A 115,343-nucleotide genomic window follows, 5' to 3' on the forward strand; every position below is an offset into this window, starting at 1 on the left:
AAGTACCGCTTCATCAACCAAAGCGGTAACTGCCATTTTAGCTATCAGGCATGAAGAAAACACAGTTGTTTTTGGCTCTTCTTGAATACGCATATTTTTTACCAGCTCCTAAATTTAGCAGGCGGATTATATAAACCATCTGACCATTCTACTAAATCTTCTACACTTTTCGCCGCTAACAGCGAACGCTTTGCTTCCGTACGGCGAATCTGTAAATCTTCCGGAAAAGCCACTAAGCCATCTCTGCGCATTCTTTCCACTTTATTTTGGTTGTGCCGTAACCCTATAGGCGTTACCCCCGCTACTGCTTCAAGCGCTGCTTTTCTTTCTTCCAAGCTTTGTGCTTTATATAAATAAGCAATTCCTTCTTCAGTCACGACATGTGTCACATCATCCCCGTAAATCATGACAGGAGCAGTAGCTAAGTTTGCTTGTTTAGCTACATTTACCGCATCCAAAGACTCAACGAAAACAGGCTCATTTCCTGATTGAAAGGTTTCAACCATTTGTACAACTAGCTTTCTGCCTCTTGCTAATTCATGCTTATCGTTCATCATATCCAACCAAGCAGACGTAGAATGCCGTCGGCCTCTAGGATCATGCCCCATGTTAGGCGCTCCGCCAAACCCTGATAAACGTCCAGATGTGACGGTAGAAGAATTTCCTTCTCCATCTATTTGCAAAGTTGATCCCACGAAAGCATCTACCGCATATTGACCAGCGACTTGACACATCGCACGGTTTGAGCGCAGGCTGCCGTCGCGTCCTGTAAAAAATACATCTGGACGGGCTGCTGTGTATTGTTCCATTCCTACTTCTCCGCCAAAGCAGTGTACGCTCTCAATCCATCCGCTTTCAATAGCCGGAATTAACGTAGGGTGAGGGTTCAGAGCCCAGTGCTTGCATATTTTACCTTTCAGCCCTAACTTTTCTCCATAGGTAGGCAGCAAAAGCTCAATTGCAGCTGTATTAAAGCCAATGCCATGATTTAATGATTGTACGCTGTGGCGCTCATAGATACCTCGAATCGTCATCATAGCCATTAGAATTTGGAGCTCTGTAATATGACGAGGATCTCGGGTAAATAAAGCTTCCAATTGATAAGGCTGATTGGCCACGACGATACAATCAATCCAAGAAGCCGGAATATCAACTCGCGGAAGTTCTTCAACAAGTTCATTTACCTGCACAATGACAATTCCGTCCTTAAACGCTGTTGCTTCGATAATCGTCGGCGTTTCTTCCGTATTTGCTCCTGTATATAAGTTACCTTGTGCATCCGCTTTATCGGCAGCCACTAATGCAATATTGGGAATTAAATCAATGAAAAGGCGTCCGTAAAGCTCTAGATATGTATGAATTTCTCCCATTTTCAACGTGCCATCTTCAATCATTTGAGATACGCGAAGACTTTGAGCACCGGCGTACGAAAAATCAATTTTTTCAGCAATTCCTTTCTCAAATATGTCGAGGTGTTCCGGGCGTGAAATACTAGACATAATCATATGAAGACCGTTTATTTTATCAGCGCTTACTTCATTCAGCGCCTTTGATAAAAAAGATGCTTGCTTTTGATTGTCTCCTTCAAGCACTACTTTATCTCCGGGTGATATAAGCAATTCTAACGCTTCAATAATGTGTTCATTATCCAATAACTTTCCTTTAAGAAGTTGGTCTATTTTCGCAAGGCGAGCTGCTTTTTGATCTCGGCGGGTTGTCCATGATTTTGAAGTTTTTTTTATTCCACTCATGTTCTAGCTCCTTTCTTCTACTCCTAAATTAATGCGCTTACATTTTTTCTTTCTCCATTAAAATTAACACAGATTTCATAGTAGATTCGGCTGCAGAAATAGCCCTTGCTCCCGGAAAGCTCTTAGCAGTCAAATCCGTTAGTACTCTTCCTGGAGCCATTTCAATATATAATCTTGTACCCATTTCATACATAACTTCCGTCATATCATGCCAACGGACGGGCAGGGCAACACTCGCTGCCAGATCTTCCTTAATATCAGCAGCTTTCCATAATTTCCGAGCTTTACAATTACCTATAAAAGGAACGATCGGGTCTTTTCCTTTCACTTCCGTTATTATTTTTCGTAATTCGCTCAAAACTCCTTCCATAAGAGGACAGTGAGAAGGCACCTTTACATGAAGCATTTTGGTTTTCCTAGCCCCTTTTTTAGATGCTTTTTCAAGAACTTCCTCAATTGCTTTTAAGGTGCCAGAAAGCGTTATTTGATCAGGAGCATTTAGATTCGCTACGTAAACAGGAGCTGCATCGGTGGATATTTCATGTACAATAGAGAGAAGCTGATGTTCGCGCAGTCCCATTACAACCCCCATACCATAACCATCAGGATAGGCATTTCCCATCAGTTCCCCTCTTTTTCCCACAAGAAAAAGAGCTTCTTTAAAAGATAACACTTCAGATATAACTGCTGCTCCAAACGCCCCTATTGAATGCCCTCCTACCACGTCTGGCGAGTAACCTTTGTTTTTAAACGACCTAGCCGTAGCCACTCCTGCAATAAAAAGACATATCTGAACATTTTTATTATATTTTAATTTTTCTGACGAATCTAACGATAATACGTCTTGATTTAAAGCCTCACTTGCTTCTTCAAACGTAGTCGTTAATCCCCATTTATTTTTTATATCATGAAGCATACCAGCATATTGTGCACCTTGTCCTGGAAATAGAAATGCAACACTCATCGTGTTTCTCCTTTCGACTTTATATCACCCAAGGAGATAATGGATACTTTTATTATAAAGAACATAGAATCAATAACTCTAATACATATTTCTTATATATCCTATAACTTGAAATCTATATAAAAAGAGCGTTAGACATAACGAAATCAATGGAATCTGGAATCTAAAGATGAGCGAATTGGATAAATGAAAAAATCCGAACGATTCATCGTTCGGATTTTCCTTTAAGTAAACTGCTTTTGTCTCAGCCTCTTTTTGTTTGCTACATATGAGATGGGAAATGCGGAAGCACTTCTTCACCAAGCTCATGTATGACTTCTTCAGCCGGACGCTTACTATCAAAAAGAGCAAAAAAGAGATGGTTAACTCCTATTTCTTTATAAATAGAAAGAAGCTCAATTAATGTATTACGCCCTGCTCGAAATCCTAAACGAATTGGCGTTGGCATTTCATTTGGATCTTCTGCCAAATCTAGATGCATAGGTTGTGTAAAAGGTTTAAAAACGCCTGGATGATAGATATCAACCAGTTCTCTCCACTGTTTAATGGCTTCTGCTTGAAAATGCGGATGACGAGGATAATACATCCAGCCGTCTCCATGCTGTGCAAACCACTCCATATTTTGCTGGCTGTATCCCGTGATCATCGTTGGAATACGTTTCGTTGGCTTAGGAACAACATTTGCTCCTTGAATGGACCCCAAAGCAGACTGGATAGATGGAAATTCTTTATTTAACGCTTCTTCTAAATAATGAAAAGCCTCTGCAAATCGCTTTCCTCTTTCTTCATGAGGAATACCTAACCCTCGAAAATCTGCTTGACGGTCTCCAGAGGATACGCCCATAATCAAACGCTCAGGAAAAAGCTGATCAATGGTTGCCATTTCTTTAGCTACACGAAGCGGATGGCGTAAAGGCAGCACAATAGCAGATGTACTGAGAGCAATTTCTTTTGTTTGACTGGCAAGGTAAGTCAAATAAATAAGCATATCATAAATTTGACCCGTGGCTGGATCGCCAAATGATGGATCTTGAAGAAGGACATCACGGAACCATAAGCTCGTAAATCCATATTGTTCTGCAAGCTGCGTGAGCTCTACTTGTTTCTCCATCGTAGGCGTGGCATACTGATAATTTTCAAGCGGCATATGCAAACCTAACGTTAACTCATTCTCCTTGTACATACGACGATACGCCTTATGATGTTGAAATGCAGTCATTTGCTTCCTCTCCTTTTATAGCTAAGAGATCATCGCAAAAGGCGATGATCTCTGTTTTATTTTGCTTTTGCTTCTATTGAGCGGCTCCATGCGGTTAATAAGACCGCTCCTAAAACCATCACTCCTCCAATCCAAGGAGTATGAACAAGACCAATGGAATCAACAATCAGGCCGCCTACAAAAGAACCAATAGCAATTCCAACGTTAAATGCAGCAATATTCAGCGCAGAGGCTACGTTTACTGCTGAAGGAACATACTTTTCAGCTAAGTTCACGACCAGCACTTGCAGTCCAGGTACGTTCATAAATGCCAATAAGCCCATGGCAAAAATCGTAATTGTTCCCGCTACTTTAAACGATGCAGTAAACGATAAAATAACTAAGATAACGGCTTGAATTAAAAACATCCAAAATAATGCTTTTAACGGATTTTTATTCGCAGCTTTTCCTCCAATCGTATTTCCGATGGCTACTGCTACGCCGTATACTAATAGCAAGATACTAACTGCGCTTGGTGCGTATCCTGTTAACTTTTCAAGAATAGGTGCTAAATACGTATAAGCTACAAACGTTCCGCCATAACCTAAAGCAGTAATAGCAAACGATAGTAAAAGCGGCCCGTTTTTCAAAATTTTTAATTGATCACTAAACTTTGCCGGCGGCGCTTCTTTTAAGTTTTTAGGCACTAAAAGAGCACTGGCAATAATGGCAATAACGCCAAGTAACGCTACTCCCCAAAATGTTGCTCTCCAGCCGAAAGCTTGTCCGATAAATGTACCAAGTGGAACACCTGTAACAGTTGCAACTGTCAAACCTGTAAACATTAAAGCAATGGCACTTGCCCGCTTATCTTCCGGCACCAAATCAGCAGCGATAGTCGCACCGATAGAAAAGAAAATCCCGTGTGAAAATGCAGTAATAATTCGTGCTATAAGCAGCAGCCCAAAGCTTGTTGATAAAGCTGCTACTGAGTTTCCTACGATAAAAATAACCATTAATAGCATCAGCAATGATTTTCTGCTCATTTTACTTGTTAATGCTGTTAATACGGGCGCTCCAAATGCAACTCCCATTGCGTACCCTGAAATTAATAACCCTGCTAGTGTAATGGAAATATTTAAATCATCTGCAAGCGATGATAATAAACCTACTGGAACAAACTCTGTTGTCCCGATTCCAAAGGCGCTAATAGCTAGCGCTAATAGCGGCAAAGCACCGCTTTTTTTACTTTGTTGTGTTTGTGAAAGTGTATTCACTTCTTAACGCCTCCTGTTCGTTATAATAACTTTTTATAATAGCTTCTCTTACAGCTGATTAGCTTAGGTACCCTTCATATATTCGCTAACCGGCCATCAACAATTGTTATTATGAGCGATGTAGAACCAAAGAAAAAGTACGCACTTTCAAGTGATATAGGTACCTGGAGGTTACAATAAGCGTAAATACTAAAGTCATGAACTATTGGGTATTCTAAAAAAATGCTTACACCTAGAAAATTCTGCGCTATAGTGGTATGATAAACATCAGAAAAAATGCGAAACCATGCATTTAACCGTTATCTCTAGAACAAGGAGAGTTGTTAACGTGAAAAAATATAATATTCCAGTGGAAGCGGCACTAGAAGTCATTGGAGGCAAGTGGAAAGTCGTTATTCTTTGCCACTTAATTAAAGGGACAAAACGCCCTGGAGAATTAAAAAGAATTATGCCGCGCGTTACACAAAAAGTATTAACGCAGCAGCTTCGTGAGCTTGAAGCAGACGGCATCATTGTTAGAAAAATGTACAATGAAATGCCGCCTCGAGTAGAATATTCTTTAACAGATTACGGATGGTCTTTAAAAAGCATTCTTGATTCACTATGCTCTTGGGGAGAACATCATATTGAAAAAACGTACCCTGATAAAGAAGCTGTACTTATGCAGCCTGTAGAAGAAGTCACTGTTTCTAATTAAAAAAAGCTGACTAGATAGTCAGCTTTTTCATTCCCTTACTTTCTTTGTTTTTTCAGACGATGTACGTATTCAGGAGGAACCTTTATGACAGAACAACTTAAAAAGAAAATTAGCCTTCAAGATGCTATCAAACAGCAGCTTGCTAATAAGAAAAATCAATCTTCAAGTAAAGCTAAGAACGGCAGTACCAATCAAGCAACCAAAAAGCTGACGAGTCAACAAACCAAAAAAACGAATAATCAGCGAAAGAGAACAGGTGTATAATGAACGGACAAAATAGAAAAGACGTAGCCCCTGGAATTGAAGTCGACATTGTTTTAAAAGCAGATCAGCGTTCTGGAAAACTTACACACGGAACGGTCAAAGACATTCTGACCAATTCAAGCTTTCACCCGCACGGTATCAAAGTTCGTTTAACAGATGGACAAGTCGGACGCATAAAAGAAATTTACCCAAATTAAAAAAGCATGTATTTTACATGCTTTTTTAATTTACACTTCAAATAAATCTACTTATCATTTCCTACTTTTGTTAAAATAAAGAAGCACTGTCGTCCCCTTTCTTTCCCTTGGGAACTCACGCAAGGAAAAAAAAGGTGGTGGATAGTCTGAGACGAATCCTCAAGTCATTTTTCCTAGATGCTGAGAATGTTCAGCTCCTAACGGCTTACGTGGAGCTTTTAGGAGCCATAGTCGCTCTTATTTTGCTATTTTTCCAGTAGTAAAATAAGTAATCACCGATAAGTATCGTCTAAAGGGTTCTTCATCCATAAGGCTCGTGTGCTGATTGTCTTTAGGGAATGGTGTTTGGCGGCACTTCCCTATAGTAAAAAGACAGCTTCCTTGCAGAAATGGACAAGGTGTAATCAACTACGGCCGATTATGGGTGCAGGACCTTTTTCTTTATTAGTCTATGTCTTTTTTTTACTTCCCATACACAAAAATAAAAAAACCTCCGAGTTGGCGGTCTCGAAGGTTTTTTCTAGTGAATCGTTTTCGACAAATCCTCATCCGGGCTAACAAGGTTCAGATCTAATAAGATTATGTGATGAATTTCTTCACCTTACAAGTTAAACTTGTCAAAGCTAAGAATTCATTCGCTTGTTAAGAATAACTGAACGTGCGCTCCGGATTGTCATTTTTCCTAGCCTTAGTATATCATATTTGTTGAAAATAGGTAAAAAAAGTGTTCGACAAAGCTTGTCAGCAGCTCTTTACCTATTTCATATTTTTCAAAACAAAAAACATTTTACAAATATGAAGGAATTTCATACTATTAGATAAAAGATAGAAGATAGAAGTATTCTGACTTGGAGAGGATTTCAATGAAGCAACCACAGTTAGAAAAAGAAATTCGAGCCTTACAATCAGATATTTACCAATTAGCTAAGAAAACAAGCAGCTATTCTCACGGTGAGATCTTAAAATTAAGTCAAAAGCTAGATCAAAAAATTGTTCGTTACCAAAAGCTTTTTAACCATACCAAATAAGAGCCGCGTAGGACTTTCACTTGCTATCCCCCAAGTACCATAAACCTACAGATAAAACAGATGTGTTTTATTCGCAATAGGTACATCTCTGCTTCCCTAATTAATTAGGGAAGTTTTTTATTTAGAAAATTAAAACCTTCTCCTTTCCTTTGGTTAGTTGTCATACAAATTGGGTATTCAATCAGTAGGCCTTAAAACTTATTTAAGAAACTTAAAGGAGAGAATGCATGATGAGTAATGCTGATACTACCGAAACAAAAAAAGGCGCCGATTTACTAGTAGAAAGTTTAGCAAGTCAGAATGTGCCTTATATTTTTGGCATTCCAGGAGCCAAAATTGATGGCGTATTTGATGTTTTGAAAGAAAAAGGACCGGAAGTAATTGTTTGCCGCCACGAACAAAATGCTGCGTTTATGGCAGCTGCTATGGGAAGATTGACAGGTACGCCGGGCGTTTGCCTTGTCACATCAGGTCCAGGTGCCGCTAATTTAGCCACTGGCCTTGTCACTGCTACTTCTGAAGGTGATCCAGTGGTAGCCCTAGCAGGAGCCGTTCCAAGAGCAGATCGATTAAAAAAGACGCATCAATCAATGGACAATGAAGGACTATTTAAATCTATCGCCAAATTCAGCGTTGAGGTAGAAGATGCTGCAAACGTTCCAGAAGTGATAACAGACGCCTTTCGTGAAGCTGTTTCTTCTCCTTCAGGAGCATCTTTTGTCAGCTTGCCGCAGGATGTAATGGATGGCGAAACATCAGCTTCCACTCTATCCTTTCTAAAAACTCCTACGATTGGCGCTGCTAATTTAGACGCTGTTGCCCAAGCTATACACACTATTCGCACAGCAAAACTACCTGTTTTACTTTTAGGTATGAGAGCAAGTAAATCTAAAGCAGTGGAATCAATCCGTCAACTCGTAGCAGAACATGACCTTCCTGTCGTAGAAACGTTCCAAGGTGCGGGAGCTGTTTCACGAGAGCTTGAAACTCACTTTTTTGGACGAGTAGGTCTTTTTCGCAATCAGCCTGGAGACGTCTTATTGAAGCATGCTGACGTCGTCTTAACAATCGGATATGACCCAATTGAATACCCTCCTTCTCTTTGGAACTCAGAAAGTCAAAGAAGCATTATTCATTTAGATGATGTACAAGCACAAGCTGACCACCATTATCAGCCGGAAATTGAGTTAGTAGGGGATATCCCAAGCACCATCGACATATTAACGGATAAACTCCCACATTTAATACGTTCAAAAGAAAGTGCTTCTTTTTTAAAAACGCTAAAAAGCAAACTTGAACAACCTGACGATCAGTACGAGTTTTCTAATGACACTCACCTTCATCCCCTACAGTTAATTGAAGCTCTGCAGGACTTTGTTGAAGATGATACTACCATCACATGTGACGTTGGTTCGCATTACATATGGATGGCTCGTTATTTTCGTTCCTATGAACCTCAGCATTTACTATTCAGCAACGGCATGCAAACGTTAGGTGTTGCTTTGCCTTGGGCTATTTCAGCTGCACTCGTTCGCCCCCATAAAAAAGTTCTGTCCATGTCTGGAGACGGCGGGTTTTTATTTTCAGCTATGGAGCTCGAGACAGCTGTTCGGTTAAACTTACCAATTGTTCACATTATCTGGAACGATCGAACCTACGATATGGTTGGCTTTCAACAGCAGATTAAATATGGCCGAAAATCTGCGGTAGAGTTCGGGAGTGTAGACTTTGTTACGCTTGCTGAAAGTTTTGGTGCCAAAGGATTTAGAGTGAACTCACCAGAAGAATTTTCGGACACTCTAGCAAGCGCTTTTCGTGAACAAGGCCCCGTTATCATCGACGTGCCTGTAGATTATAAAGATAATGAAAAATTAAATACACAGCTACTGCCAGATCAAATTAACTGAAAGGACTGAGTAAAGAATGAGCAATAAAGAAAAATTAACGATTCACCAAACTTCCACTATGATTGCTTTATTGGACGGAGTATTTGACGGTGTTGTCACATACAGGGATTTAGCTAAGAAAGGTGATTTCGGCATCGGCACGTTTAATCAGCTGGATGGTGAAATGATTGCCTTTGACGGAGAATTTTATCACATTGCTGATGGGAAAGCCGCACCTATTAGTGAAGATGCAAAAACACCTTTTGCCATTATGACAACCTTTTATGAAGATATCTCTTATCGTGTAGAAGAGGAAATGAACCGTGAACAACTAGAAACCTTAATGAACGAGCTTATTCCCAGTCCGAATTTATTCTATGCAGTACGCATTGACGGGAAGTTTAAAGAAGTAAAAACTCGCACTGTTGCAAAGCAAGAGAAACCCTATCCTTCCATGGTAGATGCAGCTGCTGATCAGCCTACATTTACATCTTCAGATGTAAATGGAACACTAGCAGGTTTTTACACGCCAGAATATTCTTCAGGCATCGGTGTTCCCGGGTATCACCTGCACTTTATTGATGAATATAAAAAAGAAGGTGGACATGTTTTAGACGTCTCCGTTCAGGATGTTACCATTCAAATTTGCAAAAAAACGAAATTAAATCTCAATTTATCGGAAACAAGTGAATTTCTAAATGCTAATTTAGAAGACCATGATGTAGAAGAAGAAATTGCGACGGCTGAATAAGCAACGATACTTTTACTGATAAAAAAACTCTCATCGCTGCGCATGACGATGAGAGTTTTTTTAATCGAGTTCACCCCGCACATCTATCACAACACAGAAACCTTCCGCCTATACGTAAAAGGAATCCGTGTCTTTTAAAACATAGAAAAAAGGTATTTCAGTCTCATTTAGACATCTAGCCATTCGATCCTTAAAGTTATCTAATTTAATGATGCCTTTTGCTTCTTCGAACGTAAAATATCCTACATCCTGCGTTTCACTAGAAACTGAAATTTCCCCGCTAATCGCTTTTCCCTTTAATAAAATAACAGTAGTAGATCGTTTAACATCTTGCTCTACTCCAAGAAAGTTGGTCACTTCAATAACAATTCCAGATTCCTCTTTAACTTCCCGTATACCCGCATCCTTTATCGATTCACCTGCTTCTACAAAACCTCCAGGAAATTCCCATCCCCGTCTATGGTTTTTGACTAGAAGCACGTGATGATCTTGATTGATTACCATAACTGCTACAGCTAATTTTTGATTCAACTTTTTCTCACTCTCCTTTTAAAGCTTTAAGATATTGTTCAAGAAGGTGAAGAAATCTTTCTATATCTCTATATGTGATATCACCAATATTTGCTATTCTAAACGTTTCTAATTTATCAACTTTACCAGGATAAATGGTAAACCCTTGTTTATAAAAAAAATCATGCATAATATCAAAATTATACTTTTTATCGGAAGGCTCGATGATAGAGGTAATAATTTTAGAATGATGTGTTTTAGGAACCAAATAGGTTAACCCAAGCCGAGTAATTCCATCAGTTAAAGTAGTCCACGATTTTGAGTAGCGCTCATATCGTTTCTCAATTCCTTCCCACTGAGTTTCTATAATTGCCTGCTTTAAGGCATACATAGTCTGAACAGGAGGAGTAAAACGCATTTGTTTATTCATTTGGAAATAGCGATACTGATCATATAAATGAAGATAAAGGTTACGAGGCTTCATTTGCTCCGTTTTTTCTAACCGGTCTTTATTTGCTATAACAAACGACACGCCTGCCATTCCTTGAAGGTTCTTATTTGCACTTGCGGCCAGATAGCTTATATTCATTTTTTGCATGTCAATCGGAACAGCTGCATACGAACTCATTGCATCCACAATCATCTCGATATTTTTCACGGCACAAAATTCCCCAATTTGTTCAATATCATTAAGAAGCCCTGTTGAAGTTTCACAGTGAACAAGTGCCAGATAAGAAACGTTCGTTGAAATCTTTTTTATAAAAGCTTCTAAGTCGTTCATATCAATAGCCTGCTCGGCGGAGCTTTTATATTCTGCATAATTCAGCCCATAAACCGCGGCGATTTTACACATTCTCTCACCGTATGGACCGTTATTGATAATAACCACAGTACCGTTATCAATTACTGAACTTAAAATCGATTCCACTGCCGCCGTTCCAGATCCGCCGAATAATACCGTAGTATACTTCTCTGGATTCCCAACAAATTTTGTTAGTTCAGCAGAGATAAATTCCATCGTCTCTCCAAATTCTTTTTCTCTCGGGCAAATGTCCTCCACTATTTGAGCATACTTGACGGTGTCTGTTGTAGTTGCCGGTCCCGGGTTTAGGAGTATGTTTCTCTTAACAGCGTGTGGAATACCTTCTCGAGCTTTAATAATCGGATAAACAATAGTAGTTGCTCTTACCCAGTGATCCTCATCATCCACTTCACACCATGCTAAATTGTCCAGTTTATGAATATACACATTTGTTTTTTCAGAAATTTTAACGAGGCCATATTCATAATCGATCGTTTGACTAAACTGAAAGAGCGTATTTGCTTCATCACACAGTCTCTGAAATGTAGCATAAGAGAGTTTGGTTAAACCAACTAATTCTGCATAGATACTACTCAACTCTTCTTTTTGTTTTGACATATTCTTAAGGTTATTATTTCCATCAGTTTCGATATACACTTCATCGCCAGCACCGTTCAATTTACTCGCTAGTATGACATCTGATCTCGAATGGTTTACTAATGTTTTCAACGCACTCTTTTCATAAATTACATCTGATTCCAACAGTAAAAAATCGTCTTTAATATGATCCTTAAATTGATAGAGTGTAAACAGACTTCCTGTTGTTTCGTATCTGGAGTTATTAACACATTTTATTTGAGGATACTTATTCATTAATTTTTCATATTCTTCTTTCATATAACCTGTTCCAATAAAAATCGTCTTAACTCCCGCTTCTATTAACTTCGAAATGGAATGTTCAATAATCGATTTTTCATCAATCATCAAAAAACCTTTAGGGCGATTTCCAGCTCTTCTACGAATTCTGCTCCCCATCCCTGCAGCTAGAATAACAGCTGTTTTAATCATCTAAAAACACCTGCAGTCTTTCTCTGACTTCATAAGGCTTCATTTCAGGACGCCCCAGGTTCTTTTTAGATCCTTTCGCTATTTTAAGATATAAAAACGTTAATTTTTTATCATTTTTCCACTGTTTTATATACGTCTCTAACTCATTTAAGTTATGAACATGAATGGAATGGTGATACCCACAGGAAGAAGCAATATCTACAAAATTAATGTTATGAGAGACCGTATGTTGTCCCCCTGTAGAATCATGGGTTTGATTATCTAAAAGAATGTGTAATAAATTTTCCGGACAATAGTATCCATTGGTTGCTAGATTTCCCATGCGCATAAGCAAAGCTCCGTCTCCATCAATCGTAATAATGTTCTTTTCATTTCTGCTCAAAGCTAAACCCAAACCAATGGAACTAACGCATCCCATAGATCCAACCATATAAAAATTATTTCTAGCATCTTCTATTTCGTAAAGCTCTCGGCCAGTTTTTCCTGTAGCAGCCAATTGAATAGTATCGTTGTCTTTTAATGAATTAACTACTTGTAATGCCTCATACCTTGAAGGTAATTCGTTGGTTGCCACCTGTTCACTTTTCATTTTAGAAGCAACGTTTTTGATTGATTGTTCTAAAAGCTTAACTGGCTCAAACGTTCCTTTTTTTACAATAAAAAAGTAGCTTTCATTATTTTCAACAGCTTGATTAGCCCGCTGTAATTGGTTTTTAACTTCCGCAACATCAAAAGATAAATATTCCCATTTTATTTTCATCGTATTTAGCAGGGCAGGAGTAATTTCTCCCATTAATTCATGCTGCGGTTCATCTGGACATCCAGGTTCTCCTCGCAAGCTGACAAATCCAAGGACAGGAATTTTAAATGGATGGATAAGAGAGGTTAAAGGGGAAACAGCATTTGCTAATCCGGAGTTCTGCATTAACACAACCGCTTTGTTACCAGCAATTGATGCACCAGCAGCAATCGCTACCGCTTCTCCTTCGTTTGCTGCTGCAACGTATTCACATTCGTTAATAGCGTAGTTAATAAGAGGTTTAAGATACGAACAAGGCACCCCGCTATAAAATTGAAAACCTAGTTTTTTTAATTGATTCCCAAATGATGATGTACTAATCATTTTTGCCACCATCTTTTCGAATCTTTGTATACGTTTCCGTATCTATCCATGACCCCATCGTATATTTAACAGCAACCGGATGAATTAGATTAATATAATTAAAGAAATCAGAGAACGTGAGCTGAGCAAAATCTTTTCTTTGTGCCAGTTCTTCCAAAGCTTTTTTTACAACCTCAGTGCCTTTTCCGGAAACTTTCCAAAGACCAATGAATTCACCATGAATGTTTTTAGAGTTTGGATTGCACGACATTTGAATTAAGTCTACTGTTTTGGAATACAGCTGTTTGGAATAGGGAAGTTTAGCGGTTACATAAGATGTTTGATTTCCTTTTAACTCGTAATCGGCTCCTGCTACGATAGTGATATCGCCACTTTCATGAATTAACTCCTCAAAAACATGTGTTTTATACACGATGTTACTATCGCTTATTAAAGTAGCCGTTCCTAGCTTATCCCTCGCAGCATAAAGAGGATATAATTCTCCTCTATTAGCAGATACCTTATCTTCCATAGCTTTGCTACTGTCTACTTTTATACTATTTGTCACGCCGACTTTTTTTAACTGATTTATTTGTTCAGTTATTAAAGCGTCATTTGCTGATTCTTTTACCAGAATCATAGCGTTTGTGCTATGATTAGCAGAGCTTAAATAAAGTTTCTCTGCCATATCGAGCTCTTCAGCTTTTTGAAGGCGAAAAACTTCCTCAAGCGGAGAGACCTTTTTTTCTACGTTAATCAAACTTTGATCATAATAAACCTGAGCGGACGTTTTCTGCATAGCCGTAATGGAAGACCTTAAGTTATGGTTAGCCCAAATGCTCAAGCTAATTCCTAAATCACTAAATTTATCAGTTGGAACCGAATAGTATTTGGTTGGAACAATAATAACTGGGAGCCTGTTTCCCCACTCTTTCATAAAAGCTTCGATCTCTGTCATATCTGACCTTTTACTATGAATCAAAACGGCGTCGGTTCCCGCTTGGCGATAAGCTTCTGCACGCTTTAAAGCTTCTTTCAGCCCCCACCCTGCAATAAAAGCTTCTACGCGCGATACCACCACAAAATCTTCATCTTTTTGACTGTCTTTCATTGCTTTAATTTTGCCGCAAAATTCATTAATATCTGCAAGCGGCTGTGCTTCACCTTTAATAAATGAGTTTGTTTTTGGAAACAGTTTATCTTCAATACACACTCCTGGAATGTCTCGCTGCTCCAATTTCTTAACCAATCTTCTTGCATTATTAAAATTCCCATAGCCTGTATCGCCGTCGAGAAGAATTGGAACGGACGTTGCGTCACTCATAAACTCTAAGATGTCTAATACCTGTGTCCATGAAGCCTCGTTATTATCTCTTACACCCAGTGCTGCAGATAATGACAAGCCACTCGCCCATATCCCTTTGAATCCGGCTTCTTCTACAATCTTTGCAGATAGCGCACTGTGAGCTTCCATAATAAACTCTAGCTGTTTACTTTCTATCAACTCTCTTAGCTGTTTAGTCTTCTTCATTTCTATCCTCCTTTTACTCTTCGTTGTCTGGAATGAGTGTATTTCTTAATTGTTTAAAAGTAGGTTTTTTCATAACACGATGCGTTACTTTTAATAGAAGTATTGTATTTTCATTTAAATAAGGAGCTAAAACACCGTATACTTCGTCGCCGGTATTACAAAAATAAACTTTATTAGGATCCATTCCATATTTTAAAGCTCCTGTTCCGATAGCTTTTGCTTCATCTCCTACTACAACCAGAATGTTAATTTTTGATTCCGCTGCTTTTCTTCCCATCTCTTCGTATTGTTTAATTGCATGAGGCCCTTCTCCTAGCTGAGGCATGTAGCCTAATAAAGCGATAGATTGTTTCTCTTTTGACATATCGCTAAGAACTTTAAGAGCTGTAGCCATTGATAAAGGTGAAGAGTTCCATGTATCATTAATTACCGTACATTCATTCATTCCTCTTTTAAATTCCAAATGTTCTTCTACTTGTTCAAATAAGCTAAGTCTTTGTATGGCAACAGAAATATCAACGCCCACATAAAATACAGCAGCAATGGCAGCAAGTGCGTTATAAACATTATGTTCACCATATCCAGGGATAAAGGCATTGTACTCTTTGTTTTTGTGTTTTAAAGTAAAAGCCATTCCTCCATTGGCATATTTAATATCTTTCGCCTGAAATTGGGAACCATCATTTTTACCTATATATACAACGCCTTTAAAAGGACTCACATCAAGTACTTTCTTAATATTTTCGTCATCTGCGTTTAAAATCAAAATGCCGCTATTTGGATCTAAGCCTTCTACAATTTCAGCTTTTGCTTTCATGTATTCTTCAGGCGTTTCACAATCAGCGAGATGGTGTACGCCTATATTTAATAAAATTCGTATTTGCGGTTGAAAGTAGCGGCACGCAACTTTTAGATAGCCTGGATAAGCGACCGGCATCTCAAAAACAGCTACTTCCGTCGTATCATCAATACCTGTTAAATAACGTAGATTTACAGACATAGAATTCATACTCATCCACGTAGCTTTCACTTTATAATCTTCAATTAATATTTGTCGGATCATCTCTTTCGTGGTCGTTTTTCCACAAGTTCCTGTAACACCAATAACAGGAAGATCAAAAAGCCCTCGGTAGTATTCGATAAATTTCCAATAAGCATCTTCTAATTGAGCTGTTTTAACAAGAATAATATTTCCCCCTAAGTTCGTGCACAGCTCGGGTTGATCTGTTATAACGACGATTGAATGATTTTCTTTCCAATACTTCCCTCTAATCGGTTCTCTATCTAAATGAAAGATGAGTGTATGATCCTCTATATCTCTTTTAGCGTAGTTTATAGCATGTTTAATAACCGGATTTCCTGATCCATAACAAAGGTCTCCCCCCGTTTGTTTAAGGATTTCATTTAATGTGAAGTTCTTCATGTTAAATCCTCCTTTTCTTCTTCGTAACCCGCCAGTGAAGATGCATAATTGAGCAGACGAATCCCCGCCAAAGTACGCAGCTTATAGGCTCTAATTTGTGAGAATAGACTATCTGGTTTTGCATTTATTTCGAGTAACTTTATGGAACCATACTGATCTATACATAAATCTACTGCCAGCTCCCCAAAAGGGCCCACTTTCTCCTCTACTGTTGCAACAATATTTTTAGATATTTTAGCTAGTTGGTTTATAACGAGCCTTCTGTCTGTTGGATCAGGGTATAAACTATTCAATATTTTACTGAGGCGCATATTCGTTTCAGAATCTTCCGTTAGCACATCTTCACCGGTGAGGCGCGCAACCATACCCGTTCGAAGCCAAATTTGCTTTTCATTTTTTTGCATATAAACCCGTATTTCTAAATTTTTATCTTTATGCTGCTTTCTGCGAATTCCTTCTTGAACAAGATAAGGATTGTTTTTCATCAAAGGAGAGAGCAAAGTAAATAGTTCTTCCATATTACTGAATTGATGAAGCTCTTTTTTATTAAGATCAAACCAAAAGATGCCTGTTGGTCGGCGAACGATGCGCATGACTCCTTTACTTAAGGCTCCGCCAAGCGGTTTTAAATAAACTTCTCCGTAGCTATCAAGCATTTCTGCAATGTCAGCAGGTTTTTTTACTAGACGTGACTCCGGAAGAAATTCTTCATATTCTTTCATAAGAAGTTGATATGTTGCCCACTTATCTCCCGTAAGCTGAAACAAATTTGAAGAATTAACAAAAGGAATTTTATAAATCGCCTGAAGTTTTGCCCTTACTTCATCTATTAAAATATTTTTTCTACCATCTATGAAATAACGATCATAAATAACAGCAGGAAAAGGAAAAAGCCCTTCACCGTTAATGGTTGTTCCTTTAACCAGTTTTTTCTCCCAATCAATATCTTCGGGTTCAAACACATATACAAGCATTCGCTTTTCATTTGCTAAGCGACATAAATGGTGGAAATAAGTTGTTTGTCTTTCAAAAGGACGGTTAGCAAGAATGCCAATGATAGGACCTAAAGTTATGATACCTTCTGAAGCTGATAGCTTGGGGCACCAATCTTTTGGGAGAGATAGTTTATCACGGAGAGATTTAGAGAGTTGAACCATATTTGGATGGCGAAATGAAAAAGGGTAAGAATGAACAGTTGCGGTTGATATTGCCTTTCCTGCACTAACAATTGTAGACTGCCCCTCTTTGAGGCCGTATTTTAAACGGAGCTTTTTGGGGATTTGGATAATATATCCGCGATTATAGATTTCTTTAGAAATCTTTACATTCCAATTGCTGCGAATATCATTTGATTCATCACAAGAAATTTCTTTTTCGATCATTTCAAATAGAAAAGATAGTTCATTTTGATAGTGTGGATAGCTAGATGTTTTCATAAGATTCGCCTTGATATCTTTCCACATCCGTTTAAGAAAGATTTTATTCCCTTGATAGTAGGCACGCTGCGTAAGTGGATGAAATAAAAATTCGCTTTTTAATTCATGATGATGGGTAGCAACTAGCTGAGCAAGAGCTAAAGTAGAGAGAGTAATTCTAGGGTCGATAATCCAAGAGCTTAACGTTAAATACTCAAATCCATACGGTTTCTCACGATAGCGTCCAAGGCCTCCATGGTTCGTTTTCCTTCTAAGTTTAGCGGTTTTAGATTCTTCTATCAGCGCTACTGGAATAGCAAGGTAGTGGTCAAGAGCTCTTAATAAAGATAAAGAAAGCGGGATGCCAAAATGAATATGCCCTCCACATTGATACCCTGAAAACGGCATGCTTCCTGCCCGAAAATGAACGTTTTTATATGGTACCTGTGCAGATGCTTTTTCTATTAATTTTTGGATATTCTGAAATAGCTCTGTTGATGAATTCGCTTTTTCAGGCCTAACTTCTACTAATGCATACTCACCGCTATCTTGCTCTATTTGCCTTTCATCACAACCTACCGGACCTTCAACAGAAAAGAAAGTAGAAGCTGGTAGAAGCTCTCCATCACAACTTAACATAAACTCAACATCAGCACCCATGCTAAAAGGAACACTAGGCTTTAGCGGATTTTCTATCCATTCGCTTTCTGATGAGTTAATATCTGTGACGATACACTCTCCATTTTCTAATACACCCATTTTAACAAAGCCGCTTTTAGCTCCTGTTACGTAGAGCGCTCGAATGGCTACGTTCATCAGCATTTCCGGTACATCCATGCTGTTTATCTGTTCTAATTTCCAACCGAAGGCTTGCGTTCGAATGGGTATTTCATTAAATACTACATGTTCACTGGTCACTACTTGTACTGTTTTTACGCTCAGTCCTTCTACTTCTAGACAATATTCTTTGTCTATTGCATATATTTTCGTAAAATAATCATATCCTTCATATATTGCTTGATCCTTTGTATTGACGATAACAATATCTCTTCCGCTATGGTGACCATATTTCCTCCCTATCACTGGATATGAACAGGTTTTTGGGTCAACTAATTCAACAGACGGTATATTATTCAGATTAAGAGTTTGCAACGTCATTTCTTTATCAGATAATATCCCTAACTCTTCTCTCATTGGATCCATTTTAAAGCCTCCTAATTAGAACTTTCTATCGTATTTTGCTACTTTAATGCCCTATAACAATAATCAGCTACTCATATAGTATGTAACTATACAAAATACTCCTGTACATTTATCTATTTATTTCCACCGTATCTAAAAACTTTTTATGTATGTATTTAACACGCGTAATAATTCACCGATTTTATTTTCACTGCATTTATTATAGAAAGGATAGATTTCAAACGATATAAAAGGAGAAATAGTCAATGACATTAAAATTCATTCATGGAAACTACTTAAAATACAATAAAGGAACCGGCTTTATGAGCTGTCATGTGGATGCACTTCATGCAGAACCACCCGCTGCTGATTTATTTACGGATAAAATTGTAGAGAATTTAGTCAAGAAAACAGGATGTGCAGGAATCGTTAGTACGGTTTCTAGAACCGTAGCAGATTTAAATAGAAACCTAAATAAAACAAACTACGAGGGGATACAAGAATATAGAAGAACAATCCAAGAAATTATCAAATCTTTAAAGATAATAGATAGTAATGATTGCCTTTTAACACCCTATTTGCATTTATCTTTTCATGGAATGAAGGATACACATTACGGACCTTATGCAATTGAAGTGGGGACTTTAAAAGGACAATCTTGCTCAAAGGACGTTAAAGATTGGTTTCAACAGGCCTTGACTAAAAAAGCTGAAGATTCGTTACCAAAAATCCATGTAATAGTTGATAATAAATTTGTTGGAAACGAATCAATTGCCTTTCACAGACAAGGTGACAATAGGAACTATACAGGTTACAGTCATAATTTTAATACGTTTCAAATTGAACTATCCCGGACTCTGCGCAGCAAACATAGATCTGCTATAACAAATATATTTTCCGAGATTATTGATGACTTTCAACAAACATTTGTCGCTACTTAGTTTTTAAGAATCCTTTCCGTCTACTATTTCTTTTATATATTTAGGTAAAACAAATGATGCGCGGAAAATTTCAGGATCAATATATTGAGTATGTGAATGCTGTAGCTTCGTTAAATCGGCCTGAAGAGGATCCATTTTTTTAGAAGCAATCGTAAAACTCCAAATGCCGCAAGGGAACAGAGGTATAGTCACTAGATATGTGCGGACAATGGGAAATAGCTCCTTTAAATTTTTAACTGTGCCTTGTAACGTAGAAGTATTGTAGTAAGGAGAACCTGATTGAAAAACAACCACGCCATCATCTTTAAGGCTGTTGTAGACATATTGATAAAAATCAGGTTGAAATAGTTTTTTTCCCGGCCCAACAGGGTCAGGTCGATCAATTATGAGAACATCATAAACTCCCTTTTGTTCTTGAATCCAATCTATTCCATCTCGATGTATCATATTGAGCCTGGTTTCACCATCATAACAAGAAGCCGGAGTTAGCCAGGTGCGGCAGATTTCTGTAACTTTTGGATCAATTTCGACTACATCAATTTGTTGAATTCCATCATACTTCATTGCCTCCCGTGCAGGACCACAGTCTCCTCCTCCAATCATCGCCACTTTTTGGGGATTTGAATGCGTTATAATTGGCACATGGCTAATCATTTCATTATAAATGAACCCTTCTCCTGTTGAAATTTGTGGAGTACCATCTAGCACCAGCATTTTCCCATACCATTTTGTATCCACAATACTGATCTGCTGATAGGAAGATTGCTCATAGTGAAGCAGACTTTTTACTTTATACCCCATTTTCACTCTAGCCTGTCCAACGTAACTCCAGATCCAGAGAACTCCATTATCATCCTTTTTATAACCTGAAAGAGGATGCTTTTCTGTCACTTTTTCCACCTTCTATTTCAAAAATTTGTGTTCTATATAAAATATGAATTATTTTTCATTTCGCTATAATTCGATAGCACAAATTTATAGGTGCTTACTCTATTAATCTCTTCTAATTTCAATGTTTCTTCCATTCTTCCCACAATATTTCTACTTACTGTTCTTTCGAAGCTTTTTAATCGTTTCTTCATCAGCACTTAGATAGAGTACAACTCTAAGTTATCTCTCCGCCTTTATCTGCGTCCTTTCTTCAGCAAAAGTACGGAAGAAAGCCTAACACAGAATGATACATAAGAAAGAAAGCGTAGTATCATAATTACCATGTTGCAACAGCTTTACGCTGTATATAAAAAAGGAGGTTTTTAAGCAATGTTTTCTAAACGGCCCTTATCTGTACTTCTTATCTCGACTTTATCTATGATTATTGCTTTTTCAGTATGGTCTGTCTTCGCGCCTATCGCCGCAGATATTCAAGTGATGTATTCATTAACCAACGCTGAAAAAAGTATCTTAATTGCCACTCCCGTCTTATTAGGTTCACTCATGCGGATTCCGATGGGAATTTTAACAGATCGCTTCGGCGGAAGAAAAGTGTATTCGTTAACAATGCTTGCTCTTTTACTCCCTACCATTTGTGCAGGCTTTACTCATTCTTACTCCATGCTGCTCTTTTGGGCATTTTTTATCGGCATGGCTGGAACAACATTTGCTATTTCCATTACATATGTCTCTAAATGGTATTCACCTCAAAAGCAAGGTTTTATTTTAGGAATTGCCGGGATGGGCAACTTAGGATCAGCGGTAGCAAGCTTTAGTATTCCACTTATCTTTTCTTCTTTTGGCTTGCCTTGGGTATTTTGGAGTTTAGCAATTGCGGTAGCTTTAATGGCTCTTTTATTATGGGTAGGAACTTCAGACCACCCTTCTGCTGCTTCTCCTAAAACGTTGCAGGAATCTTTATCGGTATTAAAATTTAGAGAAACGTGGTTTTTGTCCGTTTTCTATTTTTTAACATTCGGTGGATTTGTCACATTCAGCATCTATCTCCCTACCATTTTGCACGATCAATTTAATGCATCAACCGTAGACAGCGGGCTGAAAACAGCTATTTTTGTTGTATTAGCAACGTTTGTACGGCCTCTTGGAGGATATTTATCGGATGTATTCGGAGCAAAAAAAGTACTCACCTTTGTCTTTACCGGAATGCTGCTAATAGGATTATTTATCGCCTTTACCATCAGCTCCTTCGCGCTATTCAGCGCAGGTTGCTTACTTGCAGCCATTACCCTTGGTATCGGAAATGGAGCTGTTTTTAAAATGGTTCCATCTGTTTCAACAGGAAATATTGGAGCTGTTACGGGGATCGTAGGAGCATTCGGAGGAGTAGGCGGCTTTTTCCCTCCTATTGTGCTAGGCTTTATAAAAGATACAAGCGGAGATTACGTTGTCGGTTTTTCCTTACTAGCGCTTTTTGCTCTATTCTGTCTCTTACTGAATTATTCTGGATTCAAAAAACAAGATGTACGTATTAACCAAAAGCACCTTGCCTGATTCCACGTAAAAAGCCTCTTTTTGCAAGAGGCTTTTTGCATCAGCATTTTTAATAACTGCTTCTTTTTACAGAAGGGCTAATATTCACGGCACTTACTTTAAAGCCAGGCATCTTACAGGCGGGATCTAATTTCTCAGAAACAAGGTTATTAACATTTTGAGAATCTGCCCAGTGAAAAGGAACAAATACGGTATCTGGCCGAATGCCCTCTGAAAATTTGCTTCTTACCACAATCCTTCCATATGAAGATTCAATTTGTACTAATTCTTGATTCGAAATTTCATATTTTTTCGCTGTTGAAGGGTGGATTTCCATAAAAGATTCGAAATTTCTAGCAGATAAAGATGCACTTTTTCGCGTTTGTACACCCGTTAAATAGTGTGACACCACTCTCCCTGTTGTTAAATAGAGAGGATATTTTTTCGTTATTTTTGCTTTAGGAACAATAGCTTGATTGGAGACAGGGACCATCATCGCCTTTCCATCACTATGAGCAAAACGTGTTTCAAACAGGCGCTCGGTTCCTTTATCCGTTAAGCTTCTGCATGGCCATAAAATTCCTTTTTCCGCTCGTAATCGTTCGTACGTAATACCGGAGTAATCCGCGATTCCTCCTTTACTTGCTATTCGCAGTTCATTAAATATTTCTTCAGCTGATGAAAACGAAAAATATTCCTCTTTCCCTAAAACTTTAGCAATTTCACATAGTATTTCCCAGTCGTGTTTGATTTCGCCACGGCGCGGAAAGCTAGCTTCGCGCAATGTAACTCTTCCCTCTACATTTGTCATCGTTCCTTCATCTTCCAAATAAGAGGATGCTGGTAAAATTAAGTTTGCTAATTTTGCCGTTTCTGATTCAAACATATCTGCTACCACTAGAAATTCAAGCTTTTCAAAAGCCTTCTTAACAAAATTAGCGTTTGGATTTGAAACGGTTGGATTTGAACACACCAGAAACAGCCCTTTAATTTCACCGTCATGAATTTTTTCAATCATTTCATATGCAGAAACACCTTTTCTAGGAAGATCTTTCTCCTCTATGTTCCAAACATCTGCTATATACATCCGATGCTCGTGATTTTCGATTGAACGGTAGCCTGGAAGCTGATCTGCTTTTTGACCGTGTTCTCGGGCTCCTTGCCCATTTCCTTGACCAGTAATGGCTCCATATCCGCAGCGGGGTTTACCGATTTTCCCGACAGAAAGTAGAATATTCAAAAAGTTCTGCACAGCAGCACTCCCGTCTGTTTGCTGCTCTACCCCTCTAGCAGTAAAAATCATTCCTGTTTCTCTTTGACCAAACATACGGGCAGCTTGATACATTTTCTCAAGCGGCACTCCCGTTATTTCTTCAATGACACTAAATTCTAGAGACGCCACATATTGCATTACCTCTTCAAATCCATTAACACGTTCTTGTAGAAATCGTTCATCTAGATAATTTTCTTCGATAATGACCTTCAAGATTCCATTGGCTAATGCCGCGTCGCTCCCCGGTTTAAGCTTCAGGTGTAAATCAGCTATTTTAGTTGTACCTGTCTCTCTTGGATCAATAGCAATAATAAAAGCTCCGTTTTCTTTTGCTTTTTCAAAATAAGGCATAATCGTTGGCTGGCATTCCGCAATATTTGTTCCAGCTAACATAATACATTCAGTATACGGAATCTCTTGTAAGCTATTCGTAAATCCTCGGTCCATGCCAAATGTTTTACTAGCAGCAGAAGCAGCAGCTGACATACATAAGCGTCCATTGTAATCAATATACTTTGTTTTTAACGCAACTCGAGCAAATTTCCCTAATAAATAAGCTTCTTCATTTGTAATAGAGGCACTTCCATAAACACCTAGCGCATCTGCTCCATTCTTCTCTTGAATCTCTGTAACGTGCTCTTTAATATAGTCAAGAGCTTCCCTCCAAGAAATCTTTACAAACTCTCCGTTTACTTTTAACAAAGGATATTGAATCCGATCTTTATGCAAAGGATGCTGGTGCGCATTCATTCCTTTGATACATAATCTTCCTTGAGAAGTAGGGTTGTCTCTTCCAATTGTTTTATACGTTTTTCTTTTTACATGTGTTTGTTCAACTAACTGCATTTTGCACTGCATGCTGCAGTAAGGACACTGTGTATTATAGATACGCTCGGTTTCAACTTGCTTTTGCTGCTCACGAAAATATTTCAACAGCATCTCAGTCATCGTAGGTCCCCCTTCTTTCCTATAATAAATATGTGATTGCACGAGAGCGTTCTGAGCTGAGCTGCTTCATTAAATACTCTCGATTGTCTGCCTCAAACAAAACTTCTCTGACATGAACAATTCCTACTCGCTCGATCCAGCTGCCGACAGCTTCTAAATAGTTTCCCGTTTCACGGTAATATTGAATCAAAGAACAGCTGATTTCTATCGCTTCTTCGTTCGTTTCGGCCACATAAAACAGCTCCCCGCTTCTGGCTTCTGTGCTGCTTCCGCCAGCATATATTTCCCAACCTCTGTCTATTCTTCTTAATCCTATATCACTTGTTGTGACATCCTCTGTAATGTGAAAACAAGAAGCAATACTGATTTTGATATCGCATGGGGTCTTTACGTATTCAAGCTGTTTGTCTAATTCATTTGATAAAGCAAGAGCAGGTTCATACTGACAAATACACGTTCCTTTTCCTATATAAACAGATACATTTTTAACTGTACGTTCATATAGCTGCTGAAGTCCTCTATCTATTTCCTCACTTATCAACGAAAGATATTCTTTTTTCACTCCAATAAGTTGAATGCGCTGATCACTTGTTAAACGAATATTCGAGATGTTGTACCTTTCAGCTACATTTGCTATGTTCCTTAATTCCTGTACATTTGTCAGACCACCGTGTATTTGCGGTACCACTGCATAAGTACCGTCATGAAGCAAAACGGCCTGTTCATTCTCCATAGTAAATAAAGAATGTCGATTATTTTCATAATGAGGATTCATCATATTTAAATAGTAATGAAGACCGCCTTCACATAACGAGCAGCCTTTCATGTCTTTAAACTTTAACATTTCTCTTACTTGCTGAACCGTTTCAAATTGATATTGCTGCATTTCTCTTACCAGCTCATCTTCTGATAGATGTGTGCAAGCACAAAAGGTTTTTTGTTCAATGTTTTCATCAAATTCATTGCTTTGAATATACGTTAAAAGATCTGTTACAAGGGGCTTGCATCCTCCGCATGAACCAGAAGCTTTCGTGCAATTTTTTATTTCATCTACTGTCGTTAAATCATTTTTCTGTACTGCTTCAATAATAGCTCCCTTGGTTACACCGTTACAGTTACATACGATACCTGTAAGTGGCATAGAAGCTGCTGCATTTTCTTTTTCATATTGAGAAGGAAATAATTGTACTTTTTCCGCTTGCGACAAATCCTTTTTTTCACTAATCATTTGTGATAGCTTTATAGCCTCACTGGTATCCCCAAAAAGAACGGCTCCCACTATTCTCCCTTCGCGAAAAACTACTTTTTTGTATATACCATCTAACATATTCGAAATCGTAATAGCTTTTGCACCTTGATTTTCCTTAAACTCTCCGACCGAGTAAACGTCTATTCCTGATATTTTTAACTGAGTGGAAAGAACGGACCCGCCATAACCTTCGTTTTTTATTTGGCAAAGGTGTCGCGCTAAGACTTTTCCTTGTTCGTAAAGAGGAGCAACAAGGCCGTATGTCATCCCCCGATGTTCAGCGCATTCACCTACTGCATAGATATCCGGAATGCTCGTTTCTAAATAATCATTTACGATAATTGCTCTATTTGTTGCTATTCCGCTTTTTTTAGCGAGATTCACATTTGGCCTCACTCCTGTAGCCATTACAACTAAATCAGCTGCAACTTTGCTGTTATCGTTAAATCGGACGCCTTCTGCTCGATTTCCCCCTATAATCTCATCCGTATGTTTGTTTAATAGAAAACTCATGCCTTGCTTTTCCAATTCTTCTCTTAACATGGCAGATGCTGCTCTGTCTAGCTGTCGCTCCATTAAAAAACCCGAATGATGAATAACTTGAACATCCATCCCTAAATTTAATAGTCCTCTAGCAGCTTCCAGCCCTAACAGACCTCCTCCAATAACCGCTGATTTTTTATATTGTTTAGAAATTTCAATCATTTTTTGACAGTCTTCAATGGTACGAAAACCGAGGACACCTTCTTTTTCAGCACCTTTAACGGGGAGCATATACGGGCTCGAACCAGTAGCAATAATAAGCTTGTCGTACATCGTCTCTCTGTTTTTATCTGTTTTTATTATTTTTCTCTTGGTGTCTATGTGCGTAACACTTTCTCCTTTAAATAAAGTGATATTATTTTCCTTATACCATGCAAAAGAATGAATGTTAATATCTTCAAGCTTTGTACTGCCTTGTAAAACGGTTGATAATAAAATTCGATTATAGTTAACGTGAGGCTCACTTCCAAAAACAGTAATATCAAAACACTCTGGAGAATGAATAAGAATTTCTTCAATACAGCGCATTCCCGCCATTCCGTTTCCGATTACTATCAGCTTTTGTTTCGTCATATAAAAACCTCCAACACATAGATTCAGACCGTAAAATATACATTTTTTATTATTTCATAAACTTTTCTAAAAGAAATGGACCTTGTTATAACTTCTAACATTAAAATCTGTTTAAAGCGTATGAATACGCCGATACCTTTCGTTGAAAGCAGGCTTTTATATAGAAGATTAATCTGCTTTAAAAAGGGGTAGAAAAAAGGATGCTGTGCTTGCATTACCTTTCTCTACGCTTTATAAGTACTCTATATAAAATTTTGTTATCTTCTTTTTGCCTACTATTTATTTATTTTGAAATCAATTATGATAAAAGAAAGAGTCTGAATTGGAGGTTTAAAACATGTCAATAACCGTTCACGCCACTCAGTGGATTCATTTTCAAATTAAATTGTATAACCTTCATTCCAAAACGAGATCGCTTAAAGATCAAAAACTAGAATTACCTCTACCAGAATTCCATCAAAACCTGATCATATTTACATCAGCAGCACGTCATGGCCTTACGTTTGGATATCAAGCCATTCAATGGGATACACCCTATACTTCTTCTCCGATTTACATAGAGCATCAGTCTATTCCGTGGTCCACTTTAGAACAACGTTCCCATAAGCGTATAACCGAACATATTACAGCTATTTTCTTAGAGACAATGTTTTATAGACAAAGTCAATTCAAACAATGTCAATTTTGTTTTGAATTTATCATTCCTGAGAGTCTTTTTGACCATACAACCTGCCAAAACTGCGCATCACGACATTTTGGAGTGGTGTATTAACAAATAAAAGCCTGAAGAAGTCAGAGGTTTTCTGACATCTTCAGGCTTTTATTACATGACTAGCTGAACAAAAAGTGGAATAACGGCAACTGTGACGACACCTACAATAACGACTGCAATACTTGCCATGGCTGCCTCTACTTCTCCCATTTCAATCCCTACGGCTACTCCTAGCGCATGCCCGGACGTTCCCAGCGCTAATCCTTTTGAAATTGGATTTTTCACTTTGAATACTTTTAAAAATAATGCGCCCAGTGCATATACAATAACTGCATTAAAAATAACGGCAAAGGAAGTAATAGCAGGAATCCCTCCAATATCTTGAGACAATGGCAGTGCAATCGCTGTTGTAGCTGCTTGTGGGAGCATTGATTTCATCACGACTTCATCCATATGAATACCTTTAGCAATCGCAAAAATAATCGCTACTGAACAAACTGATCCTACTGCAATAGAAGAAAGAATTTGCCACCAGTACTTTTTTAATTTATCGGCTTGCTTATATAAAGGGATGGCAAAAGCAATTGTTGCCGGTTCTAAAAAGAAGCTGATAATTTTTCCGCCGCTACTGTACTCCTCATAAGAAAAGTGACCAAGTTTCAAAAAAGCAATCCCGAGCACCATTGCCACAAATAAAGGAGTAAATAAGAAAAACCCTTTTGACTTTTTAAATAAATACGTTCCAATACCGTACGCAGCTAAAGAAACCACGATTCCAAAATACGGATTCATCTTTCCAACCACCTTGTCTCTTTATAATTGATATTACGCAATGCCCTGTTTCTTTGTTTTTTCACTCATATCTACATCTTTTATTTCTTCTTTTGCTTTATTATCTTTTGTCATGCCAAGTATAAGCTGTGAAAATAAGCCTGTAACGCCTAACAAAATAATCGTTGCCACGATGATAACTAAACAAATTTGAATGCCGTACTGCTGCATAACACCTAATGAATTCATAACAGAAATACCTGCTGGTACAAATAAAAATCCGATCAAAGAAGTTAAAGCCGTTCCCAGTGATTCAACTTGCTCTAGTTTAATAATCTTCAAGCAGAGTGCAAGAAATAACAGCACAAGTCCAATAACTGAAGCTGGCATCGGAAAAGGCAAATGCTCTGCAATAAAATCTGAAATCAACATAATTACGGAAAAAATAAATGCTTGTGTTAAAAAGCCATACACTTTTTTAGCACTCATTTCTTTCACCTCTCTCTGTTTGTTGACTTCATTATATAAAATGAAAACAAGTTAGAAAGCGTTTTCAAATCAAAGAGTCGAATATTTGTGCTCACTTACAAAAATCGAGCCTTGAAATGCAAAAAACAGCCTGCTAACATGCATACGCAAGCTGTTTCTTACTTAAATTCCTAAACGTTTCTTCAATTCTTTAGCATATGTACGGCTGACAGGAACTCGCTTATCGTTTTTCATCACTAAATTATACGTGGAATTAAACCATGGCTGTACTTCGGAAATATGATGTACGTTGACGATATAACCCCGGTGCACACGAACAAACGACTGAGAAGGGAGCTTTTTTTCTAGCATAGCCAGCGTATCTGCAGTATGATAGGATTCGGTTATGGTTTGAATGGTAACTTCTCCTTCTATTAGCCCTACAAACAAGATGTCCTCTATATTTACTAACACAATTGAATCGTCTACAGAAATCGCTAACTTTCCCGTTTGAGAAGAAGACTCTCCTATCGGTTCTTCTTCTTTAACAGCGTGATGAGGAACACGCATTTTTTTATATTTATGAATGGCCTGCACCACTCTTTCTTCATCAAAAGGCTTCAAAATATAGTCAATTGCATCTACTTCAAAGGCTTGTAAAGCGTACTGATCGTACGCAGTTGCAAATATAATAGCAGGCGGGTTTTTCATTTTTTTAAGCCTTTTCGCAATATCAAACCCGCTGTCATCTGACAATTGTATATCTAAGAATAATAAATCCGGCTTTTCATCCATCATTTTATCCAACGCCTCTTCGATACTTTCAGCTTCTTCAATGAAGTCTACTTCTTTCGTTCGGTGGAGTAAATATTTTAATTCATCTCGCGCTAACATTTCATCGTCTACTATTAGTACTCGCAGCATATTACATACCCTCGCTTTTTAATTCAATTGGTATAACAAACGAAACTGCTGTTCCTTCTGTTACGTCAAACTCCAGTGTCGTTTCTTTTCCAAACAATCCATGTAAACGTTGTTTAATATTGTAAAGAGCCGTCCCCGTTCCTTTTTCTGAAAAAACAGGCTCATTGCCAAGCAGTTCCAATCGTTTTGTGTCTATACCTTGTCCATTGTCTTTTACCTTTACGTATACATATTTATCTTTTGTCTCAATATAAACTTCTACGCGACAGTGTTTTTGTTTGCGCGGAAACGCGTGCCGAATGGCATTTTCCACAAGTACTTGAAGAATAAACGGCGGCAGCAAGACATCATCTAGTCCTTCTTCAATATACATGTCAATTTCGTATTTATTAGGGAATCTGGCTTGTTCAAGCGATAAGTACGCGTGAACATGGTCAAGCTCTTTTGATAACGGAATCAACAGCTGCCTTGCACCTTGCAAATTAGAACGAAAATAAACGCTTAGTTGCAGTAGCAGTTTTCTAGCTTTTTCTACGTCCTGTCTGCAAAGCGCCGATATCGTATTAATGGCATTAAATAAAAAGTGAGGATTCACCTGTGCCTGTAAAGCTTTAATCTCCGCATCTTTTAGCAATTTACTTCGAAGCTCTGCTTCGCCGAGCTCTAGCTGAGTTGAAAAAAGTTTGGCCAATCCTTCTGCCAGCTCTTCCTCCACCCGGCTTAACCCGCTTGCATCTTTAAAGTACATTTTTAGTGTTCCAATGGTAGTACCGTGAGAAGTAAGCGGCATTACAATTGCGGCATGAAGCGGGCAGTCTTTATGCTGACAATCAATTTGTTCTCTCGATTTTGCTTTCATAATTTTCCCCGTCTTCAGTACTTCGTGAGACAGCCCGGTAATTAAACTGTGCGAAGGAACATGGTGATCAATTCCTTCTCCCACATGAGCTAAAATTTTGTGCGTATCCGTTAACGAAACAGCGTCCGTACCTGTGAAGCGATGAATAATATTTGCAACATTTTCACATGATTCACTAGTGAGACCCTGCCGAAAATGCGGAAGAGTTTGATCCGCGATTAATAATACTTTGTGTGTCTGAAGCGCTCTCATTTGTTCTTCTTGCCGTAAAATGGACTGAATAATAGATAAGAAAATATAGCTTCCCGTACCATTTACAATAATCATTGGAATAGCAATAATACTCACTAGCGTCCATGCCGAATCAAACGGTTTAGCAAATAATAAAATAATCAGCATCTGAAGCGTTTCCATCGCTATGCCTACAAGTGCAGCAAAGCGCGGTGTAATCGTTCGATGTTTTTTCCGGTAGGCATAACCGATATATCCAGTTAACACTCCTGCCAAAACGGATGAAACAGCGCAGCTAAACGCCGTACTCCCACCTAACATAAAGCGATGAACGCCGGCAAGTAGTCCTACTCCTAAACCAACAAAAGGACCGCCAAGCAGACCGCCCATTTCCACACCCATAATCCGCGTATTTGCAATGGAGCTTGATGGATCTACTTTTAATAATAAATCTTCATTTCGAATAATCGTTCCTTGAATTTCAATTCCCGTGTAGTTACTAATAATGCTAAAAAGAGAAAAAATAAAAATAAGTACAGCTTTTCCTTTATAACCTTGCTGTTTACGGAGAAATTGCCGAAAAACTTTTGTATGTGCCAGCAAAAAGCCTAAGATGACAATAACTCCGACTCGTTCTACCATCATAATTAATAAATGAATCATTTCTAGCCACCCTTTGCTGTCTGTTTCTATTTTATATTGTTACATTGATGGTGTCAGAAATCTAGCTGTATAAACAGAAAAAGCTGTTCGAATACGTACTGTATTCGAACAGCTTGACTTTAAGCTTGAACCGTTTTAAAAAATTGAGGCAAGTAATCTTTATGAGCTTCTAACATCTCATCGACGATTTGTTTAGCTAGTTTATCAGAAGCAACAAGAGGATTAATGGTTAATGCTAAAATAGCTTTGTCATAATCTCCTGTCACTGCTGCTTCAGCTGCAATCCGCTCAAATGACTTAATGGTTTGAACAAGACCGCGGACAGGTACGGGAAGATCGCCGACTGAAATTGGCTTTGGACCATCTTTTGTAATGATACAGCTTACTTCTACAGCAGAATCAGCTGGAATGCTTGCAATAGCGCCATTGTTCACTGTGTTTACAGGTTGAATATCGCCTTTATCCGTATAAATGGATGTAATCAATCGAACCGCTGCATCACTATAATAAGCACCTCCGCGCTGTTCTAATTGAGGCGGTTTAATGTCTAGGTTAGGATCTTTGTACAGTTCAAACAGCTCTTTTTCCAACTGTTTCACGACTTCTGCTCTGGTTTCACCTTTTTCATAATTAACAAGCTCTTTTTCTACCATTTCACGCGTTTTGTAATAGTACATGTGATATGGACACGTTAACGCATTTAGCGCTTTTGTGAATTCTGGCTCCCATCCAAGTCCTGCTACATTTTTCACAAAGCTGCTGTTAGTTGGATCACTCAATAAATCAATAACTTGATCTTTGACACTTACACCATCTACATATACATCTAATCCGTAGACCATGTGATTTAAACCAGCAAAATCAATTCGAATGCGAGAGTGGTCTACATCAAGCAGCTTAGCAATCCCCATTTCCATTCCGATTGGCACATTACAAAGTCCTACAATCTTTTTAATGTTACTATAGCGAAGCACAGCTTCTGTTACCATGCCAGCAGGATTTGTGAAGTTAATCAGCCAAGCTTCTGGACATAACTCTTCAATGTCACGGCAGATATCTAAAATAACGGGAATGGTGCGAAGTCCTTTAAATAATCCTCCCGGTCCGTTTGTTTCTTGACCGAGCACCCCATATTTAAGCGGGATTCTTTCATCTTTCGCTCGTGCATCTAACAAGCCAACGCGAAATTGAGTTGTTACGAAATCCGCATCTTTTAGTGCTTCTCTTCGATTTAACGTTAAATGAACCTCGATTGGCAAACCTGATTTTTTCACCATTCTCTTCGCTAAATTTCCAACAATCTCTAATTTTTCTTTTCCTTCTTCCACGTCTACTAGCCACAGTTCTCGAACTGGAAGTTCATCATATCGTTTAATAAACCCTTCTATTAGTTCAGGCGTATAGCTTGAACCTCCGCCAATCGTTACAATTTTAATACCTTTTGTCATAATGTAATCCCCCCAGAAATTTTGATTGCTTCATATAAATCTACAAATTCAGTAGCCATTTCTTTTACCGTCATCGCATTCATTAAATGATCTTGAGCATGAATCATGAGCAGAGAAATTTCTGTGCTATCCCCTCTAATTTCTCCTTGAATTAACGACGTTTGGATATGATGAGCAGCATTTAATTCTTCAGAAGCTTGTGTAAGCTTTTCACGCGCTTCTGAAAAATCTCCCTTTTTGGCAGCCGCTATCGCTTCCATTGCTGAACTTCTGCCGTTTCCACCGTGTAAGATTAATTTAAAAATATATTCTTGAACGCTTTCCATTCTTTATCCCTCCTCACACAATATCTTTCTGTGTATCACTTGGTACCCCTTCAACTGCAGGCTGTATACCATGTTCTTCAGTGAATTTTTGTTTATCCCACATTCTAAAGAAAGGATAATAAATGCAAACAGAAATGCCGATGTTAATAGCTTGCATAACTGCACCCGATAATTTTCCTCCTGTGGCCAAATAGCCAGAAATAATCGGAGGCATGGTCCAAGGAACCGCAATACCTGCTGGTTTTGCTACCAGTCCTGTCGACATGGCAATATAGGTTGCTACTACCGTCACAAGAGGGGTAATAATAAACGGAATAAGCATCATTGGATTCATCACCATCGGAAGTCCAAAGATAATCGGCTCATTGATATTAAAAAGAGCTGGCCCTATTCCTAATTTACCAAGCTGCTTCATTTGTTGACTGCGCGCTTTTAAAATCATGGCAACGACTAGAGCTAGTGTCGCTCCGCTGCCTCCGATATTAATCCAAATGTCAAAGAACTGCTGTGTGAAAATATTGGGTAATGCTTCATGGTTAGCAAATGCAATTCTGTTTTCATCCATAGCTCCATACCAAATTGGAGCCATAATTCCACCGACAATATTCGCTCCATGAAGTCCACAAGACCACATGAGCATAATAACAAGCTCGGCAACTAGCGTACCGCCTAAACTGCCGCCTAACACACCTAAAGGCTTTCCAAGCAATTCTCCAACGATATTATGCAGACTTCCAAAATGCGTTTGTTCTACTAACAAACGTAAAATCCAAATAAATGCTATTACCGTGAAGCCAGGAATAAGAGCGGCAAACGATTTTCCAACAGCGGGTGGAACTCCATCAGGCATCTTGATGACAATATCTTTTTGAATAAACCATCTGTAAATTTCCGTAGAGAGAATCGCGACAATCATTGCTACGAAAAGTCCTTTACTTCCCATTAAAGCGGTTGGAATTCCGCCGTCTACTAAAATAGCTTCTTTAGCGCCGCTTGGGAGAAACGACACTTTATACGGAGTAGCAAGTAAAAAGGCAGCAAGTGAAATAGCACCTGCGGACAAAGCGTCTACTCCATATTTTTCAGCTAATCGATAGGCTATTCCGAAACAAGCAAGCAGCGCCATAATATCGAATGTAGCTCCAACTGGATACGCCATTTTTGTGGCCCATTCTTTTCCGAAAATCCCTGCCATAAAGTCGTTGTAACCTGGTATCGGTAAATTCGATAGTATTAAAAATACGGAACCGATAATAATGAGCGGCATTGTTAGAACAATACCGTCTCGAAGTGCTTGTAAATGGCGTTGACCTGCCATTTTTCCGGCGATAGGCATTACTTTGCTTTCAAGCATACTATTAAATTTGCTCATGTAGTCCACACTCCTATTTTGAAACTAGTTGAGCTGCAAATTTTAACACTTGTTCTCCATTACACGTTCCGTAGTGAACAGGATTTATAACGTCAACTGGCACTCCTTTTTCTTCACCTAGCTTCTTAAGCTGCGGCAGCAAGTAGCGCACTTGAGGTCCTAATAACAGTACATCTGCTTGATCAATATGGTTGCGAACAGAGTCACCAGGAACTGCCCAAATTTTATACTCCGTGCTTTGGTCCTGAGCACTTTTTTCCATTTTTGTTACTAGTAAACTTGTAGACATTCCAGCTGCACAACATAATAGAATATTCATCTGTCATTCCCCCGTTTTTTTATTTTGCTATCTGTTTTGTTGATAGTTTTATCTTAAAATAAAAGCGCTTACATTTATACACAACCTTTTTCCGTTAGTAACGGAAAAATTATGTTTGAACATTCAGATAAAAGAAGAAGCCCCTCTCTTGGACTTCTTTTATCTAATATTTTTCATAAATACCTCTATAAACTCCTCATAATCCTTGCACTTTACTAAGCGCTGCACGACCTGCTTGTCATCCACAACGCGAACCAACAAACTGTACATCTTCTGCAAATCGCCTTGATTATTCGCTTTTACACTTAAAAGACAAATAAATTGCACAAGATTTCCTTCCCACATAATCGGTTTTTTTAACGTGCAAATGGCCCAAAACGTCGTATCGGTTTGAGGAACCATAGGATGCGGAATCGCCACGAGATTGCCAAAACTTGTTGGGGATGCAGCTTCTCTTTCAAAAACAGATTCTATAAATTGAAAAGGAACTAGTCCTAGATGAGTTAATTTCTCTCCTAAAAAATGAAGCACTTCTTCTCTTGTTTGAAATTCTTGCTGTAAATATACTAATTCTTTTTTCGTGTATTCTAACGAAGACTGCGGTTTATTCTTCATTAAACATTCAATTTTTTTAAAATCATTGTTTCCTAGAATTGTACTTACTTGTACTACAGGAACAGGAAGATCCTCTGGAATTGGAATGGTACTAACAATAAAATCTAAAGAGTGCAGCGACATTTGGTGAAGCTTATAATACTGAGTTGTTCCTAAAATAGTAAGATTTAATCCAAACGTAGCCTGCAGCTTATATGATAATAGCTTGGCACTCCCTACTCCCGATGCGCATACAATCAAACAGCGCTTAGGCTGATTGATAATTTTCCGACGTTCAATGGCCCCTCCAATATGTAAAGCTAAATAGCCAATTTCCGTTTCATGCATGTCAATTTCAAGGCGATTTTTTAAAACCTTCCCGGCAATAATTCCAGCTTCAAAAGCAAGAGGGTAATGACTCTTAATTCCTTCAAGCATCGGGTTTCGCAGATTCATTCCATATTTATAGCGGTTGATAGCCGGTTTCAAATGCAAACTCATGCCAAGAATCAACTCTGAATCTTCACTAATTCCTAAATGAAGCTCTTTTTCAATTGCTTCTAATATAGCCGCTGTTAATTCATAAATATCTGCGGCAATAAACTGCTTCACTTCTTTGTCTTCATGATTGCTACTGTTGAGCATTTTTGTACCTAGCAAATGAATGGCGATATACGCTGTTTCTGATTTCGGAAAACGAATCTTGAATGCCTTTTCAATTTCCCTCACAATTTCAGCTGCTACTTCATATTCTTTATGCTCCATAATTTCAAGCAAGTCTTCTGAATACAAAGAGATAAAATTCTCTTCTTGTATTCGCTTACAAGCTATTGCTAAATGAATGATTAAATTATTTAATCCAATATCTGAAACCATAATATTGTATCGTTTTATTTGATTTAAAATGTGGGCTTTAATCGTTAAGATTGATTCTTGGGGCAGGATGGATATTTCATTGTATACCATATCTACTTCTTTATCTTTTCGGTTAAATATGTACTCAGACATACAAAATCTCATTTTCATTTCGTCCCCTTTAGCTTTCAAGCCATAGTTAGGACGTTTTTCTAAAAGAATATCATACTTACACAGCTGTTTTTTAACATCTCTTAAATCGTTTTGAACCGTTGATTTGCTAATATATAACTCGTCTGCTAAATCTTCGAGCTTCAAATATTCGTCTGCTAGCAGCAGTCTTTTAATTAAATAATGCACGCGGTCATCAGGAACGGTTGGAATAGAAGTTGAATCAAATAATTGATTAGCCGAAAGTTCTTTTAATAGCTGATGAAATTGTTTTTCATCTAAAACGCTAAGTTCATATCCCGTCCCTCGAGCTGATTTAATTTTGGCCCCGTACTGAGACAAAATGTCATCTAACTGTTTTATATCCGTTCGAATAGTTCGAGAAGATACCTGATTTACTGTTGCTAAATATTCGCTCGTAACGGTTGATAATGTAGACTGTACGGACATTAGTTCTCTTAATATGACGATCATTCTTGAATTAAGCATGTTTGTTTCTCTCCATTCTCAGAAGATTTCCCCTTTATAAAATAAATTAAAAGAGCTGGTTATTTTAAACAAAAGCAAAAAATACCTAAACAGCAACAAACAGAAACTACCTTTTCTGTCTTTGCAGCTTAGGTTTTGCCTGCTTCATCAGTAACAACCCTAAAACAATAGGAATAAATGTCTTTATTTGTAATCTATCATTCTTTCTGTTTTTTTTCAATTTCCACTAAAGCGTTAGGCTTAGTGGCATTAATGAAATTTATGGAGTCTGTTCATACCGGTGTAGCCCCAATACAAACGTACGAATTAAAAAATCTAGTGTCTCATCAGTACTCAACGGCATGCCAAATCCCCCTTTTTGCTCCAAAGAAGAAAACCCATGTAAAATGCTGCGAAGACTTCTAACAGCATGAAGGGCTTCATTTTCCGGAAGGTGATACGGTTTTAACACCTCCAGCACTAAAAATACGATGTTATCAGATGCTTTTTGTACTTCTTCATCCTGTATCGTTGGTGCCACCGTTGCCGTTGCTTCGTATATTCCGGGAGACTTTCTTACAAATGAAACGTACGCTTTACTTAGCTGATAAATAGCGTCTTCTGCAGAAGCATGTTCAACAGCACTTTTTAGAAGATAGTGTAGCTGCTGCAGTCCGCTTAAAGCCAGTTCTTTGCGCAGCTCTTCTAACCCTTTTATATGATTATACAAAGACGGAGGGCGAACATCTAATTCTTTGGCTAATGAAGCAATTGTAACAGCATAAAACCCTTCACGATTGGCCAAATTTCCACCTGTTTGAATAACCTTTTTGAAATCTAGTCCTTGTCGTGGCGACATCCCTTCATCTCCTCTTTTCTATTTTTACTTTTGCTTGTTGTATTGCTTTTTCCATCATTTTTAGCGGTTGAGAAAGCATTCTTCCGTGTCCAACAGCAAGAAGTGACGGGTTTAATTCATATAGCTTTTCTGCACTTTTAAGCGCTAGCTCTTTACTCCACGTTCCAAAGGCAGGAAACGGAAACAGCGGTTTTAACTGACCTGATACGGCAACTCCTCCCCGCACTTGGAAAGAATCTCCCGCAATTAATGCGTTTGTTCTCTGGTCTAAAAAAGACATAGACCCAGGTGTATGTCCAGGTGTAAAAATAGGAGCAAGTGAGCCTATATAAGACTCTTCTTCGATGAAATGATCAATTTTAGTTGAAATCTTTCCTAGTTTTGGTATTCCTCCACGGATTGGGTTTTGAGGTTCTTCAGAATTGAGTGTGAAGTCTCCTGAAAATAATCGATAATCTCTTTGCGACATATAAACAGAAGCATTCGGCAAACTTTTCTTCACATTATCAATCGCTCCGATGTGATCTTCATGAGTATGAGTAAAAACAATTCGAGTAATCGGTTTTCCAATTTGATCTGCAGCTTTCAAAATACCTGACGCGCTGTAAGGAAGAGCCGCATCAATTAACGTAAGACTGTCTTTCTCTTCGACTAAATAACAATTCACTGGAAAAAATCGAGGCAAAAACGTCAATTGATACAACATTTTCTCACGAACTATTCTCATTTCCTCATCCCCTATTATCAAAATAAAAACTAATGGTATTAGTTTTTATTTTAACTAATACCATTAGTTTTATCAATCATATATTGGAAAAAACAAAAAAGAGTGTGAGACATAACGAAATCGAGTGAATTTAAAGACAAACAAATGGAATAAAGGAGCTCGTATAGATCACTTGTTACACCGTCCCCACAAAAAAATCCGAACGCGGCTGATTCTTGATAGAGAATCAACCGCGTTCGGATCTTACTTTAACTAAACTACTTTTGCCCTAGCCTCTATTAAAATTAAACGTCTTTTCTTTCTCCCGTAGCAGCCACTACAATCGCACTGCCTTTCTTTAACTCTTCTTCATATTTTTTAGTTTCGTCTTTTGATAAGCCTAGCGAAGCCATTTTTGTTCGAAGCTCATCTTCTCTTGTTAAAAATAAACTCGCTGCTGAATGTAAAGGACCTTCTTCAGACAGTCGAATAATATTTGTGTCCGTTACTTCAGTTAAATTTTTAGAATTTTCCTTGTCATAGGTAAACACGTATACTTCATTTTTCTCAAAACCTTTATCTGCAAATTGATTAACTGCTTCGTTAATATTCGCTCCGTTTTCTACTACTTCAACATGTTTCATTATTTATAACCTCCTGTTTCTATCGCACATCTTTCTTTTATACTTAGCAAAAGAATGAACTTCTTACTACTATATATACCCGTTTTCAGAAAGGAAAACCCGCATTTAGCGCTTTAAAGAGAGTTTGAAACTTATTCCATATTATCTTTTAATTAAATATATACCTCTTTTTATTAACGGATCTAAAACGATCCTTCAGCTTATTTTCAGCTACCATTCATAAAAAATTCATCTGCATTGCTTATTATAATAAAGAAAAAAGGCGCTAATCAGGTACTTTCTACGCATAATGAATGTCTGTGTCAGAGTAAGCCGGATATGAATGTAACCATTCATATCCGGTTTTTTATATGAAAGAACTTCTAACAACATCCTGTCCTTGCACCTTATAACATACTATAATTCTCCGTATTAACTAAAAATTCAGGTTATATAGGAGGTTACAAATGAACAGCCATCCACAGCCACAGTTAAAAAAAGAGTTAAAGATCCGGCATATCACCATGATTTCTCTTGGAGGAATTATTGGCGCTGGATTGTTTATTGGAAGCGGATCACTCATTAACACCGCTGGACCCGGCTCTATTTTTTCGTACGCATTTGCTGGTTTACTCGTTATTTTAGTCATGCGAATGCTTGGAGAAATGTCTACTGCAAATCCTTCCAGCGGTTCGTTTTCCACTTATGCAAAAGAGGCATTAGGCCCTTGGGCCGGCTACACAATTGGCTGGCTCTACTGGTTTTTCTGGGTTATCGTTATTGCTGTTGAAGCCATTGCAGGTGCAAATATTATTCAATACTGGTTCCCGTCTTTACCGTCTTGGGGAGTTAGCCTGGCTCTTACTTTTTTATTAACGATGACCAATCTGTACTCTGTTAAATCTTTCGGAGAATTTGAATATTGGTTTTCTCTCATTAAAGTTGTCAGTATCGTTCTTTTTTTACTTTTAGGTATTGCTATTATTTGTGGATTCATTCCAGGAATCGATTCTCCCGGCACTTCCAATCTTTTGCATAAAGGCGGCTTTTTACCGAATGGAATTAGCTCTGTATTTTTAGGAATCGCCCTTGTCATGTTCTCCTTTATGGGAACAGAAATTGTTGCAACCGCGGCAGGTGAATCTTCTCAACCTGAAAAAGCCATTACCATTGCGACCAATACCGTTATTTATCGTATTTTATTTTTCTATTTAGGATCTATTTTTATTTTAGTAACCGTTCTTCCGTGGAATTCATCAAGCCTAATGAAAAGCCCATTTGTCTCTATTCTTGAATTAGTAAACATACCGGCCGCCGCTCAAATTATGAACTTTATTATTTTAACAGCTGTCCTTTCTTGTCTGAATTCTGGTTTGTATACAAGCTCTCGTATGCTGTTTTCCATGTCTCAAAATGGTAATGCGCCAAAAAGCTTTTCAAAATTAAATAAAAAAGGCGTACCGGTTAGCGCGATATTAGCATGTACAGTTATTTCGTACATCAGCGTCATCTTTAACTATATTTCGCCAGATAAAATCTTTTTGTTCTTAGTGAATGCATCAGGCGGCGTAGCCCTTCTTGTATACCTCGTTATTGCATTTTCACAAATTAAAATGAGAAAAAAATATGAAAAAGAAAACCCTGAAGCATTAAAAATTAAAATGTGGTTGTTTCCTTACTTAACTTACGCTACAATCCTTGCCATCACTAGTATCTTTATTGCCATGGCATTTATTGATTCATTGCGTTCGCAGTTCTTTTTAACTCTTTTAATTGCTTTACTCGTCGTAGGTTCGTTTTTCTTTCAGCGTACCAAAATGACGAGCAGCTTAGCAGCAAAAGAAAACACATCAAAATAAAAGAGGTTGAGACATAACGAAATGAATCCAACCTAAAGATGAACAAGTGAGATAGATGAGCTGGACTGCTTATGACACCGCAGTTGATTTCCGTGCAAGGCTTCGCTTTCCGCGGGCGGGCGCTGAGCCTCCTCGTCGCTTGTGCTCCTGCGGGGTCTCATCTATTCCGCTGTTCCCGCAGGAGTCTTCGCCTTGCCCTCCAATCACCTGCTAGAAGGAACCAAACACATAAAACTATATTTACCATCACAAAAAAACGAACCACCAATCAAACATGTTGATTAGTGGTTCGTTTTTCACTTTGACTAACATACTTTTGTCCCAGCCTCTTTTTATTTAACCCGATAAATCTCCTACAATTTTTGTTCCGTGTAATTCAGTCGCCTGTGTGTCTTTTATAACCCAATCTGCGTTGCCTTCATGAATTCCTCCGCCGGGCAAAATAATAAGACGGTCATTGGCGTATGTGATCAGTTCTCGGATCACCTGCAAGTTTTGCAAAGCAGACCCTTTCCCACCTTTGGTCAAAATGCGGTCTGCTCCCATTTCACTAAGTATATCAATGGCTTTGTATTTATCTTTAATCTCATCAAATGCCATATGAAACGTAACGCTTAAAGGACGAGCTTCTGCTATTAATTCTTTAGTGCGTCCGTGATCGATTTCATTTTTTTCTGTTAATATGCCGAATACTACTCCGTTTACTCCAAGGTCTTTACATGCTTTAACGTCTTTTTTCATAATTTGAAATTCTGCTTCCGAATATACAAAGTTCCCGCTTCTTGGGCGAATAATCACGTTGATATCTGTATCAAGATGTTCACTTGCATGTTGAATGGTGCCGTAACTTGGCGTAGTGCCTCCTTGACTGAGATTGTCACACAATTCAATGCGGTCTGCTCCTAGCTTTTCCGCTTTTTTTGCCTGCTCATACCCTTCTACACACGCTTCTTTTATGTACTTCATACTCTCAGCTCCTTTATTGGCTGTATAAATAAAGCCCATCTTTAAAAAGATGGACTTCCCTTTATTATTTAATCGCTTTATGAACTTTTAATTTCTTTCCTTTAATTGTTTTGTTTTTCATTGCTTGCAACACTTTGGGACCTTTTCCATTCAGAATCTCTACATACGAGACATTTTCTTGAATGGTAATAATTCCAATATCGTCTGCGGTTACTCCGTCTAATTTTGCGATTGTTCCTACAAAATCGACCGCTCGAATTTTCTTTTTCTTTCCGCCGTTAAAGTACAGCTTCATAATGTCTTTATTTAATGACTCGCTTTTATCTTTTTTAACTTCTGGACGCTCATTAATTTTTTCATTAAAAGCGAATGCTGCCTGCTGTACTTCTTCTTTAGAAGGAGGAGTAGATACTGGAATCGAAAAACCAATATATTCTTCAATTTCCGATAGCATTCTCTCTTCATAAGGCGTTACAAATGTGATAGCCTTCCCTTTTTTACCGGCACGTCCCGTTCTTCCCGTACGGTGAACGTAGCTTTCTTTTTCCAACGGAAGGTCATAGTTAATAACGTGCGTGATATTATCAATATCAATTCCTCTCGCAGCTACATCTGTTGCTACTAAATAGCGGAATTTCCCTTTTTTGAAATCATTCATAACCTCAAAACGGTCTTCTTGCACCATTGCCCCATGAATTTTATCACAAGGATATCCAAGATCATCTAAATCATCTAACAGCGTATTTACCTGCTCTTGCGTGCGGCAAAAAATGATGCAGCTGTCTGGATTTTCTACTGTAGTTACGTCTTTCAGCAGTTCAAATTTACCTTCATTTTGTACTGTTATAACAGAATGGTCAATCGTGCTTGTTGTTAATCCGTTCGCTTTGATTTCAACATCAACCGGCTTCTTCATATATTTGCGAGACAGTTCTTCAATATCTTCCGGAAGCGTAGCCGAGAAAAGCATCGTTACACGCTCACTAGGAAGATGTTGAATAATCGCTTCCACTTGGTCAATAAAACCCATATTTAGCATTTCATCTGCTTCATCAATAACCAAATAACGAATTTTCTCTAATGCCAGCGTTTCTTTTTCTATATGATCAAGCACTCGTCCAGGCGTACCTACAACAATATGTGTTTTTTGCTTTAATTCTACTTTTTGCTTGGCAAACGGTGATTTTCCATAAACAGCTGCTGCTTTAATTCGCTTGAAACGGCCGATATTTGTAATATCTTCTTTTACCTGCGCAGCCAGCTCTCGTGTAGGTGTTAACACTAAGGCTTGGGGCTTATTTTCTTCCCAGTTAACTAATTCACACAGTGGAATGCCGAAGGAAGCCGTTTTTCCACTTCCTGTTTGAGACTTCACGACCACATCTCTTTCTTCTAGCGCAATGGGAAGCACCTTACTTTGTACTTCCGTAGGATGATTGTATTGCAGGCTAGAAAGCGCCTTAGCTACCTTGTCACTAAGACCATATTGACTAAAACTTCTTTGATTCATTTTGTACCCTCATTTATTTTAAATTAGTGATTATCTTTATCATGACCTGATGCACTATGTTTCATTATACTTTAATTCTTCTATGCGCGCTCAAGATTTAATATAGCATTGGTTTGTTAAGCCAAAGAGAAAAGCCGCTCTCTTATTAATAAGAAAACGGCTTTGGTATGAGCGATGAGGGATTCGAACCCCCGACCCCATCCCTGTCAAGGATGTATTCTCCCACTGAACTAATCGCTCGTGATATGTATTGACTATATTATAGAAAGAGTTATCCAATTTTGTCAACTATTTTTCCACAGTTCCCAAGTTGGAAGAACCGTCTTTACTTTTGATAAACTAAAAACATGCCATAAAGGAGCATGACGGGATGAAAGCACACGCTGAATTTTATTTTGATTTTGTCTGTCCACTATGTTTTCTAGCCACTAATCCTTTAAGAGAAGTCAGTAAAGAACAAAAAGCTGAGATTGAAAGAATTTGCTTCCAAAGAAACCATTGAAAAAACGCTGTTACATGAATATTCTGCTAAGCTTAAAGACAAAGAGAAATGATTCACTAAGAGGTGTATTTGATGAATATTAATTATTACTTTAGTCGGTTTTTAGCTAAGAAACCGGATAGCCCAACCTATGAAAACTTAGCTGCTTTACAGAACAAGCATATGCTTCATGTTCCGTTTGAGAACTTAGACGTTTTGTCTCAAACTCCTATTATCATTGATTTAGAACGGATCTTTCAAAAAGTAATTGTAAATTTGCGCGGAGGATTTTGCTACGAATTAAACGGTTTATTTGGCTGGCTGTTAAAAGAAAGCGGTTATGAAGTCTCGTACGTTTCAGCTACCGTCAAAAAACCCGATGGCACGTGGACCATTGAAGGAAGTCACGCTACAAACCTTGTGACGGTTGAAAATCAGTCTTACATCGTAGACGTTGGATTTGGAGATTCTGTTCGCAAGCCAATGCCTTTAAATGGCGAAGTAGTAAGAGATGTAAGCGGCTCTTATCGTATGACAAACGTTGCTGAGCATATGTATGATTTGCAGCGATGGGAAGATGATGTATGGAAAACGCTGTACCGTGTGTCTACGCTTCCTAAGAAACTGACAGACTTTACTCCCATGTGTGAGTTCAATCAAACGTCAGCTGATTCTCCGTTTGTACACAAACGCCTTGTTACGATCGCAACACCTACAGGGCGAATTACCCTCTCTGGTGAAACACTAACTGTAACAGACAGCGGAAAAAAGACGAAAAGAAACGTTTCAGAAGAAGAAGTTCCTGATATTTTGCAAAATCATTTTTATATTATTAAAGGGTTTTATTAATATGTCCTTACACAAAAAACCGGCCTCTTATGGGGTCGGTTTTTGTATAGGAGTAATCATCCTGTTTTCTACAGGCGACTTTAAAATAATTGAGGTATTCACATTTCCATAAGGAATCAGTTCATCCACGAGCATTCTAAGTCCATCCATTCCAGACACGGCTGCTTTGATAAAATAAGAAACCGGTCCCGTTACGCGATGACATTCAAGCACATCTTCATTTTGCTCAATAAAGTCTTCAAATTCCTCTGGTTTTCTTTTTAATTCGCTTACTTGAATAAACAGCTGTGTATCTCTCCCTAAAGCTTTCGGAGACACCGTAGCGCTGAAACGCTGTATCACTCCTCGTTCCTGAAGGCGCTGCAGCCTTTCTGATACGCTTGGACGGCTAAGAGCCAGCTTTTTTGATAAATCACTAATCGTCATACGCCCGTCTCTTTGCAAAATAGACAATAATTGTGCATCGATTTGATCCATACAAACCTTTCCTTTCAAAATGAATATAATAAATAAAATCTTTATTCAAGTTGATAACAGAACAAGTATTATTTCCTTCATTTATACATGTGTTTTCTTTATTTAATATCCTATCATTAAAGTAGATAATTGAAAATGAAAATTCCGAAAAAACAAACAAAGGGGTTTATTTATGAAAAAAGTTTTATGGATTATTCTTGGATGTACGATTGCAAGTATTGGTGTTCTTATCTTGCGGCACTCTCACGTAGTGACGGGGGGAACAGCTGGTCTGTCTCTTAGCTTGTCATATGCCCTTCCTTTGTCGTTTGCGGTGATTTTTTTTCTCATTAATATTCCTTTTTATCTCTTTTCCTTCTTTCAAATGGGATGGAAATTTACCGTCACAACTATAGGATCAGTGTCTTTGCTATCACTTCTCACTTCACTCGATCACTTGCTTCCTGCTTTTACACTTCCCAGCCTGATGGGTGCTGTTACGGGCGGACTAATTGCCGGTCTTGGCTTATCCATTTTATTTATGAACGGAGCTTCTCTTGGGGGTGCTAATATTCTAGCGTTATTCGCGCAGCGAAAATTCGGTTGGGATCCTGGAAAAGTGAATTTTTCATTTGATTTCCTCGTCGTGCTGTCGAGCATGTATTCAATTGGATTTTCAAAAGGAATTTTCTCTGTTATGTCCATTGCGATTACAGGGTTTGTCATCAGCTATTTCAAACAAAAAATTGCTTTACACAATCAATCGACACCCACTGCTGCCACACAGCCTTTAGATAATGTACTCTCTAAATAAAAAACACGATTTAGCTGTGACTAAATCGTGTTTTTCGTTTAAAGCTTTTCTACTTTTATAAAATCAAATTGGGCCTCATATCCTTCTCCTTGAGGACTACAAGCGTAAATCCCAACTTGAACAGGTTCTTTGGATGAGTGCAATAAGTGAGCGAGTCGGAGCTGAGTCCAGGAATCTCCATCACTTGAATAACAAACGGTGTAATCATCATTTTTGCGCTGAATTTTAAAATAAAGCGCTGATTTGTTTTGAGTAAAATTTTGACTGGACCAATCTGAGAAGCCCTGGTTGGTTACGACTGCTCCTAATTGGTTAGGGCCATCGGGATTGTATTCAACTGACGTTTTGATCCACGTATCTTTTGATACACGAATCATGAGACCTGCTTGATCGTAGCGATTAACTGGATATGTATGCACCTTTGTCATGATTTCAAAGTCGCCTTCTACTTCACGGTAAAGAAAGTGTCCATTGTCCGCTTCAAAGCCATAATGAGTACGCTGCCAAAAATCTGTTTTAGCGTCTGTTTTAATCACTAATCGATTCGTTTCCGTATCAATTTGAAATTGAGCTGGTGGACAATACCAAGAAACGTCTGAATCTAATTTTCCTTCTGAAAAGTTTGTGAAAAATACTAGTTGATTACTCACTCTCTGTCATTCCCTTCTTAGAAGCTATTGTTCTTCTATTTCTATTTTGCCATAATTTAACGAATAAATAAAATATTTTGATTATTTTTCTAGTAAATTCTTTTCTTTCATAAAAAAATAAGACTCTTTTACATAGAGTAAAAGAGTCTTATTTTTAGATTATTGCATTTAGAATAAGTGCTCCTGCAAAAGCAATAAAGGATAGAAGCGTTTCCAGAACAGTCCATGTTTTGAACGTTTCTTTTACTGTTAATCCTAAATACTCCTTCACCATCCAGAATCCAGCATCATTAACGTGAGAGAACATTAGTGAACCCGCGCCCGTAACGATAACCAGAAGTTCTAAATTAACACCAGACATGTGCTCAATGATCGGTGAAACAATACCCGCCGCTGTTGTTAATGCAACTGTTGCTGAACCCGTAGCGATACGGATTAATCCAGCAATTAAAAATGCAAGTACAAGTGGTGATAGAGATAGATGTTCAGACATTTGACCAATCGTTGTACCTACTCCACTATCGATTAATACTTGTTTGAAGCCACCGCCTGCACCAATAATCAAGACAATAGATCCTACAGGAAGCAAGCATTCTTCCGTTAGTTTTTTAATCACATCTTTTGTCATACCTTGACGTTTTCCAAGCAGGTAAAACGCTGCAAAACAAGAAATTAAAAGTGCAATTAATGGACTTCCTATTAATTCTACAAACTTCACTACGCCGCTTGGCAATCCGTTAATAATAGGCACTATTGCTGCTAAAACCATTAATAAAACAGGAAGTAAAATAACAAAGAATGAAACGCCTGTACCAGGAAGATTTTTAGATGTTGTCGTGATACGAATTAAATCCGGCTCTCCTTCTGGAATTACTCGTTTGTTAACCCATTTTGCAAAAACTGGTCCAGCGATAACTGCTGCTGGAATTGAAATGATTAACGCGTATAAAAGCACTTTCCCCGTATTTGCTCCGTAAATACTAATAGCTGCCATCGCTCCCGGATGAGGAGGAACGAGACCGTGAACAATTGATAATCCTGCAATAACTGGCAGAGCAATCAATAATATATTTTGTTTTGTTGTTTTATGAATCGAAATAACTAAAGGCAGTAAGATTAAAATTCCTACTTCGAAGAAAACAGGAATACCAATAATGAAACCTGCTACTAGCATTGCCCACGGCAATCTTTTCACACCGAATATTCTTACAAAATAATCCGCTACCTGCATGCCAGCGCCTGAATCAGCCATCAGCTTACCTAAAATTGTTCCCAGTGCTAAAATTCCTACTAAGTGTCCTAAAACACCGCCCACTCCCGTTTCGTAAGCGGCAACAATTTTATCCATTGATAACCCAGAAGCAATTGCTAAAAACAAACTCGCAACCGTTAAACTGATAAACGCATGCCATTTAAAAACTGAAACACCTACAATAACAATAACAATTGCGACAACCGTAATAGCTAATAAGTATGCATCCATCTTGCTTTCCACCTTCCCCTTAAGTAAACGCTTTCTTTATGTAGCAAAAAAGCTCTAAACCTGTTAATTTTTTTAAAAATACGTTTTAATTATCGAAATCGTTTACATTAATTAAATCAGAAAACGATTTCATCTTTTTATTACTTAAATTATATGAAAAAAAAATTCTTAAATCAATAAAAAAACTCAAAAAAATTTTATCAATTTTCTTCCATAGAGTTTCAACGCACAAAAAAATCCAATCATGTTAATGATTGGATTCATCTTATTTATTTAGTGATGGTGGGATCAGCGGTTTGACTGTCGATAATTGGTTTTTCGCTTGTTTTTAACGTTATTTCTTCATATTCTCCCGGCGCTAATACACTTTTATCTCCTCTCATGAGATACGTATAGGCGATGATAGAAATGAATAGACCAAATGTCCAGGCATTATCCCATAAAAAGCGCAGTCCAGGAATCAGTAAGCCTAAAACAGGTATGGCCACGCCAATTACTAATGCATAAATACCGTTTTTATTAAAACCAGTTGAATAACTATAGCGACCGTTTACCTCGTATAAATCCTTTAATGCCATCTGTCTCCTTCTTACAAGCCAGTAGTCAGCAATGGCGATGCCGTCTATAGGACCAAGCAGCGCTCCGTATGTTCCAAGCCATCCAAAGATATAATTCCCGAAATTAGACATGATGTACCATGGCTGAAGCAAAATAGCAAAGATACCGGTTACTAGCGCTCCCATCGCAAACGTGATTTTCTTTGGATTCAGATTCTCAATTGCACGGGCCGGCGCCACAATATTTGCTCCCACATTAATCGTTAAAGAAGAAAGCACGATAACGATTGTTCCTAAGAAAATGATAAACGGAGGGAATTTAGCTACTAACGCCACTGGATCCCAAATAGCTTCTCCGAATATAACGATGGTTGCCGAGGTAACAGCAATTCCAATAAATGAAAAAACACTCATCGTCAACGGCAAGGAGAAGGTTTGCGCAACCATTTGGGATTTCTGGCTTCTAGCATATCGACAAAAATCCGGAATGTTCAAAGCGAGCGTAGCCCAAAATGCAATGACTCCGGTTAAAGCAGGGAAAAATACAGCTAGAAATTCTCCGGTGGATGTAAATTTAGAAGGCGTAGATAAAATGGGGCCCCACCCTCCTGAGTTTGTATAAGCCCATATAAAAAGAATAATAGCTGAAATACCAATAACCGGAGCAGCAATCGCTCCTAACACTTTAATTGCTTGCGGTCCTTTATACGCCACTCCTACATTTAAAAGCCAAAAGAGAGCAAATACAATGGCTGTATGACCAGCTAAACCATTCCAAGATGAAAATGAAGCGCTTAGCAGTGTATCAATTGCTTCCGTTCCAATCCATGTATTAATTCCAAACCATCCAGCAGCCACAATAGCCCTAGCCAGTGCTGGGATATGTGCTCCTTTATCTCCAAACCACAGGCGGGCAAATACCGGATAAGGAATGCCAAACTTGGTTCCAGCGTGAGAATTAAGCAAAATAGGAATAAGAACAATTACATTTCCTAAAAAGATTGTACCAATTGCCTGCCACCAGTTCATTCCAAGCGTCATCATTCCGCTCGCCATTGTGTAAGCTGGAATACACAGACACATCCCAATCCAAAGCGTGGCAAAGTTAACTCCTTTCCAAGAATGTTCTTTCATCGTAGTAGGACGTAAATCTTCATTCCAAAGATCGCTTCCGCTCAGCTGATTGTGCGTCTCATCTGTGAGCGTCACAATTCCATCTTGCTCGATTTGTGTTTTCATCCATAAAACCCCTTTTCATAAAATAAGTTCATTTCAAAAAACAAATTTTATTTGAATTTTCTGAAATATAAAGGCGTTTGTGACGATTCCTTCTAGTATGTGATAAATACTAACGTTATTCCTTATTATATTTAATGCGAAACAGGGATACACTGGACAAATTGTAACATTATTTGAGGGAACTTTTATATATTGTGTAGTGTTAACTCTTTTGGTTGTTAGATAACCTAACACACAAAAAATCATCGCCTGAAAGCTTCAAGCGATGATTTTTGAACTTAATGTACGTATTTTTTTTGAAAAGCCGTAATGCTTTCGTATTCTTCTTTAAATAAACGAGCCAAACGAATATAGATAGTCGTTAACTCTTTATATACTTCACTGTTTTCTTTGATTGGATAATGATGATTAGTCGCTCCAACCATATCGGAAACAACGTTTAATGAGTCGACTTCGCCAAGGCTATATAAGCCAAGAATAACTGCTCCTAGACATGAACTTTCAAAGCTTTCCGGCACGGATACTTCTTGGTTAAAAATATCTGCCATCATTTGGCGCCAAAGTGCGGAACGTGCAAATCCGCCTGTTGCCTGAATTTTCGTAGGTTCTCCAATTAACTCTTCAAGTGCCAATAATACCGTATACAAGTTAAAAATAACGCCTTCTAATACGGCGCGAATCATATGTTCTTTTTTATGATGCAAACCTAGGCCAAAGAACGAACCTTTAGCATTTGCATCCCAAAGCGGCGCACGCTCTCCTGACAGGTATGGATGAAACAATAAGCCGTCTGCTCCAGGTTTCACTAAAGCCGCAATATCCGTTAATACTTCATATGGATCTTTTCCAAGACGTTTAGCTGTTTCGACTTCCGACGCTCCAAATTGATCACGAGCCCATCTAAAAATCATGCCTCCGTTATTTACAGGGCCGCCAATTACCCAGTGGTCTTCTGTCAACGCATAACAGAAAATACGACCTTTAGGATCGACTACTGGCTTGTCAGTGACTGCTCGAATAGCTCCGCTTGTCCCAATTGTTACTGCAACAACGCCTGGTTCAATCGCATTTACACCTAAGTTTGATAATACGCCATCGCTTGCACCTACAATAAAGGGCGTATCCGGCAGTAAGTGCATCTCAACTGCAAGCTCTGTGTTTAGCCCTTTCACTTGATGCATAGTTGAAACAGGAGTGGATAGCTGATCTGTCGTCACACCTGCTACTTTTAATGCTTCTTCATCCCACGCAAGATTTTTCAGATTAAATAAACCTGTTGCTGATGCAATCGAATAGTCGATCACATATTCGTTAAACAACTTAAAGAATACATATTCTTTAATTGAAATAAACTTATGTGTTCCCTTCACTAATTCAGGCTGTTCATTAGAAAGCCATGTTAGCTTGGAAAGTGGCGACATCGGGTGAATAGGCGTGCCTGTACGTAAATAAATCTCATGGCCGTTGTATTCATTTTTAATTTTTTCCGTCCATTCTGCACTTCTATTATCGGCCCACGTAATACATTTTGTCAGCGGCTTTCCCTGCTGATCAACGGCAATAACACTGTGCATAGCTGAGCTGAATGAAACGCATAAAATATCCTCAGGTTTTACATCGCTTGTTTTTACAACCGTTTGAATGGTACGTACAACTGCTTGAAAAATTTCTTCAGGATCTTGCTCAGCCATCGCGGGCGTAGGCGAGTATAGTGGATACTCAATCCCATGGTTAGCAATGACTGTACCGTCTACTGAAAATAATACAGACTTTGTACTCGTTGTTCCGATATCTACACCTATTGCATATTTTTTGCTCATGCTGCTGTCCCCCTACTTTACTACTTTACTTATTTACAACACCGTGACCGCCGAATTCATTTCGAAGTGCTGCTACAACTTTTCCTGTAAATGTATCTTCCTCTAATGAACGATAGCGCATCATTAGCGATAAAGCAATAACAGGAGTTGCCGTTTGAAGATCAAGGGCAGTCTCTACGGTCCATTTCCCTTCACCAGAAGACTGCATGACTCCTTTAATACTATCTAGTTTAGGATCTTTTGAAAACGCATTTTCCGTTAGTTCCATTAACCAAGAGCGAACGACAGATCCATTATTCCAAACGCGCGCTACGGCTTCATAGTCGAAATCAAACTGACTTTTTTCCAGAACTTCAAATCCTTCAGCAATGGATTGCATCATTCCATATTCTACACCATTATGAACCATTTTTAAAAAGTGACCGCTTCCGCTTTTGCCTGCGTACATAAATCCATTTTCTACGCAAATATCACTAAAAATTGGTTCAATTGTACGGAATGCTTCTGCATCTCCGCCAATCATTGTACACGCTCCGTTTCTTGCACCTTCCATTCCGCCGCTTGTCCCTACATCAAAGAAGTAAATACCTTTTTCCTGAAGATCCTGAGCACGTCGAACAGATTCTTTATAATTAGAGTTTCCTCCATCTATTACAATATCTCCTTCTGACAGAAGTTCTTTTAGTTCTGTAATCACATTTTCCGTTACTTCTCCAGCCGGAACCATAACCCATACAACTTTAGGTGAAGCAGGCAGTTCGTTGACTAACTCTTCAATAGTAAAGGCACCAGCTGCTCCTTCATTTGAAAGTTTTTCTACCGCTTCTTTATTCACATCATAAGCTACAACTTCATGATGATTTTCCATTAAATTTAATGATAAATTATATCCCATTTTTCCTAAACCGATTAATCCAATTTTCATTTTACAAACTCCCTTTGAAAAAAAATTTCACATTACCTCCATTATACGAATTATTTTTCATTTTGCAATCGTTTACAAGAAAATTTTTTTCACACATATTTTTGTGCTATACTCTTTTTACTACTAAATTCGTGGAAAGGAACATCAGTTATGACGCAAAATTGTTTAGGAAAAATTCGTTCTCACTATGCTAGATTCAGTGAAAAAGAGAAAAAAATTGCAAATTATATTTTAGAACAGCCGGAACAAATTATTCACAGTACCATTAACGAAGTAGCAGACGATTTAAATGTAGCTGATGCAACAGTCTTTCGCTTTTGTAAACGAATTGGCTTCAAGGGCTATCAGGCGATGAAAATAGCGCTGGCTGCTGAAATTATGACGCCTATTCAGCAGATTCACGAGGAAATTGCTGAAACGGATAATGAAAAAACGATCGCTGAAAAAATCTTTCGCTCCAACGTGCGAACGCTTGAGAATACATTACAAATACTAGAGGGCAATGCTATTGAAAAAGCCGTCAAACTTTTAATGAAGGCCGATAAAGTTCAATTTTATGGCACGGGAGGCTCTTCAGTCGTAGCTATGGATGCTTTTCATAAATTTGTGCGAACAGGAATTAAAACGTTTGCATTTATCGATTCCCATTTCCAGCTTATGTCCGCTTCTCAATTGACGAAACAAGATGTAGCGGTAGTGATTTCTCATTCTGGAACAAATAAAGACACGATGAACATTTTAAATACAGCAAAAGCGAACGGTGCCAAAACGATTGGGATCACGGGTTTTCCTAAATCTCCATTAAGTCAAAACGTTGACGTTTCTCTTTATACAAGTTCAGAAGAAACCGAATATCGATCTGAAGCTCTCGCCTCGAGAATTGGACAGCTAAGCCTCATTGATGCTTTGTATGTTAATGTAATGATTGCGAATAAAGACACCTCTAAACACTCGCTTGAAAAAGTACGCGATGCTATTGCTGAAACTAGAATTTAATGTTTCGCCCTTATATATTCTTCAACTACAACATCAAACAGAGCATAAAATATATGCTCTGTTTAGTGCGGTTCTTCACTTAAAATTTTCAGGTTTTCATTCTCATTTAACATTTTCTAAGTTGCTACATATGATAAAGCACAACTTTTAAAAAGTAGGTGAAGTGTGTATGGATATTATCTATCGCACTGCAAAACTAGATGATTATACAGAAGTAAATAAAATATTAGGGGAATCACTAGAACTCCACGCAAATGCGCTTCCTTCTATGTTTGATAACCAAATGGCTGTTTTATCTCCAGAACAATATCAAGCTACCCTTTATTATGCAACCATTGATATTCTTGTAGCTCAATATCGAAATCAAATTATTGGAGCGTCTGTTGTTGAATTAAAATATAACCCTCCCACCACGTTAGCTCCGCTTTCCTACACAGCATACATCCAATATTTTGGTGTAAAAAAAGGCTTTCAAAATTATGGGGTAGGAAAAGGTCTTTTTTCTGCTACGAAACAGTGGGCTGTACAAAAAGGAGCAAATGACCTCCAGCTTACCGTATGGGCATTTAACGAAAAAGCACGTGCTTTTTATGAAAGTCTTGGACTGGAAAACTTAAGCTATCTTATGACTACTTCACTACAGCCATAAATCGTTCCATTAACGGAGGCTAGGCACGTATCTCCTACGTGCCTAGCCTCCGTTATTCAAATAAAAGACTAAATCATTTTAACGCGTTAATTTACGCAGCTTATATACATACTAAAAGAAGTTTATTACGTAGCCGGATTGCCTTCTTGCAGCTGTTCTTGTTCATCACGCTGACGGTGAGCCAAACGACTTGCCGCACTAGAAGCTACGCTCGCTACCAAATCATCTAAAAAGGTATTAACTCCTTTTTCTTTTTTACAGTCTAGCTTTTCAATAATACCTACTTTTACTTTATCTAAATAGCCAAAGGTCGTAACAGCGATACTGCCATAGGTTAAAACGGCACCTAAAGCAATCGTTTCGTCAACGCCAAACAACCCTTCGTCTTGTTCTACAATACTTTGAAGAGGTTCTGATAATTTATTTTGCTCAGCTAACTTATCAAGTTCGATTCCAACTAGAAGGGCATGCTGAATTTCTCGCTTTTGCAGTACTCTCTCTACGCTTTCAGCGCATTCCTGAATGGTTAGAGCTAGATGATAAGGAAGCTGTAAATCATACACAATTTCAGCAATATCCAAAACTGTTACGCCACGCTCTTCCAGCAAATTAAATGTTGCCTTTGCTACTTCTTTGCTCGTTGGGATTTTTTTCGCTGTCATGTCTCTCTCTCCTTTTCAAGTTGTTGTCTCTCTTTATACTAAATTCGATGAGAGCCGCTAAAAACCTTTTTTGTTCATCTGCCTGAGTTCATAAACTCGTCACATATCTCTTTAGGCGCTCATTACATTTACTTGCTATAATAAAATTATCGAATCAGGAGGTTTGTCTACTGTGGAAGAAAAACAAAGTAAATTTAGCAGAGGCTTATTATTATTTTTCATTGGCGCAACAGCCCTTTTCTTTATCATCTTAATCGTTCTGTTTCTCATGTCTACTTTTGGAAAAAGCGAAAAAGAAGCAGTGGCTCTGCTCGCAGGAAATCACTATGCTATCGTTAAAGAAGAGAATTCATATACTCTTTATGATCAAAAAGAAAACAAGCCTATTTTGAAAGATGTAAACGGCTATTTCGGTGCTCGCAATATCCGAAGTTATGTAAAAAATGACACAGAATTGGTTTCGATTGATGAAAAAGAAGAGGAATATACGAAAAAACCGCTAGAAAAAGCCACTCAAGCAGAAAAAGATATGTTTAAAAAGATGAAAAAATTAGATTAACAAAAAAACGAATCATCAATCAAACTGTTTGATTGATGATTCGTTTTTTTTGTTAAAGTGGACGCAGGTTTTATCTGTTTCATTCCTTCTAGCAGTTGATTGGAGGGCAAGTCGAAGACTCCTGCGGAAACAGTGGAACAGGTGAGACCCCGCAGGAGCACAAGCGACGAGGAGGCTCACCGGCCGCCCGCGGAAAGCGGAGTCTTGCACGGAAATCAACTGCGGCCGAGCAAGCTGCCCAGATTATATATCCAGATTGTTTATGTTTGGATGAAATTCATTTCGTTACGTCCCAACCTCTTTTTTTAGCAACGCATGCCTCTTTCTCGTCATTCGCTAAAAAATTCGTTACAATAAAATAAAGAACGATTTTTAGAAAATGTGTTACAATAAAGGTAACGCTTTCATTCAAATGCATAGGAGTCGATTATTCATGTCAGAAAGTAAGCGGAAGTTAGAAGAAATTTCTTTTTATAGTGACGCACTGCAAGAAGATGTCACGTTGCTAGTCTATTTGCCGTCAAACTATTCTACGCTCTATAAGTATTCTCTACTTATCGCCCAAGACGGAAAAGATTATGTTATGTACGGACGTACACCTCGTTTAATCGATGATTTAATGAACGAGTCAGAAATCGATCGTACTATTTTTGTTGGAATTCCATATAAAAGCGTGGAAGACAGACGCGATAAGTATCATCCAGAAGGAAAGCAGGTAGATGCTTACATTCGCTTTTTAGCACATGAACTTGTGCCATTTTTGGATAAAACATATCCTACATATCAAATGGGAAAATCGCGTGTTCTAATTGGTGATTCGCTTGCTGCTACAGTTTCACTGCTGACGGCCATTGCGTATCCTCACACGTTCGGGAAAGTAATTATGCATTCTCCTTTCGTGAACGATGCTGTATTACAAACGGTCAACTCATTTGCTTCTCCTTCACTTCTGGATTTGTATCATGTTATTGGAACGGAAGAAACGGACGTCAAAACAACACAAGACGGTATATTGAACTTTATTGAGCCTAACCGCCTGTTGCACGAACAAATGAAGCAGCGTGGATATTCTGTTTTCTACGAAGAATTTAATGGAAATCATACGTGGAAATACTGGCAAAAAGACGTAAAGCGGTCGCTTCAATATATGTTGAAGTAGAAAGATATCATATTTTTTGAAAATTTGTTATAATAAGCTCGCTTTATACATATTTTATGATCTTACTTTGGAGGGATTTTTTATGAAATTTGGCGTTGTACTTTTTCCATCTAAAAAATTGCAAGATGTAGCGAATTCTTATCGAAAGCGCTATGATTCTCACTATTCATTAATTCCGCCTCATCTTACATTAAAAGAAGTCTTTGAAGCTACAGAAGACCAAATTGATGAAATTGCGGCTAATTTGCGTAAAATTGCCGAAGAAACAAATCCATTTACATTAAATGTAACGAAAGTAAGCTCATTTTCACCAGCCAATAACGTTATTTACTTAAAAGTGGAACAAAAGCCAGAACTGACGTCACTTTACAATAAACTTCATGAAGGCAATCTCGAACAGCCAACTGAGTATTCATTTATTCCACATATTACAATTGGTCAACGACTTTCAGATGATGAGCACTTAGATGTGTATAGCCAGTTGAAGCTTGTAGATGTCGCTCATGAAGAAACAGTTGATCGCTTTCATTTAATGTACCAGCTTGAAAATGAAACATGGACTGTGTTTGAAACATTTCGTCTTGGAAAGGGATAAGATACGTGAACATCAAAGTACTAACGAACAAACAAGATCCTTCTGATGCTTACTTCGTACGTCAAAAAGTATTTGTAGAAGAACAGCAGGTTGATGTAGAGCAAGAAATCGATGAATACGATTCCGAAGCCCTGCATTTAGTTGTATACAAAGGAACTGCACCAATTGGGGCAGGACGCTTCCGTATGGTAGAGGACTATGGAAAAGCCGAACGAATCTGCGTTCTTTCTTCTTATCGAAAAGACGGTGTAGGAAAGCTTTTGATGGATAAGTTAGAAGAGATCGCAGCAGAGCATGAGATTGAAAAGATTAAGCTGCATGCTCAAACGCATGCGGAAAGATTTTATAAAAAGCTAGGCTACGTAACGGTTTCAGGTGAATTTATGGATGCTGGAATTCCACATGTAGAGATGGTAAAGAAACTAAGTAAAAAACACTAGGAATTGAACCTGGTGTTTTTGCTTTTTTAAAGGATAAGAACCTTTGCTTTGCTTATACTAATACCTAATCATGTGAATTAGGTGAAAATATGGATGAACTTATCGGAATTGCACTAGAACTCTTTATCGGATTTATCTGCTTGTTTATCTTAACTAAATTTTTAGGCAGAGCGACGATCACTCAGCTTACCACTTTTGATTTTATCTCTGCTCTTGTATTAGGAGAGTTAGTAGGAAATGCGTTATATGACTCAGAAGTAGGCATAGGCAAAATTTTATTTGCTGTTATCTTTTGGGGAGCGCTTATTTATGTCACCGAAGTTATTACTCAAAAAAATATTCGCCTGCGCTTGTTTTTAGAAGGACGGCCATCTATTATTATTCGAAAAGGGAAAATTTCGTACAAAGAACTTAGCAAAAATCGATTAGATATCGATCAGCTTCTTCATATGCTGCGTTCAAAAGACATATTTTCCATTCGTGAAGTTGAATATGCAATTTTAGAAACAGATGGCTCGCTAAGCGTACTGCCAAAATCTGATTATGCTAAACCAACAAGAAGCGATTTGCAGCTGCCTCCTTCTGAACCTGTTTTATCTATCGCCTTCGTCAGTGATGGACGTTTGCTTTTGAAAAACTTAATTCAGTCAGGCTTTGATGAAGACTGGCTAAAGAAACAGTTAAAAAAACAGGGATTTACCGATTATAAACAGGTGCTTTATGCTGAATGGCAGCAGGGCCGTACACTTTTTATTGAATCTTACTAAGGTGTTTTTTACTTGTTCATTACTTTGTTAAAAATCGTGAGCGCATTCATTCTGCTGCGTTCACGATTTTTTCTATTATACCCGTGTATTAATCACTAGGCCCTTATTTGTTAGCTTGCTGTATACACGCTCTGCTGCTTGAAGCTTTTTTCGCTTTTGTACGGAACTTGGCGTCAATTCCAATGAGTGAGAACGCGATTCAAACTCTTCGTCAAAGCTTTTTTTCTGGACAGGCCAAATACGATTTGAAAAAGAAGCATTATTTTTTTGAAGGCGATTTGCATATTGAATAGATTGATAAGGTATGACGGGCAGTATATATCCCATATGAACCCTCCTCTTTTTCAAGATACCTTCTACTCCCGGACCTCAGTATTTTTCGCAAGAAGTATCGACATTGAAACAGCTCACTTACGCCCTCTTCTAGACTTGTTCAAAACAGATAGCACTTTGTATCTATACCGCCTTTTTTTGAACATATGTGATCTCTTACTCAATATATACCCTTTTTTACATCGTATCCCTCCAAAAATATCCGTACTCTTTTTAAAAAAAGATGATTTTGATATGATAGACTTTGATTATAGAATAAAAACTGTGCGTATATACACATCTATATCGATGTAGAACAAGAGCGGCTTCTTGCTTTAACTCCCTCTTATTTACTATTGATTGTTCATGTTTTACAAAGGAGGCCATGTTTTTTGCAACGTGCACTTTATCAAAAACAGATACTTAATCTTGCTATAACGGCTAGAGACCGATTTCAATATTTATATGAAGCTAGTCTCCGAGGAGAAATAACATGTGCTCACTGCGGAGAACCAGTTAAATTATACCTGGGGATTGAACATTCTCCTTACTTTTATCATGCTCAAGTTCCTCATGAAAGAGAAGAGTGTTCAGACACACTATCAGAAACAACAGCTGTACAACAAATAAAAGAAACTCCGGCTGAATACAGAGAAACCAATGGATTTCGTATTCCTAAAGGACGAGCTATTGGTGAGAAAAATTCAACTGTAAAAGAGAAAGCGACATGGAGGTCTTCCGCGCCTTTTTCAAGTGTTCCTGCTTTTCGCTCAAAACCACCTGTTCCTAAACACTCTGACTCTCCTTATTTAAATGAATTTAAAGAGAGCGGTATTGAATTAGATTCGAACCAATGGAAAGCTGTTACACATTCAGAAGGACCTCTTCTTATTCTAGCCGGTGCAGGAAGCGGAAAAACGCGTGTGTTAACAGCTCGCACCGCATATATGATACAAGAAAAACAAATTGATCCAAAATCCATTATGCTGGTGACTTTCACGGCTAAATCAGCTAAAGAAATGAAAGAACGATTGGCTACATATCCAAAGATGTCCGGCTTACATCTTCGTCAAATGCTAGTTGGAACTTTTCACAGCATTTTCTTACGTATGATTGTTCATCACAATCCTCAAGCGTGGCAAATGGATCGCCTGCTGAAATGGGATTGGCAAAAAGAACAGATCGTGAAAGAAGCAGCAAGAGAGCTCCACGTGGATGAAAAAGATTTCCCGTTTGATCAGGCACTTCAGCAAATCGGCTATTGGAAAAACACGCTTGTTGGCGTGAAAGATGTTCGCCCAAAAGACAAATGGGAACAAGATGTGCACTTTTTATATCGTCGCTATGAAGAAGTCAAAAAGCAAAAACAGCTATTCGATTTTGATGACATGCTGTATGGATGTTATGAAATGCTAAAACAAAATCCCGATTTGCTAACTCGTTATCAAAAAAGATTTCGCTATTTTTTAATTGACGAATTTCAAGATATCAATAAAGTTCAATATAAAATTATGAAAATGCTAAGTGAAGACTCTAAAAACTTGTGTGTCGTAGGAGATGATGATCAATCAATTTACGCTTTCCGCGGAAGCGATCCTTCGTTCATCTTAAACTTTGAAAAAGATTTTGCTCATACAACTGTTATTACGTTAAACCAAAATTATCGTTCAGCTCACGCCATCGTTTCTTCCGCTAATAAAGTGATTGCACGAAATACAGCGCGCCGACAAAAAGAAATGGCTGCCCAGTTTGATAATGAGTTAAGACCTACCTTCTTCTTTCCATACGACGAAGAAGAAGAAGCAACAATGATTGTAACGGATATGAAAGAAAAGATTAAGCAAGGAGCTTCTCCAACTGACTTCGCGGTCTTGTACCGAACTCACGCTTCTTCACGCGCCATCTTTGAACGTTTATCGCAGTCAAACCTGCCATTTTCAATCGAACAAGATGCGGATTCGTTTTATAAAAGAAGAATGGTTCGAAGTTTACTTTCATTTCTACGCTTGAGCGTGAATCCAAATGACGCAAGTTCGCTACAAGATTTAGTGAACGCACTCTTTTTAAAGAAAACAGCAGTCAATGACTTAAAAGCAGCAAGTATTCTTCATGACGGTACATTTATTGATGCGCTTGAATATCTTCAAGATTTAAAACCGTTTCAGCAAAAAAAGCTCAAGAAAGTAATTCCTTTATTCAAGTCGCTAAAATCAATGTCTCCTTCTTTAGCACTTGAGACGATTTCTAAGGATATGGGATTCGATGATTTTGTCAAAAAACGCGGAAATGAAGGAAATATGATGGAAAAAGGTTCGGATGACGTGCGAGATTTAAAAGTTGTAGCACGTAAATTCAAAACCGTACCTGAACTGTTAGAGCATGTGGATCATATGATTGCCATGAACACAGAGATGAAAGCTTTAAGCAAGCAATTTAATGAAAGTATTCAGCTAACCACCATTCACCGAGCAAAGGGTCTTGAATATAAGCATGTATACGTACTGAGCAGCGTAGACGGAGGATTGCCTCATGATTATGCACTCGAAGCTTATCGAGGCGGAGATGATGTGCCGCTTCAAGAAGAACGCCGCCTTTTATATGTAGCCATGACGCGTGCACAGAATTCACTTTACTTATCTGTTCCGCAAACTAGAAGAGGTAAAACCGCTTATCCTTCAAGATTTCTGAAGTCTTTTATAAAAAAAGTATAAAGTAAAAAAGGCTGGGACAAAAGTATTTTAGTCAAATTGAAGTACGAACGGTTAATCAAAATTATTGATTAACCGTTCGTACTTTTTATTGTCATGTACATGTAGAGTTAATATATTTAGTTGCTTCTAGCTGTTGATTGGAGGGCTCTTTGGGGAAAAGCGGAAGGGATGAGACCCCGTAGGAGCTCATGTATCCAATTTTCTCCTCTTTAGATTGGATTGATTCCGTTACGTTTCAACCTCTATTATTAACCAAATATTCCACTAAGAGGTAGATATTCATAAGTAGATGCGTTACACTACGTTATGTACTGCATTACTATATTTTAGGAGGTTCCATTATTGAACGCAAAGCTTATTCATGAAAATGAAAAGATTTTTTTCATTTTGTGTATGGTTATCAGCTTATTAACCTATTTGTTTTTAATTATTTCACTCGTCGGCATTCTCTACATTGCAATCGGTTTTTTCATTACATTTATGCTACACGGTTTCTCTATTGCTCAAATTCGCAATAATGGAGTTAGATTGACAGAGAAGCAGTTCCCGCACACTTATCATCAGGCAAAACATTTATCTTCAGAGCTGGATTTAGAGCTGCCCGATATTTATATTGTTCAATCAGGCGGCTTATTAAACGCGTTTGCTACACGTTTTTTTGGACGTCACTTTGTCGTTTTATACTCCGACATTGTTGAAATGATTGAAGATAATCAAGAAAAAGAACTTTCTTTTATCATTGCCCACGAATTAGTTCATATCAAACGTAAGCACACACTCTACCACTCACTTATTCTACCTGCTCTTTGGGTTCCTTTTTTAGGAAAAGCTTACTCTAGGGCCTGTGAATATACATGTGATCGCATAGCTTCCGTTGCGATTGGTGATGCAAAAGCTGCCACTCAAGCACTCACTATACTTGCGGTTGGTCATTGTCTAAATAAAAAAGTAAATCAGGAAGAATTTGTTCATACGCACTCACAGGAAAAAGGTTTTTTTATGTGGTTGAATCAAGCTACTTCAACTCACCCTCCTATCGCTCATCGTATTAAAGAAATTAATTACTTAGAACAGCATCCCGAACTGTTTGATCTTGATTCTAACGCATTTCAAACAAATGAAATTGCCTAAATGGAAAAAAGCCCTGACACCTCAGGGCTTTATATAAAAATATTAAATTATTTTTTCTCATTTAGCATTTTAGCGATGGTCGCAAAATCAATGGATTGATTATTGTTTGCAATCGCCTTAACAATTTGTTCTTCTTTTTGTTTTGAAATTGGCTTATTCGCAATTTGTGCTACTCGCTTCACAATATTACGCACCGTTTGCTCATCTTTAAAATTAGCATTTTGTACAGAATTCGCAAGTTCAAAAATATCCTTCATATTAACGCCTGTTTTCTTTTCTATATTTTTAAACATATTATTATCCACTTTGCATGACCTCCTTTATTTATACTTCATCGTATGCACCATGTGCCTAGATGGTGCCCTTTACATTTAATAAAAAAATAAAGTGCGAGTGAAACTTCACCCGCACTTTTCGGTGCCTTATTCATAGAAGGGATTAATTGTAAAAACAAACACAACCAACAATAATTAATAGAATGAATAATACAACGATTAACGCAAAACCACCGCCGTAGCCACCACCGTAACCACAACCACCGTAGCCAAATCCGCAGCCCATAATATTACACCCCCTCTGTTTTACTCTCTATACTGTATGTTCACTCAAATGATTTTGTATGGGCTTTTCAACTGTGTACATTAAATTTCATTGTCCAAACGGATCTTCAGCATCTTGCTCATCAAGTCTTTTTACATTCTGCTGCAGTTTCCTTTCTTGCTTTTCCATCTGCTTTTCTGCTTTTTCTACTTCTTTCATTCTCTTTCGATGTTCTCCCATCATATGCTGTTCAAAAAACCGTTCAAATTCATCGAAAAAATCCGGCATCTCTACACCTCTCTCCACTCCATGTAAAAAAGCATTGTCTGATTGACAATGCTTCTATTGCTTATCGCTTTGGTAATTTTGAACCGCAGCCGCAACCACCTTGTTTTGGAGAAGGGTACTGGACTGGCTTAGGAATAGCCTGCCCTTTCTTCACCGATTGTTGTGTCATGGGTTGTGGATGATAAGGCAGGGGCTGAGGGTATTGATTAGGATTATAATTATAATACATCATGTTTCCCTCCTTTTCACAGCATCCTATCTATAACATTATATTCAGGACTAAAGAAAGACGTTCTATCTTATTTGTCCATTTTGCGCTGCATGGACAAAAATAAATCCGTGCTGTTTTTTGGCTTTCTTACTCTCGATCTTTCTCCTCCCTTTTGCTCTGTCACTTCACGCAGCCGTTTTTGCAGCTCTTGAATTGTTCCTTCTGCTTCATGATTGTACTGTACAATAGACTGTTCGGTTTTTGATTTTTGTTCATTGACGCATGCTTTAAGCCAATCTATTTTTTCCTCCAGTTTTCTTTTTTCTTCTTCATGCTTTTGCTTTAATTCCGCTAACTCTTCCTTCATATCTTCATATTCAAATTCTTGATGTTTGAATTTTTGATATTCTTCTTTATAAAAAGCCAGTTCTGACTTCAATGAAGCAATATATTGTTTTGTTTTTTCCTCACTCATGCCCTTCACTCCTCCATTATAATTAACCCACTACTTCTAAAAAATCAGTTAAAGATGAATAACACTTTTTATTAACATGAATATGCTGTAATTGAGTTTATTATTTCCTTCATTTTTTATGCTCGCTCCAACTAGAATTTATTCCGATAAATTCCGCTTTTACTAAGGAACATAAAAGCAGGTCATTCATACACTATAGTAGTCCGATACCTAGTAACGAAAAGCGTAAAGGAAGGACAATTACAATTAGGAGGTTTAAAAATGGGAGAACTTTTTGAATCATTATGTATCCGCGTGCCTAAAGTGTACGACTGGGTTAGACGTCAAGTTGTTTTACCACAAATCTTTACGAACGACACTTCATTATTTGAAGAAGAAGCACTTAAAGATTTAGGGCATGACGTAGAAGTGGAAATTATTTTAACAGATAGTGACGGTAAACCTGTGGATCCTTCAGATGAAGATGCACTGGATAAAGTAATTGAACTTGTGCCACACGGTGGTCGCCGCGCTAGAAAAATCGTGTTACCAGATGGAGAAGTGGTTATTCTTCATGAAGTTAGATTGTCAATCAGTGGGTTCTACAAGATTAAGTTAATTGATTTAGGTGGTCATCACAAACATCATGAACTTACTTCTTGCAATATTCCATGGAAGACACATCAAACGTTTTACCTTTGTGCTCCAGAAGGCACAGAGCCAGTTGTTCACCTTGATTCTTTTGAAGGATCTGGCGGTTCTATCAGATTGTCACACTGTGACTTACAGCTGTTAAGCTTTGAGCTCGTGTTATGTTTCAGTGTACAAATTGAAAAAGATGTTAAAATTGAAGTGGAAGGCAGCTTCTGCTATCCTCGTCCTGAAATTATAGATGCAGCCAGCGGTTGCGCACCTGTTGAATATCCACCTCAATGTGAAGCGATTTTCCCTGGAAGACGCCACCATCACGATGATTGTGAGGAAAGCAGCAGCAGCTACGAAAGTTCTTTTGAAACAGATTTTGATTAATTAGATACCATCAGAGGAGAATATTTCTCCTCTTTTTTCATCGTTTACAAGCTTTGCGCATACATATAAATAAAACTGCTGTGGGCAGCTTAGGTTTACAAAATTAATTCATAGCTCAGCAGGAAAGGAGACTACTAGATGAGTCGTAACTCCCCTTCCCCTAAAGATGATTTAACTCAATTAAAACAAAAGCTCATTCACTATAAATCGGAAATTCGGCACGTACAAAACCAATTAAAAAGCTATGAACGAGCTTTAGAACGAGAAAAAGAAAATACATCGTTTTGGAAGAAAAAACACGCTGAGACGCTTTCTACATCTGAAAAAGAAGTAGAAATTGAAGGATTAGAAAAAGAGCTGGATTTACTAAGAAACGAGCTTTCTGAACAAAAAATTATTGCAGAAGCATTTCGAGAAAAAGCCTCGAGAAAACAGCCTGTTATTGAAGAAAAGATTGTGGAAAAAGTAATCGAAAAAATTGTGGAAAAACCTGTGGAAAGGTTTGAAAAGAGTGATATCCTCTGTTTCTTTCAACATTCTTTACTGTTGCCAGAACAAGATGAAAGCGAGCTTACGATATTCGGCAACGTAATTATTCAAAATCAAACGAGCAGTACTTTACGCTCTCCGGTGCTTTGCTTAAAAATGAAGCCCACTGCTTCAGCTATATTAAGCGGGAAGATCATTGATGAAAAAGACATTGAAGTTTCCAGTATCCCCTCTTCTTCTTTAGAATGGCGCTATGCTCACCCAAAATGGAACGAAAAAATTCAAAATGACGGTGAATATTGGATCAAACCTATTAAGCAAACCGTATTAAAGCCAAAAGACAAATTACTATTTGACTCTTTTCAAGTAGTCATTCCGCTGTCCTCTGATACAACTTCATTTATTCTAGAAGGCTTTTTTTATAGCGAAGAGTGGCAAGAGGGTATCCCTTTTTTAAATAAAGTTGTGCTAAATTTCCCTTAATTATTAAAAGACATATTGATGTTCAATATGTCTTTTAACTCGTCCATTTATTTCATAAACGATTCTATAATTCCTGCACATCCTGCAATAGCTAAGATTGTAATGATAGGAATAGCAATATGTGGGACCGCCACATAACTAAAATAAATCCCTACTGCACACCATATGCCCGTACACCAATAACAGCTGAGCAGCTCTCCAATCCACTTTTGCAGTCCCTTCCCTTTTATCTCTAGGTAAGTTACTGTATTTCCTTGTTCATCTTGATCTTCTACGATTTTATGAAACGGTTTACGAATAAACGCTGTAATTTTATCAAAAACAATTAGACGAGTAAGTCGAAACGTCGCAAAGACAAATAATGTTAGATAAATCCATGTCATCTTCATTCCTCCGTGCATTCACAAACTTATGAAAATAAAAGCTAACGTGCTTCTTCACTGTTAGCTTTTAGAATTACTTAAATTTTAATGATAGATATGGTCTGAATATCATGAAATGTCAATACTGTTTTCTCTTTATTAGGAGGAACGCTTACGTATAAACTTCCTTCTTTCAATTCTAAAATTGTTCCTATATATTTTTGGTTTTGACATATAATTTCGCAAATAGGCTGAGACATATGAGGCGGGAAGCTGCATAGAAATTCAACTTTTTCTTTAATTGTCATAGACTGAAACATTTTATTTGGTTTTTTATTCTCTGATTGCGGTATATCCACGGGAACAATTGAACGCTCTTCCTTTTTTTCATTCTTAATCTCTTCCACTTTTTCTACGTCAGGCTCTTTGACTTCTTGAATGGAAGAAAAGCTGGGCTCTTCTTTTAACACATGCTCTTTCTCTATTCCTTTATTGTCTTGCTGTTTTGAACTAAAATAATATTGCATAGAACGCTGGTTTTGCGTAGCGTTTGGCTGGACAATGTACATTAGCGGCTCATTTTCTTCTGACTTAGATTTTGAGTTAGTCATGAAGCATACCTCCAATTGCTTGTTATCGTTCTTTTAAAAATGTATGCTTGCACACGGAAAAACTTGTTTATTTTTTTGCAGTAGCCTTTTTAGAAATAAAAGCAGCACTATACTTTTTTATATAATTTAGGAAAATACCACAAAAGAAGTTGAGATATAACTAAATTAATTCAATCTAAAGACGCATAAATAGGATACATGAGCTGCCCGCTTGTTACACCGCCGTTGATTTCCGTGCAAGACTTCGCTTTCCGCGGGCGGCCAATGAGCCTCCTCGTCGCTTGCGCTCCTGCGGGGTCTCATCTGTTCCGCTTTTCCCGCAGGAGTCTTCGTCTTGCCCTCCAATCAACTGCTAGAAAGAGCTAAACAGATGAAACTTATTTTCAAAACAACAAAAAAAACGAACCACTAATCAAACATGTTGATCAGTGGTTCGTTTTTCACTTGAGCTAAAATACTTTTGTCTCAGTCTCTTCCTCTCATTCAATCAGGTAGAAAACTAAATCCATCTAAATACCTTTATCTAATTTTATACTCAAGAAGCATACGCAATTCATTCACATACGAACGAGACCCCGTTACAATCAAGCGATCATCAAATTCAAGCTCTGTATCGCCATGAGGTACAATAGAATCTTTACCTCTGAAGATTCGAACAAAAATCACATCTCCTGTAAACGGGAACTTACGAAGCTCTACCCCCTCGTATTTAGGGTTACGCATATTAATTTGATAAAGTGCTGTTTCTTGATTCGTTAAGATATTTAAAATATTTGGCGATTCGATTAAAGCTTTTAGCAATGCCGTTGTAGATAACAGCACAGAAAAAACTTCAATGTTATTTTCTTTCATCTTTTCATCTAAGACAGGACTTTCTACGCGGGCAATAACCCGTTCTGTACCATACTCTTTTGCAAATAGAGCAATGTCGCTATTTCTTTCTTCTTCCCCTGTTGTTACAACTAATACATCCGCATCTAAAATCCCCATATTTCTTAACGTTTCCTTACTATATCCATCGATGTCGACGATATTAAAAATGGAATCCGACGTACGGTTTTCAATTTTGTCCTGAGTAGGATGATAAATCGTCACATCATATAAATCAAGATCCATTTCTCGAATAACCGGGAGTGTAAATTGATTTGCACCAAGCATATTAACCTTCAGCTTTCTATCACTGATTTCTGGCTTTGGAAACAGCTTTCTAAAGATAATAGGTGTAATAATACATGTAATAATCGCCACCAAAATCAGCGCACCGGACATTTGTGAATCAATCACACCAATATTTTCACCAACCGTTGCTGCCGCAATAACGAGTGATAAAGTCGATGTTAAAAGAAAACCCGATGCCAAAACGGTTTTCATATCATACCATTTTCTTAAGATTAACGCTGGAACTAGCTTGGATATTAATAATGCAATGAATAATAAAGGCATTAAAATCAGCACTTTTTTATCACTGAACAATGACCAAACGTCAAGCTTCACTCCTACCATCACAAAAAAGATAGGAATTAAAAAACCGTAGCCAAACGAATCTAATTTATGAACTAAGTTTTTATTAGGCGCAAGAAGAGAAACGAGTGATCCCGCTAAAAAAGCGCCTAAAATGTTTTCAACACCAATTGACTCCGAAAGGCCCACTAGAATGATAATGAGTGCAAATACGGCGCGCGTGTCGATTTGAATTGTACCTTTAGACATTGTCTCAAGAAACGATCGGTTTTTAAACTGCTTCCCTATGAAGTATAAAATCACTCCTACTCCAAATAAAATTAAAATCAACCATGTATTGCTATTTCCAGATTTATCATAGACGGAAGCAAATACGGCTAGTAAAATCATCGTGACTAAGTCCGCAATAACCGCAATCAATAAAATGGTTTGTCCAATTGGCTTTTTCATAATCTGTGCATCTTTTAAAGTCGGCACTACTACTCCTAGTGAAATGGTAGAAATAATAAGCGTCATCAAAAAGGCATTATCAATAAAACCGGTCCATACAAAAACATAGGACAAAAATAGTGAAACCGCAAAGATAGCTGCAAACACTAGTATAGAAATGGAAAAAGCATTTGGCACCTTCGCTCCTGATGCCTTTTTGTCTTTTGAATTTCCTCCAGCAAAAGCAGAAAAATCAATTTCCAAACCACTTAAAAACATCAAAAAGATAAAGCCTAAAGTGGAAAGTGTTTCAAGCCACATATCCTGCTCCACAAGGTCAAAACCACTTTTCCCTATAATTAATCCCATAATAATTTCAGCTACGACTACAGGTATAATGTTGAGTTTAAACCGATGCAACAGTATAGGCGTTAAAAAGGCCAAACTAATGACGATAACAAGTGATGTAAAGGACGCGTGCTGTTCCATTAGATTCCCCTCCTTTTACCTTCGCTATTTATAAAACGAAGACGTTAGTATTCAAAATTAAAGGTTAATCATAAAAGCTTGAAGGTTCTCTGTCAACTATATGAACTGATAATGAAAATCCGACATGATTACTCATGTCGAATTCCAAAGTCCCTTCATTATTTTAAATAACTCATAAATGTTGTGGCTAGACCGAAGTAAATTAAAATACTGATAAGATCATTGATCGTTGTAATAAATGGTCCTGATGCGACTGCAGGGTCAATTTTGAATCTGTGCATGAGAAGCGGGATAAACGCTCCTGCTAGTGTAGCCACAATCAATGTTGAAAATACAGAGACGCCTACCAAAGCGCCTAAAATCAGATCTCCCTGCCAAATATAAACAATTAATACAACTAAAAGTCCACATGATGCGCCCGTAATCATTCCGGTAGCTGCTTCTCGGATTAACAGCTTAAATTTGCTTTCTTCTTCGATTTCTCCCGTCGCCAGTCCGCGGACCGCAACGGCTAGTGCCTGTGTTCCTGTATTACCAGCCATACCGCCAATTAAAGGTATAAATACAGCTAAAATAGCTACTTGATTCAACGTATCTTCAAAACGTCCAATTAAACTCGCTGTCATCATTCCTAAAAACAGCAAAATGATCAGCCAAGGCAGCCTCTTTTTGGCCGCTACTAAGGGATTGTGGTCAATCGTATCATCTACATCACTAATACCGGCTAATTTAGAATAGTCATCCGATGCCTCTTCATCAAGAACATCCATCACGTCATCAACCGTAATAATCCCTAGAAGATGCTGCTGAAAATCAACAACTGGAAGCGCAAGAAAGTTGTAATCGCGCATAATGCGCGCAACTTCTTCTTGGTCTTCTGCTACTGACACGGATACAACTCGTTCATTCATAACTTCGCTTATCATCGTATCTTCATCTGCTATAATTAAATCACGAAGAGAAATAACACCTGCTAGATGCTTTTGTTCATCAATAACAAATACATAATAAATCGTTTCCGCTTCTGGAGCTTCCCTGCGTAGAATGTGCATAGCTGAATGTACGGTTTGATTTTCACGAATGGCCACAAACTCAGTCGTCATAATACTTCCAGCGGTATATTCCTCGTAATGAAGCAGCTCTTTAATTTCATCGGCTGCTTCTTCATCCATAATCGTTAAATAGCTCGCCACTTGTTCTTTATCCAATTCATTTAATACGTCAACGGCATCATCCGCCGACATTTCCGACAGCATGTCTGCTGCAAAATTGGGATGCATTTCTGAGAGAATTTCTTGATAATCTTCTTCTCGTATCTCTACATTTTCAAAGATATCCGCCATTTCTTCCGGAGATAACATCTCGTACAGCGCAAACCTAGAAGGCTCATCTAATTCTTCAAAAAATTGAGCTTGGTCATACGTATGCATATGTAAAAATTCTTCACGAAATGCATCGATTTCATTTTTTTCTAGAAGTGATAATAAATGTTCGGCGAACCATGCTTTTTCTTCTTTTTCAATTGAATCTGTCATGTCTTCAACCTCCCTGTCGCACAAAACTCATTTAACTTTATGATGAATTTTGTTTTTTTTCAACTCATAGCTCTTTACTCTTTTCCCAATAATATATAAGTTCTACACATAGTTTGCTCCATATAAGGGTAATTTTATATCGTCAAAGGAAAAACCTTTTAAGGATGTGGATAAAAGATGAAAGTAGATATAATAGGCGATATCCATGGATGCTATGATGAATTAAAAGCGTTAACAGAAAAACTTGGGTATGAGTGGCAAGACGGGATTCCTGTCCACTCTGACGGACGGCGCCTTGGATTTGTAGGTGATTTAACAGACCGAGGACCTCATTCACTAAAAGTGATTGAGCTCGTATGGTCACTTGTAATCAAGCATCAGCAAGCTTACTACTGTCCAGGCAATCACTGTAATAAGCTATATCGCTTCTTTTGCGGTAACAAAGTGCAAATTACTCATGGGTTAGAAACGACCGTTGCTGAGTACGAAGCCTTGCCTTCAAGAGAACAGAAATTCATTAAAAAAAAGTTTATTGAGCTTTATGAGCAATCACCTCTATATGTGCAGCTTGATCAAAATCAATTAATTATTGCTCACGCCGGCCTTAAAGCTGAATACATCGGCAGAACGGATAAAAAAGTTAAAACCTTTGTGCTATACGGAGACATTACGGGTGAAAAACATCTAAACGGTATGCCTGTCCGACGGGATTGGGCCCAACATTATAACGGAAAACCTTTTATCGTGTATGGGCATACACCCGTAGTAAAAGCCAGAAAAATTCATAATACCATTAATATTGATACGGGCGCAGTTTTTGGAGGGGCTTTAACGGCGTTTCAGTATCCTGAAGGGAATATTATATCGGTGCCTTCATCTATGCCTTATGTAGAGGAAAAATTTAATCACTTCGTGTAAAAAGAAAGTCGCTTTTCATTTAAAAAGCGACTTTTATCTTACGATTTGAAGTTTCTGCATATCTGGCGGCAAAGGTGCTGTAAAAGACAACGTTTTTTGTAAAAAAGGATGAAAAAAAGTGAGCTCATAGCTGTGGAGAGCTTGACGAGAAATAAGATGATTCGTTCCGCCGTATAGGGTATCTCCAAGCAGTGGATATCCTTTATAAGCCATATGAACACGAATTTGGTGAGTTCTCCCCGTCTCAAGCGAAAGAGCAACTTCTGTAAAAGAAGAATACGGACGAAGCGCCGTATAGTGTGTAATAGCAAACTGCCCATCTTCTCTTACTTCCCGTTCGATGATACTTGACTCTTTTCGGCCAATCGGTGCCTCTATCGTTTCCTTGCCAACAAGCTTACCATGAACAAAAGCTCGGTACACGCGTTTAATTTCATGCTCTTTTTGTGCTTTAGAGAATAAGTAATGAACGTGCCTATGCTTAGCGACAATAAGCAGCCCAGATGTGTCTCGGTCTAACCTGTTCACAAGATGAACAGTCGAGTTAATGTTATTTTTCTCATAATAATAGAGCACAGCATTACTTAGTGACCACGTTAGATGTTCTCGAGAAGGTATACTTGGCATGTTTGGCTGCTTATTCAAAACTAATATATACTCATCTTCGTATACAATATCCAAAGGTATAGCTTTAGGAAGAAGACTTTCACTTGCTTTTTCTGGTGGAAACGCTACCTTGATTTCGTCACCTTTTTGCAGAATATATCGAACCGTTGCATGCTTTCCATTTACTTCAATCGCTCCTCCTCTGAACTTAATGTCCGTCAGCGAAGCTTTGGAAATATCATGTTCTTTTAAAAATTCACGAACCGCTACACCCTCGAAAGAATGATCTACGGTCCAACTCAACGTAAAAACTTGTTTCATTCTCTTCCCTGCCTTTAATCATCACATACAAAAGAGTCTCTGACACGCTGCCAGAAAGGAAACGCGCGAAAGCGAGCAAATCGAATTTTTTCGCTTGCTACCCGAAATTGAATCGACTTTACATCTTTATGTAAAAGAGTTAAATGATCAATGGTAATTTGAAAGTCTGCGTCGTTAACAGGCTTTAACAGCGCTGTATGATGTCCAGGAAGAACCAATGGAGAACCTATCGTACGGAACACTCGATTGTTAATAGAAGCCATTTCAGCAATTTGAATAGCTTGAAGCGAAGGATGTAAAATCGCGCCTCCAAGGGATTTGTTATAAGCTGTACTTCCCGAGGGAGTGGATACGCAAAGGCCGTCTCCTCGGAATGTCTCAAATCGCTGCCCTTTAATTTCCACATCCATTACTAAAGAGCCTTCTACACTTTTCACCGTACATTCATTCAGAGCTAAATATCGAGCTTCGCGTCCACCGTTCGTATAGCGGATAATCACTTCGAGCAGTGGATACTCTACAGTCTGATAGGGTGTCTTTGCAATAGCAATCACCAGCTTCTCAATCTCATCAGGTGTCCAATCTGCGTAAAAGCCTAAATGACCGGTATGAACCCCAATAAAAGCCGTCTTGTCAAGTCGGTTTCGATAGCGGTGAAACGCGTAGAGAAGCGTTCCATCCCCCCCTACTGACACTACAATATCAGGCTGGTTTTCATCATATTCTAAATGAAAATCTAATAAATACGTTTTCATTTTTTGCATAAGCGTATTTGATATTTGGTTGCCTTTTGATGTAATAGCAAATTTTATTTTCTCCACCTAATTCTCTCCCCCTATCCATCCAGTGTACAAAGCTGTTGCTGAGTCATACCTAAGATTCTTCCGCCGATTCTTTTTTTCGTGAGAAAATAGCCTGGGCTTCTTGAATCTCACCTCGTATTTGAGACATTTCTTCATCGAGCTGAGTAGCCGCTTCAGAAGCACGCTGAAGTCGCTTTTTGATATTCTCAGGGAATTTCCCGCTGTACTTATAATTTAAAGAATGCTCAATTGTAGCCCAAAAATTCATAGCCAGTGTACGAATTTGAATTTCCACTAAAATTTTCTTTTCACCTTTAATTGTCTGAACAGGATAACATACGACCACATGATATGAACGATAGCCGCTTTCTTTTTTATGAAGAATATAATCTCTTTCTTCAATCAATTCAAAGTCTGTGCGCTGACGAAGGAGCTCTACGACCGCTTTAATATCGTCCGTAAATTGACACATCATACGGAGTCCTGCAATGTCCTGCATCTCTTCCTCTAAGCGATCGAGAGAAATTCCTTTTCGAGTCGCTTTATCCAAAATACTGGCGATAGGCTTTACTCGTCCCGTCACGAATTCAATAGGTGAATGCGTAGACTTCATATCATACTGTGAACGAATTCCTTTTAATTTCACCTTAAGTTCTTCAACGGCTTGTTTATACGGTGCTAAAAATAAATCCCAATGCCTGATCATTAATAACACCCCCCTTTTTTCTCTCTGTTACTTATTTTCTTTATCTAAAAAAACTTCCTCTACTCTTGCTACCATCTCGTCTCCATAATTCACATTTCCTTCGATGTTACTGATGAGATAAGACAGCTCTTCTTTAACGGCTGATAGCTCAATTACTTCCTTATTAATTTCTAAAAATACTTTCATATCTTTATGTAAGACGTGCTTTAAATTCGCCCAAATATTATCACTAAGGCCAACATACATAAATTGATCATTAATATCTACAACATATACAAATGACATGTTATCTGAGTCAACAAGCATTTGTTTTGTATCTTCCAATTGTTCAATTTCCGTCTCAATAGGGTCTGCTTTTAAATGTAATTCATTTGATTTCATCACACAGGTAGTGATGTCAATTCGATTGTGCATAAATAAACTCCTTCCAACTATACAATTCGTTACTATTTTAACACATTCCAGGAACGTTTAATAAAGGTAAAACCTAAACAATCCGTATTTCTTCATTTTCCAAGTTCCCCATATGGATATTCCTGTTAGGAAATGTAGTTTTACTGTCTCAAAAAGTGTGATAAATTAAGATGGAAAGTGCCTTACCAAAAGACCTAAATTAAAAGGATGATTTCATTGAAACAAGAAATTGAAATTGAATTTAAAAATATAGTAACGAAAGAAGAGTTTGATCGTCTCCGCTCACATTTTCAATTAACTGAAAATCAGTTTATTTCTCAAGAAAACCACTATTTTGATACACCTGCTTTCTCATTGAAAGACTGCGGAGCTGCCCTGCGAATTCGAAGCAAAAAAAATAAATTCGTTCTCACGCTAAAACAGCCTCATCAAGAGGGCCTTTTAGAAACACATGAAGCATTAACAAATGAACAAGCTAAAGAATTGCTAGATGGCAGCGCCAAGATTCCGTCAACGATTCAACAGCTTATTACTGATTTACAAGTCGATAGCCATTCGCTAACTTATTTTGGCACTTTGCGTACAAGTCGAGCAGAAATTCCATATAAGAACGGGTTACTTGTACTCGATCATAGCTTTTATCTAGGTGCTGAGGACTATGAACTCGAATACGAAGTAACCGATGCCAATGAAGGGGCAAAATATTTTGAGCAATTGCTTATGGAGCTTGATATTAAAAAGAAACCAACGGAAAACAAAATTCGACGGTTTTACAAGCGAAAGTATACGTTAATGGATGGAGAATAAATTCATGAGCATGAATATTAACCATTACATGTCTTCCGTTCAATTTCCTGGAACTCAGCCATTTTCAGTTAACAACCAGCTGCCAACAGCTAACGTGATGCTTGGTACAACTTTACTCTCTGTATTTGCTCAGCTTTTTCAAGACTACGTCAATCAAGAGCCTCAAATGAGTACCAACCTTTACTTGCAGGCAGCGCAGATGTTTCCAGCTACAGCGGTTCAAACGCAATCCCAGCCATCTGTTTCTTCTTCAGATAAGGCAGCCGCTTCAACTGCTGCCTTATCTGCACAAAAAAACGAAACGGCAAAGGCCAGTTCTCAGGATGTACAAACGATAATTAATGAAGCAGCTGCACGCTACCAGCTGGATCCTAAACTTATTCGTTCTGTTATTAAACAAGAGTCAAATTTTAATCCCTCTGCCAAAAGTTCTGTCGGAGCGGCTGGGCTTATGCAGCTAATGCCAGCAACCGCTAAAGCTCTTGGTGTAGAAGATCCGTATGACTCCAAGCAAAATGTATTTGGAGGAGCCAAATATCTTCGACAAATGTTAGATAAATACGACGGAAACGTGAAATTAGCGTTGGCAGCCTACAATGCTGGACCAGGTAATGTCGATAAATACGGCGGAGTACCTCCTTTTCAAGAAACGCAAAAATATGTAAATAAAATTATGTCTTCTTATCTCGTGTAAAAGAGTCCAATCATTCGCGACTCGACCATGGAATGACTGTAGTTTGTCGAGGTTACACTATATAAATAGAAGGAAACGTTTGTGAAAGGATTCCTTTGTTTCTCATACTAAGTGATTCGCCACAGCATCATAGACTTTTCTTATGTAAAATTCCACTTTATCTCTTTTCCAGTAGAAGAAGTAAGCGGATAGTTTGAGTTAACGAAATGACACTGCTAAAATTAAGGAAAGTAAAAAACACCAAAGAGTTAAGACGTATATTTCTTATAACAAAGGAGTTATCAACATGAGAGAAAAAATCCACTCCCCTTACGAATTATTAGGCGGTGAACATACGATTTCAAAACTTGTTGATGCTTTTTATACACGCGTTGGACAACATCCTGAGCTCGCGCCAATTTTTCCTGATGATTTAACAGAAACAGCACGAAAGCAAAAGCAATTTCTGACACAATATTTAGGAGGGCCTTCGCTATACACTGAAGAGCATGGTCACCCTATGCTGAGAGCTAGGCATCTTCCTTTTGAAATTACACCGTCAAGAGCCAAAGCCTGGCTGACGTGTATGCATGAAGCAATGGACGAAATTAATTTAGAAGGCCCTGAGAGAGATGAACTTTATCATCGTCTTATTTTAACTGCCCAACACATGATTAATTCACCGGAACAGACAGATGAGAAAGGATTTTCACATTGAGTAATCTAAACAGCCAATACCCATCCTTGCATCAGCTTTGTCAAGGTTCAAATAAAAAACCGCTTGAAATCTATGTATTTGTTGACCCTCTTTGTCCAGAGTGCTGGGCACTCGAGCCTATTCTAAAGAAGTTACAAATAGAATATGGTCAGCTGTTATCCCTCAAGCATGTGCTTGGCGGAAACTTGCAGCAATTAAATATTGGAGCACAGCAGAGATTTGAACATATTGCAAAATCGTGGGAGAAAACTGGAAGCCGCTCCGGCATGTCATGTGACGGCAACCTGTGGCTTGAAAACCCCATCGATACTCCTTACGCTGCATCAATTGCAATTAAAGCGGCCGGGCTGCAAGGAAAGAAACAGGGCATTCGCTTTTTGAGAAGACTTCAAGAAGTAGTATTTTTAGAAAAACAAAATGTTACAGAAGAATCTGTCTTAATACAATGTGCAAAACATGTGGGGCTAGATGTTAATGAATTTGTAAAAGATTTGCATTCAGATTACGCTGCGAAGGCTTTTCAATGTGATTTAAAAATCACATCGGAAATGGATGTCGATGAGATTCCAACTCTTGTGTTCTTTAACGAAAAAGTTGAAGAAGAAGGCATTAAGATATCAGGATACTATTCGTACGAAACATATGTACACATCATTAAAGAGATGTTAGAAATTGACCCAGATCCAGCTTGTCTTCCGCCTCTTCGTTCATTTTTAAGCTATTTTCAATTTGTTGCTTCAAAAGAAGTTGCAGTTGTGTATGGTTTATCATTAGAAGAGGCTGAAAAAGAATTGAAAAAACTTCAGCTTCAGCAGATTGTTGAAAGAGTTCCTGTCAAATATGGAACCTTTTGGAGAAGTACTGAAAAGAGCTGTTAATTATTAAATGTTGATGCTTATCCTAAGCATCAACTACACAAAAAAGACTTGGCTTTCGCCAAGTCTTTTCGTTTGTCTTAAGACAACAAGGGGATGGGAGAAATTTTTCACGGTCAAACAAAGGGGTATATGTTTGTTTTGTGATAAACTTCACGATTAATACTATAGCAAATTATGTCGACTTTTGGCAACCCCTTTTTTCAATTTTATTCACTTTTTTATAAAAAAACTTCATAAACAGCCAGATTCACTCATATAGTACAACCAATTATGCTTTTAATAGAGGTGTTAACTATGAAAATTGCTGGAATTACTTTAGGGGTTGTGATTCTTTTGTTTTCTTTTTTATTCTATATTTTATCTCTTATGCAGCTTGTTCCTCTCATTATCGCAGGCCCTCTCTTATTTTTAGCTATTCTTATTATTTTTACATTGCTTAACAATCACAACAAATTTCGGGGATTTAAAAAATGAAGCAGGATACAGCTCCTGCTTCATTTTAATTTTATTGATTTAATAAACGTTCCATTTCCGTTAATTTCTCTTCAAATACGGCTAGCGCTTCTTCGATAGGCTGAGATGTTGTCATGTCCACTCCTGCTTTTTTCAACACTTCAATTGGATAATCAGAGCTTCCTGACTTTAAGAAACCTACATAGCGCTCAACAGCTGCATCTCCTTCTTCAAGGATTTGCTTGCTTAATGCCGCTGCTGCACTGAATCCTGTAGCATATTGATAAACGTAGTAATTGTAGTAGAAATGCGGAATACGAGCCCATTCTAACCCAATCTCTTCGTCAATTACTAAGTTGTCTCCAAAATATTTTTTATTTAAGTCATAATATAATTTTGTTAATAATTCAGGTGTAAGCGGCTCTCCGTTTTGAGCACGCACGTGCACATCGTGCTCAAATTCAGCAAACATCGTTTGACGGAATACCGTACCGCGGAACCCTTCTAAATAATGGTTAAGCAAGTACAAACGCTGCTTTTCATCATCAATCGTTTTTAGTAAATAATCGTTTAGAAGCGCTTCATTACACGTGGAAGCTACTTCTGCCACAAAGATTGAATAATCTCCATAAGGATATGGCTGCGTTTTTCTTGTGTAATAACTGTGTACAGAATGGCCAAATTCATGGGCTAGTGTAAACAAGTTATTTACATTATCCTGCCAGTTCATTAAGATATAAGGATTGGTGCCGTACGTTCCTGAAGAATAAGCACCGCTTCGCTTGCCTTTGTTCTCATGAACATCTACCCAACGATTTTCAAATCCTTCTTTTAACACATTAAGGTAGTCTTCACCTAGTGGTTTCAGACCTTTTAAAATATAATCTTTTGCTTCTTCATACGTTACTTCCATTTTTACGTCTTTTACTAAAGGCGTATAGAGATCATACATATGAAGCTCTTCAATTCCCAATACTTTCTTACGTAAATCAATATATCGATGCAATAAATGCAAATTATCGTTCACTGTTTTAACTAAGTTATCGTATACTTCTTCTGGGATATTATTTGTGCTAAGAGCTGAGTGACGAGCTGAATTATAGTGACGAACGCGGGCGCTAAAATTATCTTTCTTCACCGTGCCGCTTAATGTACTTGCAAACGTATTTTTAAATTTACCGTACGTTTCGTACACCGCTTTAAACGCTTCTTCTCGTACGCGGCGATCGCTGCTTTCTAAAAAACGAATATAGCGTCCGTGCGTAATTTCTACTTCTTCTCCATTTTCGTCTTTAATAGAAGGAAATTCTAAATCCGCGTTGTTTAACATTCCAAACGTGTTGCTTGAAGATCCTAATACTTCAGAAGCCTGAGCGAGAAGCGCTTCTTCGCTTTCTGATAAAATGTGCGGACGCTCGCGAGTAATTTCATCTAATGCATGAGCATATAACTTTAGCTCTTTATGTTCCGCCATGTATTGTTTAATTTTTGATTCTTCAATAGACAAAATTTCTGGTGTTACATAAGATAGTGCACTTGCAATTTGAGTATAAAGTGTTTTGATGCGATCATTTAACCCTTGATAAAAAGAATTAGTGGTATCTTGATCGTAGCGCATATGAGCATATGTATAAAGTTTACTAACGCGCATTGTGAGCTCGTCTTGCTCTTGAAGAGCGTCGTATAAAGTTTGAGCGGACTCTCCAAGTTTCCCTTTGAATTTTTCCATTTTTGGAATAAGAGCTTTTACTTCTTCAAATTCTTTTTCCCATGCGTCATCTGAAGCAAAAATATCTTCTAGTTTCCACGTATCTTCTACTTTTATCTCGCTTCTACTTGGTAACTTTTTTACTTTTGATTGTTCACTCATGGTCATCCCTCCATCTTTTTCTACCTGTCTATAACTGTTCGCTTTTTCTAAGGCGAATCCTTTTTATTTCTTTGGTTATTGTATGTTGTTTTAAAAGAATTAATCAAAAGTCAGTACGCTTTTGAAAAAAGGATTCTTTCTTAAGCGTACTGATTTTCAGTGGTTATGTCACTTCTTTTGCTTGATTTAACCACTTTTTCATCATCTGTCCATCTTCTAAAAAAGCATCGGATGTTTGCTTTGGAATCGTATAAGGCCTTCTGATTTTGTATAACCCAGAAGTTATAGACGTTAGTATCCCTAACCGGCATAATACCTCTATATACTCAAACAAGGGCTGTGCTACAACAACAGGGGCCATCGGCAAAGACCGAAACACAATATGCCTCTGATGAATTCTGTAGAGCCATATCCTGCATAACTCTTTTTCTGTAACTAAATCCCCTACCTGCTTCTGCTGCATTAAATCAAGAAGCAGCCACGTTTGCCATATGGTAGCAGACGTTTCAATCATGTATAAAGAAGGCAGCGGCATGCCCGCTTCTGCTGGAATATGAGAAGGAGGAATATTGTTTTCATAAAGAGCGTGTAAAAAAGGCTGAAGCTTCTGATTAGGATAGAGGATATAATGCGTTCTCCATGCCTTCTTTTTCTTTACCCATGAAGAGAAAAATTGAGGCTGTGTATGTGTAGAAAAAAGATCATGAAAGGTATGCTCGTGAGGAGAGAGCACGACAAGCTGTGCATAACAAATTTGAGATGAAAAAGGCATAAGATGTTCAAGTTTCAACAGCTGATTAGTAGAAGGTGAAAAATAAAGAAGTGTGGGCGTATAATCGGAAAGAGTGAGAAACTGCCACTCTTGAAAAGAAAGTTGATACATATAAGTGGATAAGCGTTTCATTCTTTTTGCTCCCATAATCCAAAGAGGCATATAATTTCCTTTCTCATAATGAATAGAACGTTTGGTTAGCACTGAGGAAGATAAGGACGCACATTGAAATTCGATTGCATATTTTTGCGAAGGGGTATCTATAAGAAGATCTGGACGCTGCATAATGTCAGGAAGGTAACTTTCTAACTCGACTTCAAGATGAGAACTAAACCAGTGAAACAGCTTTCGCTTTCCGTCAAGATGATAATCTGTTTCACCTTCATGCTGAGCGACGCACGTTTTTTTCAGGTGAGCAAAATGAGGGATTTTTTTTGTACCTACCTTTAACTGTACAGGGGATTGACAAGAGGGACAGTAGAACTGCTTTTCTTTTTTCCACAGCTTAAGCTGTTCAAGCGAAAAGCGCTGAGCTAGTGAAATGAGGCCTTCTTCTGTTCGGGCAACTAACAATCGTACATTTCTCCTTCCTATAGTAGCGAGCTATACCCTTGTATTCGACATCTTTCTACTAAACCCTTTTCTTTCAGAAAAAAACCACATTGCAGCATACGCAATGTGGTTTACAGCGATTATAATAGCGGTGAAAGCAAACGAGCTGTTGATTCAAACAGCCGCTGTATAAATGGCCGCTTTTCAAAGTCTTTAAAGTGAAGCTCACTCGTTTCTTCTAAATCTTGCATATATTCATATACGAGCTTTTGGGTACTAGCTGTGCGATATAAAAAAGCATTTACTTCAAAATTCAGATGAAAGCTTCTCATATCCATGTTAGCTGTTCCAATAGAGGCAATTTCTCTATCAACAATCACAATCTTGCTGTGCATAAATCCTTTTTTATACTCGTAAATTTTCACACCTGCTTCTAGCAGCTCAGGAAAATAAGAGCGTGATGCATGAAAAACAATTTTTTTATCGGGCTTCTGAGGTACAAGAAGCCTTACATCTATACCGCTTAAAGCAGCTACTTTGAGAGAAGTAAAAATATCTTCATCAGGTATGAAGTAAGGAGAAGCAATCCAAATGGACTCTTTCGCAGACGTAATCATCGAAAAAAATAAGTGTTTAATAATTTCCCACTCACGGTCTGGTCCGCCGGCAATCATTTGAACACCGCCGCACTTTTCCATATCAATGTCAATTAAATCCGGCGATAGATACGTTTGAGTAAGCATCGTCTGTCCTGTCATATAATACCAGTCTTGCAAGAAAATAAGCTGTAATGAACGGACTGCCTCACCCTTCACCATCAAATGAGTATCTCTCCAAAAGCCAAAATGCCGACTTTTTCCGAGATATTCATCACCAATGTTCAAACCTCCTACAAATCCAATTGTTCCATCAATGACTACAATTTTACGATGATTACGGAAGTTGATTTTATTATTGAGAAATGGAAGTCTCACCGGCAAAAACGGAATCATTTCTACGCCCGCGTTTCTTAACTCATGAATATAATGCGGTGAAAGCTGAAAACTGCCCACGGCATCATACAAGAAACGTACATAAACTCCTTCTTGTACTTTCTGAATTAAAATATCTTTAATTTGTTCTCCTAAGTGATCATGTCGTACGATGTAATACTCTAAATGGATATGATGCCTTGCATGCTTTAAAGATTCCATAATTTCGTGAAATGTCTCTTTTCCATTCGTCAATGCGCGCGTATCTGAAGAAAAAGAAATGGGACTCTTGCCAAGCCTCACGGCTAGCTTCAGCATTTGCTTCCTACTGGTGCCCAACTGTTCAAAGTGATTTTCTAATATACCAGAATCTCTTTCCATCTTTAAAAGCACCTGTTCATCCAGCTTTGCTTTTTTAGCAAATAAACGCCGTTTTCGCGTATTGCGTCCAAATAACAAATAAAAAAAGAACCCTATTACTGGAAAACCGCCTAATACTACGAGCCACGTTAGCGTTTGAGTTGGATGACGGTTTTCTAATGAAATAACAAGACCGATGAAAACAACACTAATCGTAATTAAGATACTTAGCACGCCAATAAATTTACCGTCCCAATACCCTTTTGTAAAATAAAGCAAGGCAATAATACCAACAACAAAAATTAAAAGCTGTAATCTATTTTTCAACTTGTTTTCACCTATCCTAAAACCAATCTTTCATCATTCATAACAGGTTTCTATACTGTTATTATCCTCAAACTTGGTATTTTAACACTACACTTTCCCGTGTAGGAACCAGCCGCCTGCTTTTTCTACCTATACTGTTCGACATGAGCGGAGAGCTTTTCCAAAAAAGAGGACAAAACAAAGACCGATTTCATATACATGAAATCGGCTGCTATTATCGTAAAGGAAAATACTGTTTTACTTGTTCAAGTGCATTTTCACTGATTAATTCTTTTCCATATTCCATTAAACGATGAACTGTTACATTTGATTCATTTGCATATTCTAAAATGATACTTAAAATGTTATCAATTTCAGCTACAAAGTCTTCATCATCTGTAAACTCAACGTATAAATAATATTTCCCTTCAAACACGTACATGCTGTTGATGATATCATCTAACTCTAAATGGTGACTTAAGGAAATTAAATGTTCTAAGTCTTGAAAGCGTGCGACGAACTGTAGCCCTTCGTCTTCTATAATTTCTTCTTCAAAATCAGCTTTTTTATTTTGATTCGCTTGATGATCAAGCAACGCTTCAATTTTTCCATCTACAGGGATATCGATTTTATCATTTTCACCAACAGGTACTTCGAACTTTTGACCGTCTTTTGAAACTTGTGCTCTTGTTACGATAACCTCTAGCCCCTTCTCAAGCGCATGTACTTGAATCCAAAGAGGACCTTCTGCTACAAACTCTTCTTCTTGATGAATTTCGTCCATCATCTCCCAGAATAGCTCTTCACTGCGCTCACGGCTAAACCAAATTTCATTGCGATCAAATCCACGTTCTTCAATATCTACGTAAGTGACAAAGAATTTTACTGTGTTTTCATTAATGCGTTCGATTTCCATTATCATCTCTCCCTTCGGAAAAATCAGTGAAGGTAATCCGGCCATTTCGAACATTACCCCTAAACGATGAAGGGACTATTTTACCCCCGTGTTAAAGCAATATTACATGTACTTTCTCACTTTGTAAAGCATTCTAACTTGGGATATACAAGCATACACTATTTGAGTGAACCTTGTATATCTATTTTATGACAAAATGCGAAAGAAAGGAAATAAAAAATACTCTGACAACTCATAGCCACCTTACACCTTACTTTGTTATATACATAATCTCTTTACCCTATGAACGCTTTTTGTTAAAAATGAACACAGATAAAGCAATATGAGCTACTTATCCTTACATATTGGGAGGGAAGACTATTGGATTTAGAATTAATAACCTCCATTCTTCTTATTATCGGTATCGATATTGTATTAGGTGGAGACAACGCTATTGTTATTGCCTTAGCAAGCCGCAATTTACCTGAACATCAACGAAATAAAGCTATTTTTTTAGGGACTGGCTTAGCTGTGATCGTTCGCATTGTACTTACTATTTTAGCTGTTTATTTACTAACTATTCCTTACTTGCAGCTCATCGGCGGTTTTTTATTAGTGATCATTGCCTTTAAGCTGCTTGCATCAGAAGGTGACGATGCATCTTCAATTCGTGCAGGTGTGACGTTAGGCGCCGCTGTGAGAACGATTGTATTTGCTGATATTGTAATGGGACTAGATAATGTAATAGCTGTGGCAGGCGCAGCTCATGGAAATATTATCTTGGTTGTCACGGGACTACTCGTATCCGTCCCTATTATTGTTTGGGGAAGCAAGCTCATTTTGTATTTGATGGAACGGTTTCCCCTGCTTGTTTACGGCGGAGCAGCTATTTTAGCTTATACTGCTGGAAATATGATTGGACATGAAAAGAACTTACATTCATTCTTTGCAGACCATACATCTCTAGGAACATTTATTCCGTTTATAACAATTGCTGTTGTGCTGATAAGCGGCATGGCTGTTAATAGCTTTCGTTCAACTAAATGATACAGAAAAGGCCATACTAAACATTTTTATTTAGTATGGCCTTTTCTTTAGTTTAATGAGCACAGCAGTCTTTTATTCATAAAACACTTTGTACACTTAAAAAATAATCTCTGTGAGTAAAAAAAGAATAGATGGTACGAGTAAGCAACCAAGACCTGTATAAAATGTAGCTGTCATGGCTCCGTAAGGTACAAGTTTTACATCTGTCGCCGCTAAACCAGCTGCTACACCGCTCGTCGTCCCCATAACTCCTCCATAGATCATTGCTGTACGAGGGTTGTTTAATTTGATTTTCTTAGCAAATATCGGTGTCAAAATCATAACTGAAATGGATTTAATTAATCCTACAGCTATACTTAACGCGATAATATCAGAAGAGGCTCCAATCGCAGTTCCAGAAACCGGTCCCACAATATAGGTCACAGCTCCTCCTCCAATTGTAGTCAAAGCAACGGGATCTCTATACCCAAAACAAAGAGCAATAATTACACCTAGTACAAAGGAATAGAAAACCCCAAAAAACAAAGCCGTAATCCCGCTGATTCCCGTTTTTTTGACTTCGCTAAAATTGGCACCGAACGCAGTAGCAATAATGGCAAAATCTCGCAGCATCCCCCCGCCCATTAAACCAATTCCTGAAAATAACTGTATATCAGAAATCCCTTTTTCTCCTCCTGTATTCATTCCACCGATATAAGCAAGGATTAACCCAAACATAATAGCAATAGCAGATCCGTGAACTCTTCCTTTTGTTAATTTATCTGATAAAAAATAAGCAATATACATGACAATCCCAATAATAGCAAATGCCGTAATCAGTCCGTTATTTTCTAATCCTTCTTTAATCATATTCATCATTTTATCTGCTCCTTAGGTAAAATAGAAAGCTCTATTTCTTGTTCATTCACCTTCGCTTTCTCTCCTATTCTGCTGATAAATGGTATGGATAAAAAGCCTACTACGACTACTACCACCCCTGCAAGAATCGCCATGCCTCCTCCATCAAGAGCAGCTACAACATTTTGCTGTGCAGACATCGCTACCACGATAGGAATATAAATTCCTCCCCAAAAAGCAATGCCTTCTTCGGATTTTACTTGGAGCTTATTTTTCTTCTTTAAATAATCCACCGCTAGTACAAGAAGAAGCATGGATACCCCTACTCCCCCAACGTTGGCTTCTACTCCCATCAGCCCTCCTAATGCGTCCCCTACAATTACTCCTATTAACATGCAAATAGACAGCAGCGCTACACCGAAGATTATCATATTACTTCCTCCCCAACCTATCATTGAAAGCGTTTACTTTATGGTTTAAAAATAGTGTAAAGGAAAAAAGTTGAATAACCTATGCATTTTTAGTTATATACTTATATCAAAAATGACATAATGCAGTTTTTCTCTACTGTTCATTTTAGATTTATTCGAAAAAGAAATAAAAACCATGACATTTAGTCATGATTCTTATATGTATTCATGAGGCATATCCGAGGGTAAATGTTTAAAATAATCAATCACAAACTGCCTGAAGATTTGTTGTAAATCCGTCACGTAGCCTCCATTGTTCCAAGTTAAAAAGATTGTACGTTCAAATGTTTCTTCTTCAATTTTTAGCAGTTTTACATCCTTTCCTGTAGAACCTCCCCACGTCACTTCAGGAATAAAACCTATTCCTTGCTTTGCTCTAATCAAACCTCTCACTGTTGCTGGATCATCGCTTTCAAACGTAATTTGAGGTACAAAATTCTGTTCCTTACAAATCGCATCCGTTATTTTTCTTAGCTCTTTCCCTTTCTTTAGCACAATGAATTTCTCATTTTTAAGTTCATTTAACTTTACACGTGATTGCTTGGCTAAATGATGATCAAGAGGGACTGCAAGCAAAATCGATTCACGAAGTAAAGGAGTATGTTCGATCTGACGGGTTGTTAATGGAAAAGCTGAAATACATAAATCAAAATCAGGCTGTGAATAGCTATTAGTCAAATGCTGCATTAGCCGAAAACGCACCTGAGGATATTGCTCACGAAACCTGCTTAATAGCTCTGGAAGTAAATGTGAACTAGCTAACACAACAAGACGAATTTCTTCACATGGATCGTTCGACATATCCTTTAGCTCATGCTTTGCGTCTTCTAATGTTTTTAAAGCACGTTCTACTTTGGAACAGAACGCTTTACCGTACCGATTTAATTTAATGTATTTACCGTTTCGATCAAACAAACGAATGCCTAGCTCTTTTTCCAACTGTGAAATCGTTTTGCTGAGCGCAGGCTGAGATACGTATAGCTCTTCAGCCGCTTTGCTGATATGTTCTAGTCTAGCAACTACTTGGAAATATTTTAGCTGTAAAAGCTCCAATCCGTTCACCACCACTTTTATATGTTTAATTACTCTCTTTCTTTATTAATTACATATATACTTCATTTCCCCTGCTATTTCGACAAAAAATAAGCAGCAGAGGCCATTTGGCTCCCTGCTGCTTATTTTTTATATACCAACTTCAAGCAAACGTTACTTGGTTGGTTTCGTATTTAAATCTTAAACAGACAAATATAAAAATTAACCATTCACAAGTCTTTGAGCTTCGCGAAGTTGGAAAGTACGCACTTTACGTGGTAAGAAACGACGGATCTCGTCTTCATTATAACCAACTTGTAGACGTTTTTCATCAATGATAATCGGACGGCGCAATAAGCCAGGATTTTGCTGAATTAATTCATACAAATCTTGTAAAGGCATAGCGTCTACCTGAACGTCTAGTTTTTGGAAAGTTTTCGAACGTGTTGAAATGATTTCATCTGTTCCATCTTCTGTCATACGTAAAATTTCTTTAATCTCATCGATTGATAACGGCTCTGAAAAGATATTACGCTCTGTATATCCAATATCATTTTCCTCTAACCAAGCTTTCGCTTTACGACAAGATGTACAACTTGGTGATGTATATAATGTAACCATTTACTCCTTCACTCCTTCTATCATAATCGGTCATAACATTCAAAACATGAACTGTAAATCATGTTGTTTTATACAAACTTCAACGAGTGTAAATATTTAATGACTGATAATGAAAATCGATACTACTTTATAATTACTTTTAAAAAATAATATCTATTTGCATTATACTATAAACTTCATCGGAATGATATACTTTTTAAAGTGAACTAGTACATTAGTTCGTTCCTTCACTGTCATTATTTTCATTACCGATTTTCTTCATTATTTATTTACCACACTACTATTACGAATAAACCTGTAGATTAGTTTCATTTTTTTATTATTTTTTTCTTTCACAAATTCCTCGAACTTTTCAGTCACTAAAAAAGCCTTGCAGAAGAAATGACTTTTCTGCAAAGCTTTTGAGATAATCTCTTATTTATTTAATAGCTGATGTGCTTTTTCCTCGTCTCATTAAGATAGGATACAGTAAAAGCCCGATTACAAATAATCCAATACCTAGGAAAAATGTTTTTAAATCAGCTGTCCCTGTCTTAATCACCCATAGCGAATAAATAAGTGCTAACGAAGCAATAATTCCGTCTTTTACTCGCGATCCTTTAATCGTGTCGTACGTCTCACCCGTCACAATAAGCTTTAATTGATAAACTGTCGTCACGAAATAAGGAACTAAATAGGCAAGAGTAGCTACAACGATAGCGAAATTATAGGCTTGCGAAACTGTGCCTGAAATAGTCGCAAACAAAAACAACTGTGTTAAGCCATTTGTTAATGTTAGTGAGCGGGCTGGACTATTGTTCTGATTCGTTTTAGCAAACCACTGTGGAAACAACCCTGATTTTGCTGCTTGATAAGGAACTTCTGCACTAACAACAATCCATCCAACAGTAGAACCTAATAAAGATATAAGTGCTAAAATGGCCATTACGTAAGCACCTCTATGTCCAATAACCATTTCTAACGTATCTACCAAAGGCTTTTGAGACTGCTGAAGCTGAGCTGTCGAAAGAATCCCCATAGCTAGAAGTGTAATCCCCACATAGATAACCATTGAGATTAATAATCCAAGCAGCGTTGCTTTCTTTACTACTCTTTGTGATTTTGCACGATTAGATAACAGTACAGCTGATTCAATTCCGATAAATGCCCACAGCGTAGCAATGGCTGCTCCATTGACCTGACTTCCTAATCCTACATTTATACCCTTTGAATTAACAAATTCTGTACTGACGAGGTTGGATGCGCTAAATAGCGATAGCGCCACAACAATAAATAAACCGAATCCAATAATTTTAGCTGCCGTTGTGATAAAGTTAATATTACCGGCGCTATTGATATCTCGCTGCAAAATAGCTTGAATTCCCCATAATACAACAGAACATACTAAAAACGTAATAAATTTCCCAGCTTCTAATTGAAAATCTCCGACTGAAAATAAAATATCCTTACTCTCCATTACTGGAAAGAACGTTGTTAAATATCCCGCAAACGATATGATGACAGATGCTGTTGCAGCCCAGTTTGCTGCCCAATAACCCCAAGCCATGCTATACCCAGCTACTTTACCTGCTTTAGGCGATGAAAAAAGGTTCGCTGCATAACTTTGAGGCCCTCCTTTTAATTCAGGCTTTCTCATAACTAAGTTCCCGAACACAAGAGCAATCATGAACACGCCAAGACCTGTTGCAATCCAAGCAAGTGTTGAACCAATTGGACTTGATACGTTTGCTAAATTAGAAGGAAGCATAAATACTCCGCCGCCTACCATATTACCAACTACAAAGGCTGTTAAAAACCAAAGTCCCCATTTTTTGTCTTTCATTTGCTGTGTCTCCTTTTGCCTTCTAAAAGCTTAAACTTTTGACATAGAAAGCTCGATGCTAATCTATTAAAACATAGAAATTATTTATTTCTTCATTTGTTTAACAATATAATATATTAGCACACTAAAGCAAAAAGTGAAATAATAAATCCTTCATTTTCTTTTGGAAAAAAATGCGGCTGAGACATAACTCCATTCATCTATAGATGAACAGACGGGATATATGAGCTCGTGTGGATTGCGCTTGTGACACCGCTGTTCATTTCCATGCAAGACTTCGCTTTCCGCAGGCGGCCGGTGAGCCTGTCTCGCTTTTCCCGCAGAAGTCTTCGCCTTGTCCTCCAATCAACAGCTAGAAGCCCCTACATACAGTAAACCTACGTTCACCCTACAAATAAAAAAATCCGAACGCGTTAGATTCTTAATCAAGAATTCAACGCGTTCGGATTTCCCTTCAACAAAAATAGGTTTGTCTCAGCCTTATTTTTTATCTTTTATGAAAACCTTTTGAATAGTAAATAATAACCAACAAAATAAACCATATCGGACCTACAATAAGGGCTATTCTTGTATCAGAGGAGAAACCCATCACCACTACTACCCCCGCTAAGAAAGCAAGAGCGAGATACGACGTATACGGGAAGAACGGAAGCTTATATTTTAAATCACTTACCTGCTGATCGCTTAATCCTCTGCGGAAGCGAATTTGAGAAAGTAAAATAATTCCCCATGTCCAAATCGCTCCAATAGTAGCGATACTTGTCACCCACGTGAACACTTTATCAGGAACAACATAGTTTAAGCCAACTCCGAGTAGCAGTACAACAGCTGAAGCAATAACTGCTGCACCAGGCACGCCGCCTTTTGTTAAATTGGCATAGCGTTTTGGTGCTTCCCCGTGCTGAGCTAAATTAAATAACATACGGCCTGTACTAAAAATCCCACTGTTACAAGAAGATAAAGCCGCTGTTAACACTACAAAGTTTATAATCCCTGCTGCAGCGGGAATTCCAGCTTTATCAAATGTTAAAACAAATGGGCTTCCTTGTGTTCCGATCTCTGGCCAAGGATAAATAGACATAATAACAAACAAAGCTCCGATATAAAAAATCAAAATTCTCCACAGTACATTATCAATTGCTTTTGTTAATGTCTTTTCCGGATTTTTCACCTCTCCTGCTGTTACCCCAATCATTTCAATACCGAGGTAAGCAAACATAACCATTTGAAGTGATAGAAGAACACCTTTCATACCATTCGGGAAAAAGCCACCGTGATTCCATAAATTACTGATTCCTGTTGCAATGCCGCCATTTCCAATTCCAAAGATAATCATGCCTAGACCAAGCACAATCATAAGGATAATCGTTACTACTTTAATAAGAGAAAACCAAAACTCTAGTTCACCATATGCTTTTACAGCTAAAAAGTTAACGCCTGTCATGATAACAAGCGCTGCAAGTGCCCATATCCACTGAGGCACACCCGGGAACCAAAAATCCATATATACTCCAACGGCTGTAATTTCAGCCATACATGTAATAATCCACATAAACCAGTAGTTCCAGCCTGTTAAATAACCAGCGAGTGGTCCCAAATAATCGTTAGCATACTTACTAAAAGAACCGGCTACTGGATTTTGTACTGCCATTTCACCTAACGCTCTCATAATAAAAAACATAATAAGACCACTGATTCCATACATGATAAGAATACCAGGACCTGCTAACCGAATAGCGGATGCAGAACCTAAAAACAGTCCAACTCCGATAGCTGCGCCTAAAGACATTAAGCTAATATGTCTTTCCTCAAGTCCACGGCTTAATTCTTTTTCTTGCGTGTTCCCTTGCATAATTCTCTCTCCTAACATGTCCATTTCATTTAATAGCAGATAATTAACTTATTTTCCAAACAAATAATTCTAGGCAGTGTATGTACTAAAAATCTGATATTGCAAGTTCCACACCTGCATTTTTACCGCTATCACATCTATAAAATACAATATTAAAAAAACTTCACTTTGTTCATTTTATCAAAAATCACAAAAAATGCGATAGTTTTTTGTGATTTTCACAAATAAACTTACAATCAAAATATAATAAAAACCATTTTTTACATTATATGTTCTTATTCCGCTATAATTTTCTAACTATTAAGAATAATAAGTCTATTATTTTTCCTTATTTTCAATTATAGATGCTTACTTTTCCCTAAAAAGGGTAAAGATAAGATAACTGTTTAAACACTATTATGAACATCATCATGAAAAGATCAGTAGGAGGGTGCTATGAATTGGTATGAAAAACTAAGTCAATATTTTCCCATTGAAGAAATGAAATCAAAGAAGCATATCGAAACGCTTTTACAAGAACGCAGCGATATTTATCATAAAAATGAAGGACCTCATCACGTATTAATGTACGTGGAAACAGACCAATTTATCTTTATTGATTACCTCTTTGTTTCAAAAGACGCTAGAGGTCAAGGGCTTGGCGGTAAATTAATTGATGAGTTAAAACAACATAACAAACCAATTATCCTAGAAGTAGAGCCTATAGACTATAAAGATTCAGACTCAGCAAAAAGACTGCATTTTTATAAACGTGCAGACTTTAAGCATGCTCAAACAATCGGCTATAACCGCCGCTCATTAGCTACAAATGAAGTTAATCAGATGGAAATTCTATACTGGTCTCCTACCTCTGAAACAGAGGAAAGCATTTTAAATAAAATGAAAAAAACGTACGAGTTAATTCATACTTACAAAGACAAAGAAATATATGGTGCGTCTTATCAGCCGGCAGATCAAGTATTAAAAATTGACAAAAATCGTAAAGACGGCGATATCTTAGCAGATTTATAAAAAGAAGGTAGGCATACGTCTACCTTCTTTTATATTTTTGAATTATTATTCAACATACAACATTATTAATCACTTATATTCCTTTAGTTATAAGGTTTTAACATAGATATTTTGTCTTAAATATAAAATTCTGAAAATTTTTAATAGTATTTTCTAATCCTGTATTGTATAATACCTGTAAAGCGCTAATGTCACTTGTTCTTACATGTTTTTTCCAATTTAAAGTTTAGCGTTCTTTGATAACTAAATAAAAAACGACCTCGTTGTGAGATCGTTTTTGTTAGGTTGTATATGCGGCAAACTCTGCTTGAGAACAAGACACGTAGTGACCTGGAGATACTTCTCTAAGCTCCGGTTCTTCACCGCTATAATCATGGATACTTGGATCATAAATTTTGCGCTGACGCGTTTTTTCACTGTCAGGATCGGGAAGCGGAATAGCTGAAAGCAACGCTTTTGTATATGGATGAACAGGGTTTCGATAAAGTTCATCACTTGGTGCAAGCTCTACAATCTTACCTCTGTACATAACGCCGATGCGGTCACTAATGTATTTTACCATTGACAAATCATGGGCGATAAATAAATAGGTTAGTCCACGTTCACGCTGTAACTTCTTCATTAAGTTAACAACTTGAGCTTGTATAGATACATCCAAAGCTGAGATTGGTTCATCTGCGATGATAAAATCAGGTTCTACTGCCAGTGCTCTTGCGATACCAATACGCTGACGCTGGCCGCCACTAAACTCATGTGGATAGCGATTTGCATGTTCTTTGTTGAGCCCCACTGTTTCAAGAAGCTCGTGAACCTTTGCCATACGCTCTTTTCTCGTCTTAGCTAAACCGTGGATGTCAATGCCTTCTGCTATGATATCTGCTACGGTCATACGAGGGTTAAGTGACGCATATGGATCTTGGAAAATCATTTGCATTTTACGATTGAATTTTTTAAGCTCCGAGCGAGATTTGCGACCATGTACATTTTCGCCATTAAATAGCACCTCACCGCTAGTAGCGTCATATAAACGAATAATCGTTCTGCCTGTCGTTGACTTTCCGCAACCAGATTCACCTACAAGACCTAACGTCTCTCCGCGAAAGATGTCAAACGTCAGACCATCAACCGCTTTAATTGTTCCTTTACTTGTGAAAAAATGTTGCTTTAGGCCTTTAATCTCTAATAATTTATCTGTCATGTTATTCACCATCCTTCGCTACGAGTACAGGTGTACTGTATACATTATCAACTTTACGCATGCGGCGCTGAACTGAAGCAGGCGGCTCTACTTTTGGTGCATCGGGATGTAAGAGCCATGTTTTTGCATAGTGCGTATCCGATATTTTGAACATTGGAGGTTCTTGTTCAAAATCAATTTTCATTGCGTACGGATTTCGCGCTGCAAATGCATCTCCCTTTGGAGGATTCGTTAAATCTGGCGGCGTTCCAGGAATAGCAGCCAGCTCTTCTTCCGCCTCGTTATCTAAGCTTGGCATAGAAGCTAGGAGTCCCCACGTATACGGATGTTTTGGGTCGTAAAACACTTCATCCACTGTGCCCGTTTCAACAATTTGACCAGCGTACATAACGGCTACTCGATCTGCTACATTTGCTACTACACCAAGATCATGGGTGATAAAGATAATAGATGTATCCGTTTTTTTCTGAATGTCTTTCATCAACTCTAAAATTTGAGCTTGAATTGTTACATCAAGCGCCGTTGTTGGTTCATCAGCAATCAGTAATTTCGGATTAGAAGCAAGAGCCATCGCAATGACAACACGCTGTCTCATCCCTCCGCTGAATTCATGCGGATATTGATTCACACGCTGTTCTGGAAAAGGAATGCCTACAAGCGTTAATAACTCGACTGCACGTTTTTTCGCTTCCGCTTTAGATACTTTGGAATGCTTGATTACGACTTCACCAATTTGAGCTCCAACCTTCATTGTTGGATTTAAAGAAGTCATCGGATCTTGGAAAATCATACCGATATCCTTACCGCGAATAGCTTCCATTTCTTTATCCGTTTTCTTTGCTAAATCAATGCCGTCAAACAGCATTTCACCGCTTTTAATTCGGCCAGGAGGCATCGGGATAAGGCGCATGATTGTTTGTGAAGTTACACTTTTACCAGATCCTGACTCACCAACAATTGCTAGCGTTTCACCTTTATTTAAGTGGAAGTTAACGCCGCGAACAGCTTGAACTTCTCCGCCATATGTTTTAAATGATACAGCTAAATTTTTTACTTCTAATAAACGTGACATATGAGTTCACTTCCTTACTTACGTAGTTTTGGATCTAACGCATCTCGTAATCCATCACCAATTACGTTGAACGCTAAGATTGTTAAACAGATAAACAAACCTGGGAAAAATAAGCGCCAAGGATAGTATTCCAAAGCAGGTAAGCCTTCTGAAGCCATTGTTCCCCAGCTTGCAAGCGGTGCCGGAACGCCTAGTCCCAAGTAGCTTAAAAATGCTTCTGTAAAGATTGCTGAAGGAATCGTTAGTGTCATTGTTACTAAAATTGGACCTGTTGCATTCGGAATAAGATGTTTAAATAAAATACGCTTTGTTGTTGCTCCTAATGTTTGTGAAGCCATTACGTACTCTTGGTTTTTCAACTGCAATACTTGTCCACGTACAATACGGGCCATGTTAATCCAGCCGGTAATGGTCATCGCCAATATCATCGTGCCTAACCCTTGGCCAAGCATAACCATTAAAATAATAACCAGTAAAAGGTAAGGAACACCATATAAGATATCCGCAACACGCATCATTGTTTCATCCGTACGGCCGCCGCGGTATCCAGAGATGCTTCCCCAAACTACGCCGATGAATAAATCAATTAAAGCTGCTGCTAACCCGATAAATAATGAAATACGAGCGCCTTCCCACGTACGAGCAAACACATCGCGCCCTAATTCATCTGTGCCGAACCAGTGCTCAGAAGATGGTGCCTGATTGGCATTCAATAAATCATTGGTTGCATAATCGTATTTCACCATCAATGGACCAAATATCGCCATAAAAACAAGGAGAACCATTAGTACTACACCAAACATAGCAAGCTTATTTTTGCGAAAACGAATAAAAACATCTTGCCAGAACGAAAGACTCGGTTTTTCAATCTTTTCTGCTTGAGCATGGTCAATCCCTGCTGTTTCAAACATTTCTTTAGGAATTTTCGGAAGTTGCTGCATAGTTACTCTCCTTTCTTAGCACCTGTAAGTTTAATTCGAGGATCAATAAAGCCGTATGCAATATCTACAAGCAGGATACATACAAGTAGTAAAATACTGTAGAACACCGTTACGCCCATAATCGTTGTATAGTCTCGGTTTGAGATACTGAGTACAAAGTGTGAACCTAATCCAGGGATACCAAATATTTTTTCAATAACAAAGCTACCCGTTAAAATCCCTGCTACTAAAGGTCCCATATAGGATACGACTGGAAGCATCGCATTTCGCATGGCGTGCTTAACTGTAATAACGCCTCTGCTTAAACCTTTTGCTTTCGCTGTACGAATATAATCATTGCTTAATACTTCAAGCATACTCGACCGAGTTAATCGTGCGATAAACGCCATAGGGGTTGAAGCAAGCGCGAGAGCTGGTAACACCGTGTGTGCCCAAGATTCCCAGCGTGCAACCGGAAAAATTTGTAGTTTCATAGCCAGAACGTATTGTAATACCGCTGCCATGATAAAACTTGGAACTGAGATTCCTAGAACTGCAATAACCATCGCCGTGTAATCTTGCCATTTATTATGTTTTAAAGCAGCAATAACACCTAGTACTACGCCAATAGCAATTGCTATTAAAATAGCTTCCATCCCTAGCATGAATGAAACAGGGAATCCGCCGTTAATCAAATCATTTACCGTTTGCCCTTTATATTTGAAAGATGGACCAAAATCCCACTTTAAAATTGATGTTAAGTAATCAAAGTACTGATGGTACCAAGGCTGATCTAAACCGTAATACTGATTTAGATTTTTTTGAATTTCAGGGGGAAGCTGCTTTTCTGATGTGAATGGACCTCCTGGAACAGCACGCATTAAGAAAAAGGTCGCTGTTACGATCAGCCATAATGATAGAAACATATAAATAAGTCGTTTTCCTATATATTTGAACACCCTGACACACCTCCATATTTTTACAAAATTCGCGCACAAGAAAGAAAAGTATATGGAGCACCAGGCCCCATATACCCTTTGTCATAATTGATGTTACTTACTCAAAATGAGCCCACTTAATCTGAATGTCTCCAAGACCAGACATCACAACATCTTTCAGCTGCTTGTCTTGTACCCAAGCATTTGTGTAGAAGTAGATTGGTGCCACTGGCATTTCATCCATGAAGATACCTTCTGCTTTTTTCAACATTGCCTGACGTTTTTTAGGATCTGTTTCTTTTTGAGAGTCAATTAATAACTTTTTATATTCTGGATTTTCCCAGTTTGTATCATTGTTTCCGCCTTTTTTGTCACGGAATAACTCTAGGAAGTTGATTGGATCGTTAAAGTCTCCTAACCAGCCCATACGCCCAACTTGATAATCTCCTTGGTGTAACTTTTCAATGTAAACAGCCCACTCAGAGTTGTCTAACTGTACTTTAATACCAAGGTTTTTCTTCCACATATCTTGAACAGCTTGTGCAATTTTTGCATGTTTTTCATCCGTGTTGTATGACACCTTAATTGCTGGTAGTTCTGAAGCATCTTTAAGGCCCATTTCTTTCAAGCCTTTTTCTAAATATTCTTTTGCTTTTTTCACATCATTGTCTTTGAAGTAGCCTTTTTTGTTATCTTCAAACATTGTTGGTGGTACAGCCGCCATCGCTGGAACTGAACCGTCTTTTGTAATTTGTTCTGTAATACCTTTACGATCAATTGCATAAGCTAATGCTTTACGAATGTTCACATTGTCTAAAGGTTTTTGTTCTGTATTAAACTTGTACCAGTAAGTACCTGCAATTTCTTGAATGTTTAATGAACCGTCTTTCTTTAATTCAGGAAGTGCATCAGCTGGTAATTGACCGGTAGGCATACCCGCCCAGTCTAATTCACCGTTTTTGAACATTGAAAGTTCAGTGTTGTTATCATTGATCATGTACATTTCAACTTTTTTAAGTTTTACAGCATCTTTATCCCAATAGTTTTCATTAGGAACTAGCTCGATTTTGTCGTTATGTTTCCAAGCTTTAAGCTTGAAAGGACCGTTTGACGTATAATTTTCGCCTGCATTTGTGTACCATTTTTCATTTGATTCAGCAATTTTCGTATTCACTGGGAAGTACGTATAGAAAGCTGTTAATTCTAAGAAATATGGCGTTGGGTTTTCTAATGTTACCTCAAGCGTTTTATCATCTGTTGCTTTAACCGCAACGTCATCTAATGAACCTTTTCCTTCATTAGCAGCCTGTGCATTTTTAACATAGTATAATTGATATGCATATTGAGATTCGTTTTTAGGATCTAACGCCCATTTCCATGCATATTCGAAATCTTTTGCTGTTACAGGGTCACCGTTTGACCATTTTGCATCGTCGCGAATCGTAAACGTATATTTAGTTTGATCATCGCTGATCTTCACATCTTTCGCCATTGCATTTTCAGGCTTTCCATCTTTACCGATACGAGTTAAACCTTCAAATGTTTGTAATAATACGTTTGATGACGTTGAATCATTAGCTAAGCCTGGGTTTAGTGAAAAAGGCTCAGTTTTAATATTTACGCGAAGCTCTTGCTCTTTTTTCTTGTCGCCGCCATCACTGCTAGCATTTTCACTGCCACCAGATTCTTTGTTAAATCCACATGCAGCTAAAAACAAGCTCATGACAAGCAGCAAACTGAAAAGAATCGACAACCTTTTCTTCATTGCGTGTTACCCCCTATTAAATTTTGTTTGTGTGGCAACCATATTTTTTTGATATGCACTAATTTCTTAATCATCTTTCAATACAAAATAATCAGTTATTTTTTCGCGTAGTAGAGCGTTAAAGACCTCGCTGCAAAATTATTCTTCTACCCTATGAAACTGTCATCAATTGTTTACATGCTGTAAATCCAATGTATGCGCTTAATATGTAGAAGACTCATTCATTACAAAATCCGCTAATTGAAACAAAACATTGTCTATTTTGTGTTTTCTGAAAAATTAAGAAATTGTAATACCTTTGTAAAAAATATGTTTGTTACGCCTATTATAAATATTTTAAAAATTTATTGCAATACTATTATTTAATGGTATTTTTTTGTCATAAGGGAAAAAACCTTATCTTATAAGGATTGTGCCTACTTGTCTGACGTCTAAAATCTTTTTTGTAGTATAGGTATTACAATAGTATTACAAAGTTATTAGAAATACTAAATAAAAGATTTTTACCAAATCCTCCACCAAATTTTCATCAAGAAATGCTTTAATTAAAAGGTTCTTGTCTTTTTTTGCCGAAGAAAAATTCCAGTAAATTGTCTTATAAACCTTTTTAGCGATAAGATGTTTAAATTCCTGCTTTTTCGCGTTATAATAATGAATAACTATATAATTAAAGCTGTGAAAAAGAGTAGTATGCAGAATTTTCATTTTTAGAGAGTTTGTGGCTGGTGAGAACAAACATTGAAACCTGCAGAATGGACTTTGGAGCTTTCAAGTGCAAAGCTTGAACGTTGATCTCAACGTTACATGAATAAAGATAGTTCACAATAATGTGTGCTAATTAGGGTGGCAACGCGGTCCATTCGCCCCTAGCTTATGCTAGGAGCGGATGGGCCTTTTTATGTTGTATACGTAAACTAGCATCATATATGTGCAGATGAAAGGAAGATTTGATGAAAACAATTTTTTCAGGTATTCAACCAAGCGGTACAATCACTTTAGGCAACTACATTGGAGCGATGAAGCAATTTGTTGAACTTCAACATGACTATAACTGTCATTTTTGTATTGTAGATCAGCATGCAATTACAGCGCCTCAAGACCGTTTAGCACTTCGTAAAAACATTCGCAGCCTTGCTGCTCTGTATGTAGCAGTAGGAATTGATCCAGCAAAATCAACTTTATTTATTCAATCAGAAGTGCCCGCCCACACGGAAGCAGGATGGATGTTACAGTGCGTAGCGTATATCGGTGAACTTGAGCGTATGACTCAGTTTAAAGATAAGTCCGCTGGAAAAGAAGCAGTATCAGCAGGATTATTAACTTATCCTCCACTAATGGCAGCTGATATTCTTTTATACAACACCGATTTGGTGCCAGTTGGTGAAGATCAAAAGCAGCATTTAGAATTAACGCGTGACTTAGCTGAGCGCTTTAACAAAAAATACAATGATATCTTCACTATTCCTGAAGTACGTATTCCAAAAGTGGGCGCACGCGTCATGTCTCTTCAAGATCCTACGAAAAAAATGAGCAAGTCCGATCCAAACCAAAAAGCTTTTATTACGCTCTTGGATGACGCTAAAACGATTGAAAAGAAAATCAAAAGTGCCGTAACGGATTCAGAAGGTATTGTTCGCTACGATAAAGAAAATAAGCCAGGTATTTCAAACTTATTAAGCATTTATTCAATCCTAGCAAATAAATCAATCGAAGACATTGAAGCAATGTACGAAGGCAAAGGTTATGGTGACTTTAAAGCTGACACAGCTAAAGTAGTAGCTGAAGCACTTGCTCCAATTCAAGAAAGATATTATGAATTAGTTGATTCTAGCGAGTTAGATGATATTTTAGATCAAGGTGCCGATAAAGCAAATGCAACGGCTAATAAAATGCTTCGCAAAATGCGAAACGCAATGGGAATTGGCCGTAAACGTTAAAAAAAACGACTGCTATGCAGTCGTTTTTTTAATTCACTTTTGGCTCTTGTTCAATTTCCCAAAGTTTTTCAAAGAAAGGTTGTCCTTTTACTAAGCGCTCGCATAATAATTTATGTTTCGGTGACCACCCTGACTTCGTTTCATCGTATAGCTGATTCCATACGTCTTGAAACGGCATCTCTTGAATGTCTTCGTATTTCGTTGGATTCCACTCTGTGTACCAGTAGCGGATTTGAGCTGTATTTTTTGTTGTATGTAGCTGATCAAGTGCCATAAATAACAGCTGTTTTAGCTGACGTTCTTTACGTGTTAGCCCTCTCATCGTTTCAGGAGACGGCGAAAGAATATGATGCTCTTTTTTAGTTAGCTCGTCTTCACTGAACTTATATTCTAGCTCTTCTTGATCCGCAATCATCTCATAAACTAACTGTTCTTGTCTTGGAATTAAGCGGCTTTTTCGAATTGGGATATGATAGCCCATCGTATCAATTGCTAAAATATTCGTTCCATCTGTAACAATAAAACAATATTCAACCTGCGTGCGCTCATGATTTTTCCGAATGTATGCTTTCTGATAGACATCTTGTAGTAGTTGTTGAGGTAGCTCGGAAAGATCATTTTCAATGTAATGAAATAAAAGCGGATTTACTTTTAATAACGGTGCTTGATCGAGCAGTTCTACACAATCGTCTTTTCTCCACTCATGGAAATGACACACATTATAACCGTTTTCTTCGCCTTCAAACCAATTAACCCATACATCATGAAGATATAGCATAATTTACCCCTCACTTACTATCTGTTTGTTATCCATCAGTATAGGCAGAGAAAGGAATTTTTATTCCAAATGATGTTATTTTTCTAAAAATTAATTGTAAAATACCTTCGTTTTTGGCTATTATGCAAATGCACTTATTTCGAAGCTCAGACATAACGCCAGTGCTAATGATTGCTACAGGCTTCATGAACTATATCCACCCCTATAAGCAGAAAAAATCCGAGTTTCTTCTATAGTAATAGGTTTGTCAGGAGGTCTGACAAACCTAAAAAAATCTATCACACTTTTGTGATAGATTTTTAACGAAGAGATTTTGGATTTAAAGCATCTTTTAATCCTTCACCAATGAAGTTGATAGCCAGGATCGTAAATGTAATAGCTAAACCTGGCGGAACCCACATCCAAGGCTTATTCTGCAGCACATCTGATTCCCTTGCTTCTGTCAGCATATTCCCCCAGCTCGGCGTATCAGCCGGCACGCCAAAACCGATAAAGCTAATCGCTGACTCAAACACGATAAGGATGGCCATCTGCAAACTGGCTTGAACCACAATCGTTGAAAACACATTTGGCAGCAAATGTTTGAAGATGATTTTAAACGGGCTGCACCCAATGGAAACAGCTGAAAGCACATATTCATTTTCTTTTTCAGCCAAGACTTTGCTTCGCACCAGCCGGGCCGTACTTCCCCAGCTTAGGAAACTAACAACTAGGATGAGCGTCCAAACGCCTGAGATTTTTCCAATTAGAATTGTATTTAACACTACAACAAAAACAATGAGCGGAAAGTTTAAGACAAAGTCTGTAAAACGCATTAAGAATTGGTCCACTTTGCCTCCGTAATAACCCGCAATCGAACCAATAAGAGTTCCGATTAAAATAACGAGTGTTGTACAAGCAACTCCAATCAGTAACGAAGTTCTTCCTCCATACAATGTACGTGCAAATACGTCTCGACCATTTGTATCCGTTCCAAACCAATGCTCACTGGAAGGCGCTGCATTCATCGCCATATAGTCGATACGTGTAATATCTGCTTTTGTAAGCAGCGGTGCAAAAATAGCAAGAAGCGTAATCACAATCATGAAAGCTAAACTTATCATAGCTAGTTTATTTTTAACAAACTTCTTTCGCGCAATCGCCCATGGAGAAAGGTTTTTAGGAGCTTTCATATTCACTTCTGGCTGTACATCTTTTTTCGTTACAATTTCCATACTTTCTCCTCCTAATCCAAACGAATACGCGGATCTGCTACGCCGTATAACAAATCAGCAACCAGATTCCCAACCAATGTTAAAATTGAAAACAGCATTGTAAGCGACATCATAACTGAGTAGTCACGAGTTGCTACAGAGTCAACAAACAACTTTCCGATTCCTGGATACGTAAAGATTGTCTCTGTAATGATAGAACCGCTAATGATTGTTACAAGATCAAACCCTAAAAACGTAATAAGCGGAATCATTGAGTTGCGTAAGATATGAACATTATAAATTTTAGATTCTTTTGTTCCTTTTGCTCTAGCTGTGCGCACAAAATCTTTGCGACTGTTTTCAATAATATCATTGCGCAAAAATTGGGTATACTGCGCGGTCGACATCAAGCCAAGAATCAGTGCAGGTAATATAACGTGATGAATTCTACTTTGAATAAATTCCCATGATCCCTCTTTTAATCCTACTTCAACAGAACCGCTAAACGGAAACCAGCCTAACTGAAAGGAAAATAAATAAATGCCTACGATCCCTGCGATAAACGATGGAACCGCTAATGCAAAGTAATTATATCCTGCAATAAAGTTATCTGCTAAGGTATACGGTTTTCTTCCTGCATACATACCTAAAATAAATGCAAACACATACGTAATCAAAAGCGAAGTCAAAGCTAAAAAGATCGTATTAGGCATACGCTCTAAAATAATATCTAATGTCGGTAACTTATGAGTTGTTGACTTTCCTAAATCTCCTTGTGCCACTCCCTTTACCCAGTTCCAATATTGAACGTAGATAGGATCGTTATATCCTAGCTTATCACGCATTTCCTCAATGTATTTTGGATCTGTATTACTGGGGTTGATTTCTCCCCCAAAAGGGTCCCCTGGCATCATTTTCGCCAGGGAAAACACAACAAAGGAGATCAGAATCAACATTGGAATCATCCCTAAAATACGTCTTAGTGAGTATTGCAGCATCGTTGACTCTCCTTTACATGTAAAATACTTATTCCGTTACAGACCATTTCTCCGGATCTACAACTACCGTTGATGGATCTAGAGTTACGTTTTTCACACGCTTATTCACAGCATAAATATTGATATTTTCCCATAAAGGAAGTGCTGGCAGCTGCTCGTTAAAGAATTTTTGCCATTTTACATATACATCTTTACGGTATTTATCATCAAATGATTTTTCACTCAAACCGTCTTTAAGCATTTCATCAGATTCCTTATTTACCCAACGGCCATAGTTCCATTCAGCATTAGAGCTCCATAATCCTGTAGGATCTGGATCTGAACCAGTGTCCCAAGAACCGAAGAACGCTTCTAACGCCTTATCGTCGTTATCTTTCATTTCATTGTACAAGTTAAATTCAACAAGTGAACCCGTTGCTAATTTTGTTTTAATACCAATATCATTCCATGCTTGCATAATAGCCTTCGCACGACCCTCGAAGTTGGCTGGACCAGCATAGTGACCAAATGAGATCGTAAATGGTTTTCCGTTTGGATCTTCTACAAAACCGTCATTATTCTTATCTTTATAACCAGCTTCAGCTAACAATTTTTTAGCTTTTTCTGGACTATACTTGTACTTTGTTAAATCTTTTTGGTCAGCAGCAATCCAGAATACAGAGGGAATAACTGTGTTAGAAACAACCGCTTTGTCGTTCATAAATGCTTTTACCATTGCTTTTCTATCTATTGCGTAAAGCAATGCTTGACGAAGTTTTAGATCTTTGAACTTATCATAATCATCTACGTTTTTACCAGCGTTTTTATCACGATGTCCAAATCGTAGACCAATATACGAATAACTAGTTGATTTCCCTTCCAAAAAGTCTAAGTTTTCTGCTTTTTCAACTTGCCCTAAATCAGCTGGGCGAACATCCATAATGTCGACATCGCCTTTTTTCAATGCTCCGGCGGAAACAGATGGATCCAGTACTTTTACAACAACGCCATCAAGATGAGGCTTACCTTTCCAATAGTCATCATTGCGTTCCATCTGAACATATTCACTTGCTACCACTTTTTTCACTTTAAATGGTCCAACACCAATAGGCTCTTTACGAACTTGTTTGGACTCTGCAAGATCTTTTACAGCAATTCCTTCATAGTACTTTTTCGGCATTGGATACGGCCATAGATTGTCTAAGTTATTTACACGAACTTCTTTAAACGTTACTTTAAATGTTTGCGGATCTACCACTTCAACTCCGGAAATAGAATCCGCTTTGCCGTCATGATATTCTTGAGCGCCTTTAATATGCTCAACGTTTACATAGCGTGGACCTGTATAGTCTTTATCAGCAATCGTTTCATACGTATATTTAAAATCATCTGCAGTTAATGGATCTCCGTTATGCCACTTAATCCCCTTTTTTAATTTAAACGTGTAAGTTAGTTTATCACCACTCACGTCCCAAGTAGCTAAGTCAGATTTAATTTTTAATTTCTTATCATAAGTAAAAAGACCTTCATTGATAAATTCTAAGATTTGGCTATCATATGCACTACCATACAATGCGTACTCAAAAAGCCCTTCCGGCGCTCCGTCAATCCCATACGTAATCGTTCCGCCATCTTTTGGCTTGTCTGTTTTTGCACCTTCAGTTTTTGCTTCTCCGCCTTCTTTATTACTAGAAGATGAAGAACTGCTTCCACCGCTGCATGCCGCTAGAAAAAGCGATAGCACAAGCAAAATGGAAACAAGTGATAAAAACGATTTCTTTTTCATCATGACGTTCCCCCTATTTAACTAATAATCTGTTCGTATGTAGCTTTTACGAGTTATATAAATGGCAAGCTACTTGATGGCCAGGTCTCACCTCCTTTAAGGCAGGTTTCGTTTGGCTGCACTCTGCCATGGCATGTATACAGCGAGGATGAAACGCACAGCCTTTTGGCGGATCAATTGGACTTGGCACATCTCCCTGTAAAATAATGCGCTGTTTTTTCTTTCGTGGATCTGGTTCAGGTATAGCCGATACAAGCGCTTGCGTATAAGGGTGCAACGGCTCTGCGTATAGGCTTTTCTTATCAGCAATTTCTACTAAACCGCCTAGGTACATAACACCGATACGGTCACTCATATGTTTAACAACACTCAAATCATGGGCAATAAATAAAAAGGTTAGGTCGAATTCTTGTTGAAGTTCTTTAAGAAGGTTTAAAACTTGTGATTGGACAGAAACGTCAAGTGCCGACACCGGTTCATCAGCAATAATAAGTTTTGGACGAAGTGCAAGTGCACGTGCAATTCCAATACGCTGACGCTGCCCACCGGAAAATTCGTGAGGATATTTATAGTATGCATCTTCCGGTAACCCTACTTTTGTAAGTAGATTCATAACTTCTGATTTTAATTGATTGGTTGATTTTCCTGTAAAATTCCGAATTGGTTCAGAAATAACATCTCCAACCATTTGCATTGGATTGAGGGAAGCATAGGGATCTTGAAAAACCATTTGGAAATCTTGTCTAATTTTACGGAGAGAAGTTCCTCTTGCTTCTGTGATATCTTTACCATCGAAAATAATTTTTCCGCTAGTTGGTTCCAACAGTCTTAGAATCGTCCTTCCTGCCGTGGATTTTCCACAGCCAGATTCTCCTACCAGACCGAGCGTTTCTCCTTTTCGAATCGCAAAGGAAATACCGTCAACTGCTTTTACATCACCAATTTTCTTTCGAAAAAATCCCCCGTGAATAGGATAGTAGGTTTTTAAATGCTGAACTTCTAGCAATACATCTTTCACTGCTTTAGTCATTAGCTTGTCTTCACTCCTTTTGACGGATAGCTGTTTTCATACAGCAGACATGCGACGTCATGCCCCTGTGAATCCTCGCGAAGAACAGGCGTAACGGAACTGCAGTCTTCCATTGCATGAGGACATCGGTTAACGAAACGACAGCCTGTCCTCGGCATGTTTACAAGAGAAGGCACAATTCCTTTGATCGTATTTAATACTTCTACATCATCTTCCATGCGTGGAATTGAGTGAAGAAGCGCTTTCGTGTACGGATGTTTTGGGGCATAAAATAACGTATCAACATCTGTATGCTCAACAATTTTCCCGCCATACATGACAATCACTTCATCACACATCTCAGCAACGACTCCTAAATCATGAGTAATCATAATAATAGACATATCATTGCTTTCTTGAATTTCTTTTAACAATTCTAAAATTTGAGCTTGAACCGTAACATCCAGGGCGGTTGTCGGCTCATCCGCAATTAAAAGTTTAGGCTGACAAGCTACCGCCATGGCAATCATGACGCGCTGTCTCATTCCTCCCGATAGCTGATGCGGATATTCATCGATGAGCTTTTCGGATCTCGAAATACCAACGCTTTTTAAAAGCGCAATGCTTTTTTCACGCGCTTCCGCTTTCGATATATTCATATGGTTAAACAATACTTCCTGCAGCTGATACCCAATGGTTAAAACAGGATTGAGAGATGTCATCGGTTCTTGGAAAATCATTGAGATGTCTTTTCCCCGAACATCATTCATCTCATCTTCTGATAAGTGCGTAAGATTCTTTCCGTTAAATACAACGCTTCCGCTTCTAATTTGACTATTTACTTTAGGTAATAGCCCAATAACGGATAAAGACAATACGCTTTTTCCACAGCCAGATTCTCCTACAACTCCTACAATTCGCTTTCGTCCGACTTGAAACGACACGTCGTCCACAGCATTATGCCAGGAATCATTAATGGAAAAAGCAGTTTGTAAATTTTTCACTTCTAGTAAAGGTGTTGATTCGACGGGCTTTTTATCCATTTATAGTGCACACCTCATTTTTCTAAAAATTGTTATATTTGAATAAGATATTATTACAATTTCATTACAAAATCAATATATTTTGAAAATTAATTATATTTTTTATTTTTAAAATAATGATTTTTGAATATCTCTTCAGCACTTTAACGCATAAACCTCCTAATTTTTTGTTGAAAACAGGATAAATTTTACTATTTTTTGTTTTAGGTATATAGAACTTATTTTTTTACAGTTGGAACGCAGATTTTTTTAAGATAGTATTGGTACTAAGAGGAAGCAGCTGGGTAGTAGTTAAAGTGTGAGGCTTCATACATGAAGTAACAAGATGATAACCGATATTGTAGCCCATCATTTCTGGATACCAATTTTGGCCGAATAACAGTTGATCATATTTTTTTTCGTCAGCGCGCAGATTGTAATAAGGTTTAACATGCTTTTCCCACATTTTTTTAGCTTCTTCAATGGTATAATAATTTGTCCAAGGGGCTAAATATTTTTTACCACAATATTCCTCCACTGCTCTTTCAGCTAACCCTTCCATCATCATAGCGTCTAACAAAGTAATCGTTTCATCAGATTTGTTAATGGCTTTTAGCCTGCAAACGTGATGATATTCATGGGTAAGCACCGCTAACATTTCTTCATCGGATGTATGACTTGTCATAAACACAAATAATTTATCGGTAAAAGCGACACCTGCTCTTCCGTTAAATTCACGCTGCATTTTTCGATTTCGAGGATTGCTTGGAAGCACTAGCACCGCTACATCCGGCCCATTCCATGCTTTTTTAAGCTTTTCATAATGTGCTTTTACTTTCTTCCAAACCTGCCTTTTCTTCATTTCTTCTAATTCTTTTATAAACATTAAAGAAGGCGGACACATTCCATAGTTAAAAAGTAATTCCATATATTCTTTTTCTTTTAATTTCTTAAAATAGCGCGCAAGATAACGGCTTATTTCTTTCGGCTCCGTCCAAGTAGAAGTTGAAACAATCGGCATGTTTTCCCCTCTCTTTCTTCATCCTTTTGTTTCATGATATGTTCACAGCTACTCTTTTGGTTATTAAAAATAAAAAAAATTCTAGGCGTCAGCCTAGAATTTTTCATTATGCTTCGTACTTTTTAAAGATGATTGTTGCATTGTGACCGCCAAATCCAAGTGAGTTGCTTAGCACCGCTTTTACTTCTTGCTTACGCGCTTTGTTTGGAATGTAGTCTAAATCGCACTCTTCATCGGGTGTTTGATAGTTAATTGTTGGAGGAAGAATACCGTCTTGAATTGCTTTCACACTAAAAATAGCTTCTACTCCACCAGCAGCTCCTAGCAAGTGGCCAGTCATTGACTTTGTTGAACTAATTGCTACTTTTTGAGCGTGGTCACCAAATACTTCTTTAATAGCCATCGTTTCAAATTTATCGTTGTACCCTGTACTTGTACCGTGAGCATTGATGTAATCAATATCACTTGGCTGTAGACCTGCATCTTCAATCGCATGACGCATTGCACGAACGCCGCCTTCTCCTCCTGGAGCTGGCGCTGTGATATGATGAGCATCTCCTGTTGAACCATAGCCCACAATTTCAGCATAAATACGTGCGCCGCGTGCTAATGCATGTTCAAGCTCTTCAAGCACAATAACACCCGCACCTTCTCCCATAACGAAGCCGTCGCGGTCTTTATCAAACGGACGAGATGCTGTTGCAGGATCTGGATTTGTAGAAAGTGCTTTATTCGCACAGAAACCAGCAATAGATAAACGCGTGATTGGTGCTTCCGTACCGCCCGTCACCATCACGTCTGCATCTCCGCGTTGAATGACTTTAAATGCATCACCAATAGAGTTTGTACCTGTTGCACACGCCGTTACCGTACAAGAGTTCACGCCTTTCGCCCCTAAAGCAATAGAAACTTGTCCTGTTGCCATATCAGGAATCATCATCGGAATAAAGAATGGACTTACACGGCGGGCACCTTTTTCTAATAACGTTGAATATTGATTTTCAAACGTTTCCATACCGCCAATTCCAGATCCAATCCAAACCCCGACGTTTGGAGCAATCTCTTCCGTAATAGTCAAATTCGCATCTTTAACAGCCGCCAATGCAGCTACCATCGCATATTGAGTAAAGCGATCCATCTTACGAGCCTCTTTGCGGTCAATAAAATCTTCCACGTTAAAATCTTTTACTTCAGCCGCTACTTTAGCAGGAAATTCATCTGCATCTAGTCTTGTTAAAGGACCAACGCCAGACACGCCTGCTACTGCGTTTTTCCAAGCTGTTTCTACGTCATTTCCAATTGGTGTAAGCCCACCAAGTCCTGTTACAACTACACGTTTTTTATTCATCGTACATTCATCTCCTTCAGTTGCTTTAAAAATGTAGTGTTATTTTCCCCATCTAATGGCAATAGCTCCCCATGTTAAGCCGCCTCCGAAGCCAACCATTACAATTAAATCATCGTCTTGAATTTTCCCTGCTTCAAGCTCATGAACAATTGAAATTGGAATCGATGCTGCTGATGTATTGCCGTAGTATTGGATTGTTTTAGACATTTTTTCTTCAGGCAAGTCTAATCGCTGTCTTGCAGCTTCCATAATACGAATATTCGCTTGATGAGGTACAAGAAAATCAACATCCTCTTTTGTTAAACCTGCTTTTTCAATTACATTAACAGCAGATTCCCCCATTTGTCGAACAGCAAACTTAAATACTTCACGTCCGTTCATGACAATATGATCAAGCTCGTTTTGATACAAGTGCTTGCCTCCTGTACCGTCGGATCCTAGTTCAAAGGATAAAATACCTCGTCCTTCTGACACAGGTCCCATTACAACTGCACCTGCTCCGTCTCCGAATAAAACAGCCGTGTTACGGTCGTCCCAATCTGTAATCTTAGAAAGCTTTTCTACACCGACCACTAATATATGCTTGTAAGCATTAGTTTCAATAAATTGCTTAGCTGTAATCATGCCGTACATAAATCCTGCACATGCTGCACTCACATCGTAAGAAGCTGCTTTTTTTGCTCCCAATTTTTCTTGCAGCATACATGATACTGTAGGAAACGGTTGATCTGGCGTTACCGTAGCAACAATGATCATGTCAATATCTTCTGCCTCGACGTTAGCTTTATGTAAAGCTTCAACTGCTGCTTTATAAGCTAAATCAGATGTGTCCTCGTTATCGGCTGCAATTCGGCGCTCTTGAATACCTGTGCGCGTACGAATCCACTCATCTGATGTATCCATTACTTTTTCAAGATCTAAATTTGTTACAACTTTCTCTGGTACATAACGTCCAATTCCTAGAACACCAGCGTTCATATCAACCTCTCCTTTAAATAAAAGGCTTATATTCCTATAAAACCTATATCTGTCATTTCATTTACCGATTATATAATCAATTATTATGAGTTGGTACTAATTTTACTTCATTTTTTATTTTTTGTCTATATGGGTGTTCGTCCTACTCAGGTATCTATCATGCTACATATAGTAATCATACGGGTCCCTCTTACTCTAGTATGGGACATTAGGTAAGAACTTACCCACCATTAAAATAGTGAAAGGAATGAGTATCATGGCAAGAAGACAAAGAAATGAAGCTTTTTCTGATTTTATGTTTGGAGCTGGGCGCAGAAAATCAAGAGAAGAAAGAGAGCGAGAGGAGTGGGAAAGATTATTCAAACAAATCGATGAAATTGTACTCGCCGTTGAAGAACTAGCTCCTCTTCTTAAACAGTTTGCCCCTTTAGTCGATTTATTTTACAAACAAAAATAACAGCTCGGATTCTACCGAGCTGTTTTCTTTAGTTGTTTTCATTTTCAGCTAATGCATCTTGCTTGCCAAGCTCATAGGCGTCGTTCATTACTTTTGTCAGTAATGTCAATACCGGCTGTACGTGTTCCATTGATAACTCAACGCCTGTTTCATCTAAAATCTGCTTTGCTTCTGGCAAGTACTTCATTGCAATTTGCATGAATTGCATATTTTGCTCTTCCATAGTGAAATCTCCTTTATTAAAAACATTTATTCCTCCTTATATTAGCGAATCTATTCTATAAGTACAACTTTCTCCTTTAATGAAGAGGTAAAAAGAATGTTCTCATATGTTTTTTTTGCAGGTAAATGCCTTCTTTAGCCGTTACTTTGGAAGAAAAATGCAGCAGTTCTTTCGCTTTCCTGCTGATTTCATATTTTTCTTGAGCCGCTTCTTCCTTCACCTCCATATGAGTAATGTTTGCTCCAGCGCTCCAAGGCTGTAATTTTTCTTCAACTAAATGAACCACTTCATATGAATATGCACCAGTTTTACAGCGTCTGAGTGCACTGACGGCGTCTTCAATATAAATAATAAAATCCGTGCCTTCCATAATGGTAAAAGGTTCCTCGTACCCGGCAATATTTTTAGAATAGCACATTGACAAAGGCTGCCAAGGTCCGTAAAGAGTGGGCGTTCTGACAATCATAATGGGCCATCCATCATCTTTATATTTTTCTATCATTCGCTCAAAATGAACGTATAGCCTTCCTTCACTACTGTCCGGTTCTGGAATCGTTGTTTCTTCAATCTTTCGCTGCTGGTCTCCAAATACGCGCATGGTAGAAACAAACACAAATCGAATGTTGAATTGACGGCATTTATTAAGTGCTTGAATGAGTACTTGCTGCGCTTTTTGCATTTCTTGTCTTAAAAAATCAGGATGATAAAAATCTCCTCCATCGAAATACGTGAAGTAGACAATATCCGTTTCTGATGTAATCATATCTAATGAATCGCCTACTTCAGTCGATACATAATTAGCGTTTCGCCCTAAGAAAAATTTCATCTCTTCCTGCAAATCATCTTCTTCTTTATGAGCAGAATGTGTATATCCTTTTACTTCTGTACCTTCGTCTAAAAAAGTCATACATAAATGAAAACCAATAAAGCGGTTTGCCCCTATTACTACTACATTTCCCATATCGCTTCCTCCAATTCTTCATTCATCATTTATTAAACAAAAGCTTAAAGCCCTATAGTTATAGAGAGTACTCATTCCTTATTTCAAAGTAGTTCATCCCTAAAAACATCATGAACTCTCTTTTTCCTTTTATCTCTTATACAAAAAGCCCCTATGATATGTATAATCATAGAAGCTTTGCTTATAACACTTTTTCATGCTGTTTATAAAATTGGAGAAGGGACCGTTCAAATAAATAGTTTTTTTCAGGCAAATAAAGTGAAAGCATAATCGGAGAGTGAAGTTCTTCACGATGTAGTTCATATTTTTTACTGTGTGCAATTGGATAATGAGTAGAGGCATTAGGCGCGGTCCATATCTTCACGGGCAGCGTTGATTTTAATTCCGTAACGGAAGGGTACTCCTTAATTAGCTTTGATACTTGCTTCCGCTCCACTTTATAAGCTTGAGTCAAGTCCTTCGTGAATTGTTTATAAAAGAATTTATTGTTTTTTTCATGTTCTGCATGCGTATGAAGATCAATACACGGATTTAGTAAACCAGCTGATCGAATGAACGTATTCCCGTCATTTTCCATTAGCTGCAGCGCTAACAGAGCCCCCATTCCTTCAGCTAAAATATGAATTCGTTTATTTAAAATTTCTTGTTTCATTACTAAATGATAAAGTTGTTTTGCAAGGTGATATGCTTCAGGAGACCCCCAATGCCGGCCATATAAATTGGAATAAAATACTGTGTATCCTTCATCTTGTAAACATTGCAACAGCTGTGACCTTCCGCCGTGCTGAATCCATAAGCTAGTTGAACTTTCAACAAAATGATCTTTATCACCCAGTACTAACACACCGAAACCATTCGGTCGTTCAGGGACATGTACGACATTCCATTGCGTATCTAAGCTAAAAAAGCGTCGATGTATCATAGCTCTTCCTCCGTAACTTACTAGTTGTTCCATACAGTGTATGATAGAACCATAAAAAAGCGCACTAGAATAATGCCTATTTCTGACTTATTGCTCTTTTGTTTCTGCATGGGAGCACGCCCCTTATTTATTCATAAAAAATTCAATTTCTTATTTGACTGCTATATGCTAAAATGAAATCAAACTGTACTGTAAACGAGGTGAATAGAATGCGTGTCGTAATGGCTTTTGTTTGGGGCTTTTTACTAATGAATATGGCAGTGTACGTAATCTCTGCAATGACGGGCGGTACTTACAGTTTCGCAACCGCTTCCATCCTTGGAGTAGTTTTCACGCTAGTTGTAATTTTGATTGGAGAACTGGGTGTACCGAATAAACCAGCAAATAATCAACACTAAAAAGTGTTGGCTGTAAAGCCAGCGCTTTTTTTATTTTTTGGCATAGGTTCTTCTCAGTACTTTCTTTCCTTACCTCGTATTCAAGACATAGGACTGAGAGTGCTTTTCTCTATCTATATATAGTCGGAATCATTGATTATCCCAAACTTTAACTATATAATTTTAGAATAATCAAACTATTAACTTTAGGAGTGAATACTGCTGTGACTAAAGAAAAAATTGGTTTTATCGGAACAGGCGTTATGGGTCAAAGCATGGCCGGGCATTTAATTGACGCAGGATATGAAGTCCTTGTTTATACACGAACAAAAACTCGTGCTCAAGCACTACTTGAAAAAGGGGCCAAATGGAAAGAAACCGTTCAAGAAGTGGCCGAACAATCTGATGTTATTATCACCATGGTAGGCTATCCTCACGATGTAAAAGAGATTTATTTGGGAAAAGACGGCATTATACATAATGCAAAGAAAGGCTGCTATACAATTGATATGACGACATCAAGCCCTATACTTGCTCGTGAGATTTATCAAGCAGCAAAAGAGAAGCACATTCATGCGCTTGACGCTCCTGTTTCAGGAGGAGATATTGGGGCTCAGAAAGCAACCTTAGCGATTATGGTAGGAGGCGATTCTGAAGCATTCTCTGCCGTTACGCCTATTCTTGAAAAAATGGGGACAAATATCGTTCTTCAAGGAAGCGCCGGTGCTGGTCAACATACAAAAATGTGCAATCAAATTGCTATTGCCTCTAATATGATGGGTGTCTGCGAAGCGATACTTTATGCTGAAAAAGCCGGATTAGATCCGAATACCGTTCTAAAAAGTATTGAAACAGGCGCAGCGGGAAGCTGGTCGTTAAGCAATTTAGCTCCTCGCATGATTAAAGGAGACTTCGAACCAGGCTTTTATATTAAACACTTCATTAAAGATATGAAGATTGCCATTGAATCAGCTGAAGAAATGGAGCTGTATACACCCGGGCTAAAATTAGCAAAATCGCTTTATGAACAGCTCGAAAAACAAGGCCAGGATAATAAAGGAACACAGGCTCTGTATACCCTTTTAAAACAGCATGCCCTAACTGTATAAAGACAGGCAGCTCATTACGAGCTGCCTGTTTTTATTAATGATTTACGCTTCATTTAACGAATTCATAAAACGACTGAATGCGAGCTGCCCTTCAGCAGTTTGTTTAAACACACCTGCATGCTCTAAAATAGTCGCAAAGATCAAACCGAGCTCTTGTTGAAGAATGCTTTGGACATTTTCCACTTCAATATGCGGATATTTTTTCTTGATGTGTTCAGCCCACTTCACGTGTTTTTTCACTTGATCATGCCTGCTGGCTACTTCACTCAGGTTATTCTGAACTAACCCTTTGGCCACTAGACT

The 115,343-nt window shown here is 38.0% G+C and carries 116 protein-coding genes, 1 tRNA gene and 1 other annotated feature (2 of these 118 only partly in view); of the genes, 36 read left to right on the forward strand and 81 right to left on the reverse strand.

The features are described from left to right. From ACRPLQ_RS15360 to ACRPLQ_RS15380, 5 genes are all read right to left on the reverse strand, one after another. Positions 1 to 93: the start of a triphosphoribosyl-dephospho-CoA synthase gene (locus ACRPLQ_RS15360; RefSeq protein ID WP_028412296.1), read on the reverse strand. Its footprint begins 765 nt before the window's first position; 93 of the gene's 858 nt are visible here — the first part of the coding sequence; its start codon is at positions 91 to 93; its stop codon lies beyond the left edge, outside the window. 5 nt (positions 94 to 98) lie between these two features. After that, positions 99 to 1,751 (reverse strand): malonate decarboxylase subunit alpha, encoded by a 1,653-nt coding sequence (mdcA, locus tag ACRPLQ_RS15365; protein ID WP_154973544.1) that lies wholly within the window; start codon positions 1,749 to 1,751, stop codon positions 99 to 101. Positions 1,752 to 1,788: 37 nt separating this feature from the next. Continuing rightward, positions 1,789 to 2,715: an ACP S-malonyltransferase gene (locus ACRPLQ_RS15370; protein WP_432236152.1), complete on the reverse strand. Its 927-nt coding sequence runs from the start codon at positions 2,713 to 2,715 to the stop codon at positions 1,789 to 1,791. A 262-nt stretch (positions 2,716 to 2,977) separates the two neighbouring features. After that, positions 2,978 to 3,934, reverse strand: a complete 957-nt coding sequence (locus ACRPLQ_RS15375; RefSeq protein WP_155008517.1) for an LLM class oxidoreductase — start codon at positions 3,932 to 3,934, stop codon at positions 2,978 to 2,980. Positions 3,935 to 3,990: 56 nt separating this feature from the next. Then, a complete protein-coding gene (locus ACRPLQ_RS15380; RefSeq protein WP_014461498.1) occupies positions 3,991 to 5,190 on the reverse strand; it encodes an MFS transporter in 1,200 nt (399 codons plus the stop codon). Between the two features lie 328 nt (positions 5,191 to 5,518). On the opposite strand from ACRPLQ_RS15380, the gene ACRPLQ_RS15385 reads away from it, so the two are divergent. The 6 genes from ACRPLQ_RS15385 (at position 5,519) to budA (ending at position 10,013) form a co-directional block, all read left to right on the forward strand. Continuing rightward, positions 5,519 to 5,887: a winged helix-turn-helix transcriptional regulator gene (locus ACRPLQ_RS15385; protein WP_013055500.1), complete on the forward strand. Its 369-nt coding sequence runs from the start codon at positions 5,519 to 5,521 to the stop codon at positions 5,885 to 5,887. Positions 5,888 to 5,971: 84 nt separating this feature from the next. Further along, positions 5,972 to 6,151: a hypothetical protein gene (locus ACRPLQ_RS15390; RefSeq protein ID WP_028412301.1), complete on the forward strand. Its 180-nt coding sequence runs from the start codon at positions 5,972 to 5,974 to the stop codon at positions 6,149 to 6,151. Further along, entirely contained in the window at positions 6,151 to 6,348 is a 198-nt protein-coding gene (locus tag ACRPLQ_RS15395; RefSeq protein ID WP_013055498.1) for a YwbE family protein, read from the forward strand. The genes ACRPLQ_RS15390 and ACRPLQ_RS15395 overlap by 1 nt, the downstream gene beginning before the upstream one ends. A gap of 863 nt (positions 6,349 to 7,211) precedes the next feature. Then, the gene (locus tag ACRPLQ_RS15400; protein WP_080754377.1) at positions 7,212 to 7,376 is read left to right on the forward strand and encodes an aspartyl-phosphate phosphatase Spo0E family protein; all 165 of its coding nucleotides are present in this window, start codon (positions 7,212 to 7,214) and stop codon (positions 7,374 to 7,376) included. Between the two features lie 227 nt (positions 7,377 to 7,603). Further along, positions 7,604 to 9,283, forward strand: coding sequence for an acetolactate synthase AlsS (gene alsS / locus ACRPLQ_RS15405; RefSeq protein ID WP_165635489.1), 1,680 nt, complete (start codon positions 7,604 to 7,606; stop codon positions 9,281 to 9,283). Between the two features lie 16 nt (positions 9,284 to 9,299). Beyond that, positions 9,300 to 10,013: an acetolactate decarboxylase gene (gene budA / locus ACRPLQ_RS15410; RefSeq protein ID WP_028412303.1), complete on the forward strand. Its 714-nt coding sequence runs from the start codon at positions 9,300 to 9,302 to the stop codon at positions 10,011 to 10,013. 108 nt (positions 10,014 to 10,121) lie between these two features. Here the strand turns inward: budA and ACRPLQ_RS15415 are convergent, their stop codons facing one another. From ACRPLQ_RS15415 to ACRPLQ_RS15440, 6 genes are read right to left on the reverse strand one after another with little or no spacing between them, the layout of a single operon-like run. Then, positions 10,122 to 10,544, reverse strand: coding sequence for an NUDIX hydrolase (locus ACRPLQ_RS15415; RefSeq protein ID WP_034269458.1), 423 nt, complete (start codon positions 10,542 to 10,544; stop codon positions 10,122 to 10,124). 7 nt (positions 10,545 to 10,551) lie between these two features. Then, positions 10,552 to 12,393 (reverse strand): 2-aminoethylphosphonate aminotransferase, encoded by a 1,842-nt coding sequence (locus ACRPLQ_RS15420; RefSeq protein ID WP_047751622.1) that lies wholly within the window; start codon positions 12,391 to 12,393, stop codon positions 10,552 to 10,554. Further along, positions 12,386 to 13,516, reverse strand: coding sequence for a phosphonopyruvate decarboxylase (aepY, locus tag ACRPLQ_RS15425; protein ID WP_165635488.1), 1,131 nt, complete (start codon positions 13,514 to 13,516; stop codon positions 12,386 to 12,388). The genes ACRPLQ_RS15420 and aepY overlap by 8 nt, the downstream gene beginning before the upstream one ends. After that, positions 13,509 to 15,026 (reverse strand): phosphoenolpyruvate mutase, encoded by a 1,518-nt coding sequence (gene aepX, locus ACRPLQ_RS15430; RefSeq protein WP_432236153.1) that lies wholly within the window; start codon positions 15,024 to 15,026, stop codon positions 13,509 to 13,511. Before aepX ends, aepY begins: the two co-directional genes overlap by 8 nt. Before the next feature lie 13 nt (positions 15,027 to 15,039). After that, a complete protein-coding gene (locus ACRPLQ_RS15435) occupies positions 15,040 to 16,449 on the reverse strand; it encodes a Mur ligase family protein (protein ID WP_034269446.1) in 1,410 nt (469 codons plus the stop codon). Continuing rightward, the gene (locus tag ACRPLQ_RS15440; RefSeq protein WP_176344635.1) at positions 16,446 to 19,067 is read right to left on the reverse strand and encodes a putative amidoligase domain-containing protein; all 2,622 of its coding nucleotides are present in this window, start codon (positions 19,065 to 19,067) and stop codon (positions 16,446 to 16,448) included. Before ACRPLQ_RS15440 ends, ACRPLQ_RS15435 begins: the two co-directional genes overlap by 4 nt. A 245-nt stretch (positions 19,068 to 19,312) precedes the next feature. On the opposite strand from ACRPLQ_RS15440, the gene ACRPLQ_RS15445 reads away from it, so the two are divergent. Continuing rightward, on the forward strand, positions 19,313 to 19,987 hold the full coding sequence (locus ACRPLQ_RS15445) for a hypothetical protein (RefSeq protein WP_047751627.1): 675 nt from the start codon (positions 19,313 to 19,315) through the stop codon (positions 19,985 to 19,987). 3 nt (positions 19,988 to 19,990) lie between these two features. On the opposite strand, the gene speE is transcribed toward ACRPLQ_RS15445, so the two are convergent. Next, positions 19,991 to 20,878: a polyamine aminopropyltransferase gene (gene speE, locus ACRPLQ_RS15450; RefSeq protein WP_034269436.1), complete on the reverse strand. Its 888-nt coding sequence runs from the start codon at positions 20,876 to 20,878 to the stop codon at positions 19,991 to 19,993. 369 nt (positions 20,879 to 21,247) lie between these two features. On the opposite strand from speE, the gene ACRPLQ_RS15455 reads away from it, so the two are divergent. Next, complete coding sequence (locus ACRPLQ_RS15455; RefSeq protein ID WP_047751628.1) at positions 21,248 to 22,429, forward strand: MFS transporter; 1,182 nt, start codon at positions 21,248 to 21,250, stop codon at positions 22,427 to 22,429. A gap of 49 nt (positions 22,430 to 22,478) precedes the next feature. On the opposite strand, the gene nasC is transcribed toward ACRPLQ_RS15455, so the two are convergent. Together nasC and nirB are read right to left on the reverse strand one after the other, a co-directional pair. Next, entirely contained in the window at positions 22,479 to 24,629 is a 2,151-nt protein-coding gene (gene nasC, locus ACRPLQ_RS15460) for an assimilatory nitrate reductase catalytic subunit NasC (RefSeq protein ID WP_155008519.1), read from the reverse strand. A gap of 19 nt (positions 24,630 to 24,648) precedes the next feature. Beyond that, complete coding sequence (gene nirB / locus ACRPLQ_RS15465) at positions 24,649 to 26,994, reverse strand: nitrite reductase large subunit NirB (protein WP_432236154.1); 2,346 nt, start codon at positions 26,992 to 26,994, stop codon at positions 24,649 to 24,651. Positions 26,995 to 27,331: 337 nt separating this feature from the next. Here nirB and ACRPLQ_RS15470 point away from each other — a divergent pair, with 337 nt between their 5' ends. After that, on the forward strand, positions 27,332 to 27,766 hold the full coding sequence (locus ACRPLQ_RS15470) for a hypothetical protein (RefSeq protein ID WP_033578088.1): 435 nt from the start codon (positions 27,332 to 27,334) through the stop codon (positions 27,764 to 27,766). A 51-nt stretch (positions 27,767 to 27,817) separates the two neighbouring features. Here the strand turns inward: ACRPLQ_RS15470 and lrgB are convergent, their stop codons facing one another. The 12 genes from lrgB to ACRPLQ_RS15530 all read right to left on the reverse strand — a co-directional run bounded on the left by lrgB (position 27,818) and on the right by ACRPLQ_RS15530 (position 39,384). Beyond that, entirely contained in the window at positions 27,818 to 28,498 is a 681-nt protein-coding gene (gene lrgB / locus ACRPLQ_RS15475; RefSeq protein WP_028412309.1) for an antiholin-like protein LrgB, read from the reverse strand. A 33-nt stretch (positions 28,499 to 28,531) separates the two neighbouring features. Continuing rightward, positions 28,532 to 28,966 (reverse strand): antiholin-like murein hydrolase modulator LrgA, encoded by a 435-nt coding sequence (gene lrgA, locus ACRPLQ_RS15480; protein ID WP_028412310.1) that lies wholly within the window; start codon positions 28,964 to 28,966, stop codon positions 28,532 to 28,534. 162 nt (positions 28,967 to 29,128) lie between these two features. Then, entirely contained in the window at positions 29,129 to 29,869 is a 741-nt protein-coding gene (locus ACRPLQ_RS15485; protein WP_033578087.1) for a LytR/AlgR family response regulator transcription factor, read from the reverse strand. A 1-nt stretch (position 29,870) separates the two neighbouring features. After that, a complete protein-coding gene (locus tag ACRPLQ_RS15490) occupies positions 29,871 to 31,622 on the reverse strand; it encodes a sensor histidine kinase (RefSeq protein ID WP_047751631.1) in 1,752 nt (583 codons plus the stop codon). Between the two features lie 119 nt (positions 31,623 to 31,741). Beyond that, positions 31,742 to 33,070, reverse strand: coding sequence for a 6-phospho-beta-glucosidase (locus ACRPLQ_RS15495; RefSeq protein ID WP_034269418.1), 1,329 nt, complete (start codon positions 33,068 to 33,070; stop codon positions 31,742 to 31,744). Then, positions 33,067 to 33,396, reverse strand: coding sequence for a PTS lactose/cellobiose transporter subunit IIA (locus tag ACRPLQ_RS15500; RefSeq protein ID WP_034269415.1), 330 nt, complete (start codon positions 33,394 to 33,396; stop codon positions 33,067 to 33,069). The genes ACRPLQ_RS15495 and ACRPLQ_RS15500 overlap by 4 nt, the downstream gene beginning before the upstream one ends. Before the next feature lie 13 nt (positions 33,397 to 33,409). Then, positions 33,410 to 34,768, reverse strand: coding sequence for a PTS cellobiose transporter subunit IIC (gene celB, locus ACRPLQ_RS15505; protein ID WP_028412317.1), 1,359 nt, complete (start codon positions 34,766 to 34,768; stop codon positions 33,410 to 33,412). Between the two features lie 13 nt (positions 34,769 to 34,781). After that, the gene (locus tag ACRPLQ_RS15510) at positions 34,782 to 35,087 is read right to left on the reverse strand and encodes a PTS sugar transporter subunit IIB (RefSeq protein ID WP_028412318.1); all 306 of its coding nucleotides are present in this window, start codon (positions 35,085 to 35,087) and stop codon (positions 34,782 to 34,784) included. A 159-nt stretch (positions 35,088 to 35,246) separates the two neighbouring features. After that, positions 35,247 to 37,196 (reverse strand): BglG family transcription antiterminator, encoded by a 1,950-nt coding sequence (locus ACRPLQ_RS15515; RefSeq protein WP_047751633.1) that lies wholly within the window; start codon positions 37,194 to 37,196, stop codon positions 35,247 to 35,249. Between the two features lie 259 nt (positions 37,197 to 37,455). Beyond that, the gene (locus ACRPLQ_RS15520; protein WP_432236155.1) at positions 37,456 to 38,034 is read right to left on the reverse strand and encodes a TetR/AcrR family transcriptional regulator; all 579 of its coding nucleotides are present in this window, start codon (positions 38,032 to 38,034) and stop codon (positions 37,456 to 37,458) included. Between the two features lie 4 nt (positions 38,035 to 38,038). Then, positions 38,039 to 38,761, reverse strand: a complete 723-nt coding sequence (locus ACRPLQ_RS15525; protein WP_028412321.1) for an MBL fold metallo-hydrolase — start codon at positions 38,759 to 38,761, stop codon at positions 38,039 to 38,041. A 284-nt stretch (positions 38,762 to 39,045) separates the two neighbouring features. Beyond that, complete coding sequence (locus ACRPLQ_RS15530; protein ID WP_028412322.1) at positions 39,046 to 39,384, reverse strand: general stress protein; 339 nt, start codon at positions 39,382 to 39,384, stop codon at positions 39,046 to 39,048. A gap of 446 nt (positions 39,385 to 39,830) precedes the next feature. On the opposite strand from ACRPLQ_RS15530, the gene ACRPLQ_RS15535 reads away from it, so the two are divergent. After that, complete coding sequence (locus ACRPLQ_RS15535) at positions 39,831 to 41,222, forward strand: amino acid permease (protein ID WP_224979840.1); 1,392 nt, start codon at positions 39,831 to 39,833, stop codon at positions 41,220 to 41,222. Between the two features lie 69 nt (positions 41,223 to 41,291). On the opposite strand, the gene ACRPLQ_RS15540 is transcribed toward ACRPLQ_RS15535, so the two are convergent. The 4 genes from ACRPLQ_RS15540 to ACRPLQ_RS15555 form a co-directional block, all read right to left on the reverse strand. Continuing rightward, a complete protein-coding gene (locus ACRPLQ_RS15540) occupies positions 41,292 to 41,429 on the reverse strand; it encodes a hypothetical protein (RefSeq protein ID WP_186806731.1) in 138 nt (45 codons plus the stop codon). A gap of 129 nt (positions 41,430 to 41,558) precedes the next feature. After that, positions 41,559 to 42,188 (reverse strand): copper homeostasis protein CutC, encoded by a 630-nt coding sequence (locus tag ACRPLQ_RS15545; protein ID WP_224979839.1) that lies wholly within the window; start codon positions 42,186 to 42,188, stop codon positions 41,559 to 41,561. A gap of 64 nt (positions 42,189 to 42,252) precedes the next feature. Further along, positions 42,253 to 43,698 (reverse strand): DEAD/DEAH box helicase, encoded by a 1,446-nt coding sequence (locus ACRPLQ_RS15550; RefSeq protein ID WP_033578076.1) that lies wholly within the window; start codon positions 43,696 to 43,698, stop codon positions 42,253 to 42,255. Positions 43,699 to 43,866: 168 nt separating this feature from the next. Next, positions 43,867 to 43,938: transfer RNA gene (locus ACRPLQ_RS15555), tRNA-Val, on the reverse strand. A gap of 334 nt (positions 43,939 to 44,272) precedes the next feature. On the opposite strand from ACRPLQ_RS15555, the gene ACRPLQ_RS15560 reads away from it, so the two are divergent. Next, entirely contained in the window at positions 44,273 to 45,028 is a 756-nt protein-coding gene (locus ACRPLQ_RS15560) for an arylamine N-acetyltransferase family protein (RefSeq protein ID WP_224979838.1), read from the forward strand. 27 nt (positions 45,029 to 45,055) lie between these two features. Here the strand turns inward: ACRPLQ_RS15560 and ACRPLQ_RS15565 are convergent, their stop codons facing one another. Beyond that, complete coding sequence (locus tag ACRPLQ_RS15565; protein WP_034269385.1) at positions 45,056 to 45,505, reverse strand: Lrp/AsnC family transcriptional regulator; 450 nt, start codon at positions 45,503 to 45,505, stop codon at positions 45,056 to 45,058. Positions 45,506 to 45,677: 172 nt separating this feature from the next. On the opposite strand from ACRPLQ_RS15565, the gene ACRPLQ_RS15570 reads away from it, so the two are divergent. Beyond that, positions 45,678 to 46,298, forward strand: a complete 621-nt coding sequence (locus ACRPLQ_RS15570; protein ID WP_033578070.1) for a YitT family protein — start codon at positions 45,678 to 45,680, stop codon at positions 46,296 to 46,298. 38 nt (positions 46,299 to 46,336) lie between these two features. On the opposite strand, the gene ACRPLQ_RS15575 is transcribed toward ACRPLQ_RS15570, so the two are convergent. The 5 genes from ACRPLQ_RS15575 to gnd all read right to left on the reverse strand — a co-directional run bounded on the left by ACRPLQ_RS15575 (position 46,337) and on the right by gnd (position 52,972). Then, entirely contained in the window at positions 46,337 to 46,948 is a 612-nt protein-coding gene (locus ACRPLQ_RS15575; protein ID WP_028412329.1) for a DUF1349 domain-containing protein, read from the reverse strand. Positions 46,949 to 47,102: 154 nt separating this feature from the next. Continuing rightward, positions 47,103 to 48,431 (reverse strand): gluconate:H+ symporter, encoded by a 1,329-nt coding sequence (locus ACRPLQ_RS15580; protein ID WP_165635476.1) that lies wholly within the window; start codon positions 48,429 to 48,431, stop codon positions 47,103 to 47,105. Positions 48,432 to 48,700: 269 nt separating this feature from the next. Beyond that, positions 48,701 to 50,227 (reverse strand): NCS1 family nucleobase:cation symporter-1, encoded by a 1,527-nt coding sequence (locus ACRPLQ_RS15585; protein WP_033578068.1) that lies wholly within the window; start codon positions 50,225 to 50,227, stop codon positions 48,701 to 48,703. 278 nt (positions 50,228 to 50,505) lie between these two features. Next, entirely contained in the window at positions 50,506 to 52,047 is a 1,542-nt protein-coding gene (gene gntK, locus ACRPLQ_RS15590) for a gluconokinase (RefSeq protein WP_028412332.1), read from the reverse strand. 25 nt (positions 52,048 to 52,072) lie between these two features. Then, positions 52,073 to 52,972, reverse strand: a complete 900-nt coding sequence (gene gnd / locus ACRPLQ_RS15595) for a phosphogluconate dehydrogenase (NAD(+)-dependent, decarboxylating) (protein WP_432236156.1) — start codon at positions 52,970 to 52,972, stop codon at positions 52,073 to 52,075. Positions 52,973 to 53,122: 150 nt separating this feature from the next. Between gnd and ACRPLQ_RS15600 the strand changes: the two genes are divergently transcribed. Both ACRPLQ_RS15600 and ACRPLQ_RS15605 read left to right on the forward strand, forming a co-directional pair. Then, positions 53,123 to 53,968, forward strand: a complete 846-nt coding sequence (locus tag ACRPLQ_RS15600; protein WP_014461544.1) for a MurR/RpiR family transcriptional regulator — start codon at positions 53,123 to 53,125, stop codon at positions 53,966 to 53,968. A gap of 169 nt (positions 53,969 to 54,137) precedes the next feature. After that, positions 54,138 to 54,617 (forward strand): GNAT family N-acetyltransferase, encoded by a 480-nt coding sequence (locus ACRPLQ_RS15605; protein WP_028412334.1) that lies wholly within the window; start codon positions 54,138 to 54,140, stop codon positions 54,615 to 54,617. 125 nt (positions 54,618 to 54,742) lie between these two features. On the opposite strand, the gene ACRPLQ_RS15610 is transcribed toward ACRPLQ_RS15605, so the two are convergent. After that, positions 54,743 to 55,279: a phosphatidylglycerophosphatase A family protein gene (locus ACRPLQ_RS15610; RefSeq protein WP_432236157.1), complete on the reverse strand. Its 537-nt coding sequence runs from the start codon at positions 55,277 to 55,279 to the stop codon at positions 54,743 to 54,745. 172 nt (positions 55,280 to 55,451) lie between these two features. On the opposite strand from ACRPLQ_RS15610, the gene ACRPLQ_RS15615 reads away from it, so the two are divergent. From ACRPLQ_RS15615 to ACRPLQ_RS15640, 6 genes are all read left to right on the forward strand, one after another. Continuing rightward, complete coding sequence (locus ACRPLQ_RS15615) at positions 55,452 to 55,838, forward strand: hypothetical protein (protein WP_028412336.1); 387 nt, start codon at positions 55,452 to 55,454, stop codon at positions 55,836 to 55,838. A gap of 95 nt (positions 55,839 to 55,933) precedes the next feature. Next, a complete protein-coding gene (locus ACRPLQ_RS15620) occupies positions 55,934 to 56,200 on the forward strand; it encodes a hypothetical protein (protein ID WP_432236158.1) in 267 nt (88 codons plus the stop codon). A gap of 71 nt (positions 56,201 to 56,271) precedes the next feature. Continuing rightward, positions 56,272 to 56,997 carry an alpha/beta hydrolase gene (locus tag ACRPLQ_RS15625; RefSeq protein ID WP_028412337.1) on the forward strand — a complete coding sequence of 242 codons (726 nt, stop codon included), beginning with the start codon at positions 56,272 to 56,274 and terminating at the stop codon, positions 56,995 to 56,997. 82 nt (positions 56,998 to 57,079) lie between these two features. Then, entirely contained in the window at positions 57,080 to 57,592 is a 513-nt protein-coding gene (locus ACRPLQ_RS15630; protein ID WP_013055455.1) for a YjcG family protein, read from the forward strand. A 5-nt stretch (positions 57,593 to 57,597) separates the two neighbouring features. Further along, positions 57,598 to 58,032: a GNAT family N-acetyltransferase gene (locus tag ACRPLQ_RS15635; RefSeq protein ID WP_432236159.1), complete on the forward strand. Its 435-nt coding sequence runs from the start codon at positions 57,598 to 57,600 to the stop codon at positions 58,030 to 58,032. Positions 58,033 to 58,121: 89 nt separating this feature from the next. After that, a complete protein-coding gene (locus tag ACRPLQ_RS15640; RefSeq protein ID WP_028412339.1) occupies positions 58,122 to 58,799 on the forward strand; it encodes a DUF421 domain-containing protein in 678 nt (225 codons plus the stop codon). 75 nt (positions 58,800 to 58,874) lie between these two features. Here the strand turns inward: ACRPLQ_RS15640 and ACRPLQ_RS15645 are convergent, their stop codons facing one another. Continuing rightward, entirely contained in the window at positions 58,875 to 59,126 is a 252-nt protein-coding gene (locus tag ACRPLQ_RS15645; RefSeq protein ID WP_432236160.1) for a hypothetical protein, read from the reverse strand. A 377-nt stretch (positions 59,127 to 59,503) separates the two neighbouring features. Here ACRPLQ_RS15645 and ACRPLQ_RS15650 point away from each other — a divergent pair, with 377 nt between their 5' ends. Both ACRPLQ_RS15650 and ACRPLQ_RS15655 read left to right on the forward strand, forming a co-directional pair. Further along, entirely contained in the window at positions 59,504 to 61,822 is a 2,319-nt protein-coding gene (locus ACRPLQ_RS15650; protein WP_034267618.1) for an ATP-dependent helicase, read from the forward strand. Positions 61,823 to 62,164: 342 nt separating this feature from the next. Next, positions 62,165 to 62,953: a M48 family metallopeptidase gene (locus ACRPLQ_RS15655; RefSeq protein WP_230624603.1), complete on the forward strand. Its 789-nt coding sequence runs from the start codon at positions 62,165 to 62,167 to the stop codon at positions 62,951 to 62,953. Between the two features lie 47 nt (positions 62,954 to 63,000). Here ACRPLQ_RS15655 and ACRPLQ_RS15660 read toward each other — a convergent pair whose 3' ends face one another. The 5 genes from ACRPLQ_RS15660 to ACRPLQ_RS15680 all read right to left on the reverse strand — a co-directional run bounded on the left by ACRPLQ_RS15660 (position 63,001) and on the right by ACRPLQ_RS15680 (position 64,467). Then, the gene (locus tag ACRPLQ_RS15660; protein WP_013055449.1) at positions 63,001 to 63,258 is read right to left on the reverse strand and encodes a stage VI sporulation protein F; all 258 of its coding nucleotides are present in this window, start codon (positions 63,256 to 63,258) and stop codon (positions 63,001 to 63,003) included. A 133-nt stretch (positions 63,259 to 63,391) separates the two neighbouring features. Next, entirely contained in the window at positions 63,392 to 63,514 is a 123-nt protein-coding gene (locus ACRPLQ_RS15665) for a YjcZ family sporulation protein (protein ID WP_013055448.1), read from the reverse strand. Positions 63,515 to 63,601: 87 nt separating this feature from the next. Next, positions 63,602 to 63,781: a hypothetical protein gene (locus tag ACRPLQ_RS15670; RefSeq protein WP_432236161.1), complete on the reverse strand. Its 180-nt coding sequence runs from the start codon at positions 63,779 to 63,781 to the stop codon at positions 63,602 to 63,604. Between the two features lie 61 nt (positions 63,782 to 63,842). After that, on the reverse strand, positions 63,843 to 64,013 hold the full coding sequence (locus tag ACRPLQ_RS15675; protein WP_335387621.1) for a hypothetical protein: 171 nt from the start codon (positions 64,011 to 64,013) through the stop codon (positions 63,843 to 63,845). A 67-nt stretch (positions 64,014 to 64,080) separates the two neighbouring features. Next, positions 64,081 to 64,467: a hypothetical protein gene (locus ACRPLQ_RS15680; protein WP_034267621.1), complete on the reverse strand. Its 387-nt coding sequence runs from the start codon at positions 64,465 to 64,467 to the stop codon at positions 64,081 to 64,083. 261 nt (positions 64,468 to 64,728) lie between these two features. On the opposite strand from ACRPLQ_RS15680, the gene ACRPLQ_RS15685 reads away from it, so the two are divergent. Together ACRPLQ_RS15685 and ACRPLQ_RS15690 are read left to right on the forward strand one after the other, a co-directional pair. Continuing rightward, positions 64,729 to 65,475: a hypothetical protein gene (locus tag ACRPLQ_RS15685; protein ID WP_034267624.1), complete on the forward strand. Its 747-nt coding sequence runs from the start codon at positions 64,729 to 64,731 to the stop codon at positions 65,473 to 65,475. Between the two features lie 138 nt (positions 65,476 to 65,613). Continuing rightward, a complete protein-coding gene (locus ACRPLQ_RS15690; protein ID WP_034267627.1) occupies positions 65,614 to 66,447 on the forward strand; it encodes a hypothetical protein in 834 nt (277 codons plus the stop codon). 47 nt (positions 66,448 to 66,494) lie between these two features. Here ACRPLQ_RS15690 and ACRPLQ_RS15695 read toward each other — a convergent pair whose 3' ends face one another. The 5 genes from ACRPLQ_RS15695 to mgtE form a co-directional block, all read right to left on the reverse strand. After that, a complete protein-coding gene (locus tag ACRPLQ_RS15695; protein WP_034267630.1) occupies positions 66,495 to 66,830 on the reverse strand; it encodes a DUF1360 domain-containing protein in 336 nt (111 codons plus the stop codon). 77 nt (positions 66,831 to 66,907) lie between these two features. After that, a complete protein-coding gene (locus ACRPLQ_RS15700) occupies positions 66,908 to 67,420 on the reverse strand; it encodes a CotO family spore coat protein (protein WP_034267633.1) in 513 nt (170 codons plus the stop codon). Between the two features lie 214 nt (positions 67,421 to 67,634). After that, positions 67,635 to 67,769, reverse strand: a complete 135-nt coding sequence (locus tag ACRPLQ_RS15705) for a hypothetical protein (protein ID WP_255219837.1) — start codon at positions 67,767 to 67,769, stop codon at positions 67,635 to 67,637. Positions 67,770 to 67,939: 170 nt separating this feature from the next. Then, positions 67,940 to 69,799: a monovalent cation:proton antiporter family protein gene (locus ACRPLQ_RS15710; RefSeq protein WP_033578055.1), complete on the reverse strand. Its 1,860-nt coding sequence runs from the start codon at positions 69,797 to 69,799 to the stop codon at positions 67,940 to 67,942. 158 nt (positions 69,800 to 69,957) lie between these two features. Beyond that, positions 69,958 to 71,334 carry a magnesium transporter gene (gene mgtE, locus ACRPLQ_RS15715; RefSeq protein WP_014461563.1) on the reverse strand — a complete coding sequence of 459 codons (1,377 nt, stop codon included), beginning with the start codon at positions 71,332 to 71,334 and terminating at the stop codon, positions 69,958 to 69,960. 177 nt (positions 71,335 to 71,511) lie between these two features. On the opposite strand from mgtE, the gene prpE reads away from it, so the two are divergent. Continuing rightward, entirely contained in the window at positions 71,512 to 72,252 is a 741-nt protein-coding gene (gene prpE / locus ACRPLQ_RS15720; RefSeq protein WP_098625764.1) for a bis(5'-nucleosyl)-tetraphosphatase PrpE, read from the forward strand. Between the two features lie 33 nt (positions 72,253 to 72,285). On the opposite strand, the gene ACRPLQ_RS15725 is transcribed toward prpE, so the two are convergent. The 4 genes from ACRPLQ_RS15725 to ACRPLQ_RS15740 all read right to left on the reverse strand — a co-directional run bounded on the left by ACRPLQ_RS15725 (position 72,286) and on the right by ACRPLQ_RS15740 (position 75,102). Next, positions 72,286 to 73,179, reverse strand: coding sequence for an RluA family pseudouridine synthase (locus ACRPLQ_RS15725; protein WP_028412351.1), 894 nt, complete (start codon positions 73,177 to 73,179; stop codon positions 72,286 to 72,288). Between the two features lie 14 nt (positions 73,180 to 73,193). After that, positions 73,194 to 73,991 (reverse strand): NAD kinase, encoded by a 798-nt coding sequence (locus ACRPLQ_RS15730; protein ID WP_025749877.1) that lies wholly within the window; start codon positions 73,989 to 73,991, stop codon positions 73,194 to 73,196. A gap of 61 nt (positions 73,992 to 74,052) precedes the next feature. Beyond that, positions 74,053 to 74,688: a GTP pyrophosphokinase gene (locus ACRPLQ_RS15735; RefSeq protein WP_014461566.1), complete on the reverse strand. Its 636-nt coding sequence runs from the start codon at positions 74,686 to 74,688 to the stop codon at positions 74,053 to 74,055. Between the two features lie 27 nt (positions 74,689 to 74,715). After that, a complete protein-coding gene (locus ACRPLQ_RS15740; RefSeq protein WP_014461567.1) occupies positions 74,716 to 75,102 on the reverse strand; it encodes a hypothetical protein in 387 nt (128 codons plus the stop codon). Between the two features lie 216 nt (positions 75,103 to 75,318). Here ACRPLQ_RS15740 and ACRPLQ_RS15745 point away from each other — a divergent pair, with 216 nt between their 5' ends. From ACRPLQ_RS15745 to ACRPLQ_RS15765, 5 genes are all read left to right on the forward strand, one after another. Continuing rightward, on the forward strand, positions 75,319 to 75,909 hold the full coding sequence (locus ACRPLQ_RS15745; RefSeq protein WP_033578053.1) for a CYTH domain-containing protein: 591 nt from the start codon (positions 75,319 to 75,321) through the stop codon (positions 75,907 to 75,909). 4 nt (positions 75,910 to 75,913) lie between these two features. Then, positions 75,914 to 76,603, forward strand: coding sequence for a lytic transglycosylase domain-containing protein (locus tag ACRPLQ_RS15750; protein ID WP_049162940.1), 690 nt, complete (start codon positions 75,914 to 75,916; stop codon positions 76,601 to 76,603). Between the two features lie 286 nt (positions 76,604 to 76,889). Further along, the gene (locus ACRPLQ_RS15755; RefSeq protein ID WP_013055433.1) at positions 76,890 to 77,300 is read left to right on the forward strand and encodes a globin-like protein; all 411 of its coding nucleotides are present in this window, start codon (positions 76,890 to 76,892) and stop codon (positions 77,298 to 77,300) included. 26 nt (positions 77,301 to 77,326) lie between these two features. Further along, on the forward strand, positions 77,327 to 78,178 hold the full coding sequence (locus tag ACRPLQ_RS15760) for a ClpXP adapter SpxH family protein (RefSeq protein WP_432236168.1): 852 nt from the start codon (positions 77,327 to 77,329) through the stop codon (positions 78,176 to 78,178). A 294-nt stretch (positions 78,179 to 78,472) separates the two neighbouring features. Beyond that, entirely contained in the window at positions 78,473 to 78,652 is a 180-nt protein-coding gene (locus tag ACRPLQ_RS15765; protein WP_014461572.1) for a hypothetical protein, read from the forward strand. 31 nt (positions 78,653 to 78,683) lie between these two features. Here ACRPLQ_RS15765 and pepF read toward each other — a convergent pair whose 3' ends face one another. The 4 genes from pepF to mecA all read right to left on the reverse strand — a co-directional run bounded on the left by pepF (position 78,684) and on the right by mecA (position 84,378). Then, positions 78,684 to 80,501 carry an oligoendopeptidase F gene (gene pepF / locus ACRPLQ_RS15770; RefSeq protein ID WP_034267646.1) on the reverse strand — a complete coding sequence of 606 codons (1,818 nt, stop codon included), beginning with the start codon at positions 80,499 to 80,501 and terminating at the stop codon, positions 78,684 to 78,686. Between the two features lie 163 nt (positions 80,502 to 80,664). Then, positions 80,665 to 81,846, reverse strand: a complete 1,182-nt coding sequence (locus ACRPLQ_RS15775) for a competence protein CoiA (protein WP_432236162.1) — start codon at positions 81,844 to 81,846, stop codon at positions 80,665 to 80,667. 119 nt (positions 81,847 to 81,965) lie between these two features. Further along, positions 81,966 to 83,483 (reverse strand): cardiolipin synthase, encoded by a 1,518-nt coding sequence (cls, locus tag ACRPLQ_RS15780; RefSeq protein WP_025749882.1) that lies wholly within the window; start codon positions 83,481 to 83,483, stop codon positions 81,966 to 81,968. Between the two features lie 214 nt (positions 83,484 to 83,697). After that, positions 83,698 to 84,378 carry an adaptor protein MecA gene (gene mecA / locus ACRPLQ_RS15785; RefSeq protein ID WP_013055427.1) on the reverse strand — a complete coding sequence of 227 codons (681 nt, stop codon included), beginning with the start codon at positions 84,376 to 84,378 and terminating at the stop codon, positions 83,698 to 83,700. A 360-nt stretch (positions 84,379 to 84,738) separates the two neighbouring features. On the opposite strand from mecA, the gene ACRPLQ_RS15790 reads away from it, so the two are divergent. Further along, positions 84,739 to 85,404, forward strand: coding sequence for a TerC family protein (locus ACRPLQ_RS15790; protein ID WP_165635468.1), 666 nt, complete (start codon positions 84,739 to 84,741; stop codon positions 85,402 to 85,404). Between the two features lie 96 nt (positions 85,405 to 85,500). Here the strand turns inward: ACRPLQ_RS15790 and madM are convergent, their stop codons facing one another. The 6 genes from madM to ACRPLQ_RS15820 form a co-directional block, all read right to left on the reverse strand. Further along, positions 85,501 to 86,262 (reverse strand): malonate transporter subunit MadM, encoded by a 762-nt coding sequence (madM, locus tag ACRPLQ_RS15795; protein WP_049162932.1) that lies wholly within the window; start codon positions 86,260 to 86,262, stop codon positions 85,501 to 85,503. Then, positions 86,259 to 86,672 (reverse strand): malonate transporter subunit MadL, encoded by a 414-nt coding sequence (gene madL, locus ACRPLQ_RS15800; protein WP_033578048.1) that lies wholly within the window; start codon positions 86,670 to 86,672, stop codon positions 86,259 to 86,261. The genes madM and madL overlap by 4 nt, the downstream gene beginning before the upstream one ends. Positions 86,673 to 86,867: 195 nt before the next feature. After that, positions 86,868 to 87,764 carry a LysR family transcriptional regulator gene (locus ACRPLQ_RS15805; RefSeq protein ID WP_033578047.1) on the reverse strand — a complete coding sequence of 299 codons (897 nt, stop codon included), beginning with the start codon at positions 87,762 to 87,764 and terminating at the stop codon, positions 86,868 to 86,870. A 201-nt stretch (positions 87,765 to 87,965) separates the two neighbouring features. Further along, positions 87,966 to 88,364 carry a transcriptional regulator SpxA gene (gene spxA / locus ACRPLQ_RS15810; protein ID WP_013055422.1) on the reverse strand — a complete coding sequence of 133 codons (399 nt, stop codon included), beginning with the start codon at positions 88,362 to 88,364 and terminating at the stop codon, positions 87,966 to 87,968. Between the two features lie 418 nt (positions 88,365 to 88,782). Further along, positions 88,783 to 90,186: an amino acid permease gene (locus tag ACRPLQ_RS15815; RefSeq protein ID WP_165635467.1), complete on the reverse strand. Its 1,404-nt coding sequence runs from the start codon at positions 90,184 to 90,186 to the stop codon at positions 88,783 to 88,785. A 487-nt stretch (positions 90,187 to 90,673) separates the two neighbouring features. After that, positions 90,674 to 92,038, reverse strand: a complete 1,365-nt coding sequence (locus ACRPLQ_RS15820; RefSeq protein ID WP_028412362.1) for an amino acid permease — start codon at positions 92,036 to 92,038, stop codon at positions 90,674 to 90,676. A 435-nt stretch (positions 92,039 to 92,473) separates the two neighbouring features. On the opposite strand from ACRPLQ_RS15820, the gene ACRPLQ_RS15825 reads away from it, so the two are divergent. Beyond that, entirely contained in the window at positions 92,474 to 93,049 is a 576-nt protein-coding gene (locus tag ACRPLQ_RS15825) for a GNAT family N-acetyltransferase (protein ID WP_028412363.1), read from the forward strand. Between the two features lie 280 nt (positions 93,050 to 93,329). On the opposite strand, the gene ACRPLQ_RS15830 is transcribed toward ACRPLQ_RS15825, so the two are convergent. The 5 genes from ACRPLQ_RS15830 to ACRPLQ_RS15850 all read right to left on the reverse strand — a co-directional run bounded on the left by ACRPLQ_RS15830 (position 93,330) and on the right by ACRPLQ_RS15850 (position 98,942). Next, the gene (locus tag ACRPLQ_RS15830; protein WP_165635465.1) at positions 93,330 to 94,247 is read right to left on the reverse strand and encodes an ABC transporter ATP-binding protein; all 918 of its coding nucleotides are present in this window, start codon (positions 94,245 to 94,247) and stop codon (positions 93,330 to 93,332) included. A 1-nt stretch (position 94,248) separates the two neighbouring features. Beyond that, positions 94,249 to 95,319, reverse strand: coding sequence for an ABC transporter ATP-binding protein (locus ACRPLQ_RS15835; protein WP_028407470.1), 1,071 nt, complete (start codon positions 95,317 to 95,319; stop codon positions 94,249 to 94,251). Positions 95,320 to 95,333: 14 nt separating this feature from the next. After that, positions 95,334 to 96,260 (reverse strand): ABC transporter permease, encoded by a 927-nt coding sequence (locus tag ACRPLQ_RS15840; RefSeq protein WP_014461585.1) that lies wholly within the window; start codon positions 96,258 to 96,260, stop codon positions 95,334 to 95,336. Positions 96,261 to 96,262: 2 nt separating this feature from the next. Next, positions 96,263 to 97,198: an ABC transporter permease gene (locus ACRPLQ_RS15845; RefSeq protein ID WP_028412365.1), complete on the reverse strand. Its 936-nt coding sequence runs from the start codon at positions 97,196 to 97,198 to the stop codon at positions 96,263 to 96,265. Between the two features lie 97 nt (positions 97,199 to 97,295). Then, positions 97,296 to 98,942: a peptide ABC transporter substrate-binding protein gene (locus ACRPLQ_RS15850; protein WP_247807340.1), complete on the reverse strand. Its 1,647-nt coding sequence runs from the start codon at positions 98,940 to 98,942 to the stop codon at positions 97,296 to 97,298. A 666-nt stretch (positions 98,943 to 99,608) separates the two neighbouring features. Beyond that, positions 99,609 to 99,813: a binding site (T-box leader), on the forward strand. Positions 99,814 to 99,889: 76 nt separating this feature from the next. Here ACRPLQ_RS15850 and trpS point away from each other — a divergent pair. Next, complete coding sequence (gene trpS / locus ACRPLQ_RS15855; RefSeq protein ID WP_028412367.1) at positions 99,890 to 100,879, forward strand: tryptophan--tRNA ligase; 990 nt, start codon at positions 99,890 to 99,892, stop codon at positions 100,877 to 100,879. 28 nt (positions 100,880 to 100,907) lie between these two features. On the opposite strand, the gene ACRPLQ_RS15860 is transcribed toward trpS, so the two are convergent. From ACRPLQ_RS15860 to ACRPLQ_RS15905, 10 genes are all read right to left on the reverse strand, one after another. After that, complete coding sequence (locus ACRPLQ_RS15860; RefSeq protein WP_028412368.1) at positions 100,908 to 101,657, reverse strand: YjbA family protein; 750 nt, start codon at positions 101,655 to 101,657, stop codon at positions 100,908 to 100,910. A gap of 28 nt (positions 101,658 to 101,685) precedes the next feature. Then, positions 101,686 to 101,844, reverse strand: coding sequence for a hypothetical protein (locus ACRPLQ_RS15865; protein ID WP_155916267.1), 159 nt, complete (start codon positions 101,842 to 101,844; stop codon positions 101,686 to 101,688). A 112-nt stretch (positions 101,845 to 101,956) separates the two neighbouring features. Further along, positions 101,957 to 102,871, reverse strand: coding sequence for an oligopeptide ABC transporter permease (gene opp4C, locus ACRPLQ_RS15870; protein ID WP_013081753.1), 915 nt, complete (start codon positions 102,869 to 102,871; stop codon positions 101,957 to 101,959). An 11-nt stretch (positions 102,872 to 102,882) separates the two neighbouring features. Further along, the gene (opp4B, locus tag ACRPLQ_RS15875; protein WP_013055410.1) at positions 102,883 to 103,848 is read right to left on the reverse strand and encodes an oligopeptide ABC transporter permease; all 966 of its coding nucleotides are present in this window, start codon (positions 103,846 to 103,848) and stop codon (positions 102,883 to 102,885) included. Positions 103,849 to 103,876: 28 nt separating this feature from the next. Beyond that, a complete protein-coding gene (opp4A, locus tag ACRPLQ_RS15880; RefSeq protein WP_048021973.1) occupies positions 103,877 to 105,616 on the reverse strand; it encodes an oligopeptide ABC transporter substrate-binding protein in 1,740 nt (579 codons plus the stop codon). Between the two features lie 43 nt (positions 105,617 to 105,659). Continuing rightward, complete coding sequence (locus ACRPLQ_RS15885; RefSeq protein WP_028412371.1) at positions 105,660 to 106,643, reverse strand: ABC transporter ATP-binding protein; 984 nt, start codon at positions 106,641 to 106,643, stop codon at positions 105,660 to 105,662. After that, positions 106,643 to 107,665: an ABC transporter ATP-binding protein gene (locus ACRPLQ_RS15890; protein ID WP_028412372.1), complete on the reverse strand. Its 1,023-nt coding sequence runs from the start codon at positions 107,663 to 107,665 to the stop codon at positions 106,643 to 106,645. Before ACRPLQ_RS15890 ends, ACRPLQ_RS15885 begins: the two co-directional genes overlap by 1 nt. Positions 107,666 to 107,891: 226 nt before the next feature. Then, positions 107,892 to 108,665 carry a DUF2268 domain-containing protein gene (locus ACRPLQ_RS15895; RefSeq protein ID WP_016763040.1) on the reverse strand — a complete coding sequence of 258 codons (774 nt, stop codon included), beginning with the start codon at positions 108,663 to 108,665 and terminating at the stop codon, positions 107,892 to 107,894. Positions 108,666 to 108,771: 106 nt separating this feature from the next. Then, positions 108,772 to 110,013 (reverse strand): beta-ketoacyl-ACP synthase II, encoded by a 1,242-nt coding sequence (gene fabF / locus ACRPLQ_RS15900; protein WP_028412374.1) that lies wholly within the window; start codon positions 110,011 to 110,013, stop codon positions 108,772 to 108,774. 39 nt (positions 110,014 to 110,052) lie between these two features. After that, on the reverse strand, positions 110,053 to 110,991 hold the full coding sequence (locus ACRPLQ_RS15905) for a beta-ketoacyl-ACP synthase III (RefSeq protein WP_013081747.1): 939 nt from the start codon (positions 110,989 to 110,991) through the stop codon (positions 110,053 to 110,055). A gap of 256 nt (positions 110,992 to 111,247) precedes the next feature. On the opposite strand from ACRPLQ_RS15905, the gene ACRPLQ_RS15910 reads away from it, so the two are divergent. After that, the gene (locus ACRPLQ_RS15910) at positions 111,248 to 111,448 is read left to right on the forward strand and encodes a hypothetical protein (RefSeq protein ID WP_028412375.1); all 201 of its coding nucleotides are present in this window, start codon (positions 111,248 to 111,250) and stop codon (positions 111,446 to 111,448) included. A gap of 28 nt (positions 111,449 to 111,476) precedes the next feature. On the opposite strand, the gene ACRPLQ_RS15915 is transcribed toward ACRPLQ_RS15910, so the two are convergent. The 3 genes from ACRPLQ_RS15915 to ACRPLQ_RS15925 form a co-directional block, all read right to left on the reverse strand. Then, positions 111,477 to 111,671, reverse strand: a complete 195-nt coding sequence (locus ACRPLQ_RS15915) for a ComZ family protein (RefSeq protein ID WP_013081746.1) — start codon at positions 111,669 to 111,671, stop codon at positions 111,477 to 111,479. Positions 111,672 to 111,747: 76 nt separating this feature from the next. Beyond that, a complete protein-coding gene (locus ACRPLQ_RS15920) occupies positions 111,748 to 112,632 on the reverse strand; it encodes an NAD-dependent epimerase/dehydratase family protein (protein ID WP_325077672.1) in 885 nt (294 codons plus the stop codon). A 181-nt stretch (positions 112,633 to 112,813) separates the two neighbouring features. Continuing rightward, the gene (locus ACRPLQ_RS15925) at positions 112,814 to 113,554 is read right to left on the reverse strand and encodes a hypothetical protein (protein ID WP_013055401.1); all 741 of its coding nucleotides are present in this window, start codon (positions 113,552 to 113,554) and stop codon (positions 112,814 to 112,816) included. A 209-nt stretch (positions 113,555 to 113,763) separates the two neighbouring features. Here ACRPLQ_RS15925 and ACRPLQ_RS15930 point away from each other — a divergent pair, with 209 nt between their 5' ends. Continuing rightward, positions 113,764 to 113,952, forward strand: coding sequence for a YjzD family protein (locus tag ACRPLQ_RS15930; protein ID WP_028412377.1), 189 nt, complete (start codon positions 113,764 to 113,766; stop codon positions 113,950 to 113,952). 203 nt (positions 113,953 to 114,155) lie between these two features. After that, complete coding sequence (locus tag ACRPLQ_RS15935) at positions 114,156 to 115,040, forward strand: NAD(P)-dependent oxidoreductase (RefSeq protein ID WP_033578041.1); 885 nt, start codon at positions 114,156 to 114,158, stop codon at positions 115,038 to 115,040. Positions 115,041 to 115,082: 42 nt separating this feature from the next. On the opposite strand, the gene galT is transcribed toward ACRPLQ_RS15935, so the two are convergent. After that, a protein-coding gene (galT, locus tag ACRPLQ_RS15940; protein WP_033578040.1) for a UDP-glucose--hexose-1-phosphate uridylyltransferase crosses the window boundary here: on the reverse strand, positions 115,083 to 115,343 show its 3' portion. It continues 1,263 nt past the right edge of the window; 261 of the gene's 1,524 nt are visible here — the last part of the coding sequence; its start codon lies off the right edge, out of view; its stop codon occupies positions 115,083 to 115,085.

It is taken from the genome of Priestia sp. TRN 1309 (assembly GCF_050846875.1).
In the GTDB taxonomy this organism is placed as follows: Bacteria; Bacillota; Bacilli; order Bacillales; family Bacillaceae_H; genus Priestia; species Priestia zanthoxyli.

What these genes read in the sequence shown, in the direction of transcription:
- spxA (WP_013055422.1), bottom strand. Translation starts at nt 88,364, where the DNA reads ATGGTTACATTATATACATCACCAAGTTGTACATCTTGTCGTAAAGCG.
- ACRPLQ_RS15860 (WP_028412368.1), bottom strand. Translation starts at nt 101,657, where the DNA reads ATGCTATATCTTCATGATGTATGGGTTAATTGGTTTGAAGGCGAAGAA.
- ACRPLQ_RS15610 (WP_432236157.1), bottom strand. Translation starts at nt 55,279, where the DNA reads ATGACAGCGAAAAAAATCCCAACGAGCAAAGAAGTAGCAAAGGCAACA.
- ACRPLQ_RS15395 (WP_013055498.1), top strand. Translation starts at nt 6,151, where the DNA reads ATGAACGGACAAAATAGAAAAGACGTAGCCCCTGGAATTGAAGTCGAC.
- ACRPLQ_RS15525 (WP_028412321.1), bottom strand. Translation starts at nt 38,761, where the DNA reads ATGAGAATAGTTCGTGAGAAAATGTTGTATCAATTGACGTTTTTGCCT.
- ACRPLQ_RS15630 (WP_013055455.1), top strand. Translation starts at nt 57,080, where the DNA reads ATGAAATTTGGCGTTGTACTTTTTCCATCTAAAAAATTGCAAGATGTA.
- ACRPLQ_RS15535 (WP_224979840.1), top strand. Translation starts at nt 39,831, where the DNA reads ATGAACAGCCATCCACAGCCACAGTTAAAAAAAGAGTTAAAGATCCGG.
- lrgA (WP_028412310.1), bottom strand. Translation starts at nt 28,966, where the DNA reads ATGAGTGCTAAAAAAGTGTATGGCTTTTTAACACAAGCATTTATTTTT.
- ACRPLQ_RS15725 (WP_028412351.1), bottom strand. Translation starts at nt 73,179, where the DNA reads ATGAAACAAGTTTTTACGTTGAGTTGGACCGTAGATCATTCTTTCGAG.
- ACRPLQ_RS15640 (WP_028412339.1), top strand. Translation starts at nt 58,122, where the DNA reads ATGGATGAACTTATCGGAATTGCACTAGAACTCTTTATCGGATTTATC.
- ACRPLQ_RS15755 (WP_013055433.1), top strand. Translation starts at nt 76,890, where the DNA reads ATGAGAGAAAAAATCCACTCCCCTTACGAATTATTAGGCGGTGAACAT.
- ACRPLQ_RS15375 (WP_155008517.1), bottom strand. Translation starts at nt 3,934, where the DNA reads ATGACTGCATTTCAACATCATAAGGCGTATCGTCGTATGTACAAGGAG.
- ACRPLQ_RS15545 (WP_224979839.1), bottom strand. Translation starts at nt 42,188, where the DNA reads ATGAAGTACATAAAAGAAGCGTGTGTAGAAGGGTATGAGCAGGCAAAA.
- ACRPLQ_RS15680 (WP_034267621.1), bottom strand. Translation starts at nt 64,467, where the DNA reads ATGAGTGAGGAAAAAACAAAACAATATATTGCTTCATTGAAGTCAGAA.
- ACRPLQ_RS15710 (WP_033578055.1), bottom strand. Translation starts at nt 69,799, where the DNA reads ATGGAACAGCACGCGTCCTTTACATCACTTGTTATCGTCATTAGTTTG.
- aepY (WP_165635488.1), bottom strand. Translation starts at nt 13,516, where the DNA reads ATGATTAGTACATCATCATTTGGGAATCAATTAAAAAAACTAGGTTTT.
- ACRPLQ_RS15445 (WP_047751627.1), top strand. Translation starts at nt 19,313, where the DNA reads ATGACATTAAAATTCATTCATGGAAACTACTTAAAATACAATAAAGGA.
- ACRPLQ_RS15440 (WP_176344635.1), bottom strand. Translation starts at nt 19,067, where the DNA reads ATGGATCCAATGAGAGAAGAGTTAGGGATATTATCTGATAAAGAAATG.
- ACRPLQ_RS15560 (WP_224979838.1), top strand. Translation starts at nt 44,273, where the DNA reads ATGAATATTAATTATTACTTTAGTCGGTTTTTAGCTAAGAAACCGGAT.
- ACRPLQ_RS15665 (WP_013055448.1), bottom strand. Translation starts at nt 63,514, where the DNA reads ATGGGCTGCGGATTTGGCTACGGTGGTTGTGGTTACGGTGGTGGCTAC.
- ACRPLQ_RS15485 (WP_033578087.1), bottom strand. Translation starts at nt 29,869, where the DNA reads ATGCTGCGAGTACTAATAGTAGACGATGAAATGTTAGCGCGAGATGAA.
- ACRPLQ_RS15625 (WP_028412337.1), top strand. Translation starts at nt 56,272, where the DNA reads ATGTCAGAAAGTAAGCGGAAGTTAGAAGAAATTTCTTTTTATAGTGAC.
- alsS (WP_165635489.1), top strand. Translation starts at nt 7,604, where the DNA reads ATGATGAGTAATGCTGATACTACCGAAACAAAAAAAGGCGCCGATTTA.
- ACRPLQ_RS15850 (WP_247807340.1), bottom strand. Translation starts at nt 98,942, where the DNA reads ATGAAGAAAAGGTTGTCGATTCTTTTCAGTTTGCTGCTTGTCATGAGC.
- ACRPLQ_RS15910 (WP_028412375.1), top strand. Translation starts at nt 111,248, where the DNA reads ATGGCAAGAAGACAAAGAAATGAAGCTTTTTCTGATTTTATGTTTGGA.
- ACRPLQ_RS15835 (WP_028407470.1), bottom strand. Translation starts at nt 95,319, where the DNA reads ATGTCACGTTTATTAGAAGTAAAAAATTTAGCTGTATCATTTAAAACA.
- mecA (WP_013055427.1), bottom strand. Translation starts at nt 84,378, where the DNA reads ATGGAAATCGAACGCATTAATGAAAACACAGTAAAATTCTTTGTCACT.
- prpE (WP_098625764.1), top strand. Translation starts at nt 71,512, where the DNA reads ATGAAAGTAGATATAATAGGCGATATCCATGGATGCTATGATGAATTA.
- ACRPLQ_RS15470 (WP_033578088.1), top strand. Translation starts at nt 27,332, where the DNA reads ATGTCAATAACCGTTCACGCCACTCAGTGGATTCATTTTCAAATTAAA.
- ACRPLQ_RS15685 (WP_034267624.1), top strand. Translation starts at nt 64,729, where the DNA reads ATGGGAGAACTTTTTGAATCATTATGTATCCGCGTGCCTAAAGTGTAC.
- ACRPLQ_RS15570 (WP_033578070.1), top strand. Translation starts at nt 45,678, where the DNA reads ATGAAAAAAGTTTTATGGATTATTCTTGGATGTACGATTGCAAGTATT.
- ACRPLQ_RS15580 (WP_165635476.1), bottom strand. Translation starts at nt 48,431, where the DNA reads ATGGATGCATACTTATTAGCTATTACGGTTGTCGCAATTGTTATTGTT.
- madM (WP_049162932.1), bottom strand. Translation starts at nt 86,262, where the DNA reads ATGATGAATATGATTAAAGAAGGATTAGAAAATAACGGACTGATTACG.
- ACRPLQ_RS15765 (WP_014461572.1), top strand. Translation starts at nt 78,473, where the DNA reads ATGAAAATTGCTGGAATTACTTTAGGGGTTGTGATTCTTTTGTTTTCT.
- ACRPLQ_RS15915 (WP_013081746.1), bottom strand. Translation starts at nt 111,671, where the DNA reads ATGGAAGAGCAAAATATGCAATTCATGCAAATTGCAATGAAGTACTTG.
- ACRPLQ_RS15890 (WP_028412372.1), bottom strand. Translation starts at nt 107,665, where the DNA reads ATGGATAAAAAGCCCGTCGAATCAACACCTTTACTAGAAGTGAAAAAT.
- ACRPLQ_RS15420 (WP_047751622.1), bottom strand. Translation starts at nt 12,393, where the DNA reads ATGATTAAAACAGCTGTTATTCTAGCTGCAGGGATGGGGAGCAGAATT.
- ACRPLQ_RS15695 (WP_034267630.1), bottom strand. Translation starts at nt 66,830, where the DNA reads ATGACATGGATTTATCTAACATTATTTGTCTTTGCGACGTTTCGACTT.
- opp4A (WP_048021973.1), bottom strand. Translation starts at nt 105,616, where the DNA reads ATGATGAAAAAGAAATCGTTTTTATCACTTGTTTCCATTTTGCTTGTG.
- ACRPLQ_RS15400 (WP_080754377.1), top strand. Translation starts at nt 7,212, where the DNA reads ATGAAGCAACCACAGTTAGAAAAAGAAATTCGAGCCTTACAATCAGAT.
- ACRPLQ_RS15675 (WP_335387621.1), bottom strand. Translation starts at nt 64,013, where the DNA reads ATGATGTATTATAATTATAATCCTAATCAATACCCTCAGCCCCTGCCT.
- ACRPLQ_RS15500 (WP_034269415.1), bottom strand. Translation starts at nt 33,396, where the DNA reads ATGGAAAGCGTTCAAGAATATATTTTTAAATTAATCTTACACGGTGGA.
- ACRPLQ_RS15885 (WP_028412371.1), bottom strand. Translation starts at nt 106,643, where the DNA reads ATGACTAAAGCAGTGAAAGATGTATTGCTAGAAGTTCAGCATTTAAAA.
- ACRPLQ_RS15510 (WP_028412318.1), bottom strand. Translation starts at nt 35,087, where the DNA reads ATGAATATTCTATTATGTTGTGCAGCTGGAATGTCTACAAGTTTACTA.
- ACRPLQ_RS15520 (WP_432236155.1), bottom strand. Translation starts at nt 38,034, where the DNA reads ATGTCGCCACGACAAGGACTAGATTTCAAAAAGGTTATTCAAACAGGT.
- ACRPLQ_RS15390 (WP_028412301.1), top strand. Translation starts at nt 5,972, where the DNA reads ATGACAGAACAACTTAAAAAGAAAATTAGCCTTCAAGATGCTATCAAA.
- ACRPLQ_RS15930 (WP_028412377.1), top strand. Translation starts at nt 113,764, where the DNA reads ATGCGTGTCGTAATGGCTTTTGTTTGGGGCTTTTTACTAATGAATATG.
- ACRPLQ_RS15600 (WP_014461544.1), top strand. Translation starts at nt 53,123, where the DNA reads ATGACGCAAAATTGTTTAGGAAAAATTCGTTCTCACTATGCTAGATTC.
- ACRPLQ_RS15920 (WP_325077672.1), bottom strand. Translation starts at nt 112,632, where the DNA reads ATGGGAAATGTAGTAGTAATAGGGGCAAACCGCTTTATTGGTTTTCAT.
- gnd (WP_432236156.1), bottom strand. Translation starts at nt 52,972, where the DNA reads ATGAAAATTGGATTAATCGGTTTAGGAAAAATGGGATATAATTTATCA.
- ACRPLQ_RS15495 (WP_034269418.1), bottom strand. Translation starts at nt 33,070, where the DNA reads ATGACAAAAGGTATTAAAATTGTAACGATTGGCGGAGGTTCAAGCTAT.
- ACRPLQ_RS15840 (WP_014461585.1), bottom strand. Translation starts at nt 96,260, where the DNA reads ATGCAGCAACTTCCGAAAATTCCTAAAGAAATGTTTGAAACAGCAGGG.
- ACRPLQ_RS15895 (WP_016763040.1), bottom strand. Translation starts at nt 108,665, where the DNA reads ATGCCGATTGTTTCAACTTCTACTTGGACGGAGCCGAAAGAAATAAGC.
- ACRPLQ_RS15515 (WP_047751633.1), bottom strand. Translation starts at nt 37,196, where the DNA reads ATGCTTAATTCAAGAATGATCGTCATATTAAGAGAACTAATGTCCGTA.
- gntK (WP_028412332.1), bottom strand. Translation starts at nt 52,047, where the DNA reads ATGAGCAAAAAATATGCAATAGGTGTAGATATCGGAACAACGAGTACA.
- ACRPLQ_RS15735 (WP_014461566.1), bottom strand. Translation starts at nt 74,688, where the DNA reads ATGATCAGGCATTGGGATTTATTTTTAGCACCGTATAAACAAGCCGTT.
- ACRPLQ_RS15670 (WP_432236161.1), bottom strand. Translation starts at nt 63,781, where the DNA reads ATGCCGGATTTTTTCGATGAATTTGAACGGTTTTTTGAACAGCATATG.
- ACRPLQ_RS15550 (WP_033578076.1), bottom strand. Translation starts at nt 43,698, where the DNA reads ATGAATCAAAGAAGTTTTAGTCAATATGGTCTTAGTGACAAGGTAGCT.
- celB (WP_028412317.1), bottom strand. Translation starts at nt 34,768, where the DNA reads ATGAGCAAATTTAATAGTATGCTTGAAAGCAAAGTAATGCCTATCGCC.
- ACRPLQ_RS15750 (WP_049162940.1), top strand. Translation starts at nt 75,914, where the DNA reads ATGAGCATGAATATTAACCATTACATGTCTTCCGTTCAATTTCCTGGA.
- ACRPLQ_RS15865 (WP_155916267.1), bottom strand. Translation starts at nt 101,844, where the DNA reads ATGAAGCCTGTAGCAATCATTAGCACTGGCGTTATGTCTGAGCTTCGA.
- ACRPLQ_RS15815 (WP_165635467.1), bottom strand. Translation starts at nt 90,186, where the DNA reads ATGAAAGACAAAAAATGGGGACTTTGGTTTTTAACAGCCTTTGTAGTT.
- ACRPLQ_RS15370 (WP_432236152.1), bottom strand. Translation starts at nt 2,715, where the DNA reads ATGAGTGTTGCATTTCTATTTCCAGGACAAGGTGCACAATATGCTGGT.
- ACRPLQ_RS15530 (WP_028412322.1), bottom strand. Translation starts at nt 39,384, where the DNA reads ATGAAACATGTTGAAGTAGTAGAAAACGGAGCGAATATTAACGAAGCA.
- fabF (WP_028412374.1), bottom strand. Translation starts at nt 110,013, where the DNA reads ATGAATAAAAAACGTGTAGTTGTAACAGGACTTGGTGGGCTTACACCA.
- ACRPLQ_RS15435 (WP_034269446.1), bottom strand. Translation starts at nt 16,449, where the DNA reads ATGAAGAACTTCACATTAAATGAAATCCTTAAACAAACGGGGGGAGAC.
- lrgB (WP_028412309.1), bottom strand. Translation starts at nt 28,498, where the DNA reads ATGAATCCGTATTTTGGAATCGTGGTTTCTTTAGCTGCGTACGGTATT.
- ACRPLQ_RS15820 (WP_028412362.1), bottom strand. Translation starts at nt 92,038, where the DNA reads ATGCAAGGGAACACGCAAGAAAAAGAATTAAGCCGTGGACTTGAGGAA.
- budA (WP_028412303.1), top strand. Translation starts at nt 9,300, where the DNA reads ATGAGCAATAAAGAAAAATTAACGATTCACCAAACTTCCACTATGATT.
- ACRPLQ_RS15905 (WP_013081747.1), bottom strand. Translation starts at nt 110,991, where the DNA reads ATGAACGCTGGTGTTCTAGGAATTGGACGTTATGTACCAGAGAAAGTT.
- nasC (WP_155008519.1), bottom strand. Translation starts at nt 24,629, where the DNA reads ATGACTGAGATGCTGTTGAAATATTTTCGTGAGCAGCAAAAGCAAGTT.
- ACRPLQ_RS15825 (WP_028412363.1), top strand. Translation starts at nt 92,474, where the DNA reads ATGAATTGGTATGAAAAACTAAGTCAATATTTTCCCATTGAAGAAATG.
- ACRPLQ_RS15455 (WP_047751628.1), top strand. Translation starts at nt 21,248, where the DNA reads ATGTTTTCTAAACGGCCCTTATCTGTACTTCTTATCTCGACTTTATCT.
- ACRPLQ_RS15690 (WP_034267627.1), top strand. Translation starts at nt 65,614, where the DNA reads ATGAGTCGTAACTCCCCTTCCCCTAAAGATGATTTAACTCAATTAAAA.
- ACRPLQ_RS15490 (WP_047751631.1), bottom strand. Translation starts at nt 31,622, where the DNA reads ATGATTCATTTATTAATTATGATGGTAGAACGAGTCGGAGTTATTGTC.
- ACRPLQ_RS15645 (WP_432236160.1), bottom strand. Translation starts at nt 59,126, where the DNA reads ATGGGATATATACTGCCCGTCATACCTTATCAATCTATTCAATATGCA.
- pepF (WP_034267646.1), bottom strand. Translation starts at nt 80,501, where the DNA reads ATGAGTGAACAATCAAAAGTAAAAAAGTTACCAAGTAGAAGCGAGATA.
- ACRPLQ_RS15925 (WP_013055401.1), bottom strand. Translation starts at nt 113,554, where the DNA reads ATGATACATCGACGCTTTTTTAGCTTAGATACGCAATGGAATGTCGTA.
- aepX (WP_432236153.1), bottom strand. Translation starts at nt 15,026, where the DNA reads ATGAAGAAGACTAAACAGCTAAGAGAGTTGATAGAAAGTAAACAGCTA.
- nirB (WP_432236154.1), bottom strand. Translation starts at nt 26,994, where the DNA reads ATGACGAAACAAAAGCTGATAGTAATCGGAAACGGAATGGCGGGAATG.
- opp4B (WP_013055410.1), bottom strand. Translation starts at nt 103,848, where the DNA reads ATGCTGCAATACTCACTAAGACGTATTTTAGGGATGATTCCAATGTTG.
- mgtE (WP_014461563.1), bottom strand. Translation starts at nt 71,334, where the DNA reads ATGACAGATTCAATTGAAAAAGAAGAAAAAGCATGGTTCGCCGAACAT.
- ACRPLQ_RS15830 (WP_165635465.1), bottom strand. Translation starts at nt 94,247, where the DNA reads ATGACAGATAAATTATTAGAGATTAAAGGCCTAAAGCAACATTTTTTC.
- mdcA (WP_154973544.1), bottom strand. Translation starts at nt 1,751, where the DNA reads ATGAGTGGAATAAAAAAAACTTCAAAATCATGGACAACCCGCCGAGAT.
- ACRPLQ_RS15585 (WP_033578068.1), bottom strand. Translation starts at nt 50,227, where the DNA reads ATGAAAACACAAATCGAGCAAGATGGAATTGTGACGCTCACAGATGAG.
- ACRPLQ_RS15700 (WP_034267633.1), bottom strand. Translation starts at nt 67,420, where the DNA reads ATGACTAACTCAAAATCTAAGTCAGAAGAAAATGAGCCGCTAATGTAC.
- opp4C (WP_013081753.1), bottom strand. Translation starts at nt 102,871, where the DNA reads ATGGAAATTGTAACGAAAAAAGATGTACAGCCAGAAGTGAATATGAAA.
- ACRPLQ_RS15565 (WP_034269385.1), bottom strand. Translation starts at nt 45,505, where the DNA reads ATGGATCAAATCGATGCACAATTATTGTCTATTTTGCAAAGAGACGGG.
- ACRPLQ_RS15740 (WP_014461567.1), bottom strand. Translation starts at nt 75,102, where the DNA reads ATGCACAATCGAATTGACATCACTACCTGTGTGATGAAATCAAATGAA.
- ACRPLQ_RS15605 (WP_028412334.1), top strand. Translation starts at nt 54,138, where the DNA reads ATGGATATTATCTATCGCACTGCAAAACTAGATGATTATACAGAAGTA.
- madL (WP_033578048.1), bottom strand. Translation starts at nt 86,672, where the DNA reads ATGATAATCTTCGGTGTAGCGCTGCTGTCTATTTGCATGTTAATAGGA.